We start from the raw sequence: 111,762 nt of genomic DNA on the forward strand, positions 1-111,762 counted from the left end.
GCGCGTGTTCCGGCGCGAGCTGGGCACCACGCCGGCGCGCTATGTGGAGCAGGTGCGCGTGCAGGCTGCCGCCACGCTGCTGGGCCAGCGCCAGGCATCGGTGGCCACCGTGGCCCGGCTGTGCGGCTTCGGCCATCCCGAAAGCCTGCGCCGCAGCTTTCACAAGCACCTGTCGGTCAGCCCACAGGCCTTTGCCGAGCGCTTCGGCACAGGCTGAATTCATAGGAAATCAGCAGCAAACGCTTTGCTGGCAAGCGCCAGCAGCTACTGAATCCATAACAAGCCCGATGCTCCCGCATGGCGCCATCCAGGCGCCAGGGAATCGCTTTGCCCTTGCAAGCGAAAAAAGAGAAGAAAGGAAAAACATGCTGCGTCGCTATCCCGCCCTGGGCCTCTTGAGCCTGGCCCAGGCGCTGTACTGGTCGTGCTCCATCATCGGCATTGCGCTCACGGGCCTGGTCGGCCAGCAGCTCACGCCCTGGCCCTGGCTGGCCACGCTGCCGCTGACGCTGCTGGTCATCGGCAATCTGCTGGCCATCGGGCGCCTGGCGCGCTGGATGCAGCGGCACGGCCGCGCGCGCGGCCTGCAGCGCGGCGCCCTGCTGGGCATGGCGGCGGGCCTGGTGGCGGCCCTGGCGCTCTACCAGCGCAGCTTCGTGCTGTTTTGCGCGGGCATGCTGCTGCTGGGGGCCTACCAGGCGTCGAGCGGTTTTTACCGCTTTGCCGCGCTCGACGGCGTGGATGCCGCGCACAGGGGGCGCGCCGCGTCCTGGGTGGTGGCCGGCGGTATTGCGGCCGCGCTGCTGGCGCCCAGCCTGGCGCTGCAGGCGCAGGGCTGGCTGCCCCTGCCCGCGCCCCTGCACATGGCCGGCGCCTATCTGGCCATCACGCTGCTGGCCGCCTGCGCCGCCGCGCTGCTGCACTGGCTGCCGGCGCCCGCACCGGCAAGCACCGGGCAGGCCGGCGCGACGGCGGCCGAACTGGCCCGCCAGCGCAAGGCCTTGCTGCGGCGCCCTGCCATCCGCCAGGCTTTGCTCGTGACCGCCTGTGGCCACGGCCTGATGATTCTGGTCATGAATGCCACGCCGCTGGCCATGCACGGGCTGGGCATGGGGATGGCGCATTCCACCCATGTGATCCAGTGGCATGTGCTGGGCATGTTCGCCCCCTCCCTGCTGGCCGGCCCGGCCATCGACCGGCTGGGCGCCCGGCGCGTGGCCTGGCTGGGCACTGCGCTGCTGGCGGCGAGCGCCGCGCTGGCCCTGGCCGGACTGACGCAGCCGTACTTCCTGGCCAGCTCGCTGCTGCTGGGCGCGGGCTGGAACCTGATGCTGCTGGCCGGCACCACGCTGCTGTCGCAGGCCCATACGCCCGACGAACGCGCCGCAGCCCAGCCTCTGATGGAATGGAGCAACAACGGCATGGCCGCGCTGATGTCGCTGAGCTGTGGCGTGCTGGCGCAGACCCTGGGCTGGCGGGCCATCAATCTGGCGATGCTGGCGGCGATTGCGCTGCTGGCGGCCTGGCTGTGGCGCAGCGAGCGCCGGTTGCCCCGGCTGGCCGCCGTCTGAAAATCGAGAAAAACGGTCGCCAACCCTTATGCATGCCGCGCCGGCAGCTCCCGTTTCAGAAGCGCCATGCTCAGCGGCCTGCAGGCAGCTGGATCCGCTGCTCCTGCACGATTTCGCGCACGGTGCGCTCGGACTCTTCCATCATTTCCTGCAGGCGCTGCGGCGATCCGCCCAGGGCCTGCACGCCCATGGCCTGCAGCTTTTCCTGGACTGCGGGATCTGCCAGCGCCGCGTTGGCGGCCGCATTGAGCGTCTGCACCACGGCCGCCGGCGTGCCCCTGGGCGCGACCAGGCCGAACCAGGTGATGGCCAGGCTGTTGAGTCCCTCGTGGCCCAGCTCCCTTAGCGTGGGTACCTGGGGCAAGGCCGGCAGGCGCTGCTGCGCGGCCACGGCAAACGGAACCAGGCGGCCGGAAGCCACATGGGCCGCCGAGGAAGGGTACTGGTCGCTGAGCACCTGGGTCTCGCCGGAGAGCACGCTGCTGACCACGGGGCCCTGCCCCTTGTAGGGAATGTGGTGCAGCTGGATCTTGAGCGCGGCATTCATGCGCAGCACGATCAGATGCCCGATCGAGCCCACCCCCGACGAACCGATATTGAGCTGGCCGGGCCTGGAGCGCGCCAGCGCCACGAACTGGCCGAAGGTATGCACGCCCAGTCCGGGATGCACCGAAAACACCGAGGGAATCGACGCCAGGGCGACAACGGGCACGAAGTCCCGCGCCGGGTCGAGTCTGGACGACGGGGACATCAGGACCGGATTGGCAGCCAGGGTGCTGATCGTGCCCAGGCCCAGGGTATAACCGTCGGCCGAAGCGCGGGCCACGGCTTCCGCGCCGGCCAGGCCGCTGCCGCCGGCCCGGTTGTCGACCACCACGGACTGGCCCAGCGGCGCGGCCATGGCATCGGCCACCACCCGAGCCACCATGTCGGTGGAGCCGCCCGGCGTGAACGGCACGACCAGCCGTATGGGGCGCTGCGGATACGGCGCGGGCGCGGCATGGGCCGGCACGGCAAGGCAGCAGGCCAGCACGAGGCCGGCCAGCCTTGGCCTTGGCCCTGCCCCGACCGTCCGAAAACGCCGGGCACGCGGCCCTGCGGGTGCCGCTTCATGGTTCACGCTTTGCTGCCGCATGCCTTCTGGCCCTGTTCGCCCGCCCTATCGTCAAGAATGCACTCCGCGCCCGCCTGCGCCCAGGTCAGCCTTGCCGTCCTGGCGCGGCCCGGAGCAATAAAAAAACCGCCGCAGGCCCGAAGGCAAGGCGGCGGTCGGATTGTCGGCCAACGCGCGCACGCGCGTTGACGCCAAGGTGAAAACTCAGTCCTCCAGCAAGGACAGATCGCGCACGGCGCCGGTATCGGCGCTGGTCACCAGCTTGGCATAGGCCTTGAGCGCGGCCGAGACCTTGCGCGGGCGCGGGTTGGCGGGCTTCCAGCCCTTGGCATTCTGCTCCTCGCGGCGCTTGGCCAGTTCCTCGTCGCTGACCAGCATGTTGATGGTGCGGTTGGGAATGTCGATGCGGATGCGGTCGCCGTTCCTCACTAGGCCGATGGCGCCGCCGGCGGCCGCCTCGGGCGAACAGTGGCCGATGGACAGGCCCGAGGTTCCGCCCGAGAAGCGTCCGTCGGTCAGCAGCGCACAGGCCTTGCCCAGGCCCTTGGACTTGAGGTAGCTGGTGGGATACAGCATTTCCTGCATGCCGGGGCCGCCCTTGGGGCCTTCGTAGCGCACGATGACCACGTCGCCGGCCTTGACCTGATCGTTCAGGATGTGCTCGACGGCCTCGTCCTGCGATTCGACCACATGGGCCGGGCCTTCGAAGACCAGGATGGACTCGTCCACGCCGGCGGATTTGACCACGCAGCCATTGAGGGCGATGTTGCCGGTCAGCACGGCCAGGCCGCCCTCCTTGCTGAAGGCGTGGTCGTAGGAGCGGATGCAGCCTTCGGCGCGGTCCAGGTCCAGGCTGGGCCAGCGGGTGTTCTGGCTGAAGGCCACCTGCGTGGGGATGCCGGCCGGGCCCGCCATGTAGAAGGTCTTGACGGCTTCGTCGCTGGTGCGGGTGATGTCCCACTGGGCCAGCGCCTCGCCCATGGTTTTGGCATGCACGGTGGGCACGTCGGTGTGCAGCTTGCCGGCGCGCTCGAGTTCGCCCAGGATGGCCATGATGCCGCCGGCGCGGTGCACGTCCTCGATGTGGTATTTCTGGGTGTTGGGCGCCACCTTGCACAGCTGGGGCACGACGCGCGAGAGGCGGTCGATGTCGGCCATGGTGAAGCCGATGCCGGCCTCCTGGGCAATGGCCAGCAGGTGCAGGATGGTGTTGGTGGAGCCGCCCATGGCGATGTCCAGCGTCATGGCGTTCTCGAAGGCCTTGAAGCCCACGGAGCGCGGCAGCACGGACTCGTCGTCCTGCTCGTAGTACTGGCGGGCCAGTTCCACGATGCGGCGGCCGGCGCGCTTGAACAGCTGCTCCCGGTCGGCGTGCGTGGCCACCACGGTGCCGTTGCCGGGCAGGGACAGGCCCAGCGCCTCGGTCAGGCAGTTCATGGAGTTGGCGGTGAACATGCCCGAGCAGGAACCGCAGGTCGGACAGGCCGAGCGCTCCACCTGGGCCACCTGTTCGTCGGTGTAGTTCTTGTCGGCCGCGATCACCATGGCATCCACCAGGTCCAGCTTCTTGAACTCCATCACATGGGTGGTGGGATTGGCCAGCTTGGTCTTGCCGGCCTCCATGGGGCCGCCGGAGACGAAGATCACAGGAATGTTCAGGCGCATGGCGGCCATCAGCATGCCGGGGGTGATCTTGTCGCAGTTGGAGATGCACACCAGCGCGTCGGCGCAGTGGGCATTGACCATGTATTCCACCGAGTCCGCAATGATGTCGCGGCTGGGCAGCGAATACAGCATGCCGTCATGGCCCATGGCGATGCCGTCGTCCACGGCGATGGTGTTGAATTCCTTGGCCACGCCGCCCGCGGCCTCGATCTCGCGCGCCACCAGCTGGCCCAGGTCCTTCAGGTGCACGTGGCCGGGCACGAACTGGGTGAACGAGTTGGCAATGGCGATGATGGGCTTGTCGAAGTCGCCATCCTTCATGCCGGTGGCACGCCACAGAGCGCGTGCGCCGGCCATATTGCGGCCGCCAGTGGAGGTTTTGGAGCGGTATGCGGGCATGGGGTGAATCTGCTTGTAAGACGAAAACAGTCCATTATGTCCCACCCTGCAAGACCATTGCGGCCCCGGCAAGCGCCATGGCAGGCGCTTGTGCTTCCCGTTTGAGGCAAAAATAGCGGTCATCCGAATTCCCGCTTTCCCCCAGGCAAAACCATGCGTGTACTCGTCGTTGAGGATGATCCCGCCCTGAGATTGGGCATTACCCGTATGCTGCAGGCCGAGGGCTGGCAGGTGGACGCCGTCACGGATGGCGAATACGCCCTTTCCGCAACGGCAACGGAGCACTACGACGCGGCCGTGCTGGACCTGGGCCTGCCCAGGCGCAGCGGCCAGGAAGTTCTGCTCAAGTGGCGCAGCCAGGGCAAGGACCTGGCCGTCATCATCCTCACGGCCAACGACGGGCTGTCCAGCCGCCTGCAAGGCCTGAACAACGGCGCCGACGACTATCTGCCCAAGCCCTTCGAGCCCGAGGAGCTGGTGGCGCGCCTGCGCGCCATCACGCGCCGGCGCAGCGGCAACGCGAGCAACGTGCTGGCCATGGGCGCCCTGAGCTTCAACACCGACACCAAGGAACTGCATTTCGACGGCGAGCGCCTGGCACTGAGCCCGCGCGAGACCGCGCTGCTGGAGCTTTTGATGTCCTCGCACGGCACGGCCGTGCCCAAGACGCGCATCATTTCGGCCATGTCCAGCTGGGAAAGCAACTTCAGCGCCAACTCGGTGGAGATCTACATCCTCAAGCTGCGGCGCAAGCTGGCGCCGGCGGGCGTGACCATCGTCACGCTGCGCGGCGTGGGCTACGCGCTGGAGGCCTTGTGAGCCTGCGCCTGAACCCGCTGGGCTGGATCAATCCCAGCCTGCTCAAGCAGCTCATGCTGCCCGTGGTCGCGCTATGGGTGGCCTGCGCAGTGCTGGCCGCCGGCGCTGCCTACCTGCTGGCCGGGCGCAGCACCAACACCTCATTCGACCGCCTGCTGGCCGACGATGCCCAGGCCCTGGCCGCCCAGCTGCGCTGGAACAACGGCGTGGCCAGCTTCATTGCCAGCAAGGAAACAGCCGATTCGCTGGTCTTCGACTCGCTGTCGCTCAGCCATTACTCGGTGCATACGGCCTCGGGACGCAAGCTGGTCGGAGACCTGCACCTGGAGACCGCCGAGGTCGAGGCCCGCACCGACACCCAGCCCATCTTCTTCAGCCAGGTCAGCCCGCACGGCACGCACTTGCGGGCCGTGGCCCTGCGCCTGCAGCCCTCGCCTTCGGACGAGGCGGTCTGGGTGATGGTGGCCGAATCCAAGCTCAAGCGCCGCCAGGTCAAGGAGGAGATCGCCACGGCCATCTTCCTGCCGGCGGCGCTGGCCGGCTTCATCATCATTCCGCTGTTCTACTACAGCATCCGCGCAGCCCTGTCGCCGGCGCGCCGGCTCAGCGCACTGGTCGTGGCCCATGGCGATGCCGACCTCTCGCCGCTGCCTGTCGAAGAGGTGCCCGAAGAGCTGCGCGAGCTGGTGGCGCACACCAATCTGCTGCTGCAGCGACTGCAGGCTTCGGTGGACGAGCAGCGCCGCTTCATCGCCGATGCGGCCCACCAGCTGCAGACGCCGATGGCCGGCATACGCCTGCTGGTAGGCGACATGCGGCGCATACAGCGCGCCGACCCCGACCAGCCCATGGACGCCCAGGTGCTGGCCCAGCTGGACGAGGTGGCCACGCGCGGCGCACGCATGGTCAAGCAGCTGCTGGCCTATGCCCGCGTTGCGGACAACACTGCGAACAACAGCGACAGCGCGGCCCTCCAGTACGAGCGCTTCGACGCCGTGGACGCCATTCTGGAAGCGGCGGCGCGCTGGCAGGCCCCGGCCCGGGCGGCCCACAAGACGCTGGTCGTCGAGGACCATGTTCCCGCGGCGCTGGATTTCCATCTGCAGGGTTCGTCCATGCTGCTGGGCGAAGTGGTCTCGAACCTGCTCGACAACGCCATCCGCTATGGCGGCCCGCATATCCGGCTGGACCTGCACCACCGCTCCACCACGCTGATCGTGCGTGTGCGGGACGACGGACCGCGGCTGGATGCAGCCACGCGGGAGAATCTGCTGCTGCCCTTCTGGCGCGGCAACCACGGCCTGCCCGACGGCTCGGGCCTGGGCCTGTCCATTGCCCAGCGCATCGTGGAGCGGCTCGGCGGCACGCTGAGCCTGCTGGCCGACAGCAGGCAGGGGACCTGCTTCGAGATAGAGCTGCCCTGCGGCACCGCTTCGCCGCACGCGCAGGCCTGAGCCTGCTGCCGGGAGGGGCCGGCAAAGCCTTCCGCCGCCGTCTTTCCGATGTCTCGCCGTTGTCTCGCGCGAGACAGCCGAGTGCTGCAGAAAAAAGCAGCTGCCGCATGGCAACCTGCCGGCATCAAGCCAATGTAAAGCTTGCCCGATTTAAGTTCGCACCATCGTGGCCAGCTGCGCCGGTTTTCCGGGCAGCGGCCGATACAGGAGCAGCTTGAGAACAAGGAGGGCTGGAACATGTCGACACAGGCCCCAACACCGCAATTCCCCGCCAGAAAACGCCTCATCATTGCCGCAGCCGCGCTGGCCTGCGCGGCTGCCGTCGCAGGCATCGTCTATCTCGGTTCGCACAACTCCGAAGCCGCCCAGGCGCCCGAGGAGTCGGTGGCCGGCAAGGTCGACAAGGGCATGGTCCGGGTCCAGCCCGACCAGCTCCCCTCCTTCGATGTGGACCTGCCCCAGAGCCACAGCTTCAGCAACGTGCGCCACGCCATCGGCGTGATCGACTTCAACCAGGACCGAACGGCCAAGGTCTATTCGCCCTACCAGGGCCGCGTGTCCAGGGTGCTGGTCAAGGCCGGCGACGACGTCAAAGCCGGCCAGGTGCTGTATACCGTGGCCGTCCCCGACATGTCCCAGGCGGCCTCAGCATTCATCTCCAGCGCGGCTGCCCTGCGCAATGCCAACGAGACGCTCAAGCGCGCCGAGGCGCTGGCCAAGGACAGCAGCATCCCGCAGAAGGAATACCTGCAGGCGCAGACCGACCAGCAGACGGCCAAGGCTGCCTATGACGCGGCGCGCCAGAACCTGCACCTGTTCGACCTCGGCGACGCCGACATCAACCGGCTGGAGCAGGACAGGCGCGTGGGCCTGGAGTTCGCGGTCAAGAGTCCCCTGAACGGCCGCGTGACATCCCGTGCCGCGCAGCCGGGCCAGCTGGTACAGCCCGGCACCGACCCTGCGCCCATGGTGGTGTCGGACATGCGTTCGTTGTGGATGGTGTCCTATGTGCCCGAATCCGAGTTCAGCCAGTTCCGCCTGGGCCAGAGCGTGCAGGTACGGGTCTCGGCCTGGCCCGGCAAGACCTTCGGCGGCACGATTTCCTATGTGGGCGACAGCCTGGATGCCGACAGCCGCCGCTTCGTGGTCCGTGCCGACGTGGCCGACCCCGACCATGTGCTGCGCCCGCAGATGACGGCCGACTTCACCATCACCGTGGCTGCGCCCGACGAAAGCCTGGCCGTGCCGGCCGAGGCCGTGGTCCGCGAGGGCGACGGCAGCGACGTGGTGTGGCTGGCCATGGGCAAGGACGCCAAGGGCCCGCTGTTCACGCGCACCAAGGTGACCAGGGGCAAGACCCAGGACGGCTGGGTTCAGATCACTCAGGGCCTGAGCGCGACCCAGCCCATTGCACGGCACAACGCGCTCTTCCTGAGCAGCCTGTACGACACCACGGCGCAGTGATGCTGCTGCAACACCGCTAGAAGAAACAGGAGCACTGCCGTGTTTAGACCATTGCTGGCCTTTGTGCTGTCGCGCAGAGCCATCGTCATGCTGGGCCTGCTGGCCTTCATGGGGCTGGGGCTGTTCGCATTTTCCAAGCTCAACGTCGAGGCCTACCCCAACCCTGCGCCGGTCATTCTGGAGATCACGGCCCAGGCGCCCGGCCTGTCGGCCGAGGAGATGGAGCGCTACTACACGCGCCCCATGGAAATCGGCCTGGCCACCACGCCGAACGTGGACAACATCCGTTCCACCTCGTTCTACGGCCTGTCCTTCGTGCGGGTGACGTTCAAGTACGGGACGGACTACTACTTCGCGCTGAGCCAGGTGGCCAACAACCTGCAGGCCAACGTCAATCTGCCCAATGGCGTGCAGCCCCAGATCCAGGCTTCCAGCCTGGTGGGCGAAATCCTGCGCTACCAGGTCAGGGGCCCGTCCAACTACAGCCTGACCGACCTGCGCACGCTGCAGGACTGGGTGATCGAAAAGCGCCTGCTCACCGTGCCGGGCGTGGTGCAGGTCGTCACCTGGGGCGGCACCACCAAGGAATACCATGTGGATGCCGACCCCAAGCGCTTGGAGGCCTACGGCATCACGCTCAAGAGCCTGCTCGACGCCATCGGCAATGCCAACGTCAACGTGGGCGGGCGCGCCATCAGCGTGGGCGACCAGTCGGTCAACATCCGCGGCCTGGGCCTGGTCAGGAACCTGGAGGATGTGGCCAACATCGTCGTCGGCCAGAAAAGCGGCCAGCCGGTGCTGGTCAAGGACATCGCCTCCATCAAGGAAGGCACGGTGCCGCGCCTGGGCGAGGCCGGGCGCGACAAGCAGGATGACGTGGTCACCGGCGTAGTGATCATGAACCGCACGCTGCACACCAGCGATGTGATCGGCAAGGTCAAGGCCGCCGTGGAAAAGATCAACTCCGACGGCACGCTGCCTGCCGGCGTCAAGCTCGAGCCCTACTACGACCGCGCCGTGCTCGTGGGCGTGACGACGCACACGGTGCTGCACAACCTGATCTTCGGCTGCCTGCTGGTGTTCTTCATCCAGTGGGTATTCCTGGGCGACCTGCGCAGCGCCGTCATCGTCAGCGTCAACATCCCGTTCGCCCTGTTCTTCAGCATCATGATGCTGGTGATGACCGGCGAGTCCGCCAACCTGCTGTCGCTGGGCGCGGTGGACTTCGGCATCATCGTGGACGCGGCCGTGATCCTCGTGGAGAACGTGTTCCGCAATTTCCAGCGGCCCATCGCCATACGGGCGTCCATGCTGCGCGCCATGGCCAAGGGGCCGGACGGCGCCCGCACCAGTCCCAGCGACGGCTGGACCACGCGCCTGCGCACCATCTACCTGAGCGCCACGCAGGTGGACAACTCGGTGCTGTTCTCCACCTGCATCACGATTGCCGCCTTCACGCCGCTGTTCGCCATGCAGGGGGTGGAAGGCCAGATCTTCGGCCCCATGGCACGCACCTACGGCTATGCGCTGGCCGGTGCGCTGATCGCGACCTTCACCGTCACGCCGGTGCTGGCCAGCTACCTGCTGCCCGCCAAGGTCACGGAAAAGGAAACCTTCATCGTCCAGGCCATCCACCATGCCTACGAGCCCGCGCTGAAATGGGTGCTGAACAACACGCGCCTGGTGCTGGCCGCCGGTGCCTTGGCACTGGCCGGCGGCGCGCTGATGGCCATGCACCTGGGCAGCGAGTTCCTGCCGGCGCTGGAGGAAGGCAATCTGTGGATCCGTGCCTCCATGCCGCCCACGATCTCGCTGGAGGCCGGCCGCGACAAGGCCAACCGCATGCGCAAGATCATCGACGAGTATCCGGAAATCATCACGGTGGTCTCGCAGCACGGCCGCCCCGACGACGGCAGCGATGCCTCGGGCTTCAACAATGTGGAGCTGTTCGCCCCGCTGGAGCCTTTCGAGAAATGGCGCCCGGGCATGACCAAGACCCGCCTGATCAACGAGCTGCAGGCCAAGTTCGCTGCGGAGTTCCCCGGCGTCACCTTCAACTTCTCGCAGTACATCCAGGACAACGTGCAGGAAGGTCTGTCGGGCGTGAAGGGCGCGAACTCGGTCAAGATCATCGGTCCCGACCTGACCACGCTGGAAAAGCTGGCCGACCAGATCTATGGCGTGATGTCGCATATCGACGGCGTGGCCGATCTGGGCGTGTTCCATGTGCTCGGCCAGCCGAACATGAACATCCAGATCGACCGTGAAAAAGCGGCGCGCTACGGCCTCAACACCGGCGACGTGACCAGCGCCATCCAGACCGCCATGGGCGGCACCCAGGCGACCACAGTGCTGGAAGGCGAGAAGCAGTTCGCGCTGACGGTGCGCTTCAACGAAAGCAGCCGCAGCTCGCCCGACAACGTGCGCAATCTGCGCATCGGCTACACCACGGCCTCGGGCGCCACCTCGTACATTCCGCTGTCCGACATCGCCACGATCACGCTGGATACCGGCGCCACCTACATCTACCGCGAAAGCAACGAGCGCTACATCCCCATCAAGTTCTCGGCCCGCGGCCGCGACCTGGGCGGCACCGTGAGCGAGGTGCAGCGCCGCATCCGCCAGGAAGTGCACCTGCCCCAGGGCTACCGCGTGGTCTTCGCCGGCGAGTTCGAGGCCCTGCAACAGGCCAAGGCGCGCATGATGATCGCGATTCCGGTGGCCATCTGCCTGGTGTTCGCCCTGCTCTACGCATTGTTCAACGACTTCACCTACTGCCTGCTGACCCTGGCCTCCGTGCCGTTCACCGTGATCGGCGGCATCCTGGCACTGTACATATCCGGGCAGGTGCTGAGCATCTCCGCCATCATCGGGTTCATTTCGCTGCTGGGCGTCTCGGTGATGGACGGGATACTGATCCTTTCCTACTACCGCGACCTGCGCGGCAAGGGCCACCTGCCCCACCAGGCCATGGAAGAGGCCTACCGCGGCCGCATGCGCCCCTTGCTGATGACGGCCCTGTCCGCCTGCATCGGCCTGCTGCCCGCCGCGCTTTCACACAGCATCGGCAGCGAGGTGCAGCGCCCGCTGGCCACCGTCGTGGTGGGCGGCATGCTCATCGGTCCGGTGTTCCTGCTGCTCGTGGTGCCGGCACTGCGCCTGACGGTGCTGCGCCGCATGAAACTGACAAAGCGCCGTGAAGGCCTGGGAGGCAAGCGTGCCTAAGAACATGCCCATCGCAATGGCTGGTGCCATGAAAGGCAGCACATCCACTCTCACGGCGATCGCCCTGGCCGCTGTGCTGGCCGGCTGCGCAGCCGGCCCCGACTATGTGCGGCCGCAGGTCGCCAGTCCGCAATCGCTGACGCGCGGCGCCCTGTCCACCGCAACGCAAGGCACTGCCGCGCCGTCCGTCGACGCCCAGTGGTGGAAGGCCTTCGGCTCGGCACCGCTGAACGCCATGGTCGAGGATGCGCTGCGGCAAAGCCCGACCATAGAGGCGGCCGAAGCCACCCTGCGTGCGGCGCACCAGAACGTCGTCGCCCAACGCGGTTATTTCTACCCTTCGGTCCAGTTGGGCTACAGCCCTTCACGCCAGAATACCGGCCAGTCCATGTCGCCGCCGCTCAACAACGGCGACTCGCTCTACACCTATCACACGGCGCAGCTGAGCGTTTCCTATGCGCCCGATCTGTTCGGCGCCAACCGCCGCCAGGTGGAAGGACTGCAGGCGCAGGAGGAAGGCCAGCGCCTGCAGTTGCAGGCCGCGCGCCTGAGCCTGGCCGGCAACCTGGTGGCAGCGACCATCCAGGCATCCATGCTGCAGGAGCAGGCCGCGCTGATCGGCCAGGCCGTGGAGGCTGCACAGGAGCAGCTGGCACATATGCGCAAGCAGCAGGCCAACGGCTATGCCAGCGGCATGGACGTGGCCACGCAGCAGACCCTGCTGATCCAGCTGCAGCAGCAGTTGCCGCCCCTGCAGAAGTCGCTGGAGCAGACACGCAATCTGATCGCCACGCTGATGGGGCGTACACCCGACCAGTCGCCACCCGTGCTGCCGCTGTCCGGCTTCAGCCTGCCGGCCGTGCCGCAGGCGGTGGCGTCCCAGCTGGTCGAGCACCGCCCCGATATCCGCATTGCGGAAACCCAGGTGCAGCAGGCCAGCGCCGCCATGGGCGTGGCCACCGCAGCGCGCCTGCCCCAGCTTGCCATCACGGCCGCCTATGGGGGCGGCGCGACCACTTTTGCCAAGATGTTCTCGGCCGGCAACATCACCTGGGCCCTGGGCGCCAACCTGCTGGCCCCGCTGTTCAACGGCGGCACCCTGCTGGCTCACCAGAAGGCCGCGCAGGCCGAGCTGCAGGCGGCGGCAGCCACTTACCAGGGCACGGTGCTCTCGGCCTTCCAGGACGTGGCCAATGCGCTTTATGCACTCGATACGGACACCCATGCCTTGCGCATGAGCCAGGAAAGCGAACAAGCCAGCCAGACCACCTTGCGCCTGACCAGCTCGCAACTCCAGGCAGGCTATGCCAGCCGCCCGGCCTATCTCGCGGCCCGGCAGTCGTGGCTGCAGGCACGCGCCGCGACGGTGGCTGCCCAGGGCAGCCTGTACGGCGATGCGGTGGCGCTCTACCAGTCACTGGGCGGCGGCGTGCTCAACGACCCGCCGGCCGATACCCGGCCTCCAGCGCCGCGATAGCCCGGCGATCCTCCAGCTCTCCCTCTTGCCCGGTCTGCTTGCAGCCGGGCTTTTTTACATGCGCCCTGCCGCTCAACGGCGGCGCGAACCGGGCTGCATGGCGGCTTTCTGGCGCTCGATGCGTTCCTTCTTGCGCTGGTCCATCTTCTGTGCCGCCTTGCGCTTGGTATAGCCCGACCAGTCTGCCCAGGCCCACCATGCGGCCGCTGCGGCATACACGCCCAGAATCGGCCACCAGGACCACGCACCCACAGGGCCGAGTTCGGCCAGCTTGAGCAGCGACAACACAACCGCCAGTCCCAACAAATACATACACCCTCCCACTTAACTCACTAGTATCTACATCTTTGCGTACACAATGAGCCCACTACAATGAGTCGGCCCACAAAATTTAGTCAAACTCACAGGAACTCATGATGAAGCAAACGTTGATCGCCTTCGCTCTGTCCGTGGCTGCCGTGGCTCCCGCCATGGCCGACCAGGCCCTGGCACAGTCCAAGAACTGCATGGCCTGCCACGCAGTGGACAAAAAGGTCGTCGGCCCCGCCTTCAAGGACGTGGCGGCCAAGTATGCAGGCCAAAAGGATGCCGCTGACAAGCTGGCCGCCAAAGTGATCAAGGGCGGCAGCGGCGTCTGGGGTCCCGTGCCCATGCCCGCCAACCCCCAGGTCAACGAGGCCGAAGCCAAGAAGCTGGTGGCCTGGGTGCTGTCGCAGAAGTAATCGCTTCGACACAGTCCTGCGCGAGATGCCGCCTCCCGAAAGGGTGAGCGGCATTTTTCATGGCGGGCAGGCAGACGGCCCTCCCGCTCCTCAAAGCCTGCATGGCCACCCGACAAACGGGCAAGCCGCTATCCGACAGCCCGATCGAATGTCAGATACGTTAATTGGCTGGCGGCCAGTGTGCCGTCTCAGGAGCGCCATCAATGCAAATCAGGAAATACTCCGCAATCGGAGCAATCGCGTTGGGAATCGTCGCCACGCTGGGTCTTTCGGGCTGCGTCGCAGTGCAGGAGGCTCCGCCACACCGTGCCCCGCATCCACAGCCGGCGGCCGTGCAGATACGGACCATGCCCGAAGTCATTGTCGAGGAGCGCAGTCCCCCGCCTGCCCCCAACTGGCATTGGGTCAACGGATACTGGAAATGGGAATACAACCGCTGGAACTGGCATCCGGGACGCTGGGTCGCCACTGCGGTTCCCCCCATGCCAAAGCCCATCATCGAACAATGGGGGCCTCCTCCCAGCCCGCGCCATTACTGGGTTCCGGGCCACTGGATCTGGCATCCTGAAATGAACAACTGGTTCTGGGTCAACGGACGCTGGTATTCCTGAACCGCGTCCCCGCTTTCAGGCCGCTCCATGCGAGCGGCTTTTCTTTTTCCTGCCTTCTTTTTCAAAGAGCCTCTTTTCCGCGTGCCACCCATGGCAGGCGATATTCAGGCAAATCGACAAGAGCCGGGAATAGCCTCCTCCCAAAAGGAACAGAGGGATAACCCATACATTTGCTCACCCTAACTGTTCAATTAAAACAAGACCCATAATCATTTGCACCCTAATATGGGCCGTTTCCACCCGACCCGGGAAACGCAATGAACCATACCCCCGCCCATTTGATCCTCGCCGCCCATGTGCGGGAGCTGGCTCACCGCGTGCGACACGAGCGCCTGGAGGCTGCCCTGGCCGACTGGGAAAGCAGGGCCGGTCCACTTCCCGCAAAACCTGTGCTTCCCTCCACGCCCCAGGAGCTTCTGGAATTCTCCCGTGCGGAAAAAGCCGAGAGCGATTTCAAGAAAGCCAGGTCCGCCTTCAGGACACAATGGCTGGACTCTCACTCGGCCCTGTCGTTTTCCCGGGATGCGCTTGCATTGCTGGTGCAGGTGGCCGATGAAATTGCGCCTTGCTAGCACTGCGACATCCGCCCCACGCATTTCGGGGCAAGAACCAGGACATCAAAAGCCCCGCAGCACAAGGCATTTGCGGGGCTTTGACGCAGCAGGCCGAGGACGCTATCTTGCGTATTCGAATTTCGGCAGCGCCTTGATCGCGTCCTTGGTGGCGCCGGCCAGCATGATCTTTCCGTTGTCGATCCGGAACTGGTTGATGGGAATGGCAACGTCATGCTTGCCCATGCCCAGAAAGCCACCGGCGCCGATGATGGCATAGGAAAGCGCCTTGTCGGGCGCAACAATGACATCGTCGACCTTGCCAACGACCCTGCCTTCGTCGTTGTAGACCTTCTTGCCGAGAATCGACTTCTTGAGACTCCAGCCGGCAGCCACGGCCTGTATCTCGGTGGCTGTCACGCCCAAAGTGGCGGTACCGGCCACCTGAGCCCAGCCCGAAGAGACAACGCCCACAGCCAGCGCAGCGCCGACCAGCCCTGTTTTCAATGTCTTGAGATCCATCGTCCGAACTCCTTTCCACACATCGAATCCCTATTAGGAACCTCGGAGGCCGGATCGCTCATCGGAGAGTGAACAGTACCGCCGTAAGCCAAGGCATGGGAGTCCATAGTCCCATGCCTACAGCCAGTGCGCAGGCAGGCCGGTCCTGCACTGCGCCACCACGCCCCCACCGGGGAGCCCGATGCACCAGCACGAAAGCCCCGCCATCTACAAAACGCTGGCCGGCGCCATCGGCCAGGAGGGCGATACCCGGGACGCATGTTTGGAGTTATCAATCAGCCCTCGGTCCAGAAGCTGCTCCAGGCCGCCTTTGCCAGCAAGCGCTTCATCCCCGAAATTGTCCCCATCATGGAGGATGATGATGACACCCACTGAGCGTCTTGCCGCCCACCCGGCCCTTGCAGAAGCGACCATTCTGTCTTTGCAGGCCCGGCTGGAGTGGCTGCCCATCGAGACCGCGCCAAAGGACGGGCGCTGCATATTGCTGTACACCGGCGACGGCATCGTCGAATGCGCCTGGAGCTTCGGGTTCTGGGAGCCGCAGCCTTCCTGTCTTGCAGCACACGATGGCATAGGTACCGTGCTTTCCGACAGCCCCACCCACTGGATGCCGCTGCCTCCTCCACCAAGGCCCAGGCTGGCATCTGCCTGATGCAAGCGATGGCCTAGGCCTTTCTGCCCTGCATGGCCGCCAGCCAGCGCCTGGCCTGGCTTGGCTGGCTGAACTCCAGCCACTGAAGCTGCGGATACTGCCGGCTTTCGCGCAGCCAGGCATATTTGCGCCGGTTCTTCGCAAATGTCCTGCATGACCACAGAAGAATCGAATCCCTGGAGAAAAACGCCTTGGCCCAGGTTTCCCGGTTGCCGTGGGAGAGCGTCGTCCGCAAGGCAACCCGGCACGCCGTGCGCCAGAGCACCCGCGAAAAAACGGTCAAGCGGCCATAGTTCAGCCACACGACATGCGTGGCACGCGACCAGAGAAGATCCCGCACGGCATGGTAGTTGCCGTCGGCCACCCAGGCCTGGCCTTCAATGGCCACAGCCACCGCACTTTCAAACTCCTGCGCCGCCACAGGCTGCCACCCGGGGCCCCAGTAGAGCCGGTCCAGCTCGATGTACGGCGACTGCAATGCCTGTGCCAGCGCAGCAGCAAAAGTGGACTTGCCGGCACCGCTGGTTCCGATGACTACCACGCGCATGATTTTCCTGAGCCTGTCTTCCTGTCTGGAGCTGCCATTGTCGGCTTGCCGATCGATGAAGCCGTCCATTGCCTGCAGCGAAACTCTTGATCCGGCCCGGCGAGAACTTCGCGGTGCGGGAAAGCCGGCGTGCAGGACAGCCAAGAATGCACTTCCCGAAGACCCCCATGCAACACCGGCTCAATCCACGGCCGAGGTCAGGGGCCGGTTGCTCACCACATCCTTCATCACGAGAGTGGATGTCATGCGCTTCATGCCAGGCAGGGAGGTGAGGCGTTCGTCATAAAGGCGCTGAAAAGCCGGCAGATCGCGGGCCACGATATGCAGCAGGTAATCCGGATCGCCAAACAGTCTCTGGGCCTGGATGACGTTGTCCAGCGCCGCCACGGCAGCCTCAAAGTCTGCGACGGACCTGCTGTCGTTCAGCGTGACGAATACCAGCGCGGCAAACTCCAGGCCCAGCGCGGCCGGGTCCAGCTCGGCGCGGTAGCCGCGTATGACGCCCGACGCCTCCAATGCACGCACACGCCGGTGGCATGGCGACAGGCTCAGCCCCACGCGATCGGCCAGTTCCGTGACGGTCAGGCGACCATCCTCCTCCAGTGCTGCAAGAATCTTCCTATCCAAAGCATTCATTTGGAAATAAATTCCATTTATTCAGTTTTCCAAGACAAATATTGGAAGCACATTCTCACTGGCAGTCAATATCCTTCCCGCTTTACAGCTTGTTGGGAAATCTTGTGTCATTGTCCGCAGTCGCCGCCTTCTGGGCCGTTTCGTTTCTTCTGGTCCTCACTCCGGGAGCGGATTGGGCCTATGTCATCTCCGCCGGGTTGCGGGGGCGCGCTCTGGTGCTGCCCGCCGTGGCCGGCCTGGCCTGCGGGGCGCTGCTTGCCACATTGGCCGTTGCGGCCGGCGTGGGCTCACTGGTGGCACGCAGTCCCGTGGTGCTTACCGTTCTTACCATGGCGGGCGCCGCCTATCTGCTGTGGCTGGGCATTGGCATGTGGCGCCATCCTGGCGTTGCAAGCTCCGCGACGGACCACGGCGACGAAGGAGCATGGCGCTGGATCGTCAAGGGCGCGGGCACCAGCGGGCTCAATCCCAAGCTGATGCTGTTGCTGCTGGCGCTGCTGCCGCAATTCGTGCGGCCATCCGCCTCCTGGCCGGTCGGCATGCAGATCGTGGTGCTCGGGGCCGTGCACGCCGCCAGTTGCTGCGTGGTCTATTTCAGCGTGGGCCTGGCCTCCCAGCGAGTGCTCGGGGCCCGCCGCTCAGCGGCCCTCGTCGTTTCACGGCTGTCAGGCGGCCTCATGGTGGCGATTGCGGTGTTGCTGCTCGCGCAGGGGCTGCTTCGCTGACCGGATTGCAGCCCATGGCAGCAAAGGCCAGGGGCGCGCTCCGTTACCCCTTTTGCCCGGCCGGCCGCGTCCGCGGCAGAAAGGCGGTCGCCAGGCCCAGCAATGGCAGGAAGGAGCAGACCTGGTAGACCCAGGTAATGCCATGCGTGTCCGCCAGCTGCCCCAGGCCTGCCGCGCCCAGCCCGCCAAGGCCGAACATCAGGCCGAACATGACTCCCGACACCATGCCCACACGCCCGGGCACGGCTTCCTGCGCATACACCACCAGTGCTGCGAACGCGGACGACATCACCAGTCCGATCGCAATGGCCAGCACCGCCGTCCAGAAAAGGCTCGCATGGGGCAGTGCCAGTGCAAACGGCGCCACGCCCAGAAAGGACACCCAGATCACGGCCTTGCGGCCGATGCGGTCGCCCACGGGGCCTCCTGCAAAGGTGCCCAGAGCCACCGCAGCCAGGAAGATGAACAGATAGATCTGGCTTTCGCGCAGGCCGATGCCGAAACGCTCGATCAGATAGAAGGTGAAGTAGTTCGTGAATGCGGCGATATAGACGAACTTGGCGAACATCAGAATCGCGATGACCACCATGGCCCGGATGACGGCGCTGCGTTCCAGGCCTGCGGCCTGGTTGCGGGCCATGCTCCGGGCCTGGGCCTGGCCGTGGCGCAGCGTCCAGCCCGTGATGCGCATCAGTACCCAGATGGCCAGCAAGGCCACCAGCATGAACCAGGCAATGGCAGGCTGGCCGTAGGGTACGACCAGTGCGGCTGCCAGCAAGGGGCCGATGGCCGAACCGGTATTGCCGCCCACCTGAAAGGTGGACTGGGCAGTCCCGAAACGCCCGCCCGAAGCCATGCGGGCCACGCGCGATGCCTCGGGGTGGAAGGTCGCGGAGCCGATGCCCACCACGCACGCAGCCACGATCAGCATGGGATAACTGCCGGCAAGCGACAGCATGGCAATGCCTGCCAGGGTCATCGTCATGCCGGCCGGCAGCAGGTAAGGTTTGGGATGCTTGTCGGTATAAAGGCCGATCCAGGGCTGCAGCAGCGATGCCGTGACCTGGTAGGCCAGCGCAATGCCGCCGATCTGGCCAAAGCTCAGGGAAAACTGCGTCTTCAGCATTGGATACACGGACGGCAGCAAGGCCTGGATCAGATCATTGAGCAAGTGCGCAAAGGCGGCGGCTCCGACAATTCGGAACGCAAAGCCCTGGGACGGAGGAACAGGCGGTGCATCGGCGGCAACGGCGGCGCTTGGTATGGACATGGTCGAGGTATTGGCGCAAGGATGACGGTGCACGCCCATGGCTCAAGCCTGGCCAAGGGACATGCCGGGAAAAGCGCGATTCTAGAAATCGGGCTACAGTCTGTCTTGCGCAATTGAGCGCCAGATATTTTCAAAAAGGACATGCCTGACCGCCCCACCCCCGAGACATTGGCGCAGGACCTGGCACGTGTCGAAAACAGCAGCGCACCGGTGTCCTGCCGCGCCACCAACTATCCCCCGGGGTGGGAAGTGCTGCCGCATGCGCACACCAAGCATCAGCTGATCCATGCGCTGCAGGGCGTGATGGTGGTGCATTCCGAAGCAGGCCATTGGGTCGTCCCCCCCAGCCGCGGCCTCTGGATGCCGGCCGGCATGACCCACTCCATACGCTGCATCGGCGAAGTGCACATGCGCAGCCTCTATGTGCAGCGCCATGCCGCACCGCAGCTTTTCGAAAATTGCCAGGTCGTGGGCATCAGTGCGCTGCTGCGCGAACTCATCCGCGCGGCCATGGAAGTTGGCCCTGCGTATGCGCCAGACTCGCGCGACGGACGCCTGATGCGCCTGCTGCTCGACGAACTGCATGCACTGCCCGTGCTGCCGCTGCATCTTCCCATGCCATCGGACGCCCGCGCGCAGAAGATCTGCCGGCGTCTGCTGCAGCAGCCGGACGACGCCTCGACGCTGGCCGACTGGGCTGCGCACCTGCAGATCGACGTGAAGACCATCCAGCGTCTGTTTGCCAGCCAGACCGGCATGACCTTCGGCCAGTGGCGCCAGCAGGCGCGCCTGCTCAGGGCCCTGGAGCTGCTGGCCACCGGCGAAAGAATCATAGACATCGCGCTGGCGCTGGGCTACGACAGCCCCGGCGCATTCGCGACGATGTTCAGAAAGCATTTCGGCCAGGCTCCCAGCCAGTTCTTCGATGCCCGCTGAAGCGCCCGTGCGCGGCTTCGCCGGCGAAGCCGCGCCTGGCTCACGGCCTTGCAGCCGAGCGCCGGGCCCGCCCCTGGCGCCCGGCTTCTGCGCCGCTCCTGGAGCGCGGTACCGCGGACGTCGCATCTGCTTGCGCCAGTCCCAGCCCGGACAGCACGCGCCGGGCATTGGTGGCGCAATCCATGTCGTCGGGCTTGGCCTCGATCTGCGCCATCAGCTCGACCAGCTCGGACTTGCTCTGCGCGAGCTGTGCCTGCATGGACTCGATATCCCGCACCTTGCGGCGCAGCGTATCGAGCAAGCTGTCGTGCTCCCACCGCGACAGGCCATCGGGCAGCAGCACACGCAACTCGTCAAGACTGAAACCCGCGCGCTGGCCGACCGCAATCAGCCTGAGCACCAGCACCGCCTCGTCGGGATAGCTCCGATAGCCGTTGGCTTGCCGCTGCGCCGGCTTGAGCAGGCCTATGCGCTCATAGAAGCGGATGCGCGAAGTCGCAAGGCCGGTGCGCTGCGCAAGTTCGCCGATATTCATGTTCGGGATGCTCCAGGTGGAATCGGAGTTTGACATTAAACCTTGCTTCAAGGTTAACCTTTTGCCAGTTTCATGAAAGCACACTTGAAAAGGCATACGCAATGCAGACGATATTGGGAGCCAACGGCCAGATCGCAACAGAGCTTGCAAGAGAGCTGAAGCGCAGCCATACCGGCGATCTACGGCTGGTCAGCCGCAATCCGCGCAAGGTCAACGACACCGACCGCCTCCTGCGCGCCAACCTGCTCGACGCCAAGCAGACCGCGGCGGCCGTCCAGGGCAGCAGCATCGTCTACTTCACTGCCGGCCTGCCGCCGGACACGGAACTATGGGAGGCACAGTTCCCCACGATGCTGAAAAATGCACTGGAGGCCTGCCGGGCCGCAGGCGCCAGTTTCGTCTACTTCGACAATACCTACATGTATCCCCAGGATGCACGGCTGCAGACCGAGGACACGCTCTTTGCGCCGGTCGGGCGCAAGGGCAAGGTACGCGCGGCCATGGCTTGCATGGTACTGGAGGAAATGGCGCGGGCAGACATTCCCGTGCTCATAGGCCGCGCCCCGGAGTTCTATGGCCCCGGCAAGACACAGAGCTTCACCAATGCACTGGTCATCGAAAAACTGCAGGCCGGGAAAAAACCGCGTGTGCCCGTGCGCGACGACACGCGGCGCACGCTCATCTGGACGCCCGATGCCAGCCGGGCACTGGCGCTGCTGGGCAATACCCCCGATGCCTATGGACAGACCTGGCATCTGCCTTGCTGCGATGACCGTCCCACCTACCGGCAGTTCGTTGCCATGGCCAGCCAGGCATTCGGGGGCAACGGCTCCTACACCGTGATCGGCAAATGGACCCTGGCCCTTGCCGGCCTCTTTTCGAAGCAGGTGCGCGAGATCCAGGAGCTGCTGCCGCGCTACGCGCAGGACAACCTCTTCGACTCCACCAAATTCAAGCGCCGCTTTCCGAGCTTCGATGTGACCAGCTACGGTCAGGGTGTGGAGCGGATCCGGCAGGAGTGGGCGCACGGACAGGCTGCGTAGAGGGGTTCGCAGCATCAGTGCCCCCATGGGGGCAGGCCGGCAGATGCTCCCAGCCAGTGGCACTTCTGATGCGCACGGTGGACGCGCTTCAACGCACCGACAGTCTCCATGGCTGCCGGCGCGTTGCGCGCTCCGCTTCAGCCATGGATGACTGAAGCGCGGAGCGGTAGCCCGGTCAATCGACCTGCACCTCGATGCGCCGCGGCTGCGCATGGGCAGCCTTGGGAATGCGCAGTGTCAACACGCCTTGCGCGAGTTCAGCCGACACCTTCTCCGTGTCGAGTTCCTTGCTCAGGGTGAAGGTGCGGTGGTAACGCGGCAGGCTCACCTCGCTGTGACTCGACGTGAGTTCCTCGGGCACGGCCGTGGACAGCATCGCGTCGATGGTCAGCGTGTCCGACTCCACCGAAAGATGCAGGTTCTCGCGCGAAACACCGGGCAGGTCCGCGTAGAGCGTGATGCCGCCGGCATCCTCGATCACGTCCACGGGAGGACGCAAGGCGGGCGCTTCCGCAGCGCCCTGGGCCGACCGCGACGGCATGGTGTCGGAAGTGCGGGTTTGAATGTCGCTCATGGCAATGTCCTCCATTGATTGATTCAGTTCACTTCGATGCGCCTGGGCTGTGCAGAGGCCCTGCGGCGGATGCTGATGCGCAACACCCCGTCGGTCATGCGCGCCTGCACGGCATCCGGGTCGGCATCCTCCGAAAGCGTCAGCGCACGATGGAAGCGGCCCGAGAACCTCTCGTTGATGTGCAGCGCGGCCTTGCTGCCATCCATATTCGACAGCGGGGTCTTTCGCTCGCCCGAGATGGTCAACAGGCCTTTTTCCAGGTTCACTTCCAGCGAGGCCGGGTCCACCCCGGGTGCGAACGCATAGATCTCAAGGCTTTGCGGCGTGCTGCCGACATTCAGCGCCGGAAAGCCCTGCCCTGCAAAGCCCCGGATGGTGGGCGAAAGGTCGAAGGCCTGCTGCGTCTCGCGCTGCAGGCGGCTCAGTTCTGCGACGATGTCGAGCGGAAACAAGGATCGGTACATGGCGAAATCTCCGTTGATGGGTGAGATCAATGGCACCGGCACTCCGTCGTACCGGGGCCTGAGCCGGAATTAGGGACGGTCCCTTTTTCTTCAAGAGGGCAGCGAGAGAAGGCAGCCGGCATTCGAAGGAGGCCGACAAACAGGCCTTCCGCAAGCCAACATGCGCATCACGCCCAGTCCTACAAGGCCCGGTCCTTGAAACGCACGGCAACGCCACCAGTTCTTACGACGTTCGCAGATGGTCAACGAGCAAAGGAGGAATGACATGACCACAGAACTGCTGCGCCGGATCGCCCGATCCAGGCTGCCACTCACACTCAGTTCCCGCGAAGAGGTCGAAGCGGTGCGCCAGTTGCGCAAGCAAGGGCTGGTTCTGGCGCTGGTTCCAGCGCCGTCAGATCCCGTGAACCTGTCCGGCACGGCAACCGCAGCCCAGGTTCTTGCCATCACACCCGAGGGCCTGGACCGGTTGGCCAGCGCGCCTGCGTCACAGCCACACCGCATGGCACTGCCGCCTCGCTGGATACCGTGGCTCCGTACCGAAGGCTCCGGTTACCGGCATCAGGCGAGCGCCCGCGCCTGATCCGGCCTGTCCGCCAATGCAGGCTCCGGCGCCGGCAGGCCTTTCGTGCCGGACCTGCACGCGCGGCTATGGGTGCCACCGGCTCGGCGGCAGTTCGGCCGGTGTGGCCGAGGTATTGCCTGCCAGCGCGTAAGACAGCTGGCGGGCCGTGTTCATCACCTGGGGCGCCAGTGCCTCCAGCGTGGCGGGCGGCAGGCGCGACTCGGGACCGGAGATGCATACCGAGCCCAGCAGCCGCCGGTTCATGCCGAAGACCGGCGCCGACACGGTGGCCACGCCCGGTTCGCGCTCGCCGATCGACCACTGGTAGCCCTGCTTGCGGATCTGCTCATAGAGCCGCCCCGGCTCGCCGGAGAACGCCAGAATCACCCGCCCCGGCGATCCATGCTCCAACGGCAGGCCCTCTCCCATGCGCGCATGGTGGCGCAGCGCCTGCGGCCCCTCGACGCGCACCAAGCAGGTGCGCACATTCCCCTCGCGCACATAGAAGGCCGCGCTTTCGCCACTGCTCTGGGAAAGCGCGCGCAGCGCGGGCTCCAGCACGTTCTGCACATCGAAGCCTGCCTGGTAGCGCGCGCCCAGCCAGCCCGTGGCCGGCCCCAGGCGCCACTCCCCATCCTCTCGCTGCACCAGGTAGCCCGACTGCGCCAGCGTGCGCGCCAGCCGCAGCACCGTGGTCTTGTGCAGGCCGCAGCGGCGGCTGAGTTCGGCCAGCGGCAGGTGCGATTCGCCCAGCACGAAGGCATCCAGTATCTGCAGGGCACGCGTCACGGCAGCCACCCCGCCGTCGGCACCCGATTGGGCAGGCTCACGGCCCGAATGTGTGCTGCCCGCAGCAGGTTGCTGCCGCGGCGAGGAAGAGCGGTTACGAGGGTTTTCCATGGCAGTTTTGTTTCACTGTACGCAACTCAATTGTATGCCGTGAAACGTTTTTCCAGAATGGCGGCCACGCGGTGCCCGTGGCGGGCAAAGCCGCAAAACATACAAGGAGACTTGCCATGCACTTTTCAACACCCTCCCGCACCCTGGCTGCCTGCGCGGGTGCCGCCCTGCTCGGTCTGATGGCCGCAGCCATGCCGGCGGGACCGGCCTTTGCCCAGGCCGACTATCCGAGCAAGCCGATCCGGCTGATCGTGCCGTTCCCGCCTGGCGGCGGCACCGACATGATTGCGCGCGCCGTGGCCCAGAAGATGGCCGAGCAGAACAAGTGGAATGTGGTGGTGGACAACCGCCCCGGCGCCGGCGGCAACCTGGGCGTGGACGCGGTGGCCAAGGCGGCGCCCGACGGCTACACGCTGGTCATGGGGCAGACCAGCAACCTGGCGATCAACCCCACGCTGTACGCCAAGCTACCGTACAAGCCGCTGAAGGATCTGGCGCCCGTGGCGCTGGTGTCGTCGTCGCCCATCGTGATGGTGGCGCAGGTTACCTCGCCCTTCAAGAGCTATGCCGACGTGGTGGCCGCGGCCAAGAAGGCGCCCGAGTCGCTGACGCTGGGCTTTTCCGGCAACGGCACCGTCGCCCACCTCGCGGGCGAGCTGGCCGAGAATGCCGCCGGCATCCAACTGCGCCATGTGCCCTACAAGGGCGCGGCCCAGGCCCTGACCGACGTGATGAGCGGCCAGGTCGACCTGTACATGTCGTCCATCCCCACGCTGCTGGGCCATGTGCGCAGCGGCAAGCTGCGGCCCATCGCGGTCACGTCCAAGACCCGCTCCTCGCAACTGCCCGACACGCCTACGCTGGCCGAGGCCGGCTACAAGGACTTCGACGCGATCTCCTGGTTCGGCATCCTCGCGCCCGCCGGCACGCCGGCCGCCATCGTGAACAAGCTCAACCAGGCCATCAACCAGGCGCTGAAACAGCCCGACGTGGCCGAGCGCCTGCGCTCCGAGGGCGGCGACGTGCTGGGCGGCAGCCCCGAACAGTTCGCCCAGTTGCTGAAGACCGAAATCCCGCGCTGGGGCGAGATCGTCAAGCGCTCGGGCGCCAGCCTGGACTGATTTCCGCACCGGCCCGAAGTCGACCATGGACACCGCTCCATTCTCCGCCGGCTGCCAGAGGCCGCAGGCCGTGGTGCCTGTCGGCGCCTGCGACTGCCACGTGCATGTATACGACGCGCGCTACCCTGCGGCGCCCGGTGCCCGGCTGCTGCCGCCCGATGCCTTTGCCGCGGACTACCGCCAGCTGCAGCGCCGGCTGGGCCTGTCGCGGGTGGTGTTGGTCACGCCGTCCACCTACGGCACGGACAACCGCTGCATGCTGGCCGGGCTGTCGGCACTGGGGCCCGGAGCGCGCGGCGTGGCCGTGATCGGCGGACAGGAGAGCGATGCCGAACTGCTTGACCTGCATGCCCAGGGCGTGCGCGGCGTGCGGCTGAACCTGTCGCTGGGTGTGTCGGGCACTGCCGAGCAGCTCGAGCCGCTGGCGCGGCGCATAGCGCCGCTGGGCTGGCACCTGCAGCTGCTGATGGCGCCCGAACTGCTGGCGTCGCTGGCCCCGGTGCTGCGCCGCCTGCCCGTGCCGCTGGTGTTCGACCACCTGGGCCGCATCGCGCCGCAGCAGGCGGGCCGCCACCCGGCCCACGCGCTGCTGCTGGAACTGCTGCAGGCCGGCCGGGCCTGGATCAAGCTGTCCGGCGGCTACATCGTCAGCCCGCAGCGCAGCGTGGAAGACCCGGCGCTCGACGAGCTGGCTGCCGGCTACCTGCGCGCCGCGCCGCAGCGCGTGCTGTGGGGCAGCGACTGGCCGCATGCCACGGCCAGCGCCGGCATGCAGCCCATGCCGGACGACGCGCGCCAGCTCGACCGGCTGGCCGAATGGCTGAACCGCACAGAAAGCGCGGCCACGCTGCAGCAAGTGCTGGTGGACAACCCCGCCCAGCTCTATGGCTTCGGCGTCGCTTGTACCTGAAAGGAACTACCCATGATCTCTCCTCGTTCGCCCCTGGGCGCGCAGGGCGCTGCCCGCCGCCGCCTGCTGGCCATGTGCGCCGCAAGCCTGGTTGCCTGCCCGGCGCTGGCGCAGGAATGGCCCGCCGGCAAGCTCATCACCTACGTGGTGCCGTACCCGGCCGGTGGCGGCACCGACGTGCTGGGCCGCAACATCGCCCAGCGCCTGGGTCCGGCCTTGGGCACCAACGTGATCGTGGACAACAAGCCCGGCGCTACCGGCACCATCGGCGCGGCCTTCGTGGCGCGCGCCCAGCCCGACGGCCTCACGCTGCTGGGCACCACCATCGGCCCGCAGGCCATTGCGCCGCACCTGCTGGGCAAGCTGCCCTACGACCCCATCGCGGGCTTCGAGCCGGTCATCACCCTGGGCACCATCCCGCACATCCTCGTGGCGGGCGTGGCCCAGCCGTTCGCCACGGTGGGCGAACTGGTCGCCGCCGCCAAGGCCAGGCCGGGCGAGCTGGCCTATGCGTCGGGCGGCAACGGCACCATCCTGCAGATGCAGGCCGAGCTGCTGCAGCAGCAGAGTGGCGCGCGCTTCATCCACGTGCCCTACAAGGGCGACACGCCCGCGCTGCAGGACACGCTGGGCGGCCAGGTGCAATTCATGTTCGCGCCCGCGGCCGCCGCGCTGCCGCACATCCAGGCAGGCAAGCTGCGCGCGCTGGCCGTCACTTCGGCCGCACGCCTGCCGGCCCTGCCGCAGGTGCCGACGATGGCCGAGGCGGGCTTCAAGGACTTCGTGGTGGAGCAGTGGCACGCCGTGTTCGCCCCTGCCAAGACCCCGGCCGCCACCGTGCAGCGCCTGAACGCCGAGATCGGCAAGGTGCTGAAGGACCCGGCCATCACCGCGCTGGCCGAGAAGCTGGGCATCACCCTCGCGGGCGGCACGCCCCGGCAGCTCGGCGATCTGCAGAAGGCCGATTCCGCCAAATGGGCCAAGGTGATCCGTGACGGAAACATCAAGGCCGACTGATTTTTTTCTTTTTTCCACCCCCCCAGGAGACCACTGTGAGCCAACTCCCCGAAATCATCCGTGACATCGAGCGCGTGGGCGCCGACGTCGTCCAGCAGGCCGCTACCTTCCAGGCCGCCATCCTTGCCGACGTGGCAGGCCGCCGCGGCACCATGAATGCCCGCGTGGCGCCCGTCCACCAGGACATGAAGCTTGCCGGCCCGGCCTTCACCGTCGAGGTGCGCCCCGGCGACAACCTGATGATCCACGCCGCCATCGCGCTGGCCCAGCCCGGCGACATCCTGGTGATCGACGGCAAGGGCGACCAGACCGCCGCCCTCATGGGCACGCTGATGCTCAGCGCCTGCAAGAAGCGCGGCCTGGGCGGCGTGATCGTGGACGGCGCCATCCGCGACAAGCTCGAATTGCTGGAGCTGGACTTCCCCGTGTTCAGCGCCGGCTTCAACCCCGCCGGCCCGACCAAGTTCGTGCCCGGCCGCATCAACCACCCCATCTCCTGCGGCGGCGCCACGGTGAACCCGGGCGACCTCGTGGTGGGCGATGCCGACGGCGTGACCGTGATCGAGCGCGCCAAGGCGCCCGCGATGATGGCCCTGGCCGTGAAGAAGGTGGCCGACGAGGCTGCGCGCATCGACGCCATCGCGCGTGGCGACACCGCCGCCAAGTGGCTGCCAGCCGCGCTGCGCGCCGCCGGCGTGCTCAAGGAAGGAGAAGCACTGTGAGCCGTCCGACCATCCTCATCACGGCCGCCGACCTGGCGCCCCAGGCGCTCGCGCTGCTGACCGACTACCACATCGTCTACGCGGGCAAGACTCCCAGCGAGGACGATGTCGTCGCCCTGTGCCGCGAGCACAACCCCGTGGCCATCATCGTGCGCTACAGCAAGGTGGGCGCGGCCGCCATGGACGCGGCGCCTTCGCTGAAGGTGATCTCCAAGCATGGCAGCGGCACCGACACCATCGACAAGGTGGCGGCCAAGGAACGCGGCATCGAGGTGGTGGCCGCCGTGGGCGCCAACGCGGCGGCCGTAGCCGAGCAGGCCCTGGCGCTGCTGCTGGCCTGCGCCAAGTCGGTGCCCCAGCTCGACGCGCGCATGCACGCCGGCCACTGGGACAAGGCCACGCACAAGAGCCTGGAGCTGGGCGGCCGCACCATCGGCCTGATCGGCCTGGGCGCCATCGGCCTGCGCTTCGCGAAGATGGTCGATGCGCTGGGCATGCGCGTGCTCGGCTTCGACCCCTTCGCCAAGAGCCTGCCGGACTTCGTGCAGCCTGCCGATCTGGAAACCATCTGGCGCGAGAGCGACGCGATTTCGCTGCACTGCCCGCTGACCGATGACAACCGCGGCTTGCTGGGCGCCGAGACGCTCGCGCGCTGCAAGAAGGGCGTGATCGTGGTCAACACCGCGCGCGGCGGCCTGATCGACGAGGCCGCACTGCTGGCAGCCGTGCAAAGCGGCCAGGTGCGCATGGCCGGGCTGGACAGCTTCGCCGTCGAGCCCATGACGGCGGGCCACCCGTTCCAGCACCAGCCGGGCTTCATCCTCAGCCCGCACATCGGCGGCGTGACCAGCGACGCCTACGTGAACATGGGCCTGGGCGCGGCGCGCAACGCGCTGGCGGTGCTGAACCGCGCGGCCACGGCCTGAGAAAAAGGGTGAATGAATCCGCCATGGCGGATTCATTCATCCCTTCTGATTTCCATCCGTTTCAATTCCAAGGAGACCACACGCCATGAACCGTCGCCATTTCAACGTGCTGGCCGCTGCGCTGGCAGCCGCAGGATTCAGCGCGCTTCCCGCCGCCGCATCGACCTGGCCGAGCAAGCCGATCACGCTGGTGGTGCCCTACGCGCCGGGCGGAACGGCCGATGCCCTGGCCCGGGTGCTGGCCCAGCACCTGGGGACCAAGCTCAAGGCGTCCGTCGTCGTCCTGAACAAGGCCGGCGCCAGCGGCGTCATCGGCGCAGCATCGGTCGCGCAGGCCCAGCCCGACGGCTACACGGTGCTGTACGACGCGACGCCGCTGTCCATCAGCCCCCACCTGCAGAAGCTGCCCTTCGATGCCGAGAAGGACCTGCAGCCGGTGGCGCTGGTGGGCGTGACGCCCATGCTGGTGGTGGTGCCCAGGAACTCGCCCTACAACACGCTGCAGGAACTCATCGCGGCAGCCTCCAAGGCGCCCGGCAAGCTGACCTTCGCCTCGGGCGGGCAGGGCACCGTGCAGTACATGGGCGCCGAGCTGTTCAACCAGGGCGTCGGCATCAAGCTGCTGCATGTGCCGTATCGCGCCGGCGGATTGGCGTTGCAGGCGATTCTGGCGGGTGAAGTGGATATGGGCTTCTTCAACCTGCCGGCGCTGAGCAGCCACATCAAGGGCGGGGCGCTCAAGCCCCTGGCCATCACGTCGGCCAAGCGCAACCCCTTGTTCCCCAATGTTCCCACCATCGGCGAAGCCGGCGTGAAGGGCTACGAGGTCTACGAGTGGAACGGCATGTTCGTGCCCAACGGCACGCCGGCCGAGATCGTGGCCCGGCTCAACAGTGCCGTGCGGGAGGTGCTGGCCATGCCCGAGGTCAAGGCCCGCTTCGACGCGCTGGGCTCGGAGATCGTGGGCTCGCAGCCGGATGAGTTCCGCAAGCGCCTCGCGGCAGAGTCCGCTCGCTGGGCAGAGACCATCAAGGCCGCGGGCATCAAGAAGGAGTAGGCATGTTCAAGCCAACTCGGCCTCCGGCGCTTTCTGGGGAAGCGCCAAATGCTACGTTATTAATAGCATCCTGCACCTGCTTCGCGCAGGCATACCCCGCCAAGCCGGTGGTGAACTTTGCCGCGGCGGCACCACCGACATAGTGCCCGAGCGCGAATCGCCATCTATACGCAGATCGCCAGTGACCTGGAGCTGAAAGCTGAATGACCCTCGAAAGGAGACGAGACCCATGAACCGCATGAGCTTCCCCCTGTCCGCCGCCCTGGTGCTGGCCTGTGCCGCCGCCGGCGCGCTGGCGCAAACGGCCTACCCGGAAAAACCCGTCAAGATCATCGTGCCCTACCCGCCCGGCGGCGCGGTAGATCAGGTGACGCGGCGCATCGCGCAAAAGCTCAGCGAGCAGACCGGCCAGAGCTTCTTCGTCGAGAACAAGGCCGGGGCCACCGGCACCATCGGCGCGGCGCAGGTGGCGCGCTCGCCGGGCGACGGCTACACGCTGATGGCCAACGACACCACGTACTCCATCCTGCCGCAGGTCTTCAAGAAGCTGCCGTGGGACCGCGCGCAGGACCTGGTGCCCGTGGCCGGTTTCAACTTCGCGCCCACGGCGGTGGTGGTGCCGGCCAACTCGCCGTTCAAGACACTGGGCGACATGGTGGCCTATTCGCAGGCCAACCCCGGCAAGCTCAACTACGGCACGGGCGGCGCCGGCACCATGCCCCACTTTGCCACCGTGGCGCTGGAAGGCGCCAGCGGCCTCAAGGCCACCCACGTGCCGTTCAAGGGCGCGGGCGAGGCCACGATGGCGCTTCTGAGCGGCACCATCGACTTCCAGATCGCCTCCACACCCGGCGTGATGGGCCAGGTGCGCGGGGGCAAGGTACGCCTGCTGGCCGTGAGCGGCGAGCAGCGCCTGAAGGCGCTGCCCGGCGTGCCCACCTTCGCCCAGGCGGGCGCGCCCGGCTACAAGGTCGTCAACTTCACGGGCCTGTGGGCCGCCAAGGGCACGCCCGAGCCGGTGCTGGAAAAGCTGCGCAAGGAAATCGCAACCGCCATGGCCAGCCCTGACGTGCAGTCGTTCGCCGACGACCTGGGCGCGGTGCCCGACGTGGTCAGCGGCAAGGCGTTCGCCGACAAACTCCAGGCCGACGCCGAGTTGTGGGAGCGCGTGGCGGCGAAGGTCGGGATGGACAAGCAATGACCGTCGCCGTACCCCATTCCACGGGCCTGAACCGGCCCGTGCAGATGCCGCCGCCGCTGGCCTGCGACAGCCACATGCACATTTTCGACCCGCGCTTCGCGCCGTCGCCGCACTGGACGCGCCAGCCGCCCGACGCGCCCGTGGCCGCCTACCGGCTGCTGCAGCAGCGCCTGGGCACGCAGCGCGCGGTGGTGGTCACGCCGTCCACCTACGGCACCGACAATGCCTGCACGCTGGATGCGCTGGCACAGCTGGGCGACAGCGCCCGCGGCGTCGCCGTGGTGGCCCACGACGTGGGCGATGCCGAGCTGGACCTGCTGGCGGCGCGCGGCGTGTGCGGGCTGCGCGTGAACTTCGTCACACCGCAGTCCTGGGGCAAGACCACGCAACAGATGCTGACCACGCTGGCCGGCAAGGTGCAGCGGCTGGGCTGGCACATCCAGGTCTTCGTGCACCCGGAGCAACTGGTGCAGCTGGCCTCGGTGCTAGCCGCGCTGCCGGTGCCGCTGGTGGTGGACCACCTGGGCCGCATCGACCCGGCCGAGGGCACGCGCGGGCTGGCCTATGATGCGCTGCGCCGGCTGCTCGACGGCGGCAATACCTGGGTCAAGCTCTCGGGTGCCTACATGCGCTCCACGGTGCATGGCCCGTCGTATGCCGACACGCTGCCACTGGGCCGGGCGCTGGTGCGCGCCGCGCCCGAGCGGCTGGTCTGGGGCAGCGACTGGCCCCATACCACCGAGGTGCCGGGCAGCGTGAACGACGCCGACCTGGTCGACCTGCTGGCCGCCTGGGCCGTGACGCCGGCCACGCTGGAGCGCATCCTCGTCGACAACCCGGCGCACCTGTACGGTTTTTGAAGGAGTCCGCCATGTTTCTGCTGCAAGCCCCCGAGATCCGCGACCTGGAGCCGTTCAGCGCAATGCCCGAAGACCTGCGCCGCCGCGAGCGCAGCGCCTGGGCCGATGCCAACCGCGGCGGCGCGGTGACGGACTCCTTCCTCGAAGGCCCGGTGTTCGACGAGGCCGGCAACCTGTATGTGACCGACATCCCCTGGGGCCGCATCCTGCGCATCGACCCGCGGGGCCGGTGGTCGCTGGTGGCCGAGTACGACGGCGAGCCCAACGGCATGAAGTTCCTCGACGCCGGCACGCTGCTCATCACCGACTACAAGAACGGCCTGGTGCGCCTGGATGTTGCCAGCGGCCGGGTCAGTCCCTACCTGGAGCGGCGCAACAGCGAGCGCTTCAAGGGCGTGAACGACCTGGTCTTCGACAGCCAGGGCAACCTGTATTTCACCGACCAGGGCCAGAGCGGGCTGCATGACCCCTCGGGGCGGCTGTACCGGCTGCGGCCAAACGGCCAGCTCGACCTGCTGCTGGCCAACGTGCCCAGCCCCAACGGCGTGGCGCTGTCGCCGGACGAGCGCGTGCTGTACCTGGCGGTGACGCGCGGCAACTGCGTGTGGCGCGTGCCGCTGCTGCCCGATGGCAGCGTCTCCAAGGTGAGCCAGTTCTTCACGTCCTACGGCCCCAGCGGCCCGGACGGGCTGGCCGTGGACGCGCAGGGCCGCCTGCTGGTGGCCAACCCGGGCCTGGGCGTGGTCTGGGTGCTCAACGGCCGAGCCGAGCCGGTGCAGGTGCTGCGCGGCGTGCCCGGCAGTTCCATCACCAACCTGGCCTTCGGCGGCGCGGACCGCCGCCAGCTCTATGTGACCGACTCCACGCACGGACGCGTGCTGCGCGCCACGATGGACGTGGCAGGGCTGGCGCTGCACCGGAGGTAGGCAAGGCGGGCAGCCGGCGGGCTGAATGATGCGGATGCAGGGAGTCACCGGCAGCCTGGCCCCCGCGCGGCAGGCCGGGCGGGCCGCCCATGCGCCGTTCCGGTACACCCTGCCTTGCGCTTGCAGGTATTTGCACTTTTCGGAATTGGTCTTTCTGTACCGGCTGGAAATCCGGGAACATCGGCGGGTACCGTGGAAACAAGCGGCAGTGGCGGACAGGTCCTGCTGATGCAGGCCTACCCGCCGCTTTGCCGGAGCGCCTTAGCGTGGCGCAAATGAACGAAGTTCTCAGCACCGTCGCCAGCACGATCGACAGCGAGTTCGCCGATGTTCTCGACATTGCGCAGATGACGCGCAACATCCTGCGCCTCACGCTGGCGGCGGCCCTGGGCGGGCTGCTGGGCTGGCAGCGCGAAAGCCAGGGCAAGGAAGCCGGCCTGCGCACCCATATGCTGGTGGCCATGGGCTCGGCGCTGTTCGTTCTGGTGTCGCTTCAGGCAGGAATCGGCGCGCCGGATGCCTCGCGCGTGATACAGGGCCTGACTGCCGGCGTCGGCTTTCTGGGCGCCGGCGCCATTCTCAAGGCCGAGAAACGGGACACCCCGCTTCATGTCAAAGGCCTGACGACGGCGGCCGGCATCTGGCTCACGGCGGCCATCGGCGTGGCGGCAGGCCTTGGGGAAGAATCCACGGCCATCATCAGCACCCTGCTGGCCCTGCTCGTGCTCAGCGCCGTACCGCTGCTGAGCAGGCGCGGATCAAGGCCGCCGCCGCAATAGCGCCACTGCGCCAGAATGCCGCAAGACCTCCGGCAGGTGCATGCAAGAAAAATTGACTGGACCCTTTTGCCTTATCAAGGTAACGTCCAAGACGGGATCAGCAACTTGACCGAGGACTCCTTTCACATGAGCCAAACCAAGGAACCCACTGTTCACCACATCGTGGAATCAAAGCGCTGGGAGCAGCAGAGGGAGCAGGAACGCATCACATATCCTTCGCAGCAGGCCATCCCCATACAAATGGACTGGCGCACACGCGAGAATTACTCGGCCACTGACTTGGACTATCGCGGAAGAAACAAGAGCAGGTAAGACGCGCCGGCCCGAAAGGCTCTGGCATGCCAATCCATGGCATCGGCTTCAGCCGCCCGCCCGGGCGGCTTTTCATTGGCGAGTTCCGGCAGCAAATGGCGCGGCCATGCCGAGCAAGATCCCGGGGGAATCGTGGGCAGCGTAGGCACCGAGGTGCACGCAATCCCGCCACGGGAACGGCTGACGCACTCCTCATCGCCGCCTGTGGCTGCCCTGTACGGGTGCGCTGGGAACCCCGGAATAATGGCAACAGCCAGGCTTGTACAGGTGTTCCGCTACCATCGGGCAGATCGCATAGACAGATGGGGGACGGATGCGACTGTTTGCCTTGGCCGTACTTTCTGCATTTCTGGCCCAACCTGCTGCCGCCCAGGTCTATCGGTGCACCGACTCCTCCGGCGCCATCACGCTCACCGACAGGCCCTGCACCAGCACGCAGTCTGGTGGCCTCATCGAACGCAAGCGTACCGATGAGGAAATCCAGCAGGAAAGAATGCAGGCCGCCGAGGCGATGGAACGCAGGAGCCAGCAGATGGAGATGCAGCAACGCATGCCCGACCCGCAGACTCAGGGTCCGCAGGCAGCCCCTGCTCAGCGTCCAGACCAGTCTCTGGCCTGCCAGGAGGCTCGCAAGGAACTGGAGTTCGTCTCCAGCGTTCGCACCGTTTCGCAGGACGAGCAGCGCGTGAGGATCAATGCCGCCATCGGCAGCGTCAACGCGGCATGCGGATCCAACACTCCTCTCATGCAGGAGCCCTCCCAAGTGGTCGTGCCACCGCCGCGCGACCCGATACCGATTTCCAGTTGCCACGCGGGATTTTGCTCGGACATCAACGGGAGCAACTACAACCGGAACGGCTCCCTCCTCATCGATCAGGAGGGCCGGGCCTGCCAGATACTTGGCAATATGGTCCAGTGCCACTGATCAGGACGGTGCTGGACTGCGGGAAAGCCCAGCCCGCCAAGCGGAGTTTCCGCAGGAGCCGGATTGCCGGCAGGCGCCTGCCACCTCGACCCGCAAGAAACTTTCCCACCCACCGTGGGCCGGCATTGTCACTGCTCCAGCCCCCGAAAACCGCATTCGCCTCACCTTTAAACTGGGCGCATGAATCGACGAAATCTGATGTTATCCGCCCTGGCAGCAGGGTTTGCCCAAGTGACGGCAGCCCATCCGCAGTTTCAGGAAATGGCCGATTGGTCGCGGTTTTTCACCGCGGCCGATGCACAAGGCAGCATCGTCGTTCTCGATGCCCGGGACAACTCTGAAACGACCTACGTTCACAACCCGTCGCGTGCCGAGCGCCGTTACTCTCCCGCCTCCACTTTCAAGATTCCGCATAGTCTGTTCGCACTTGATGCAGGGCTGCTGCGTGACGAATTCCAGGTCATTCCATGGGATGGCGTGAAGCGGCCCACCGCGGCGTGGAACGTGGACCAGAACCTGCGCTCCGCGATGAGGAATTCCACCGTCTGGGTGTATGAGCGCTTTGCCAAAGAACTCGGCGATGCACGCGAGGCCGCCTACATGCAAAAGATCGGGTATGGCAATGCGGTCGCCACGGGCGACAAGCCATTCTGGGTTGAGGGCGACCTCGCTATCTCATCCATCGAGCAGATTGCCTTCCTGCAACGACTGTATCGCAATCAGCTGCCTTTCCTGGTCGAACACCAGCGGCTTGTGAAGGACGTGATGCTCAATGAGGCAGGCCCTGACTGGATATTGCGCGCCAAAACAGGCTGGACCGGAAAAATAGGCTGGTGGGTGGGCTGGGTGGAGTGGCCCAGCGGCCCTGTCTTCTTCGCCTTGAACATGGACACGCCGAACAGGCTTAGCGACCTGGCCAAACGCCAGAGCATTGCACGCAACGTGCTGCGTTCCATCAACGCGTTACCTGTCGCACCATAGATTCTGACTGCGGCCCTCAGCGCCAGCCACCTCGGTAGCGCCTAAAAATGCCTTGCGGGCTATGCAACGCCAACCGTTGAATCTTGTGCTGGCGCTCTTTGTGCAAGCCATCGCCGGCCAACTGCTTTTGATAAAGGACGGTAGCGGCACCGCCCTTCCGGGAAACTCCATGAAGTTCCAACCCACCGCCTTTGCGGCTCGCTTTCGCCGTATCCGACTTGAACGACAGCTCTTGTGCACAAGATGCAGGAAGCTGATACACCGAAGCGATGGGCTTCTACACCATCGGGCGGCCCTTGAAGGTTGCTCCCGAGCAGGCCAATGGACATCAAGCCGCAAAATATTCCTCTTCCTTGATCTGCATCATGCAACGCCTCAAGCAACGCCGGGGCAGCCATGGGCTGCGCGATAGAGTGTGGCGGCCGCCCTGCGAACGTAGGTCGGCTTCACAACATGCTCTGCAGAGGGAGGCCCGATGGGCAGGATCCATGCGACTTTCGTGGGCGGGCCGCTCGGCGGCAAGCTCCTTGAGGTGGAAAATCTGAGCGCCTATCGCGCCTTTGACCAGCAAACGGGCGAGGAAGTGGTCTACCAGCGCCATACCGCCGTCGTACCGGCCAGCGCTGGCAAGGACATCGCCATATACGTCATCATGGGCCAGACGGATTCGGAGGTGCTGAGCGACATGCTGACGGGCGTGATCAGGCCGCGGCAAACATAGGCCAAGCACGCAATCAAAGAGCCTGCCGGAATTTGTGCTGCGTCTGCTCCTCCGGGCACTTTGCTAAATTCCACACCATGGATGCAGCGGGAAGACAGGAGCTTTTCGGCTTGCGGCGGCGGATGTGGCAACTGCAGTTCTGGCCGGCTGCACTATCGCACCAGCGTTTCGGTAAGTCGATCTTGACAGCTGGCAAGATATGCCGGTACGGGCGCTGGACACCCACCCCGTCTTTTCAACGATGCCGATGACGGTACACACCGCATCACCGTGCGTTGAAGCCCGCGACTGCGCCATCACCAGATGAGGCGCATACTGCTGCGGAACGACATTCTTTGAAAGTTGCGCCGACCACGTTGATGCTGCTATTTGCCACAGTTTCCTTTCCATCAAAGACAGCCACGTCATCGAGTACATGCGGTCAGGCCCAAGCCTGGCCGACAATTCGACCAGCCCGCAGTGGCGTCACCTGAACCTGGATCCTGAGTGAAGTCCCATCATGCACCCACTGCGGCTTGCGTGCCCGCATCGCGCTGGCTATGGATGCTGGGCACCGATGCCCTGCTACTGGCCCTGCTCTGGTATGAGCATCTGAACCCGACCTCGGCGGCTTTTCGCCTGGGCTTGCTGTTGACGATGATCGTCACCGCCAATGCCGGGGTTGCAGCGCTGGGACAGGCCAGGCAGGCCCGGTCTGTCCGAAAGGTAGTTGGCTCATCGATGGGCCGTTTGCGCTCCTCGCCCTTGCCTGCTGCCTATCGGCTGACGAGCGGGCTTGGCGATGCGTTGATCGTGCTCACCTTGATATGGACCTGCCATACCTGGCTTGCTGCAGCGTACGGAGCGGCTGCATTGGGTTTCCAGCTGGCACAGGCCACCGGGCAACGGCAGGCCACGCCTTGAACATCGCGTGGTGCTGCGCTGGGGAGAAGTCAGCGGATGTTGCCCCTGGTCATGCAATGTGAATGGACGAACACGGCAGTGTGCTGCAAGGACTGGCGCATATCCGGTTTGGCCAGCCCATGCCGGTTGGCAAATTGCTCGGCCGCCGTTGTATCAAAACGGGTAGTCTGGATAAAGTCCAGGGCTTCGGTACTTGAATTCAAAAACCGCGCGACGGGGGGAATGCTCAGGAGCACCTTCAGCAATCGAAGCGGGATGTGATGCTTGGGAGACTTCAAGCCAATAGGTCGTGTCACCTGCACCATGAGTTCTCGCAAGCTGGGACTTTGGTGATCGAGCGCCAGCAGTTCCTGGCCCGCCATGGCAGGATCAAAAGCACAAGCGGCCATCAGCTCGACCAGATAATCCACGGTGACCAGCGGCAGCCAGTGATCGGGAGTGCCCGGCACTGCAGTCAGCTTTCCCTGCACAAGGTTGCGTATCAGTTCCACCAACGGCTGGCCGTCAAGGATATGCCCCGTGCGGCTGTGACCACAAACCGTCGCGGGGTGGACAACGGTCATCTCCCCGCCCTTGGCGGACATGAGCTGCAGAGTCGCAAAATGCGCTTCCAGCTTGCTCCCTTCGTAGGCACCGACACGCCGGTAGACAGCCCGCCAATTCGTCAGCTCCGGGTGACGAGGATCAATTCCGATGCGTTGCAGATGTTCATGGTTTTTCAGCATGTAGCCGCCGGTCATCACCAACCGGCTTTTTTGCTCGACTGCCAGCAACGCCACGCGCTGAGCCCCTTCTACATTCACCGCACGAGAATGCTCCAAGGAAAGCCCCCACGCGAAATGGGCGCCCAGGTGGAATACGATGCGGGACTGCCTGAGCACCTCCCGGTCGGCAAGGCTTAGCCCGAGGTTGTCGTGTTCCAGATCGCCAGCAACGGCAAATACCCGGGTTGCCACCCCTCCCAATTTGTCGACTTGCTCCCGCAGTGCAGCCAGCCGCTCCGGACGACGCATCAACACCCGAATGGGGTGACCTTTTGCACTCAGGTACGCCAACAAATGTTGGCCGATGAAGCCGGTTCCCCCGGTGACAAAACACTCCACGCTCATTTCACTGTTCCTTGGTAAGGTGAGAAATCAAGTGTAAAGTGTCGATCTAACTCCATAGTCAAGCGATATTTTCATGAAAATCAGCGAACTCGAGGCTCGCAGCGGCATCAGCCGCCATACGCTGCGTTACTACGAGCAAATCGGCCTGATCTCACCGCTGCGGCAGCCTAACAACTACCGCGTTTACACAGTGCAAACGCTGCAGCAGCTGCAATTCATCCAGCGCGCGCAAAGCATGGGTTTTTCCCTTGGGGAAATCGGCGAGATTCTGGAAGCGCAGAGAAACAAGACGATCGACTGCGCTGCCGGCGCCAGACTCATCGAAAAGAAGATGGCAGAAATCAGACAGAAAATCGCCGATCTCAAAAGCATTTATCGGTATCTGGATAAAGAGCGTGCCAGCCTCGAAGCCAGTGCCGCCAGCCAGCTGGAGCAACTGCACAACTCGTCCCGCTGAACTGTGCGCATCCAGAAACTGGAAGTTTCAGCCGCTTCCCCGTTTCAGGCACCCTTTTTGCATTCTCCATAACCTTTTAGCAGACGCCGGCCGTTATGAGCAGGCGTGCCTGCACTTCCAGTGCTGCTCGCAACCTCTGCAAAGCAGGCCTGGGACAGCGAGGCGCCCCAGATTGCTTTCTTCGATGCGATCACAAGTGATGGTTGTCCGACGAATGCAGGTTTCATCGCATTGCACCAGATTGGCCGCTCCCGCTTGGGCGTCATGGAAGGCTCAAGTCCATACCGAGCATCCTGGCGAGGCCAAAAGTGAAAAGCAGCACGCCCAAAAGCAACAGGATGAAGACGACAGCGATCTTGGCGCCCGTGCGTAGCAGTGCGCGCCTGTCCGTACCCATCTTGCCTTGGTCGTAATGCCACTTGATGGCGAAGAACATGCAGGTCCCGAATATGAGGACCTTGAAGGTAATGAAGACTACAGGGATCCAATCGATCATTTGAAAATTTCCAGCCTATGACTTGCCGCAGCCTGCCGTGAGGAGCCCCCCGGATGAGAGAAGCCAAGACCTCAACGGGAGCCATACAAGCATGGCGTTGCGGCACATCCGGGACATACTACGTAAAAGCAATTTCCATACATTGAGAGCAACACTGGGTTTGAAAGCCATGCAAGATGAAAGTTTGCCCCTCTGGTTGCCGCAATTGGCCAGGCATGGCGGACCTCGCTTCTTGCAGATTGCGGACGCATTGCAGGTGGCAGTGGCGAACGGATTGCTGAAACCTGGTGACCGTCTGCCTCCGCAGCGCCGGTTGGCGGCACAGTTGGAGCTCGACCTGACAACGGTCACGCGCGCGTACGACGAAGCCAGGCGCCGCCACTTGCTGGAGGGACGAGGCGCCCGAGGCACTTACGTCGCGGCGCCCAAGGTCGACTTGACCGCCATCCTCGATCTGAGCATGAACACACCACCACCACCGGCTGGCGTGGACTTCGACGACATGCTGAAGCAGGGTCTGTCTCGGGTGTTGATGAGCACGGAAGCTGAACTGCTGATGACTTACCACCTGGGTGGCGGAAGCGACTCAGACCGCAAGGCTGGAGCCCGATGGCTTGAGCCGATGTTCGGACCTCTGGATTCTCGGCAGATTGTCGTCTGTCCAGGTGCACAAGCAGCGATCGCCGCATTGATTCTTGCGCTGACGAAACCTGGCGATGTACTTCTGGCAGAGCCCGCAAGCTACCCCGGCTTGCGCGCCGCAGCAACGCAATTCGGCCGGCGCATCGTTGCAGTGGAAGCGGACAAGCACGGCATGGTCCCCGGGATGCTTGAGCAGGCGTGCCGCCGGCACAAGCCTGGGCTGGTCTACCTCAATCCGACGTTGCACAACCCTACCGCCGTCACCATGGCAGCACACCGGCGCAAGGAACTCGCCAGCGTCGCCAAGCGCTGCCAAATGCGCATCGTCGAGGACGATCCCTACTGGCTTCTTGCCGAGGCACCACCACCCCCTGTTGCCACGTTGGCCCCGGAACAGGTGTGCTACATCTCGACCCTGTCGAAATGCCTGACGCCCGGCTTGCGCGTCGCATTCGTGCTCATACGTGATTCGCACGAACGCGAACGCTTCCTGGACGCCCTGAGATCGTTCGCGCTGATGGCCGCGCCAATGACGGCCGCCCTGGCCACGCAGTGGATCCTCGACGGAACGGCTGACGAACTGATGGAAGGCGTGCGCAGGGAAGCGCGTCTGCGCCACCGGATGGCCAGAGATATTCTGGCGGGTCGATACAGCGGCGCCGGAGACGGCCTGCACGCATGGCTCGAGTTGCCGTCGTACTGGACTCCCTCACAGCTGGCACGCGCGGCCGACCGAGAAGGCATAGCCATCACCCCGGCGGAGGCATTCGCCACCGGTGCAATCAATGGCGTATCCGTGAATGCCATCCGGATATCTTTGGGCAGCGTCAAGGACCGTGAACGCCTGCAGGCAGGCCTTCAACGGCTGTCTCATCTGCTTGCCCGACGGCCCGAGTCTTTCAGCGCTGCCGTGGTTTAGCGGCCTAGCTGCCCGAGGCGCCTCCTGCTCTTGCAGTGCAGGGTCAGCGTACGCAGACCGGAAGGGGAACCGGCATCGCCACCCACCACCTGGGCCGGTAAATACCTGCCCCCAAACAGGCTGCGAAGATCTGCAGAACATGTCTTCTCTCATCGGCACGCCGTGGCGAACACAGCAGCGCCCTCAAACTCGGCTCTGCACTCGAGGCAGTGAAAGCATTCCAGAGGAGAAATTTCGTCTCCCACGTGTGCGAATGTGTCCGCAAACCCCTTGAGATCCCAAGGGGAGGAGCATTAGCAATCACTTACGCAATGCGATGCCGATGTCTAAAAAGGCCTACAGGCGCCTCCACGCATGATGCGCACCCTAGAACGCAAGGCAGGTCACAGCGGTCTACCTTCTCAACTGAAAGGAGCTAAGCGATGAATCAGCAAACCCATCAGAACCACACCAGCCAGCAACCCAATCAGCAACACCAGCAGAATCCCCACCAGAATCAACCGGGGCATCGGCAGCAGCCGCAAAAGCGCACTGACCAGCAACAGCAGCAGAACGCGAACCGCCAGCAGGCTGGACAGAACACCCAGAAACAGAATCAGCATTAATGCGTGATCCGGGCCGGCCTTGCCGAATCGGGGCCGGCTCTTCAAGGATTGATATGTCAACCCCAGCCATCTCTCAAAAACCACCATGCTCGGTGCCAGGCAAACCACCAGAGCGGAATCCGTCTTTCGAGAGTGGTAGCCAGCGCCCCAGCGGCCGGCCTACCCAGGCGATGAGGATGGGGATATTGCCGGGAAGCCCTATCCCGTTCAGAAACCAGACACGCCAGACGTCAGCGACCAGCCACCCCGGCAAGCCACACCGCAACACGATTGAGCCATCCCGCAAGGCCTGCAAGCAAAGCGAGAAGTTCTCTCCAAGCCACCGGGCAGCTGAAGCATTTCGCCTGGGGGGATTCAACTGTCAGTTTCCCGAGGCCAGGATTTCATTGGGCACCCGCATGCCTATCAAGGGATACGCAACGGCGGCATGATCACTGCCGTACAGGCAAGGACGGCTAGCAGACCTCTCCCATCAGCTGGAATGGCAACACAGGGAGCTTGGGGCAGCCCGGGCAAGCATCGCAGAATTGGAAGCCATGCCGGGCAATCAAGCGCTTCTGCGCTGCCAGATCCCTGGAAAATAGGCCACGACAGACAGATTCCCGTTTCGCTCAACGCGCAAGATCTGTCACCCGCCAGCCCCAATCGGAGCATTACCTTGCAAAGGCGACTCTCAAGCGAGCCGCCACTCGCAACTGTCCTGCCCGCTTACATTGGCGAACCGTCGCTCATCATGTACGGCCCGTCTCCGCCGGACCAGCGTTGCATGGTCGCTTGATCCGACGCACGCATGGAGTCACGCGTCGGCATGGCACATCCTGTCAGCATCCCGGCCATTGCTGCAATCAAAAGTAGCGCTTTCATGGAAACTCCTTGAAGTGAAGTCTTTCAGGCTATTCCTGCCAGCCAAGCGTCGTGTAATTTGTTGTTTGATTTGTCCTTCGACTACCCCATTCAAGCAACAGAGCGCTACGCTGAAGCCCGAAATTTCCGAAGCCACCCTCTCAGACCTTTACCAGAGAGAAGGAACAGGCCTCATGCGCCGAACACAACCATCACCGCAAGGCAAGACAGGAAAACTTCTGTGCCACTTCCCACCGAACCGGAAACTTCGCCCATATGTACACAGCCTCGGGCCCGAACTTGTTCGTGCCGACCGGGCTACTCACTCCAGGCAATGACATCCAGGCACATGCATCAAGACGCCCGCAGGAAGATGCAACCGGCGGGCTGAGTCACGGAACAGCAGACAAGAAAAAAGCCCTTGCGCTTTTGCACAAGGGCTTGATCCTTTTCAGTATTCCTTGGTGGGTCCTGCGAGATTCGAACTCGCGACCAACGGATTAAAAGGCCGGTGGGTTTTTCAATGAAATCAACGTACTAAGGCAAATTTAGTTCCGCAAATTCTTCGAAAAACATGAGCATAACCCATTGATTTTGCTCGGCGTCATACTCGATTGCGGAACACTTTTATACTCGCTGCCACCCTCCTCTGCCCCGTCCTTGGCATTTCAGACGGCTAAGCCTCGGACGTCTCATCCTCGAACATGAGGAAAACTTAAAACCCGCAGCTTTATGGCTACGGATTCTTTATGTATGCAGATTCAGGCGACCAGTATTACCACTGCACCTTCACTCCAATAGAGGCCTGCACCCCACTATTGACCCGGCTGTCGCCACCGTTGGCCCACAGCTTGCCCAACTCACCATAGACGCTGGTGCGCGGGTTGATCTGCAGGCTGGCACCGGCAGCCATCTCGGTGGCGGTATAGCCACCCTTGGCCTTGATATCGGTGGTGCCACCGGGCGCCGCAAAGCTGGCGATGTCGGTGGTGTTGCTCGCCTTGTAGACGTTGATGCGGCCATAGGGCTGCAGCACGCCGACTCCGGTCGCAAAGTTGCCCTTGAGGCGAGCCCCCAGGCGCACGGTCCAGTCATCGTCAGCCTTGTTCTTGACCGTGGCCAGGCTCAGCGCTGTGTCGTCGATGCTCAGCTTGCGGTAGATGATCTGCGCCTGGGGCTCGATATTCCAGTGGCTGCTCAGCTCGAATGCCTTGCCCATTTCCAGGGAAGCCAGCCAGCCGCTGCCCTTGGTGCGGGCCTGTGCTGTGTCGCCGACGGTGCGCAGGTCGCTGCGGTAGTCGGCGCCTTGCAGCATGGCATCGGCATACAGGCCAGACTGATCTTGCCAAGTGCCGTACACGCCCAGGTAGCGGGTGCGCAGGTTGTTGAAGCCGACGTATTTGCGATCCACGCCGCTGGCAAAGCCCTTGACGCTCATGTCGCCTTCGAGCTGGCCCACATAGATGCCGGCCTTGACGCTCTGGTCGGCATACAAATCCAGACCAGCCTGGAAGCCGGTCAAGTGTCCGCTGCTCTCGGGGCTGACTGTGCCTTGCTGGGTGATCTTGGGGTTGGTGCGCAGAATACGGCCCCAAACTCGGCGGCTGGCGCCTGTGTCGGAGCTGGTCGTGGCTTGCGTGCCTTCATCGCCCATGCGCTTGCGCACATCGCCCAGCATGGCCATGTCGGCTTGGCGCAGCTGTGCCGGCAGGGCCGACAGCAGCGGCACTTCGGCACGGTAGGCCGTGGTCGGTGTCGTGGGTGTCGTGGGTGTCGTGGGTGTCGTGGGTGTCGTGGGTGTCGTGGGTGTCGTGGGTGTCGTGGGTGTCGTGGGTGTCGTGGGTGTTGTCGGCGTTGTGGGAGCCGTAGTGGTCGAATGCAGGGCCGCACCCTGGGCGGTCTGCGTCAGGCGGTACTCATAGGCACCGGCATCCACATGACCGCCGGCCAAGGCAAAGCTGCCCGGCTGCAGGCTGGCTCCATTTTCGGTGCCGATAACCTCGATACCAGTGCCCGTCGTCTGGCCGCCCAGACCGCCAGCATTGGTAATGTGCACGGTGGTGTTGCCGCTGGCCACGGCCGAGGCGCCGGACAGCAACAGCTTGTCGGTGGCACTGCCGTCCGCACCCAGCACGGTGGACAGGCCCAGATTGCCGTTGTTGCCTACATAAGCGCCGGTGACCTTGAGCACCGTGCCCGGTGCTGCGCCGCTGTTGCTGCTGAGCTTGACGGTGCCGCTGTTGTTCAGGCTGGCCAGAGTCTGGTTGTAGCCCGCCAGATCCAACACAGCGCCGCTGCTCACGGCATGGGCCGAGTTGCTGCTGAAAGTGTTGGCAGCACCTGCCTGCAAGGTGCCCTGTGCCACATCAGTGGCGCCGGTGTAGGTGTTACCAGCACTGGTCAGCGTCAGCGTGCCAGTGCCTTGCTTGGTCAGGAAGCCCGCACCGGTAATGGCACCGGTCCAAGTTCCGTTGTTGGCACCGGTGTCAACGATGGGATCGTTGTCGCCCGTCATATGCAGGTTGTTGGCAATGGTCATGCCGTTGACGGTCAAGGTAATCTTGGTGCCATCGTCCATGGCCAGCGTGCCGCTGCCCAGGCCCTTCTCGTTGCCGAGGTTGATGTTGCCGCCCTTGTGTCTGACACCGCCGCTGAAGCTGTTGGCAGTGTTCAACGACAGCGTGCCGTCGCCTTGCTTGATCAGCTCACCCGTACCGTCCATCTTACCGTCAAACTCGGAGACGGCCCCCCCAACGGTGTTCACCGTCAGGCTTTGCGAGCCCAGCGCCACATTGCCAGTACCCGAGATGCCGCCGGTCTGCAGCGCATGGCCATTGAGGTCCAGCGTGGCACCGGAGTTCACCTGATAGAACGAGCCCTGCACCAGAGCAGAGAGGCCGCCAATCTTGAGCGTACCCTCCTGCACAAAAGTGCCGCCGGTATAGCTGTTGTTGCCGGATAGTGTGGTGATGCCCGTGCCAGCATGAGTGAGGCTACCAGTGCCGCTGATGTCATTGGAAACAGTCACCGCATCGCTGCGGTTGAAGACCAGCGAGCCATTGTTGGTCACGGCGCCGGTACCCAGATTGCCGCTGGTACCACCATTGCCCACCTGCAGCGTGCCCGCTGTAATCATGGTGGCGCCTTGGTAGCTGTTATTGCCTGTCAGCACGGTTTTCCCTGTGCCAGACTGTCGCAAAGCTCCTGCCCCGCTGATATCGTTGGCAACCGTTACCGTGTCGCTACGGTCAAACGCCAGGGTTCCCTGGTTGATGACAGCGCCAGAACCAAGGTTGCCGCTAGTAGCGCCCTTTCCGACCAACAGAGTCCCACCGTTGATTGTGGTTGTCCCGGTATAGCTGTTGGCAGCGGACAAAATCAATGTGCCGTCGCCATTCTTGGTCAGGGATTTGCCATCCCATCCGGAGTTTGCCGCTTGATCGCTCAACGACACCCCGACATCAAACGTTTCGTTTGCACTTGCCAAGGTAAAGCTACCACGGGCCAGGTTGTTATTGGCAGTCCAGCTCAAATCGTAGGAGGCAAGGTATTGCTTGCTGTCGGTGGATTTACGAGTGGTGAGCGTCATGTAATCAACTGGGCCAGCAAAACCTCCCACCATGACGTTGGAAAAGTCTCCTTCGATAGCGTTGTCGCTCTGAATTAGTACACGTTCAAGCTGCGACGGACTATTGATGCCGCTGAGGTTCAACCCAACGCCAGCTCCGATCGACATCTGCGAAGCATTCAGGGATGGACTTGCAGAGAGGGATTGCAGCGTCAAAGTTGAATCTCTACCCAGAGTCACCGAACCATCGACAACCACTGACTGATTGGCGCCTGCCGCCAGACTAGCGCCTGTAGCGACAGTCAGATCACCACGTACGCGGTGAGACTGCCCCGTGAATCCAAGCATCCCGGCATTGATATTGATATCGCCGATGTCGCTGGAGCCTGCCAGAACAAAGTCAGCATTGCCATTTTTGTTCAAAATACCAGTGCCATTAACAGCTCCATTCAAGCTGAGGTTGGAGGTTCCGCCCACTGCCATGTTGCCGCCAAGATTGACCGCATTGTTCACGCTGACGGTGGTGTTGGCATCCAGGGTCGTGTTGGCAGCCGTGGAAAGCGTCCCGGTGCCCATCGCAAGGTTGCTGCCCAGGACCAGAGTGCCGGCATTGAGCAGTACACCGTTCTGGAACAGGTTGTTGCCGCCCAGGGTCAGGGTGGCCGAGCCATTCTTGGTCAGGCTGCCACTGATGCCGGTAATTTGGCCGTTGAGGGCCAGGTCGTTGCTGCCGCCGATATTCAGGTTGCCGAGCAGGACCACATTGGTGCTGACGCTGCGCGCAGCGTCAGCGTCCAGCGTCGTGTTGGCGCCAGCCTGCAAGCTGCCGTTGCCCAGCGCGGCATTGCTGCCGACGATCAGCTTGCCGGTGGCCAGTGACAGGACTCCGGCAAAGGGGTTCGCACCACTCAGAGTCAGGTCGCCGGCACCGTTCTTGATGATCGCGCCGGTACCACCGAGCGTACCGCTGAGGGTGCTGGCCGCGGTATTGCTCAGCGTCAGGGTACGGGTGCCCACGTTGATGGCGTTGCCGACGCTGAGGCCATCGGCCAGCAGGCTGGAGTTGGAGGTCAAGGTCAACTGGCCGGTGCCCAGTGCTGTATTGTTGGTCAGCAACAGGGTGCCGCCGCCGAGGATCGAGTTGCCGGTGAAGTCGTTGGCGCCGCTGAGGGTCAGGGTGTTGATGCCGCTCTTGATCAGACCGCCAGTGCCGGAGATTTTTCCCGCCAGGGTCAAGTCGTTGTTGCCGCTCAAGGTCAGGTTGCCGTTAAGCCGGACCAGATTGGTCAGGGTCTGGGCGGTGGAGGTGTCCAGCGCACCGGTACCGGCAACACCCGCGGTGATGGTGCCCGCGCCGGTGGCACCGGCATTGGCCAGAATCAGCTTGCCGGCGTTGATATTGAGGCCGCCGCCAAAGTTGTTGGCGCCGCTCAGGGTCAAGTCGGCACTACCCGTCTTGATCAGCGAGCCGGTGCCGTTTATTGCACCACTCAGGTTCAGGGCGGAGGCACTGTTGACGGTCAGGTTGGCGCCGTTGACGTCGATGGCATTGGCCAAGGTCATCGCCGAGGTGGTGGTGAGGGTACTAGCGCCAGTCACACTCAGCAGGTTGGTGCTGGCGCCAAGGGCCGAGGCGTTGCCCAGGGCCAGGGTACCGGCGGTCAGGGTGGTGCCACTGGTCAGGGTGTTGACCCCGTTGAGGGTCAGGGTGCCGGTCCCCGTCTTGATCAGGGTGCCGCCACCGCTCAGCACACCGTTGAGGGTCAGACCCAGGTCACTGGTCGCCGTCAGGTTGCCCGCCAGAGTGATGTTGCTGCTGACCGTCGAGTTGGTGCCACTGGCGTTGCCCAGCGAGCCACCGTTGGACGTGAGCGTGGAGGCGCCGAGCAATGCATTGGAGTCAACCCGCAACAAGCCGCCGTTCATGTTGACGCTCGGGCTGTTGGTGCCGGTCTTGAACAACTGGTTGGTCAGCGTCCAGGTACCGCTGCTGACCACCAAGTTGTTGAAGTTGACGTATTGAGTACCGTTGAGGGTGCCGGAACCGTTGATGCCCGAGCCGCCACCGATGGCATTCATCAGGTTCAGGGTGTTGCCGTTGTTGATCAGGCCACCGTTGACGATACCGGCAGGCGCATAGGTGATGCCGAGACCACCAAGAACGCCAAGGTCGACCCCCACACCCGCCCCGGCGCTGACCAACGATCCGGTAACCGCGTTGAAGGTGTTGGCGCCGGAAACGCCTGCAGTGCCCGTCCCCAGGCTGATACTGCCGTTGACTGTGCCGACGTTGTTGAAGATGTTGCCCTGGGTGGAGGCCTGCATCGCCACACGCCCGATGATGATCCCGCTCGCGTTATTGGTCAGCACGTTCCTGGCGCCCCCACGCAGCGCGATCACCGGGATGTCCTCGGCCAGGATCGCCGCACTCAGCAGCGGCGTGCCACTAATGAGCCCGTTGTTGTTGACCGTCGTGGTGCCACCCGCGCCGTTCTGCACAACCAAGCCGACACCACCCAGGCTGAGCAGGTTGGCCCCAAGCAAGGTTGAGGTCCCCATGATCTGGCCGGTGGAGAGGTTATTGACCATTACCGTACTGCCGGCGGCATTGGAAATGTTCAAACCGGATGCCAGGGATACCAAGCCCGGGAGCAGCGACGGGTCGATACGCCCAGCGTTGTTCACCGTGATGCCGGTACCGGTGAGGGATACCGAATTGACCAGATCAACCACCCCCGGATAGATCTGCGCGACGTTCTGCACGTTGACCGTCAGGTTACTGGTAGAGCTGGCCAGGCCGACGGTCAGGCCGGTACAGCTAATGACGGAGCCGACAGTTGTGCATAACGCATGGGCTGGTGTCGCTGCCAGCAGTCCCCAAGCCACCCCAATCGCCCCGGCAATCCCATTCCAGCGCAGTAGTAGCGATTTGCCTGCGGGCGACGCGCCTTTGCCTTGCTCGGAGCTGGCGATAGCCCTGCCCCCCAGGCGCGCGGTTTCTGGTGCAGCCACCCATGCGCCCAAGGTCGTGTTCCAAATGCTGTGGTAGATGCGATTCATTGACGGCTCTTTCAGTGATTTGGTATGACTACGTTTTTTCAATAATTGTTTCAAAATCATTGAAATTCCGTAAAAATGAATCCAACTGTAACAGACCAATAATCATGTTCCTATCACTGAAATCAGGTATTTCGGCAATGTGACCTACTTGTAACGACGTCAGTTCTTATATGCAGATTCCTGCATCAGTCTTGCATCAGCTGCGTGCCCTTCAGCTTTGAGCGCGAGCTCTCCACCAGCTTCTGCCAATCGGCCACCTCCTGCTGCCATTGCTTCGAATACGGCTGTGCAGGTTGAAGCGTACTCAGCGAGAGAGGATCGGTTCGCACGCTCGATGCGGTCAGACAGGCTGGAGAAGTCGCCGCGCAGCCCTGCAGTAGTACTGCGAAGGTCAAGCAGCAACTTCCCCAAATCAGACTGCGACTTCGAATTAGCTTGCTGTGTGTGCTGGAAATTTGATAGCGCCTCGCGGAATCCTTGATGGGAGCGATGAAGGTCTTGGACAGCTTGTCGGGTCGCCATGCCAGTCCACCGGTTCACTCGTGACGATCATTCGTGCAATACGCACCGATCCAGGCCGTGGCCAGGGCCTCGCCGTTGGCCGCGCTGATGTGCTGGCCCTTGCTGTTCTTCGGATGCCCGGCCGGTGCCGGCTTGCCCTCCAGGGTCTTGACTCCGGCGGCGAGCTGGTCGGCCGGATAGAGCCGGCGGTTCATCACAATGTCGTCGACTGCGCCGCAGACATCGCGGATGGTGTAGGTATTGCCGGTCTTGCTGACGTTGGCCGCGTTGACGGCGCTGACGATGTGGACTCGTTTTGTTGCCATGGTCTGCCTCATAAAGATGCAGGCCATGCTAGGGAGAGACAAAGAAAAAGCCCTCGATATCGTCGAGGGCTGATTTTCAGGATCTATCTAGAAATAGTGTGGCGGGCTTCCAGAAAAAGTCACCTATAGACTTCCAGAACCCCTTGGATGGCCAGTTCACTCGCGGTTTATTGCGCTTCTCTCGAATGTCATTGGCCAAATCGTGAATCTCAGGAACATCCTTCCCGTGAACAAAATTGCCACGATGACCACCGAAGGCCCCTGCGCTTTCTATTACATCCAAGTCAGCGATATAGGCACGCTTTTGCTCCAGCGTCATGTAAAAAGTCTGCTTGCGAATGGACCCTTTTGGATCCTCGGCATTCCAGTCAAAGTCCCAAAATGCCAATGCTGAGCAAAAAATGAAATAGATGAAGAACGACGCCCCTAACTTCCCCATAACCACCTCTTGTAAATAGTTGTATCTAGTTTACAAGAAATAGACTGTCAAGTACCCTGCCAAGCATCGCGCTCAGCAACCATTGTCCGCTGCAGGCGCTCTGTCAGGATAGGCTTGCCATTGGCGTCAAGCAGGCACTCCGTCTGCCCGCAGTGGCAGTTGTAGCGATTGCCGTCGCGGCCATAGAACGCTCTCACCTCGTCCGTCGAGTACACGCGGCCATTGCGCGCCGCATGCGTGGCCCTGGTGTGGGCAGCAGGGCTGAAGTCCACAGCATGCCCGTGCGGATGCCCATTTCCTCGCGCGCGGCGTCAGCCTCTGCCCAGCGGGCCTGTCGCAGCGAGTCGGTAATGTCGGTCTGGGCGTACTGGCGCGCCTTGGCCCGGGTCACGCCCAGGCCCTCCTCGATCAGTCTGGCGGCAGCACGGGGATTGGTGCTCTCGGCCACGGCCCGGCCGATGATGGCCGCCAAGCGGCTCTGGCCCTCGGCACGCAGGCCAGTCCAGTGCTCGTAGCTCTTGATGCGGGCCAAGCCCACCCGGATCTGATACGGCTCGCTGCGGATGACCTGATCCAGCGAGCGAGCTGTGGCATAGACGGACGACAGGTTGCCGAGGTTGGCCACGGTCTGGGCGGTGCCCAGCTGCATGGCCTGTTCGACGAACGGGTCCCACCAGAAAACGTCCTTGGGTTCCTTGCCGTTTTGAATCCAGCGATCGAGCGCTGCCTGCAGCTCGAGCATCACGATGTCCATCACGGCCGGCGTGATGCCGTAAGCCACCCGCGGCGCGCTGTCGTTCAGCGCATAGACCGGGATCTTGTCAAAGGTGGCCAGCACTTCCTGGGTCAGTCCGGCCCAGCGCCGGTCGATTTCGGCCAGGGCGGCCCGCAGGAGGCGCATGCTGCCGGTGCGGTCCCGGGGTGTGCCCGGGATGGCCGGATTACGCGGCGGCTGGCGCATTGTCATCCTGCTGCAGCGGGTCCACGGCGGGATCGCCTTCGGTCGGCAAGCCATCGTCCGCCCGCTCTTCATAGTCCATCACGGCGCGCAGCTCGTTGGCGTCGAATAGCGGTTCGGTCAAGCCGGACTGGAAGGCCTGCTGCATGGCTGCTGTCAGCTTGCCCAGCAGGTTGGCTTTGTCGGTCTCCGTGGGGGCATTGACCGGCGGCCACTGGATCTCGAAATCCCCGGCCTCGATGATGCCGGCCGCCTGCATTCGGGTGATGAACTCCTCCAGCATGGGCGTGAGTTCGAACTCCTGGCGGCTCGCACAGCGGTTGGCGTAATCCTGCTTGTCCTCGTCGCTGGCCAGCCGCCCGGTCTGCTGGCCGAACAGGATGGTGAACGGAAGGCGCACAGATGCTGCAAACTCATTGGCAGCCACAGTCCACGGCCCGGTGGGATCGCTGATCGATGTCTGCAGTGTGGTCGCATCGCCGCCCTGCATCACGATGGCGGCGTCGGTGCTGCGGTTCAACGCTCGCGCCTGCGTCTCGTGGGCCTCCCGCACCGAAGTCGGTTCTTTCCCATCAGGTCCGGGGATTGCCTGCGGCGCGGCACCCGCTTCGTACTTGAAGACGATCGTGCGCGAGCTGTTTTTGAGATAGCTCTCGCCCGAGCCGCCTGAAATCTTGTCCAGGTCCATCAGACGATTGAAGCCGGCGCGCAGCAGCGGGATGCCGTCGAAGAAGTCCCCCACCGATCCTTCGGCGAGGATCTGCACGCGGCTGGGGTGCACGTCGGCCCATTCCTCTGGTTTGCCCTGGGTGTCCGAGTCAGGAGGCGGCAGCTTCCGGTACTGGAACATGGCCGGCGTGCCGTAGTTCTCGGCGTTCTGGTCGATGTTCCACTTGGTGACCTTGAGCTGGTTCTCGAAGAGCGGGATCAGGTCAACCAGCTTCGCAGCGCGCTCCAGCGGCTGGTCCAGCGACTTGTTGTCGGCCACACGGTAGATCACGGCGGCATAGCGCCCGATCAGGTTGCGTCGGTCCAGGTCCTTGAGCTTGGCCATGACCCGCACGTCGCGCAACAGCTTGCGGACCTTCTTCTCCCAGGGCGTCTCGCTGTCGCTCTCGGGCTTCTTGATGCGCGGCAACTTCTCCCAGCACTTGTCGAGCAGGCGGTGCACAGCACCATGGCCAGCGCCGCCCCGCTCGTAGGCGGCATAGAGCAGTTCGAAGGTGACATGCTCAGGATAGCCGTACTGCGTCCAGGCCGTGGGGCGCTTGGCATCCAGGCCCAGGGAGCCTAGGAACTCCTGGCGAGCGCGGGAGAGTTCAAGGGTGTTGGTGATGATCTCGGGCATGCCATCGCATGCTAGGGAGCTCTACTCCTGACAGACAATCTCCCTCTACATAAAGGAGGGAATGAGATGGCGCGCGGAGATATCTCGCAGTTTCTAGTTCATTGGACCAAAGGGGAGTCAGATGAAGCTGCATTCGGCATACTAAAAAAATCCTATTAGAAGAAACATTAATTGGCGGAACCGGCTACATAATGGGAAAACACAGGTGCGTATGCTTCACTGAAACACCATCTAAATTTTTTCATGAAATGAATGTCAAATACAAACCATTTGGCGTTCAGTTTAGTAAAGAGCAAATTTACTCTGAAGGCGGGAGGCCTGTGATCTATCAAGGTCTCAAAGAGTTTAATCTTCTAAATAAAACGATCGAGTGGCGTCATGTGACTTACGAACCTGTAGGAAAATCAAAAATAGATTTTACTTGGGAGCGCGAATGGAGACATAAAGTCGATACACTCTCCGTCCCAAGAAACGCTACCGTTTACGTGAAAAACGAAGACTATGTACACCGTCTTAAATATGAACTACAAGCAGCGTATGAAAGCTCTGCCTTCTATGAATCAATGGCTAACGGCCATGATTGGCCAAATCCTGACAAGGTGGAGTTCAATATTCTCTCGATTGACTAGATCTTAAGTAAATATGCCAACGGTTGGCTGCAGCAACCCATTGAACCCTCGCGCAGCCCCGTCGACCTGGTCATCATATTTCCCAAAGGGGAACAGCCGGCACTCGTCGATGAACGGGGTGTTCCAGGCACCCTTGAGCAGCAGCACGTTGCCGGCGTTGATCTGGCTGGCCAAGGGCGTGGCCCGCGTCACCTTGTCGCCTGATTCCGGGCTGAAGTGCACGTTGTGGCCGGCCAGCAGCTTGGCGAAGGCCAGCACCTGGGACTTGCCGGCCTGGCCGGGGTCCTGCGGCAGGCTCTGCTTGAGCAGGCGGCCATCGGCCATGGCGGTGTTCTTGATGAGCTGGTCCCGCAGGTTGGTCTCGAACTGCTCCCGCTTCACGTCGGCAATGATGTAGCGGCCATCGGCCAGCCGCCCGACCTTGGCTCCCGCCGTGTAGTCACCATCGCCGGAGGCGCCCAGGTCCCAGCCGCGGCACCACTCCACCACGGTGCCCGGGATGGCGTCCACGATGGGCATCAGGTCCGGCTTGATCACGCCACCCTCAGGGGGCGCAGGCAGCTGCCGGTACTGGCCGGCGAACACATAGGGGTTGGCCTTCTCCATGCGCCGCAGCTCCTCGGCACTATGCTTCTCGGGCCAGAGCGGCGCTTCATCGTTGCCGATCCACGCCGACAGGCGCAGCTGCTCCCAGACTTCGCCGTTGCCGCCCGGTACTGGCGGGCCGTTGCCGTCCTTGCCACGGTCGCCCAGCAGCCAGCCGGCCAGGTCATCCTCGTGCAGGCGCTGCATGATGACGATGATGGGCGTGTCCGGGCTGTTCTTGCGGCTCTCCAGGGTGTTCTGGAACCAGTCGATTACGCCTTTGCGGATGGTGTCCGACTTGGCCTCGTCCGCCTTGTGAGGGTCGTCGATGATGATGGCGCCGCCGAAGCCATCGCGATGCTTGCCCGCGCCAAAGCCCGTGATCGTGCCGCCCGTGCCCGTGGCGTACATCACGCCGCCGTCCGTGGTCTTCCAGTGCGAACCCGCATCGGTGGCCAGCCGCAGCTCGGGGAATACCTCGGCGAAGGCCTCATGCTGGACCAGATTGCGCACCTGCGTGCTGTTGTTGACGGCCAGCGGCGTGCTGTAGCTGCAGTGGATGAATTCCGCATCGGGCACCTTGCCAAAGGCCCAGGCGATGAAGTTCACCACGGCCAGCTCGGTCTTGGAATACCGGGGCGGCATGTTGATGATCAGCCGCTTGCATTCGCCGTTGAAGACCCGCATGAGGGCGTCGCAGATCATGGCGTGGTGCATGGCCCTGCGCCAGAGGAAGCCCTTGCGCTGGAGGAACATCCAGCGGGAGAACGAATACAGGTCTTCACGCGCCCAGCCGACGGCAGCCAGGCGCTCGGCGGGGCTAAAACTTGGCCTGGACACTCTCCACGACCTCCTTCAGCTGCTCCGGTGTGACTGCGGTGTGTACGTTGGTGCTGGCCACGGCCAGGGGCTGCCCATCCTTGCCCGTGAGCTCGCGCTTGTTGGTGAAGGCCCCGCCCAGTTCCTTGGCAGCCTGCTCCAGCAGTGTGGAGACCATGGCGGCGTTGCCCCGGCTGTCGGCCCGCTCGAGGTTGCGCTGGAGCACCCGCAGCCGGTAAGCCTGCTGGGCAATGGGAATGGTGGAGATATCGGCCAGGAAGGCTTCGCGCGTGCGGCTGAACACCTCCCGCAGCTTCTGGCTCAAATTCTTGCCGCTGGGCTTGGTCGGGTCGTAGCCAGCCACCTGCTGGCGTGCCAGCACGATCCCGAATTCCTGCTTGACCTGCTCGGCCACCTGCGACGGTGTATCGAAGCATGCCAGCGCCTGGACAATCGCCAGCTTCACGTCGTCTTTCAAAACTGCCATCGTCCCCCCCGAGTCAAGCCGCACGCAGCAGGCAAGTTCCACACGCGCCAGCGATCGACGCCCTGCTGACCTCCGGTGTGCCGCGCGCCAGGCCGGCCAGCTGCGCGATGGCGCCGCCGGTGTCGCCCACGCCGTAGCGCTTCACCACGCCCAGGAACTCTTCCACGTCGTGGCCACGAATGCCCAACTTGGGCAACCCGTCCCGCGTGAATGCCGGTGCGCCAAAGTCATCCCTCTTCTGCCCCACGTGATACAGCTCGTGCTCCACCAGGGCGCAGAAGTCCGCATCGCTGGCCTGGGCGCAGTAGTCGGCCGCCAGCGTGATCAGAAATTTGGGGATGTGCCCGAACCACTGCAGCATCTGCTGCTCCTGGCGCTCCTTCTGCCAGCCGCCGGCCCGGAACATGACCTCTTCGGCCTGGCCCAGCACTGTCCTGCCCTGCTTCGCAAAGGCGCTGGCCGCCCAGAGGAATTCCAGATCAGCCGTGGCCAGGTGCTGGTGGTCGGGGTTGAAAAGGGTCCCGCCCTCGCGGATGAATGTGTCCTGCACCCATGGGCCCAGGCCCTGCGCCGGCACGATGGTGGTGTGAGGGTCCTCTCCGGAGAGATCGCCCAGCCCCGCGGGCGGCATCGGCCGCAGGCGCTTCATGTCTGCTTGTCGTCCCATATCCTGCTGTTCTTCATCCTGAATGTCTGCTTGCGCGCCCGGGGCACGATCTGCCGCACCCTGCGCTGGCGCTCCTTCTCCTGGCCCTCTTCCGTCTCCGCGAACCGGACCACCTGGCACCGCACCACGCCTTCCGCGCGCGTGACCACTTTCACGTTGCGGCTCTTCTCTGGTGCGCTGAGCGCCGTGCGCATCCGCAAACCGGTCATGGCCAGGTCGAATACCGAGGTGGGCCCCGTCACCTGCAGGGCCTGGGCTTCGTCGGCCCGCACGATGCTATGGACGATGGGCGGGTCCAGCTCTGCCTCGGCCACGTCCGCGCGCAGCTCCTCCAGCGCCGCCCGGCTGTCGAAGAGGTCGAACTGGAATTCGCTGCCGCCCATGCCCTGGTGTGCTCCCATTCCGTTATGCAAGGGCACCCCGGATCTGGGCCATCTGCCGCATGGACCATTCGGCCGCGGCCTGGGCGATACCGTTGCGGTCCAGGTCCAGCAGGCCATCGAACACCTGCGTGGCCAGCCTTGCGATTTCCAGCTCCGGCTTTGTCAGCTGGACCTTGCGCCACTCGCGCAGCCGCTTGCAGACTGGCTCGTAGGTGTTGAGCTGGGCCGCCACGGCCGCTTCGGCTTCCTGCGTCAGCTCCACGCCATCCTCCTGCAGCAAGCGGAACATCTGGCTGTAGGTGTAGCCGGTCTCCATCCAGTCCCACAGATCCGCCACCGTGGCCGCGCCCGTCTCCAAGCGATGCACCAGGTCGTGATGGATCAGCTTGGCGTCCAGCTTCACGCCCTCGGCCAGCTTCGGGCGCCAGAATTTGGGCAGGCCCACGGGCACCCGGCGGTGTTTGCGTGCGGTCTTCATCGTTCAAACTCCCCGAAAAAGCTCTCCATGCAGGCCCAGCGCTGATCGGCGTCGAGGGCAGGCCACAGAACGGCCTGGGCGTGCAGAGTCCACAGAAAGGCGTCAACGGAGCGTTGCAGCTCGCAGAAATCCGCCTCGTCCATGGACTCGAAGTCCATGCTCTTGGGGATCGCGTTGGGCTTGCCATCGGTTCCGGGTACGAAATCGCAGTGGCCGGCGCCGATCAGGAGCCAGTGGCGCAGCTTGGTGGCGTCGTCAAAGGCCTCCGTGCGGTCCAGCAGGCGGTTGATGCGCAGGAAGAAGAAGCGGTGGTGCTCCGGGCACCGGGGCAGCCAGAAGGAAAAGCCCAGGGTCTGGCCAGGCGCCAGCTCGGTAACGGCCCGGCGCCACTTCGCATAGGCACGCTGGCCGGCCGGATCCAGCCCGCAGAGCTTGCCGTCCTGACCCTTGGTGATGACGAGGCGGCTCATGCCAGGATCCTCCAGGCCATGGCCAGCACCCAGATCAGCAGCAGCACCACCAGGCCAGCGGCGATGCCCAGGCAGCGGCCGATACTGTCGAAAACGCTGTTGCCGCCAGCAACGGGCCAGAAACACAGGACCACCCACACCAGGGTCAGGAACGCGGGCATATGCCACCAGAGCAGTGTGACGGTCATGCCAGCTCTCCCCGGCCCCAGTGGGCCAGCAGCACCGCTTCGGCGCGGTTGTGGTCCTTCTGGCGGCTCAGGTCGCCGGCAGCGGCCGGATACAGCCGGCGCGCGGCGTCCAAGGAGTCGGTTTTCTCGCGCCCGAGAAGGTTGAACGACCGCTTCCAGGACTGCGGCGCCACGTACTGCAGCGGATATCCCAGGCACTCGAGCACGCTCTCGATCGCGCCCAGGCTGCGCATCAGGCTGCCCTGCGTCTGCACTGCGTTGTTGGCGCCGCCCATGGTGTTCACCTTCTCCAGCACGGCCGTGGGCTTGCCTTCGCTGGACGGGCAGTGCTTGAGCAGCAGCTGGCACAGCGCGCGGCCGTCGATCTTGCGCTTCACCAGCGCCTTGGGCCCGGCGCCAGGGACGGGCATTGTCGGCAGGTCAGGCGTTGCTTGGGCACACGACCCAGGCCACCACGGCCAAATACATCCGCCACAAGGTCAGAAAAAGGTGAAACCTGCTGGCTGAATTGCGGAACAACCCCGAAAATGCGGAACAGCAGACAAGAAAAAAGCCCTGGCGCTTTTTGCGCAAGGGCTTGATTCTTTTCAGTATTCTTTGGTGGGTCCTGCGAGATTCGAACTCGCGACCAACGGATTAAAAGTCCGCTGCTCTACCGACTGAGCTAAAGACCCGACCTTCGCATCAATGAAGTTGTTGCCTCATCAACGGAATGGCGTTATTGTAATACTATTTTTGCCCGTCCATGGACCTGCGGCTGATTTTTTCCATGATCCAGCCGGCCGCACACTGGCCGAAGGTAGCAGTCACAGCCACCGTGGAGCCATAGCCATGGCAGTTGAGCGTACCGTCGCCCTCGATCGCGCATGAGGCGTCGGGCGGTGCCACGGCTTCACGGCTGAAGACACAGGTCACATCCATGCGCTTGCCATCCTTGGGCGCACCATACTCCTTGCGCAGACGGTAACGCAACTGGGCGAGCAGCGGGTCGTGCGTGGTCGCGCTCAGGTCGGAGATATCGACCAGATGCGCCAGACGCTTGCCCCCCGCGGCACCTACGGAGATGAAGCACAGCCTGTTTTTCCGCGCATGGGCGGCCATCGCCGCCTTGGCACGGACCTGATCGCAGGCATCGACCACGGCATCGACACCGCTTGGCAGCAGCGCGGGCCAGTTGTCGGCATCCACGAACTCGTCTATGCAAGTGACCTGGCAGGCGGGATTGATCTGCGCAATGCGCTCGCGCATGGCTTCGATCTTGGCTTGCCCGACGGTATCGGTCAGCGCATGGATCTGGCGATTGATGTTGGACTCGGCCACATGGTCCATGTCGATCAGCGTCAGCCGCCCCACGCCGCTACGTGCGAGCGCTTCAGCAGTCCAGGAACCCACGCCACCCACTCCGACCACGACGACATGGGAGCCGCGGATGTTGGCTGCGCCCTGCACGCCGTACAGGCGCTCCAGGCCGCCGAAGCGGCGCTGCAGATCCGCAGCCCCCATAGAAAAAACAGCGCCTGGTTCAGGCGCTGTCATGCCGTTCTCGGTCAAGGTATCGGGCATCACTTCAGGGTCGCCAGCCGGCTCTTGGCGTTGGCTGCGGCTTCCGAGTTCGGATAGGCCTGGATCAGCTCTTCCAGCGTCTTGCGCGCTGCCTTGGTGTCCTTGAGTTCCACCTGGCAGTTGGCGATGGACAAGGCAGCCTCGGGTGCGCGCGCGTGCATGGGCGCATTGGTCAGGATGGAGCGGAAGTTGCCGATGGCATTCTTGTAGTCGCGCGTGGCGTACTGCGAATTGCCCAGCCAGAAGCGCGCCGAAGGCGTATAGCCGCTCTTGGGCCACTGGCGCAGGAAGGCCGCGAAGGCCGCTCCCGCTTCGGGGAACTTGCCGCTGCGGAACTGCGCCAGGGCGTCCTCGTATTCGCGCTTCTCGTTGGGATCGGCGTTGAATTCCTGGCCGTCGACGTTCACCGGCGTGGGCTCGAACTGGCGCAGACGCTCGTCCATGCCCTTGGCCAGATCCTTCTGGCCCCGCTGCAGCTCCGCCGAGTCGCGCATGAGCTGCTCGTTCTGGCCGCGCAGCTTGGCCTGGTCGGCCTTGAGCATCTCGATCTGCGACTGCAGATCCAGCAGGCTGCGGCGCGTCTGCTCCTGGGACTGCTGCAGGCTGTCCAGGCGCTGGCGCAGTTCGATGATGGCGCGGCGCGCCTCGTCATCACCGAACAGGGCAGCCTGCGAACTCACCGCATAGCCGGCCAGCAGGCCGGCTGCCAGCAGCGGGCGCAGCGATACGTGACGAAGAATCAACGAAGCCTGCTTCATCATCAACGGTAGGAGATTTCAACGCGGCGGTTCTGGGCGTAAGCGTCTTCGCTATGGCCTTCTGCAGCGGGCTTTTCCTTGCCGTAGCTGACGGCTTCCATCTGGGCATCGTTCACGCCCAGCAGGCCCAGCGCACGGCGCACGGCCTCGGCACGCTTTTGGCCCAGGGCCAGGTTGTACTCGCGGCCGCCGCGCTCGTCGGTATGGCCTTCCAGTTGCACCTTGGAGCCGGGATGGGACTTGATGAACTTGGCATGGGCTTCGATCTGGGGCTGGGCTTCGGGGCGAACCACGTAGCTGTCGAAGTCGAAGTACACGATGCGGCTCACGCCCTGGGGACCGGCCTTGTCGGCGGCGGAACCGGTCAGGTCCACACCGGACACGCCGCTTTGCGAAGTGCCTGCGCCGCCGGCGCCCTGGCTGGTCAGCGAGCCGTCAACGGGCTTGTCGTCGAGCTTCACGCCCGAGCTGCAACCGGCAACCAGAGCCGTCACGGCCAGAGCCAGGGAAAGACGTTTGAAGGTAATCATGGGATTTCTCCGATAGGTCCTTGCGGACATCACACTGTGTAGAGGGAAAGCAAAAAAGAATCAGCGTTTCTGGAACGGGCCCCAGTCGGGCTCGCGAATGTCTCCACCCTGCCCTGCCAGCCGCGCCTTGATCTTGCCGTCCAGCGTGGTGGTCATGAGCGCCTCGCGGCCGCCCTGGATGGTGGCGTAGACGATGAGTCGGCTGTTGGGCGCGAAGCTCGGGCTTTCGTCGGCTGTGGTGTCGGTGACGGAATTCACGGTTCCCGTGGCCAGATCCATGACCTGCAGCTTGAAGGCACCGCCGACGCGCGAGACATAGGCCAGCCATTTGCCGTCGGGGCTGATGGCTGGCGAGATGTTGTAGCTGCCGGTGAAGGTCACGCGCTCTGCGCCGCCGCCCGAAGACGAGACCTTGTAAATCTGGGGTGCGCCGCCGCGGTCGCTGACGAAGTAGATGGTGCGGCCGTCGCTGGAAAAGCATGGCTCAGTGTCGATGCCGCTGCTTTGCATGAGGCGGCGCGGTTCGCCGCCCTGCGCGCTGATCAGGTACAGCTGGGAGCCGCCATCGCGGCTCAGCGTCACGGCCAGCGTCTGGCCGTCGGGCGACCAGGCCGGAGCGCTGTTGGAGCCGCGGAAGTTGGCCACCAGGCGGCGATGGCCGCTGGCCACGTCGTGCACATAGACCACGGGCTTGCGCGACTCGAACGACACATAGGCCAGTTGCGTGCCGTTGGGCGCCCAGGCCGGAGAAATGATGGGTTCGGGACTGGACAGCGCCGACTGGGCATTCTCGCCGTCGGCATCGGCCACCCACAGGCGGTAGTGCGCACCCGCCTTGGTCACGTAGGCGATGCGGGTGGAGAAGATGCCCTTCTCGCCCGTGAGCTTTTCATAGATGTAGTCGGCGATGCGGTGGGCCACCAGGCGCAGGTCGCCCGTGGTGACGGCAAAGCCCTGTCCGCCCAGGTCCTGGCCGCGCACCACGTCCCACAGGCGGAAACGCACGTCGTAGCGGCCGTCGGCCAGGCGCGTCACGCTGCCCACGGCCAGCGAGTCGGCGCCCTTTTGCTTCCACATGGCCACGTCGGGGCGGGAGGATTCGTCCAGCTGGCTGCCCGAGGCATCCACGCCGCGGAACTGGCCGCTGCGCTCCAGGTCGGCCTGGATGATGGCGGAAATCTTCTGGGGCGACTGGCCCTCTCCCTTGAAAGGCGCAATGGCAATCGGCAGCTGGGTCAGGCCCACGCCCGTCACTTCGACCCTGAACTGGGCCAGGGCGGGGATTGCCGGTGAAGATGCAAGTGCGGCCAGTACGGTGCGACGCGAGGCGCGCAATCCTGTGGCGCTAGGAGAGAGGGATGGTAGTCGTTCAACAGTCATTGGCAGCCATCAAAAACGTCGGGCAAGCCCGGCACATACACAAGCGCGCATGTTACACATACTGGATGCATCATGATGTAAGACTGTGCACAGTAGGGTGATCCATCAGGCCTTTGTCAAGTCGGACGGAATCCGCTTGCAGCAAGGGCCTGCGGCATGCGCGGGCGGACCGGATACGGCTTTGGCGCGGCCATCGTGGCACCACACATTCCGGAGCCCTGGTGGCCGCTTTCATGAAACCGCATTGCGGTGCAACGCCTGAAAAGCCGCAAGCTTAGTGCTTCTGCGCGCCGCAGGCAAACGGCCCGGCCTGCGCAGCGCCGCCCGCCCAGCGCCTAGAATCTCGCGCTTATGCAAGCCACTTCGTCCACACCGCCCGAGCCGCCTCCAGAGGCTGCCGCCCCCGGCACGACCGCCAGCGCCGGCCCGGCGCCCCAGGCCGCCCCCCATATTCCGCATGCCACGGCGGCGTCCGACCTGCCGCTGGGCCAGCGCCTGAAGCGGCTGACGCCCTATTTCTCGGGCCAGCGCTGGGCCTGGGTGCTGGCCATTGCGGCCACGCTGGTGGGCGCGGCGACCGAACCGGCCATGCCGGCCCTGCTCAAGCCGCTGCTGGACAGCGGCTTCACCCAGGGTTCGCTGCCGCTGTGGACCGTACCGGTGTTCCTGATCGGCATCTTCATCATCCGCGGCCTGGCCCAGTTTGCTGGCCAGTACGCGCTGGCGCGCATCACCAACGACGGCATGCTGGCGCTGCGCAAAAGCCTGTTCGAGCGCCTGCTGGCGGCTGACATGGGCCTGTTCTCGCGCCAGTCGGCCTCCTCGCTCTCCAACACCGTGGTTTACGAGGTGCAGACCGGCGCGCAGCAGCTGGTGCAGGCCATGATGAGCATCTCGCGCGACGGCTTCACGCTGATCGCGCTGCTGGGCTATCTGATCTACCTGAACTGGCAGCTGACGCTGATCGTGGCCGTGATGGTGCCGGGGGTGGCCTGGATCATGAAGACGCTGTCGCGCCGCCTGTACCGCATCACCAAGTCCAGCCAGGAAGCCACCGACGAGCTGGCCTATGTGGTCGAGGAAAACGTGCTGGCCCACCGCATGGTGCGCCTGCACGGCGCCCAGGCCTCGCAGCAGTCGCGCTTCAGTGCCTTGAGCTCGCGCCTGCGCGGCCTCAATACCAAGGCCACCATCGCCTCGGCCGCCATGACGCCGCTGACCCAGGTGCTGGCCGCCGTGGCCCTGTCCGTCATCCTGTGCATCGCGCTGTGGCAAAGCCGCGAGGCTTCGGAGGCGGCCTCCAGTGTCAAGGATGTGACCGTGGGCAGCTTTGCGGCCTTCATCTCGGCCATGCTGATGCTGATCGCCCCTATCCGCCGCATGGCCGATGTGGCCAATCCCATCACGCGCGGCGTGGCGGCGCTGGAGCGCGGCCTGCACCTGCTCGAAGGCTCGGTCAACGAGCAAGGGGGCAGCTACCAGCCCGCCGCCAGGGTCAGCGGCAACCTGGCCCTGCACGACGTGACCGTGCAGTTCGGCGAGGACAAGGCTCCCGCGCTCTCGCACCTGAACCTCACGGTCAGGGCCGGCGAGGTGGTGGCCCTGGTCGGCCCCTCGGGTGCCGGCAAGACCACGCTGGTCAATCTGCTGCCGCGTTTTCTGTCGCCCACCGGCGGCCGGATTCTGCTGGACGGCGTGGACTTGCCCGAATGGGACCTGGATGCGCTGCGCCGCCAGTTCGCCATGGTCAGCCAGGACGTGGTCATGCTCAACGACAGCGTGGCCGCCAACGTGGCACTGGGCGCCGAGGTGGACGAGGCCCGCGTCTGGGCCGCGCTGGATGCCGCCAACCTGAAGGGTTTTGTCCAGAACCTGCCCCAGGGCATGCACACGCTGGTGGGCCACAACGCCAGCCAGCTCTCGGGCGGCCAGCGCCAGCGCCTGGCCATCGCGCGCGCGCTCTACAAGAACGCGCCCATACTGATCCTGGATGAAGCCACCTCGGCGCTGGACAACGAGTCCGAGCGCCTGGTGCAGGAAGCCCTGAACCGCCTGATGCAGGGCCGCACCACGCTGGTGATCGCCCACCGCCTGTCCACCATCGAACATGCCGACCGCGTGGTGGTCATGGAGCGCGGCCAGATCGCCGAGCAAGGCACGCATGCCGAACTGATGGCCATGGACGGCCTGTATGCGCGCCTGCATTCCCAGATCCGCCCGGCCGCCCGGCCCGGCGCCGCAACGAACAAGCCGCAGCAAGAATAGGAGCAACTTGCGCACAAAGACAAAGGACTTCAGGGTTTATCCTCCCTGAAGTCCTTTTTTCATGCGCGCAAGCCGCTATGGAATTTACCAGCTACCGCGCGGCGCCTGGGTGCGGCGCTCGGCCTGCAAGGCCTTGTTCAGCAGGTCGACCATGTACCGGCGGTCCGCCAGCCTGGCGAAATCCACGGCCGTGAAGCCGCGCTGGTTGCGCAGCACCACATCGGCGCCCTCCTGCAGCAGCAGCCTGACCACGGCCTCGCTGCTGTACTGGGCGGCGAGCATCAGCGGCGTGGTGCCGTTGGGCGAGGCCGCATCGATATAGGCGCTCTCCTCCAGCAGCAGCTTGACGATGTCCAGCGTCTGCGGCGTATCGGCGGAGGCCGCATAGTGCAGCGGCGCCCAGCCTTCGCGGTTCACGTCGGCCCCGCGCCTGATGAGCTCCCTGGCAATGTCCAGATGGCCCTTGATGCAGGCCATCATCAGCGGCGTCTCGTTCTGGCGCGATGCCAGGTTCACGTCCACGCCCGGCGACTTGAGCAGCACGTCGAACACCTTGAGCGCATCCTGGTGCAGGGCCGAGACCAGCCCCGGGCGCCCGCGCGAATCCAAGGTGTTGGGATTGAAGCCCCTGAAGATCAGGTTGATCATCAGGCTCACGTTGTCGCTGACCAGCGCGCGCGAATAATCGTCGTAGTCGCCGGCCCAGGCCGCGCCCGGGAAACCGCCGACCCCCAGCGCCAGCGCGCCCAGGCGCAGCAGGCCCTGGCGGCGGGCCAGGCTTTGACGGCTCGACGTTCCTGCCGTGAACAAGGCCGCAGACGGCTTCATGCACTCCCTCCTGCAGTCACGCCCTTGAACAGGCGGTCGAAGTTGGCACTGGTGGCCTCGGCCACTTCCTCCACGGAAATGCCGCGCACCTGGGCAATCTGCTGCGCCACGAAGGGCACGTAGGAAGGATTGTTGGTCTTTCCGCGGTAGGGCACGGGCGCGAGATAGGGACTGTCGGTCTCGATCAGCAGGCGGTCCAGCGGCACGAAGGCCGCCACGTCGCGCAGGTGCTGGGCGCTCTTGAAGGTCACGATGCCCGACAGCGAGATGTAGTAGCCCATGTCCAGCCCGGCGCGCGCCACTTCGGCCGTCTCGGTGAAGCAGTGGAACACGCCGCCGGCCTGGGTGGCGCTGTCGGCCTCGCCGCATTCGCGCAGAATGGCCAGGGTGTCTTCCGAGGCGCTGCGCGTATGGATGACCAGCGGCTTGTGCGCGATCTGGCCCGCGCGGATATGGGTGCGAAAGCGCTCGCGCTGCCATTCCAGATCGGCAACCGAGCGGCCGCCCTTGCGGTCTTCCATGCCGTAGTAGTCCAGCCCGGTCTCGCCGATGGCCACCACGCGCGGCAGGGCCGCGCGCTCGACCAGGTCCTGCACGCTGGGCTCGGTCATGTCCTCGGTATCCGGATGCACGCCCACCGTGGCCCAGAAGTTGTCATAGTCCAGCGCCAGCTGGTGCACCTCGCCGAACTCTTCCATCGTCGTGCAGATGCACAGCGCACGCGTGACCCTGGCGGCGGCCATGGCCTCGCGGATCTGCGCCAGGTTGGCGCTCAGCTCAGGGAAGTTCAGGTGGCAGTGGGAATCTGTAAACATAGAAATTGGCCCCTCTGCGCGGCTGCGCCGCTTCCCCCAAGGGGACGGCACCTTCGCTGCGAGGCGGCTCCTGCTCGGCGCCTCTCGTATGGAGCGCGCCAGTATTGAAAAATCAGACGGTCTGTGTGGGTTTCTCGGAGCCCAGCGCCGTGCCCAGGATCTGCTCGATCTTGGCCTTGAGCTGGGCGGACTTCTCGTCCTTGGGGAACTGTATGCCCACGCCCTGGGTGCGGTTGCCGGGCGCGCGCTCCGGCGTTACCCATGCCACGCGGCCGGCCACCGGATAGCGCTGGGGATCGTCGGGCAGGGTCAGCAGCACATAGACATCATCGCCCAAACGGTAGTCGCGCTGCGTGGGCACGAAAATCCCCCCCTCGGCGAACAAAGGAATATAGGCGGCGTAAAGCGCTGCCCTTTCCTTGATCGCCAGCTGCATCACGCTGGGGCGGGGTGTGGAGGAAGCGTTCATAGGGTGTAGCAAATTCGCAAGTGAAACCGGCTGGCCAGGACCTGTAGGTTAACAGCCTGCCGACAGGCCATAAGGCCGCATAACTCCGCACAAGGCCGGATATCAGACCGATCCAGGCCTGCAGGACCAGCTCCGCCTTCAGCGCGGCGATCTGGCCCGGGCGCGCTGGCCCGACAGCAGCACGCCGCGCGCCCTGGCCGCCAGGGCCTCCATCATCAGGCCGTTGTTGAACGGATGCTCGGCCGTGCGCGCCGCCTGCACCAGCTCGCGCGACCAATCGGCCAGCAGCGCCATGGACAAGGGCTTGCCCGGCAGGTCGGCCGGCGAGAAATAGCGCGCCGGCGCACCGCTGGCCAGCGCCATCAGGTCATGGCAGATCTTCTGCAGCGCGCTGACCGCATCGGGTGCGGAAAATGCAGCCAGCGCCGCCACGTCGCCCCTGGCTAGGTTGCGCGGCAGCTGCGACCAGGCAGCCACGCCCGCGCCTTCGCGGGCCAGGGCCAGCGCATCGCCCGGACGCCCGCCGGCAGCCTGCAGCGCCGTGGCTGCCATGGCGGCATCCACGCCCTGCTGCGCCAGCCAGGCCTGCGCCTGATCCGCATCGGGCCAGGCCATGGTGTGGGTCAGGCAGCGGCTGCGGATGGTGGGCAGCAACTGGTGAGCCGCTTCGCTGGCCAGCACGAAGCGCGTGTCGCCCGGCGGCTCCTCCAGCGTCTTGAGCAGGGCATTGGCCGTGATGGCGTTCATCTGCTCGGCCGGGTAGACCAGCACGGCCTTGCCGCGGCCGCGCGCGCTGGTGCGCTGGCAGAACTCCACGGCATCGCGCATGGCCTCCACGCGGATCTCCCGGCTGGGCTTGCGCTTCTTGTCGTCGATTTCGGTCTGGGCCTTTTCGGGCAATGGCCAGCCCAGCGCCATCATCTGCACCTCGGGCATGAGCACGCACAGATCGGCATGCGCGCGCACGTCGATCGCATGGCAGCTGCCGCAACGGCCGCAGGCGCCCTGCTCCGTGGGCTGCTCGCACAGCCAGGCACGCACCAGCGACAGGCCCAGCGCGTACTGGCCCAGGCCCGAAGGCCCCTGCAACAGCCAGGCATGGCCGCGCTGGGCCAGCAGGCGCTCGCGCTGCGCCGCAATCCAGGGCGCCCGGGTTTCCGCAGGCTGCAGTTCCTGCTCCAGATCGGCGCTCATGCCTGCTCCCTGGTGTCCGCCGTCTTGGTCCCCACCATGATGGCCAGCCAGCCCTTGCGCACCATGGCCTGCACGACCTGCTGCCACACGGCATGACGGCTGGCGTTGGCGTCGATGCGGGCAAAGCGCGCGGGCGCTGCCTGGGCGCGGTCGGCATAGCCCCGTGCCACGCGGGCAAAGAATTCGCCGGGCTGGGCCTCGAAACGGTCCGGCACGCGGGCCGTGGCCAGACGCTCGGCCGCCACGGCAGCGGGCAGGTCGAACCACAGGGTCAGATCGGGCTCGCGCAGCAGGTGCGGCTGGGGCGCGGTGCCGGTCTGCACCATGCGCTCCAGCGCGGCAAGCTGGCCCAGGTCGAAGCCGCGGCCCGCGCCCTGGTAGGCAAAGGTGGCATCGGTGAAGCGATCGCAGATCACCACCTCGCCGCGCGCCAGCGCCGGCTCGATGACCTGCACCAGATGGTCGCGCCGCGCGGCAAAGGCGATCAGGGCCTCGGTCAGCGGGTCCATGGCGTCGTGCAGCATCAGCGTGCGCAGCTTTTCGGCCAGCGGCGTGCCGCCGGGCTCGCGCGTCAGCGTCACCACTCGGCCCTGGTCGCGGAATGCCTGGGCCAGCGCCTCGATGTGCGAGGACTTGCCGGCGCCGTCTATGCCTTCGAAACTGATGAACAGTCCTGTTGTCATTTCAAAATCATCCATTCATTGCGCCGTGCGTTGCCAGCCACGCAAGCAACCGGCACGGCCCATGCGACGCATGCGGGGCAAGGGCCCGGGCCGGCAGGCATCGCCGCCTGCTTCAGTGCCGCGAGAGCGGGGGGGGGGAGGCGCGGACGGCTCAGGGGGTGCTCATTGCTGGCCGCGCTGGTAGCGGTTCACCGCCCTATTGTGCTCGTCCAGCGAAGCGCTGAAGTGGCTGGTGCCGTCGCCGCGCGCCACGAAGTACAGCGCCTTGGTCTGCTCGGGCTGCACCGCGGCCATGAGCGCGGCCTTGCCCGGCATGGCGATCGGCGTGGGCGGCAGGCCTGCACGGGTATAGGTGTTCCAGGGCGTATCGGTCAGCAGGTCGCGCTTGCGCAGATTGCCGTCGAACTTCTCGCCCAGGCCGTAGATGACCGTGGGATCGGTCTGCAGCAGCATGCCGATGCGCAGGCGGTTGCTGAACACGCCGGCGATCAGCGCACGATCGGAGGCCTTGCCGGTCTCCTTTTCCACGATGCTGGCCAGGATCAGGGCTTCCTCGGGCGTCTTCAGCGGCGTGTTGGCCGCGCGCATGGCCCAGGCATCGGCCAGGCGCCGGTCCATGGCATGCAGGGCGCGGCGCAGCACGGCCATGTCGGAGCTGCCCTTGGCATAGGTATAGGTATCGGGAAAGAAGCGCCCCTCGGGCACCACGCCCGCGCGGCCCAGGGCCGCCATCAGCGCTTCGTCGCTGAGCGTGGCGCTGTCATGGCGCAGGAACTCCTCGCGCCCCAGCGCCGCGCGCACCTGGCGCCAGTTCCAGCCCTCCACCAGGGTCAGCGCGCGCAGCGACTCCTCCCCGCGCGCAAGCTTTTGCAGCAGCACATAGGGCGTGAGGCCGGTGGTCAGTTCGTAGTTGCCGGCCTTGATCAGCCGGTCCTTGCCCGAGAAGCGGAACCAGGCATACAGCAGCCGGGCATCGACCTGCACGCCGGACTTGACCACATTCGCGGCCACGCCGCGCGGCGTGGTGCCGGGCTCGATCTCCAGCTCCAGCACGGGCTGGCTCAGCTCCAAGGGGTGGTTCAGCCACCACCATGCACCGCCGGCTGCGGCGGCAGCCAGCACAATCAACAACATCAGTGCTCGAAAAATGGCACGCACAACCTTGATCCATGAAAGCCTTGGACCGGCGATCATAATTCAGCCATGACCCAGACCCTGACGACGTCCTCCGTACCCGCTCTTGATGGCATTGCCCCGATTTCCCAGCTTGGCGTGATCCGCGCCGTCGGCGAAGACGCCGCCAGCTTTCTGCACGGCCAGCTGACGCAGGACTTCGCGCTGCTCGACGCCCGGCATGCGCGCCTGGCCGCCTTCTGCTCCGCCAAGGGCCGCATGCTGGCCAGCTTCATAGGCTTCAGGCACGGCACCGACGAGATCCTGCTGGTCTGCGACCGCAGCCTGCTGGCGCCCACGCTCAAGCGCCTGTCCATGTTCGTGCTGCGCGCCAAATGCAGGCTCAGCGATGCCACGGCCGATTTCGCCCTGCACGGTCTGGCCGGCAGCGCAGCCGAGGCATTCCTTGCCGCCGGCACGGCTCCCTGGACCAGGACAACCGAGGCAGACGCCACCGTGGTCGCGCTCTACCCTGCCGCAGGCCGGTCCCGCGCGCTGTGGGTGGCACCGGCTGGCACGCCTGCGCCCCAGGGCCCGGCACTGAGCGAAGCCCAATGGCAATGGAGCGAGGTGCAAAGCGCCGTGGCCACGCTGTCGGCCCCGGTGGTCGACGCCTTTGTGCCGCAGATGCTCAACTACGAATCGGTGGGCGGCGTGAACTTCAAGAAGGGCTGCTACCCCGGCCAGGAAGTGGTGGCCCGCAGCCAGTTCCGCGGCACGCTCAAGCGCCGCGCCTATCTGGTGCATGCCGACCAGCCGCTGGCCGCAGGCCAGGAGGTGTTTGCTCCCGATGAACCGGAGCAGGCCACCGGCACCGTGGTGCAGGCCGCCGCAGCGCCCGGCGGCGGCTGGGATGCGCTGGTATCCATGCAGATTGCATCGGCCTCGCGCAATGATTTGTTTGCCCACGCCAAGCTGGCCGAAGGCCAGAGCGCCGATGCCACCCAGGGTGTGGCGCTGCAAGTGCTGCCCCTGCCCTACGCGCTGCTGGACGATATCTGATACAGCGACCTTCCTCGATCCAACCGTGAGGAAAGCGCCCGCGACGGCAGGCACCGCCTCTTTCGCCAGGGGCGCCGAGCAAGAGCCGCCTCGCGGCGGGGGTGCCTAGCCGAAGGCGTCGTCCCCCTCCCGAAGAGAGAGGGGGAAGGCGCAAAGCGCCTCAGGGAGTGAACACCTTTTTCATGGTGATGTGGGGAATGCCTGCCTCTTCATAGGGCTCGCCCACGGGCGTGAAGCCGGCGCGGCTGTAGAAAGGCTGGGCATGGCGCTGGGCGTGCAGCACGACCTCCTGGTCGCCGCGCTGGCGCGAGGCCTCGATCAGGCTGTCGAGCACCATGCGTCCCCAGCGTCCGCCGCGTACGCTGCGGTCCACGGCCATGCGTCCGATGCGGCCCACGCCCGGGCTGTCGCTCACCAGGCGGCCCGTGGCAATCGGCTGCTGCAGCCCGTTGAACACCACCGCATGACGGGCCACGGTGTCAAACTCGTCGATCTCGATCTCGCGCGGCACGCCCTGCTCCTGCACGAAGACGGCCATGCGCAGGCGCTCGGCGTCGCGGCCCAGGTCGTTCCAGCTGCCCGAGCGCAGGCTCACCACGCTGCGGCCTTCCTCGAAGGCCGTGAGCACGTCGCGCAGTGCCTGGGGCACGGGCTTGGGCTGCTGCGTGGCCGCATCGGCAAACACATAGACCAGCTCCACGGTGTTGAGCAGCTGCAGGCCGCGGAAGATGCCGGCCTCGAACTGCAGCGAGGTATTGCCCTGCCTGACGCAGCGAATGCCCACATCCAGCACGTCGCCCAGCGTGGCCGAAGCGTGATAGGTGGTGCTGGCCTTCTTGACGAACAGCTCACCGCCCAGCGCCGCGAAGCTGCTCTCGTACGGCAGGGCCAGCTGGCGCCAGTAGCTGGTGACGGCCACGTCGGCGTACATCAGGTAATGGGCATTGAAAACGATTTTCTGGGCATCCACTTCGGCCCAGCGCACCTCGATGCGCTGAAAGCAGCGAAAGTCTTCACGTTGCATGGTTGGGTTTCCTGTCGTTGGCAAAAAAGGGGGCAGTGTTCAGAGCGCAAACGCTTCACGCAGCGCCCGGGCCATGTCCGCATGGGCCTGGCGCGCCTCGGGGATCGCGCGGCCCATCTTCACGAACTCATGGGTCACGCCGCGGTAGATCTCGAGGTCCACGGGCACGCCCGCCATGCGCAGCTTGTCGGCGTATTCCACGCCCTCGTCCACCAGCGGGTCGCACTCGGCCAGACCTATCCACGCCGGCGCCACGCCTTCCACATCGGGCGCCAGCAGCGGCGCAAAGCGCCAGTCGTCGCGGTCCGCGGGCGTGTTCACATACTGGGCGAAGAACCAGCTGATCACGGCCTCGTCCAGCACCGGCCCGTGGGCGAAGCGGCGGTGCGAATCCGTGTCCTGGTGCGCCGTGGTGCCGGGATAGATCAGCAGCTGCAGCGCCAGCGGCAGGCCCGCGTCGCGCGCGTGGATGGCACAGGCCGCCGACAGCGTGCCTCCCGCGCTGTCGCCGCCCACGGCCAGGCGGCTGGCGTCGCCGCCCAGCCCGGCCGCATGGGCCGCCAGCCACTGCAGCGCATCCCAGGCATCGTTGTGCGCAGTGGGGAATTTGTACTCGGGCGCCAGCCGGTAGCCGAGCGACACCACCATGCAGCCGCCCAGGTGCGCAAGCTGCCGGCACAGCGCATCGTGGGTGGCTACGCTGCCCACGGTAAATCCGCCGCCGTGCAGGTACAGCAGCACGGGCAGGCCCGAAGCAGGCGCTTCGGCGCGATCCACGGGCGCATACAGGCGCGCCGGCAGCAAGGCGCCGTCGCGCACGGGAATCTGCAGCTCCTGCACGCGCGGCAATGCCGGCTTGAGAATCTCCAGCACGCCGGAGCCTGCCTCGTACGCCGCCTTGGCGCCCTGCGCGCCCAGCAGGTGCATGGGCGTGCGCGCCGCGCGCTGCATCCGCACCACCACATCGCGCATGTTCTTGGTCAGGGCTTCGGGCAAGGCATGAGCGGCCTTCGGTTCGGCAGGCTGGGACACCGGGATTTCCTCGTTCAAAACAGAGCGTCCGATTTTGCCCGCAGCGCGGCCCCTGCGCGGAGCTCCGTTTGACAATCCAGGCCTCTGCAATGCGGTCCTGTCCCGCATGCGACGTGGGATGCCGGCAGCAGGCCGGCTCTCAGGGTTTGCTTTGTTTGCGGTGCAGCATGCGGGGACTAGATTAAAAGCCCGGCCGGGCCGGGACCCTGCTTCTCCTGCCCGGCACCAGAAACTTTCTGCTTACCCGTATTGCCATGGCCTTCATCAATTACGTCACCCAGATCCAGTTCGACTTCGGCGCCGTGCGCCTGCTGCGCCAGGAGTGCCAGCGCGTGGGCATCGGCAAACCCCTGATCGTGACGGACCAGGGCGTGAAGGCGGCCGGGGTGCTGCAAAAGGCATTGGACGCCCTGGGCGATCTGCCCCATGCCGTCTTCGACCAGACGCCGTCCAACCCCACCGAGGCCGCAGTGCGCGCCGCCGCGGCGCTCTACAAGGAGCAAGGCTGCGACGGCCTGATCGCCGTGGGCGGCGGCAGCGCCATCGACTGCGCCAAGGGCGTGGCCATCGCCGCCACGCACGAGGGGCCGCTGTCCTCTTACGCGACCATCGAAGGCGGCTCGCCCAGGATCACGGAGGCCGTGGCACCGCTGATCGCCGTGCCCACCACCAGCGGCACGGGCAGCGAGGTGGCGCGCGGCGCCATCATCATCGTCGACGACCACCGCAAGCTCGGTTTCCACAGCTGGCACCTGGTGCCCCGGGCCGCCATCTGCGACCCCGAGCTGACCTACGGCCTGCCGCCGCTGCTGACGGCCGCCACGGGCATGGATGCCATTGCGCATTGCATGGAGACCTTCATGGCATCGGCCTTCAACCCGCCGGCCGACGGCATCGCGCTGGACGGCCTGGCGCGCGGCTGGGCGCACATCGAACGCGCCACGCGCAGCGGCCAGGACGGCGAGGCCCGCCGCCAGCTCATGAGCGCCAGCATGCAGGGCGCCATGGCTTTCCAGAAAGGGCTGGGCTGCGTGCACAGCCTGAGCCACAGCCTGGGCGGCATCAACCCGCGCCTGCACCACGGCACGCTCAACGCCATGTTCCTGCCCGCCGTGGTGCGATTCAATGCCGGCGCCGACAGCGTGCAGCGCGAAGACCGCCTCGACCGCATGGCCCATGCCATGGGGCTGGCCAGCGGCAGCGATATTCCGGCCGCCATCCGGGACATGAATGCCCGCCTGGGCCTGCCCACGGGCCTGGCTGCCATGGGCGTGGAGCGCTCGCAGTTCGCGGCCGTGATCGGCGGCGCGCTCAAGGACCATTGCCACGCCACCAATCCGCGCCTAGCCTCGGCCGATGACTACGAGCAACTGCTGGCCGACTCCATGTAAAGAAAAAAATGCTGCAAACGCTTGCCCATCAAGCGTTTGCAGCTATTTTTTTCAGAAAGCTCACCCTCTCTCAGGCGGACTCGCTGCCGGCCTCCCTGGCATTGCCGCCCTGCACCGTGCGCACCTGTTCCATCAGCTGGTCGGCCATGGTGCGCAGCAGTGCCAGCTCGTCCGCCGTCATCTCGCGCGGCTGGTCTGCCATGATGCAGAAGCTGCCCAGCACCTGGCCCTGCCGGCCCGTGATCGGCACGCCCGCATAGAAGCGCACCTGCCGCTGCTGCAGCACGGGGTTGCGCGCAAAGCGCGGGTCCCGCGCGATATCGTTGATCACCACCGGCTCCCGGCCGTGGACCACATAGGAACACACGGCCTGATCGCGCGCCATGCCGGCGGCCTGCGGCTGCTCCCGGTCGACGATGAACAGGCTTCCCGGCGTGTGCACGCGGTCCGCATCCACCCACGACACCTGTGCCCACGGCACGTGGAAGGCATTGGCCGCCTGCTGCACGGCATCGTGGTAGGTGGACAGCAGGCCGGCATCGAGCACGCCGCTGGCATGCAGCGCCTGCACCCGCTGCGCGTCGTCCTCGGGCAACGGCGCCGCGATGCCGCCCTGGTTGCCGTCGGCGACCTGCAGGGCGCTGACCCACAGCTGCAGCTCGTGCAGGCTGCTCACACAGGCGTGGGCGCCGCACTGGGCCGCGAAATCGGGCTCCTCGCTCCCCGCGCCGGGCGCAGCGGCATTCCATAGCGCCAGCACCACCTTCAGATGCGGCCAGCGCTCCCGGATGCGCCGCACCATACGCCGCGCCACGGGCTGGGGCCGCGCACCGAAGAAGGAGAGCACCAGCAGATCGGCCTGCGGCATGGCGCGCACCCATTCGGGCTCCAGGCTGGCGCCCGTGCTGTTCCACTCCATGCCGCGCTGCGCCCACTGCGGATCGACGGCCACCGCCCAGGTGGAGCAGCTCGCGCGATGGCCGTGCAGGTCCTGCACATGCGCGACCATGGCGGCGGCCAGCGCATCGACTTCCCAGCGCGCGCCCGCGCAGTGGATGCGCAGGCGGGTGCCGCCTTCGGGCACCGCGCCCTCGGCGCCATAGTGCTCCTGCAGCTCCTCGATCAGCGTATCCATGCCGCTGGACAGGCGCAACCGGTGCTCGGCCGTGGCCGATTCCAGGTGTTGCTGGGCGGCCAGCCGCAGTGCCGGAATGGCCACCTCGTCATAGAAGCCCGCCACGGCGGCGGCCCGTCCCTCCGCGCCGGGCCTGGCGGCCACCCGGGACTGGATGTTTTCCAGCGCCATGGCAATGGCGTCATCGGTATCGTCGGCCAGCAGGCGCTGGTACAGCCGCTGCTGCAGCCCCAGCACGGGGGCGCTGCCCAGCAGCACCTCCATGAACTGCAGGGCCGGGATATAGCGCCCCAGCACCAGCAGGCAGACGGTGAGCGGCGTGGAGAGGATCAGGCCGATGGGGCCCCACAGCGCCGTCCAGAACGTGGCCGCGACGATGATGGACAGCGTGGACAGGCCGGTGCTGGCGCCATAGAGCCAGGGCTCGATCACGTTGTTGCTGACCAGCTCCAGCGCCAGGATCAGGCCCAGGGTCAGCAGCAGCATGTGCCATCCCGGATCGACCGCGAATGCCAGCGCCAGCGGGAAGACGGCCGAGATCATCGGCCCCACGTAAGGCACGAAACGCATCAGCGCGCCCAGCGCACCCCACAGGATGGCACCCGGCACGCCGATGAACCACAGGCCCACGCCCAGCGGCAGGCCGTAGCTGACGTTGACGATGAACTGCATGCGCAGGTATTTGCCAATGCGCTCGGAAGCCTCGTCCAGCGCATCCGTGGCCACATGCAGATTGCCGCCCATGAGGCGCAGCAGCCGGTCGCGCAGGTCGTCGCGGTCCAGCAGGATCAGGATGACGAACAGCAGCACGATGCCCGCCGTGGTCACGGGCTCGGCCACGCGGCTGAGCCACTGCAGCATGCGCGTGGTGGGCTTGGACTCGGGCGTCTGTATTTCCACCTTCTGCACGCGCGGCGCCGCCGTGCCGCTGGTGATTTCCTTTTCCACGGCGTTGTAGGTCTTGACCGCGCCATCCCAGGCGCTGGGCATGTTGATGCTCTTGCGCAGCGAGCGCAGCTTGCCGCGGATGGTGCTCTGATAGGTGGGCAGGTCGGCGCTGAGCTGCTGCACCTGGCTGCCCAGATACACGCCCAGGCCCGCCAGCACGCTCAGCGCCAGCGCCACCACCACGATGGCCGAGGCCATGCGCGGCAGCCCCCAGCGGCGCAGCCGCGAGACGGCAGGGTCCAGCAGGAAGCCGAACAGCAGCGCCAGCGCCAGGGGAATCAGCAGTTCGCGCCCGAAGTACAGGCCGGCGATCACGATGGTGGCTATCAGCAGCCCTACCAGCAGGCGCAGCGCGGGCACCATGCCGGCCAGCTGCGCCAGCGGCGCCAGCTCGGGTACGGGCAGGCGCGCGCGCCTTTCGGGGCCGCTCCATGGGGCGGCAGGCCTGGCGTTCTCGGAGGTGGGAGGCAGGGGCTCGGACATAGGCGGAAAATCACGAAAATGCTCGACGCTACCGCAGCAGCGGCCTCCATCATGCCGGTGTCCCTGCAGGACATAAGGCGTTGCATTCGCAACACCCTGTCAGCCATCAGCCCGGCAGCCTGCCGCGCCAGGGCCTCCCTAGAGCGGCAGCACGCGCGACGGATCGGGCCGCTGCAGCCACTGGGCGAACTCGTCGGCCAGCTGGCGGCTGGCCGAGGTGGCCGCGTTCCAGGCCCTGGCACGCGCCGCATGGTCCGTACCGTAGTCCAGGAAATCGTGCCGGTCGGGCAGCTTGCCGCGCGGCAGGCCGGCCACCCAGGCCGGGTCCGGGGCCAGCACCACCATGGAGTCCAGGAAGTGGCTGGCACGGTGGCGCCAGCGCAGGCTTTTGTCGAGCCAGCCCGGCACGACGGCGCGCTGGAAATGCGGATACAGCACGATGCCGTCCCCGGCCTGCGATGCCGCATAGTCCAGATGCATGTGGTAGTCGGTGATGCCGCCGTCCCAGTAGGCGCCGCGCGGCGCGCCGGCGATGTCGTGCACGGCCTGCAGCACGAAGGGAATCGAGCAGCTGGCGCGCAGGGCCTGCATGAAATTGGCCTCGTCCAGCCGCGCCTGGCGCGTGCACAGGTCCGCCGTGGCAAACGGCAGCCGGTGCGGCGCTTGCTGCGGCCCGTGCGGCGCGGTGGAAAACACCACGCGCTCCAGCCACCAGCCCAGCGCCGGCCGGTGCAGCGCATTGCTCATGAAGGCGCCCAGGTAGCCCAGCGGTGTGCGCCAGCCCGACTCGCGCGCCAGCAGGCCGCGCCCGCGCGCTGCCACCACATGCAGCCGGTAGCGGCGATGGGCCAGCACCTCCGCCACCCGGCCGCCATAGAAGTCCTGCAGGCTTTGCGCGAAGCGCTCGCTGACCAGCCAGGCCGGCGTGCGCCTGTGCCCGGCCGGCGGGTCGAAGCGCTGGGCGATGTAGTCGCGCTCGAGCCGCGCCAACGCCTGCTCGGGCTGGGCAAGGCAGGCCGTGGCCATGCGCCAGGCGCCAATCGAGGCGCCGACCAGATCCACGGGCTGGTCGGCCTGCGCCAGCCAGTGGCCGAAGATGAAGCGGTCCAGCGGGCCGAGGATCAGCCCCTTGGGCCCGCCCGCCGCAGCCGGTATCACGCGGACATGGCCGGGCGCCAGGCCATGCCGGCGGATATGGTCCAGGGCCTTGGGGCCGGCATGGATGCGCAGTGCGGGGACATGACTCATGGGCGCCATTGTGCCGGCGCCGGGCTCGGCCGTCACAGCTGCACGTCCAGCCCGCCGGCCGCATGCCAGTCGATCGATGCCTGCCGCAGCACCATGTCGATGTCCATGCGCAGCGCCAGCCCCACTTCCGCGGGAAAGCTCACGGCCAGCTTGCGGTCGTCCCAGTTCGCAGCCCGGGCGCGCACGCGCCAGCAGGCCAGGTGCAGCACGCCCGTCAACGGCTCGAACTGCGATTGCTGCATGGGCGCATGCAGGTGTAGCAGCGCCTGCACCATCAGGGGCGGCAGATTCCACGAGCCGGCCAGCGCCGCGCTGACCTGGCTGTAGCTGTAGCCGTACACCTGCATTTCGAGCCGCGCGCGGTTCGGATGCAGCACGGCCACCGTCTCGCCCATGGCCGCCGCCCGCTGCGCGTCCGCGCCATGCAGCAGGATCTCGCCCAGCCCGTGCAGCAGCCCCAGCGCATAGGCCGTGGCCGCAGGCGCCTGTACCGAGGCCGCCAGCGCGCGCGCCAGCTTGGCCACCTCCACGCTGTAGCGCCAGAAATCAGGCAGCTCCAGCCCCTGCAGCCAGCCTGTGCCCAGGCCCAGCGGCGCCTGCGCCACCAAGTCGCGCAGCTCCGCCTGCCCCAGCACGACCAGGGCCTCGGGGATGCCGGACACGCGCTGCTCCAGCTGGTGCTCGGCGCGGTTGGCCGCGGCCAGCAGACGGGCTGCCAGCGCCGGGTCGGTGCCAAACAACTGGTCCAGCCTGCGCATGCCGGGCTGCGGCGTGCGCAGCTCGCTCAGCAACAGCGCCACCGTGCGCGGCTGGCTAGGCAGCGCCAACGGAGCCTGCAGCAAGGCGGACAGATTCAGAGGTTTTGCGCGGCTCATTCCCATGCACGGCCCGGGGCCGCCTTTCCTTTGCTCGATCAATACGGCGGCCTTCGCGGCCCCGGCGCCTGGCGCCTTTACAGTTTTTCTTCCCGTTGCAGCTGCACCGGCTGCCCCACGGTCAGCTGGCCCGCAATCCGGCGCGTCAGCGGCCGCAGCACGGAAAAATGGTCCGCGCCCTGCACCGAGACGCAATGCACATGCTGCGATTTGCGCGCTGCGCAGAGTGCGTCCAGGCTGCCGATATTGCTGGGGCGCCGGTTGCCCTCGATGATCCAGGTCGGGCTTTTGATGGCATGCAGCCAGTGCACGGGAGAGCGCAGCCGCATTTCGTCTGCGGGCAGCTGGCTCCACCTGACCGGCCAGCCATAGCCACCCACCTCGTCCACCGGACCGAAGGCGAAAACGCCCTGCACCGGCAGGCCCGCCGTGGCGGTCAGCAGCGCCAGCGTGGCGCCCGTGCTGTGGCCGCCCAGATAGATGCGCGAGGCATCGACATAGGGCAGACGGGCCGCCTGCAGCATGGCGACGGCCACATCCTGCACCTCGCCCCAGAAATATTCGCGCTGGCCGGGATTGTCGTTGCCGCCGCGCAGCGTGGGAAACAGCATGGCCATGCCGGCCTTGCGAAAGGCGCTGGCGCTCTGGTCGTCGGCCGCAGCGCCTTCGCTCCAGAAGTCGCCGAGGCTGTTGGTGTCGCCGCCGGTCAGCCACACCATCAGCGGCTGCTTGCTGCCGTCGCCGGGGTTGGGCGTCACGAACGCCGTGAGCCTCAGCTCGCCGCTTTGGTAGGCCATAGGCACGAACAGCTGCGCGGGCGGTTGCGGCAGGGCCGTGGCAGCCGTGCGGGCACCGGGCAGCAGCGCGGCGGCGATCTGCGTGCTTTTGCCTTCGCGCGCCTGCATCAGGTTCTGCAGGCCGATGGCCCCCGTGGCGATCTGCTGCTCCACCGCCTTTTCGATCTGCGCCTGCTCGGCCGCACGCGCCTGGCTCTGCCGCAGGGCCGCTTCACGCTGCAGCCTGGCTTCCTCGTGCCGGCGCAGCGACGCCTCGTACCCGGCCATGGCCTCGCGCGTGATGCAGCGTCGGGCCATGTCGATGGCCAGGCCTTCTTCCTGGGCCTTGTTCAGCTGCGCCGGATCGAGCCTGACCGTATGGCAGACCGCATCACCGGCCGCGGCCGTTGCCGGCGGCCAGACCAGCGGCTGCTGCTGGGCTTCGGCCTTGTGCCTGACCCAGTCCAGCGACACCCTGCCGCGCGAAGTCATCTTGGCGCCGATGAGCGCCACCAGCAGCACCACGCCGAGAGCGGGCAGCATCCTGCCCGCGGCTCCTGTCCTGGCCTTGCGCATCCTCTTTCCCTCCCAACGGCCGCCTGTGAATGGATATGAATGGGCGGCGGCCCAAAGGGGTGATTATTTCTTGAGACCTTGCAGCTTGGCAAAGGCCGAGGCCATGGCGCTTTGCGGCTCGGGCTCGCCACGGCGCTGCGGCTGGCCATATGCGCCTCGGCCGCCGCCATAGCCGTTGCCCCGCCCGGCGCTTTCAAAGCGGTTCTCGCGCGGGCCGTCGCGCCTTGCCGGCGCCGCATCGAGCTTCATGGTCAGGCTGATGCGGTTGCGCGCCACGTCGACCTCGAGCACCTTGACCTTGACGATCTGGCCGGTCTTGACGACCTCGCGCGCATCCTCGACGAACTTGTGGCTCATCTGGCTCACGTGGACCAGGCCGTCCTGGTGCACGCCCAGGTCCACGAAGGCGCCGAACTGCGCCACGTTGCTCACCGTGCCTTCGAGGACCATGCCTTCCTTGAGGTCCTTGATGTCCTCCACGCCGTCGTTGAAGCGCGCCACCACGAAGTCCGGGCGCGGGTCGCGGCCGGGCTTTTCCAGCTCGCCCAGGATGTCCTTGATGGTCACGGCGCCGAATTTGTCGTCGGCGAACTGCTCGGGCTTGAGGCTCTTGAGCACCTCGCCGCGGCCCATGATCTGCTCGATGGGCTTGCCGGTCTTGACGATGATCTGCTCCACCACCGGGTAGGTCTCGGGGTGGACGCCGGTCATGTCCAGCGGGTTGTCGCCGCCGCGGATGCGCAAAAAGCCCGCCGCCTGCTCGAAGGTCTTGGCGCCCAGGCCCGCCACCTCCATGAGCTGCTTGCGGTTCCTGAAGCTGCCATTGGCATCGCGCCAGCGCACCACGGACTTGGCCACCGAGCCGCTCAGGCCCGAGACGCGCGACAGCAGTGGCGCCGAGGCCGTGTTCAGGTCCACGCCCACGGAGTTCACGCAGTCCTCGACCACGGCGTCGAGCTGGCGCGCCAGCTCGCTCTGGTTCACGTCGTGCTGGTACTGGCCCACGCCGATGCTCTTGGGGTCGATCTTGACCAGCTCGGCCAGCGGGTCCTGCAGGCGGCGGGCGATGGACGCCGCGCCGCGCAGGCTCACGTCCACATCGGGCATTTCCTGGGCCGCGAACTCGCTGGCCGAGTACACCGAGGCGCCCGCCTCGCTGACCACCACCTTGTCGATCTTCCTGTCGGCCTTGGCGGCGATCTTGATCAGGTCGGCCGCCAGCTTGTCGGTCTCGCGGCTGGCCGTGCCGTTGCCGATGGCGATTAGGTTGATGTTGTGCTTTTCCACCAGCTTGGCGAGAACGGCCAGCGAGCCGTCCCAGTCGCGGCGCGGCTCGTGCGGGTAGATGGTGGCGGTGTCCACCAGCTTGCCGGTGCTGTCCACCACGGCCACCTTCACGCCGGTGCGGATGCCGGGGTCCAGGCCGATCACGGCGCGCTGGCCCGCGGGCGCGGCCAGCAGCAGGTCGCGCAGGTTGTCGCCGAAGACCTTGATGGCCACCTTCTCGGCGTCCTCGCGCAGGCGCGAGAACAGGTCGCGCTCGGTCGAAAGGCTCAGCTTCACGCGCCAGGTCCAGGCAATGCACTTGCGGATCAGGTCGTCGGCCGGACGCTTGGCATGGCTCCAGCCCAGGTGCAGTGCGATCTTGCCTTCGGCCAGGCTGGGCTGGCCGGGCTCGGGCTCCACCGGCTGCACCAGCTTGGCCTCGAGGATTTCGAGCGCGCGGCCACGGAACACCGCCAGCGCCCGGTGCGAGGGCACGCGGCCGATGGGCTCGTCGTAGTCGAAGTAGTCGCGGAACTTGGCCACCTCGGGGTCGTTCTCGTTCTTGGACTCGACCTTCTTGGACCTGAGCAGGCCCTCGTCCCACAGCCATTCGCGCAGCTTCTGCACCAGGGCCGGGTCCTCGGCCCAGCGCTCGGAGAGGATGTCGCGCACGCCGTCGAGCACGGCGAAAGTGGTCGAGAAATCGGGGCCCGGCTTGCCGTCGTCCAGCGTGGTGGCGGGCTGGCAGAAGGCCTCGGCCTCCTTGTGCGGGTCCAGCGTGGGGTCGGCAAACAGCTTGTCGGCCAGGGGCTCGATGCCGAATTCCCTGGCGATCTGGCCCTTGGTGCGGCGCTTCTGCTTGAACGGCAGGTAGATGTCTTCCAGCTCCTGCTTGGTCGGCGCTCCGGCGATCGCCAGGCGCAGCGCATCGGTCAGCTTGCCCTGCTCGTCGATGGCCTTGAGCACGGCCTCGCGGCGGTCTTCGAGCTCGCGCAGGTAGGTCAGGCGCTCGTCCAGCGTGCGCAGCTGCGTGTCGTCCAGGCCGCCCGTGGCTTCCTTGCGGTAGCGGGCCACGAACGGAACCGTGGCGCCGCCGTCGAGCAACTCCACGGCCGCACTGACCTGCTGCGGCTTGACATTCAGTTCTTGAGCAATCTGACCAATGATTTTTTGCATGCGAGGCGCCCCAGGGCGAGAAATCCGGAAAGCCGCCGAGTTTGCCATACCACCTGCACCCCGTCCGGTTTGCCCGGGCACTCAAATGCAACAGAAGCTAAAAACTATGTTTTTCATAGCTGCTTGCGCTTGATGGGTATGCACAAAAGCCTTATTTCATTCAGAATCCCCGGCATGCAGGACGATTTGTTTGGCCCGGCTTCGCCCGAGCCTGCCAGGAAACCGCAGGCAGCCCCATCCGCCCCCCGGCCCAAGGCCCGCAGCGGCGATGTGGCACTGGCGCCTGCGGCAGCCCAATACCAGGCGTTGGCCGCGCAGCTGCCGGCCAACCTGCGCATGGGCGTGTCCACCTGGTCCTATCCGGGCTGGGAAGGGCTGGTATGGGACGGGGCCTACGACGCCAGCGTGCTGTCCAAGAAAGGCCTCACGGCCTACCACCGGCACCCGCTGCTGCGCACCGTCTGCGTGGACCGCACCTTCTGGCGCCCGCTCACGGCCAGCCAGTACGCAGCCTATGCGGCCCAGGTGGATGCGGATTTCCGCTTCGTCGTCAAATGCCCGGCCGGCGTGACCGATGCGCAGGTGCGCGGCGAGGACGGCAAGGCACGGGAAACCAATCCGGCCTTTCTGGACCCCCGCCTGGCCGTGGAGCATTTCGTCGAGCCCACGCTCGAAGGCCTGGGCGACAAGCTGGGCGTGCTGGTCTTCCAGCTCAGCCCGCTGCCCTGGGGCTGGCTCAGCCGTCCCACGCTGCTGCTGGAGCGCCTGGGCACCATGCTGGCCGCCGTGCGCGAGGCGCTGGCCGCCCGCCCGCAGGTCATCGTGGCCGTGGAGGTGCGCGACCCCGAACTCCTGATCGCCCCGCTGGCCGACACGCTGCGGGCCCATGGCGCCACTTTCTGCCTGGGCCTGCACGGCAAGATGCCGCCGATCGAGGTACAGCTGCCCATCCTGCGCGCGCTGTGGCCCGGCCCGCTGGTCTGCCGCTGGAACCTGAACCGCATCTTCGGTGCCTACGGCTATCCGGATGCGCAGAAAAAGCACGATCCGTTCAACGAGATCCGCTCCGAAGACCTGCACACGCGCGAGCTGCTCGCGCGCACCATCCGCGGCATCACGGGCGCGGGCCAGCCGGCCTTCGTGACCGTCAGCAACGATGCCGAGGGCTGCGCGCCCTGCTCGATCGCGCTGCTGTCCCAGGCGATTGCCGCACTGTAGAAAGCCCTTCATGACCGTCTCCCACACACTGCCCGCCAGCACGGCGGACCTGCTGGCCCACACCGGCCACATCGGCCTGGTGCAAGGCATATCGGCAGGCCATTTCACCGATGCGCGCCGGCCCACGGGCTGCAGCGTGGTGCTGTGCCCGCAGGGCGCGGTCGGCGGCGTGGACGTGCGCGGCGCCGCACCCGGCACGCGCGAGACGGATCTGCTGCATCCGAGCAACCTCGTGCAGCAGGTGCACGGCATCGTGCTGGCCGGCGGCAGCGCCTGGGGGCTGGATGCGGCCGGCGGCGCCGTGCGCTGGCTGGAGGAGCAAGGCGCCGGCCTGGATATCGGCGTGGGCCGGATTCCGCTGGTGCCGGCCGCCGTGCTGTTCGACGTGATGATGGGCGACATGCGCATACGGCCCGACGCCGCCGCCGGCTACGCCGCCTGCCAGGCCGCCGGCAAGCTGCGCCCGGCCGAAGGCAGCGTGGGCGCCGGCGCGGGCGCCGTGGTGGGCAAGCTGTTCGGCCACGGCCGCGCGATGAAGGGCGGCATCGGCACGGCCAGCTTCACCGTGGACGGCGTGACCGTGGGTGCGCTGGTGGCCTGCAATGCGCTGGGCGATGTCTACAACCCCTATACGGGCGAGCTGCTGGCCGGCGCGCGCCAGGCCGACGGCAAGGCCCTGCTCGATGCGCGCCAAGCCCTGCTGGCGGGCCAGGAGCCGCGCCCCGTGCTGGCGGGCAGCAACACCACCATCGGCGTGGTGGCCACCGACGCCCGGATCACCAAGGCCCAGGCGCACCGGCTGGCCGTGGTGGCCCACGACGGGCTGGCGCGAGCCATCAACCCCGTGCATACCATGAGCGACGGCGACAGCCTGTTTGCGCTGGGCACGGGCCAGTCCGGCAAACAGCTCGGCATGATGACGCTGAGCACGCTGGCCGCCGAAGCAGTGGCGGTGGCCACGGCACGCGCCATTTTGCTGGCCCGGCCCATGCCCGTGGCCGGCCAGCCAATCCTGCCCTGCGCCAGCGACCTGCGGCAGCCGGGGCTTTAGCGCGGCAGGTTTTTGCGCCGCAAGGCATCAAAAACAGGAGCTGCCTTCACCGGTCAGCCCTGGATTTGCGATCCGTATCGGCCTGAACCACAGCAATAGTGGGCGCAGACAGCTCCTGTTTTCACTCCAGGCTTTCGCCCTCGATGCGGCGCAGCTGGCCTTTGGCCACCAGCTTGTCGCGCATGCGCCGCGTCATCGACTGGGTGCTGCCATCGGCCGCCGTGAACAGGAACAGGCTTTGCTGCGGGCTCATCCAGGTCAGGCGCGTGCGCAGCTGCTGGCGCTCGTTGCGCAGCTCCACCCAGGTGCCCAGGGGCCAGTCGCCCGCATCCGCGGCCGGGCCCGACGCCGCCGGCCCACCGTCCGCGCCGGCGATTTTCTGGTCCGGCCCGGCCTGTACAGCTGCTTCGGCTTGCGGCGCGGAATGCATCCAGCTCTCTGCCGAGCGCTGGCCTGAAGGCCGGGGCTGCCGCGTGCGCGCTCCCCCATTTCCCAGCGCGGCGGCCAGCACCTCCTGCGCCTCGGCGACGGCCAGAGCCGCTTCAGGGGCAGGGCTTTCCTGCGCCAGCGGCGCGTGCTGCGTCTCGTGCGCACCGTCCAGCGCGGCCAGCATGCTGGGCAGCAGGTCCAGCGCATCGGGCTGGCCGGGCGCTGGGGCCTGCCGGGCCATTCCCGCATCGAGCGCATCCTGGTGCAGGGCCGCCAGCCGTGCGGCCAGCGCGCGGATTTCCCATTCGGTACGGCCCACGCTCCGCAGCCCCGCCGCCAGCCGCGCCTGCAGCCGCGGCGCCAGGGCGGCCAGGCGCCGGGTGTCGGCACTGGCCTGGGGCGAGACGCTCCACAGCAGGCTGGGCACCAGGGCCAGATAGCCGCCAGGGTCGCTGTCCGGCAGTGCCTGACCGCCGGCCTCCAGCCTTTGCGCATGGGCGATGACCTGTGCCCAGGGGCCGGTCACGAAGTCCAGCATGTCCTCGGGAACGCCTCTGGCACTGGGCAGGCGGCGTATGGCATGGGCGATGTGCGAGGAATCGGGCCGCACGGCATCCGGCTGTACGCCATCCGGGAAAGAGGCTTCCCGAGGCAGGGAGCGGCTCTGGCCTTGCGGCTGTCCGGGCTCTTCATCGGCAGCCACGCCATGGCCGGCGCCAGGCGGGCTCCAGCCGTCGCGTAGGTGCTGCAGCACCTGGGCAAATGCCTGCGCATCCACCGCGGGCCAGGCCGCCAGCTGCCTGGCGGCGGAGTCGGCCGCCTGGATGAATCTTGCAAAACCCGGCGCGGCCTCGTCGGCAAACCAGAGGCTGCGCGCCGTGAGCTCGTCGAGCAGCTGGCGCGCCGGATGCAGGCGGTCCTCGAAAAAACGGGCATCCTGCTCCACCAGCTGCAGCAGCGCAGGCTCGAGCAGGCGCAGCACCTGCTGCACGGACGGCAGCAGCTGCGCATCCTGCGCCATGTGCTCCATCATGCGCTGTAGGGTTCGTGCCGAACGGGACAGCCCGGCGGCAGCGGCGGGTGGACGGGATGGCAGGCCTGCCGCCCCCGGCCGGTGCAAGCCGGACGCCAGCGCCGCGGTCGAATAGGAACTGCTCCAGCCCGGACCCGGCTCCCCGGCCGCGGCCGGCATGGCGGCCGCTGTGCCGAAGGCCGTGGCCTGGTTGAAGCCGCCGAGGAGGGAATGCACGGTGGACGGTTGCGCCGCCTCGGCCTCGGCCAGATGGCCGAGCATGGAATCGGTCAGCGCCTGGGGCGCGGTATAGCAGCTGTCCTCGATCCAGCGCGGATCGGACAGCAATTCCTGCAGCAGGCACAGCGTCAGCAGGCTTTCGCGTTGGGCCGCATAGGCACGGCTTTGCGCAACGGCATTGCCGTACTGCTCCGGCGCCTGCCAGCGCGCGCGCGAACCTGCAGGGTCGCCCTGCCGGCGCCGGGCCACGCTCGGTGCCTGGGCGGGCGGCGCGGCATAGAGCGCCGGCACCACGCCGAGTTCGCGCAGCAGCTTGGCGGTGCGCGCATATTCGGAGACCAGCAGCGGCCCCAGGTGCTGTGCCATGGCTTCGAGCCAGCAATGGGCGTGCGCGGGCTCGACCTTGGCTGCGGCAATCAGCTGCACCCAGGCCTGCACATAGTTTTCCGGCCGCAGCGGATTGCTTTCGGGATGCACATAGGCCATGCCCTGGGCTGCGCTGACCAGCGCGTCCAGGTCCGCGAGCGCCAGCTCCACCATGGGCGCCACGGCCTGCTGCAGGCGCTGGCCGTCGAGCCAGCTTTGCTGCCGCGCCGCATCCTGCGGGCAGCCGCCGCAATCCGGCAGGCCGAAATCATCGGCAATGGCGGGAGAGGAAAAGGAAAATGGCTGCCTGGCCGATTGCGCCAGGGTTTCCAGCAAGGCCTGCGGATAGCCCTTGAGCAGTTCGCCCTGGTGCAGCCGCAGGCTGCGATGGGCATCGGCAAGAAGGCCGAGCCGCTCGGCATCCTGGATGGCGGGATCGGGCTGCTGCAGCGCATGCTCGATACGCTGCAGCAGACGCAGAGCCAATGTCTCGGCGCTGCGCACCGCCTGCACAAGGCAGGTGCGCAATACCGACACGGGAACGGGAGAAAGGCTCATAGGCGCCAAGAATACCCGCTCCAGCGCCGGCTGGAGACATTCTGATGCTTACTTCAACGCCTTGTAACGCACGCGCTTGGGAGCGGCGCCTTCTTCGCCCAGGCGCTTCTTCTTGTCGGCCTCGTACTCCTGGTAGTTGCCGTCGAAGAAGTACCACTGCGAATCGCCCTCGGCCGCCAGGATGTGGGTGGCGATGCGGTCCAGGAACCAGCGGTCGTGGGAGATCACCAGCACGGTGCCCGCGTATTCGAGCAGCGCGTCTTCCAGCGCGCGCAGGGTTTCCACGTCCAGGTCGTTCGAGGGTTCGTCCAGCAGCAGCACGTTGCCGCCCTGGATCAGCGTCTTGGCCAGGTGCAGGCGGCCGCGCTCGCCGCCCGAGAGGTTGCCGACCTTCTTCTGCTGGTCCTGGCCGTTGAAGTTGAAGCGGCCGGCATAGGCGCGCGAGGCCATCTGGAACTTGCCGACGTTGATGATGTCCAGGCCGCCCGAGATGTCCTCCCACACGGTCTTCTCGTCGGCCAGCGCGTCGCGCGACTGGTCCACATAGGCCATCTTCACGGTCTGGCCGATCACGACCTCGCCCGAATCGGGCTTTTCCTTGCCCGCGATCAGCTTGAACAGCGTGGACTTGCCCGCGCCGTTGGGGCCGATGATGCCGACGATGGCACCGGCCGGAATGTTCATGCTCAGATTGTCGATGAGCACGCGGTCGCCGAAGCTCTTGGTGACGTTGTGGAACTCGATGACCTGGGTGCCCAGGCGGTCGGCCACGGGAATGAAGATTTCCTGCGTCTCGTTGCGGCGCTGGTATTCGTAGTCGCTCAGCTCCTCGAAGCGGGCAATGCGCGCCTTGCTCTTGGCCTGGCGGCCCTTGGCGTTCTGGCGCACCCACTCCAGCTCCTTCTTCAGGGCCTTGGCGCGGGCTTCCTCGCCCTTCTGCTCCTGCTCCAGGCGGTTTTGCTTCTGCAGCAGCCATTCCGAGTAGTTGCCCTTGTAGGGAATGCCGTGGCCGCGGTCCAGCTCCAGGATCCACTCGGCCGCGTTGTCCAGGAAGTAGCGGTCGTGGGTGATGGCCACCACGGTGCCGCTGAAGCGGTGCAGGAACTGCTCCAGCCAGTCCACGGACTCGGCGTCCAGGTGGTTGGTGGGTTCGTCGAGCAGCAGCATGTCGGGCTTGGACAGCAGCAGCTTGCACAGCGCCACGCGGCGCTTCTCGCCGCCCGAGAGCTTGCCGACCACGGCATCCCACGGCGGCAGGCGCAGCGCGTCGGCGGCGATCTCGAGCTGGTGCTCCGAGTCGGTGCCGGCGGCGGCAATGATGGCCTCCAGCTCGCCCTGTTCCTTGGCCAGCGCGTCGAAGTCGGCATCTTCCTCGGCATAGGCCGCATACACCTCCTCGAGGCGGGCCTTGGCATTGTTCACCTCGGCCATGGCTTCTTCCACGGCCTGGCGCACGGTGTGCTCGGGGTTGAGCTGGGGCTCCTGCGGCAGATAGCCGATGGACAGGCCCGGCATGGGAATCGCCTCGCCCTCGAACTCCTTGTCCACGCCGGCCATGATCTTCAGCAGCGAGGACTTGCCCGAACCGTTCAGGCCCAGCACGCCGATCTTGGCACCGGGAAAGAAGCTGAGCGAAATGCCTTTCAAGATCTGCCGCTTGGGCGGCACGGTCTTGGTCAGCTGATTCATCGAGAAAACGTATTGAGCCATGTACGAATTGCTTTGAGTTGCTTGAATTTACGCAAAAAAATGTGCCGCTTTGAGTGGCGAGCCAGCCATGATTATCGACGCATGCGACAATACCCCTCGCAACAGGCGTCCAGTTGCCTGTCGCAGCAGCACTTCAGCTGGGGACAATGGGTGGTTTCGGCAGACAACCGAAGCGACCGCTCCGGGCTCCCACACACGAAACTTTATCTGCCTACAACTGGCCAGGCAGCCCCACGGGCCGCCATGACAGGCTGATACCCCGCGCCCAGGATTGGCGCAACTGATCACAATGACATTTGAAGAACTGAATCTGGCTCCCGCCATTCTCAAGGCCGTACAGGAACAGGGCTACGAAACCCCCACCCCCATCCAGGCCCAGGCCATTCCTCTCGTGCTGGCCGGCCATGACCTGCTGGCCGGCGCACAGACCGGCACCGGCAAGACCGCCGCCTTCACGCTGCCCATGCTGCAGCGCCTGTCCGGCGGCACCGCACCCAAGAACCGCTTCGGCGGCAAGGGCATCCGCGCCCTGGTGCTGACCCCGACCCGCGAGCTGGCCGCCCAGGTCGAGGAAAACCTGCGCAACTACGCCAAGTACCTGGACATCAACTCCACCGTGATCTTCGGCGGCGTGGGCATGAAGCCCCAGATCGCCCGCATCGAAAAAGGCGTGGATGTGCTCGTGGCCACGCCGGGCCGCCTGCTGGACCTGGCCCAGCAAGGCTTCATGGACCTGTCCACGGTCGAGGTGCTGGTGCTCGACGAAGCCGACCGCATGCTGGACATGGGCTTCATCCACGACGTGAAGAAGGTGCTGGCCCTGGTGCCCCAGAACAAGCAGAGCCTGCTGTTCTCCGCCACCTTCAGCGACGAGATCCGCGAGCTGGCAAACGGCCTGCTGCGCAATCCGCAATCCATCCAGGTCACGCCGCGCAACACCACGGTGCAGCGCATCAAGCAGATCATCCACCCGGTCGGCCGCGCCAAGAAGAAGCAGGTGCTGCTGCACATCATCCAGGAAAACAACTGGAGCCAGGTGCTGGTGTTCACGCGTACCAAGTTTGGCGCCAACAACGTGGCCGAATTCCTGACCAAGAATGGCGTTTCCGCCATGGCTCTGCATGGCAACAAGAGCCAAAGCGCCCGCACCCAGGCCCTGGAAGGCTTCAAGACCGGCGAACTGCGTGCCCTGGTGGCCACCGACATCGCTGCACGCGGTATCGACATCGACGAACTGCCCAACGTGGTGAACTACGAGATCCCCAATGTCTCGGAAGACTACGTGCACCGCATCGGCCGCACCGGCCGTGCCGGCCGCGAGGGCAATGCGGTCAGCCTCGTCTGCATGGACGAGGAAGGCTTCATGATGGACATCGAGCGCTTCACCAAGCAGGAAATCCCCGTGCAGGTGCTCGAAGGCTTCGGCCCCGACGAGGGCGAGAAGGCCGAGCCCATCGCCATGGGCCGCCAGACCATCTGGGGCGGCGCCGGCAAACCGCCGAGCCGTGAAGTCATGCAGGCGGCCGCCAAGGCCGCGCGCCAGGAAATGATGGAGCGCATCCGCACCAACAAGGCTGCCCAGGGCGATCGCGGCCGTGGCAACCGCCGCCCTGCCGAAGCCGGCGCCACCGACGGCGCCCAGGAAGAGCGCCCCCAGCGCCAGCAAAAGCCCCGCAACCGCTTCAACAACCAGGGCACGCCCCGCGGCGCCAACGGCCAGGGCACCGAGCGTGGCCACCACCACGGCCGTGGCGAGCAGCGCGAAGCCCGTCCGCAGAACGATCCGCAGCGCGCTCCCAAGCGCGGCCCGCGCCAGTTCGGCGAGCGCAACTCGCGCTATGAAGACCAGCCGCCGCGCCCCGATGCCCACCTGGGCACCCAGCTCGGCCATGCGCGCAGCAAGGCGCCGCGTGGCAACGGCGGCCAGCCCGACCCGATGCGCACCAGCGTGGACACCATGGCCGAACGCGGCCGTCGCGGCGGCTTCGGCCGAGGTGGCTTCGGCCGCTGATGGATCGCCAGGGAGGCTCGGACACTTCCCGGCTTCCCGATGAAGGGCTGCAATCATTGCAGCCCTTCTGCTTTTTTTCGCCCGCTTCTAGCTGTGGGCTGACAGCGACCCGCAAGGCTCCAGGGCTACCATGCCTGCCAAATATGCGAAGCTAGGCCAGGCTGCCGTTTCGGCCTGCTTTCCGGATCAGCTCTTTTCCTATTCGACCTATGACTCTGCCATCCACATCCGCGCCACCCCATGCCGTACGCCACGCCCGTGCATGGCGGTCGGGCGTCCTGCGGCTGACTGCAGTGGGGGCAGCCGCCCTGGTCACGGCCTGCGCCAACGTGCAATTGCCCCCCTGGCCCGGCAGTGCCCCGCAGCCCCAGGCAGCAAGGCCGGCCACACCGCCGCCGGCGCAGCCTGCCACCGGTGCGACGGCGCAGCCCGTGGTGCCGGGGCCGCAGCTCACGCCCCTGCCCTACAACCCCGCCATCGAGGCGCGCTTTCCCGATCCGTCGGTTCGCTACGACACGCCGGGGCTGAACAACCCGCGCCAGCAGTTCACCACTCAGGCCGAGATGTCGTCCTGGCTGCAGGCGCTGGCCGCCAGATCCCAGGGCAGCGGCACGACGCTGGGCCTGCTGAACATCGGCAGCTCCCAGCACGGCACGCCGATACAGGCCCTGGTCGCCACGCGCGCGGACAACATCCAGGCCTCCTCCCTCAACAGCAGCGGGCGCCCCACGGCCCTGCTGGTGGCGCAGCAGCATGGCGACGAGCCGGCCGGCGCCGAGGCACTGCTGGTCATCGCGCGCGAGCTCGCGCCCGGCGGCCTGCTGGCGCCATTGCTGCAGCAGATCAATGTGGTCGTCGTGCCTCGGGCCAACCCGGACGGAGCAGCCACCGCCAGCCATCTGACGGCCGACGGCACCGATCTGGCGCATGACCATCTGCTGCTCAGCACGCCCGAGGCTCGCGCCCTGGCCACGCTGGTGCGCGACTACCGGCCCGCAGCCGTCGTGGACCTGCATGAATACGCGGCAGCAGGCCAGTTCCTGCAGAAATACCAGGCCGTGCAAAGCTACGATGCGCTGCTGCAATACGCATCCACCGCCAATGCGCATGAATTCGTGACCAAGGCCGCGCGTGAATGGTATGTGCAGCCGGTGCGCAGCGCCCTGAGCCAGGCCGGACTGAGCAACGAGTGGTTCTACAGGACCAGCGCCCAGCCCGATGACAAGTCCGTCTCCATGGCCTCTCTGGTGCCCGACACGCTGGCCAACACCAGCAGCCTGAAGAATGCGGCCGCCCTCTTCGTCAGCAGCCGTGGCTCGGATCTGGGCGCCACGCACATCCAGCGCCGCGTGCACACGCTGGTGACCGCAGCCACCAGCGCCTTGCGCGCCACCGCCGAAAAAGCCAGGAACCTGAACCAGGTGGAAGAGTTCGTCGCACGCGATGTCTCCTCGCTGGCCTGCCGCCAGCAGCTCACCGTCCAGGCCGAGCAGACGCCCGAGCAGCGCAGCATCGCCATGCTGCAAGCCGGCACCGGCGCCGAGCAGCAGGCCCGCCTGGACTGGAATTCGTCGCTGCAGATCAAGGCCAGCCAGACACGGGCACGCCCCTGCGGCTACCTGATATCCGCCGAGGCGCGCCAGGCCGTGGAGCGCCTGCGCCAGCTGGGCCTGCAAGTGCAGCAGATCGCCGAGCCCGGCCAGGTACTGGCCGACTCCTACCAGGAAGCTCGCCATGCCGGCAGTTCCGCGGCGCTGGTGCTGACACGCGGCTCCCTCGATGCGCCGGCCGGCAGCTATTACCTGTCGCTCAACCAGCCCAAGGCCCATCTGGCGACCGCGGCCCTGGAACCCGATACGCCCTACAGCTATGTGAGCAAGGGGCTGATCGCATCGACCGCCGACATCGCCCGCGTGGTGGCCACACCTTCCGTGGTGTTCGACGAGGACGACGACTGAACAGGAATCTGCGCCCGCACCCCAGCCCATGCCGCCAATGCCGCATGGGCTTTTTTTTGGCCCGGCCCCGCAACGGAGGCCGGAAATGGCGGGAATTGAAAGGACTGGCCTGCCCGGCAGGGATCGAACCTGCGACCCACAGCTTAGAAGGCTGTTGCTCTATCCGACTGAGCTACGGGCAGATGTTTGAATGCACGGGGTTCTTCGGTTTCGCGAGCCCCTGCAGTGACGCGAAATGCGCTGCGATGCGCATTTGCCGGCCGGCCGTTTCCGGCGCGACGCCATTATGCACGGCATTTGGGCGGGCTTGCGCAATAGCCGCCTGCAGCCTGGCCGCGAAAGCAGGCCCGATGAAGCCCATCCAGCAAAAAATGCTCAAGTCCGGCCTCTTTATGTCGATACATAAAGAGTTTCAACCGGTGCCCATGGCAGATGGATCAAGACCTTGCAGGCCTTGCCGCCCATGAGTGCCCTCGCTTTCACCTTCGACCGACGCTCCCGGCCAATATGCGACTTTCCGTAGCCGCATTGGCCGTCAGCGCCTTTTTGCAATTCATTTATCCAGGACAAGAGCACAGCGAATGAAATTCAATCAATGGCGCGTATCAACCAAGCTGTGGTGCACTCTCGGCGGATTGCTGGCAATGATGCTGGCAGTCTCGCTGTGGGCGCAGTACACCGCCGCCCAGGCAATGCAGGCCGGCATGCGCACCCAGGCCGACTACGATCACCGCATCAACCTCGCGCTTCAATGGAAAGGCGCCACCGAAACCACGGGCGAACGCGTGCTCACCAGCAATGTCACGCCCGACGAGGAACTGACCGCGCTGATGGACGAGCGCGTCAAGGCCGGCGTGGGCATCAACTCCGAACTGCAGGCCCAGGTCGTCAAGCTGGCCCAGAGCGATGCCGACAAGCAGGCACTGGAGCGCATCGCAGCCGTGCGCGCCGAAGTGCTGGCCCTGAACAAGCAGGCGCGCGAGATCAAGCTGACGGGCGACATCGCTGCCCTGCGCACGTTCATCAAGCAGCAATACATCGGCGCCATCACCCGCTATGTGGGCTCGCTGGAAGCCTTTGTGCAGCTGCAGCAGCAGCAACGCGATGCCGCCAACCTCCTCACCCAGCAGGCGCAGCAGCGCGCGGCCTGGCTCGCATGGGGGGTGCAGGGCGTGGTGCTGCTGGTGGGACTGGGCCTGGCGCTGGCGCTGACCCGCTCCATCACCCGCCCGCTGGCCGAAGCGGTGGAGCTGACCAATGCCATCGCCGAAGGCGACCTGACCGTGGCGGCCAACAGCCAGCGCCAGGATGAATTCGGCCATCTGCTGGGCTCCGTCTCCAGCATGGCGGCCCGCCTGCGCGGCCTGGTGACCGATGTGCGCGACAGCGTGCACTCCATTTCCACCGCCTCCTCGGAAATCGCCTCGGGCAACCATGACCTGTCCTCGCGTACCGAGCAGACGGCTTCCAACCTCGAGGAAACAGCCGCCAGCATGGAGCAGCTGACCGCCACCGTGGCCCAGGCGGCCGACACGGCGCGCCAGGCCACGCACCTGGCCGGCAATGCCGCGCAGGCCGCCCAGCGCGGCGGCACCGTCGTGGAATCGGTGGTCAGCAGCATGAGCCGCATCAGCGAAAGCGCACACCGCATCTCCGACATCATCGGCGTCATCGACTCCATCGCCTTCCAGACCAACATCCTCGCGCTCAATGCGGCCGTGGAAGCCGCGCGCGCCGGCGAACAGGGCCGCGGCTTTGCCGTGGTGGCCAGCGAGGTGCGGGCCCTGGCCCATCGCAGCGCCGAGGCGGCCAAGGAAATCAAGGCCCTCATCGGCACTTCCGTCGATGCGGCCCATGCAGGCGCCGAGCAGGTCTCCCAGGCCGGCCAGGTGATGGAAGACATCGTGAGCAGCGTGCGCAAGGTCTCCGACATGATCGGCGAGATCAGCGCTTCCTCCACCGAACAGCGCGACGGCATCAGCCAGGTCAACCAGGCCGTCAACCACCTGGACCAGATGACGCAGCAAAATGCCGCGCTGGTCGAGGAGTCGGCGGCCGCCGCCGTTTCGCTGCGCGACCAGGCCCAGCGCCTGTCGGGCATGGTGGCCGTGTTCAAGGTCAATGGCGCGGGCTCTGGCGCAAACGCGCTTTCCCGCACCGAGCCCCTGGCCGCCTTGCCGGCCTGATCCAGGGCGTGGCCGCCCTGGCCGCGCCTTCGGCAGATGAAAACATCTTTGTATGCCCGCTCTTGCAGCGGGCATTTTTGATTGCAAGGCCGCCCGACGGAAAACACCGCCTCCTACCTCACGGAAAGCATGGCGCGTGACGCAGCGCGATTTTTTGAAAGGGCTCGCCTGCCTCGGTTTTCGACAGGCGGCTTCAGGCAAAGAAAAACGGGTTACAGAAAACTCTGTAACCCGTTGTCCTGGAATAAATGGTCGGCGTGGCGGGATTCGAACTCGCGACCCCTTGCACCCCATGCAAGTGCGCTACCAGGCTGCGCTACACGCCGAAGACTTAGATTATACACATCTTTCGGCACTCACAGCGAAAGCAGCGAGCGGATCTGCAGCAGCTCTTCGCGGATCTCCTCGGCGCCCAGTGCCGGCACCGCGCCAAAGCGCAGGCCCGCGAAAGCGGTCTCGCCGCCCCCGGCTTCCTGCGCCAGGCCATCCACCGGACCCGAAGGGCTTGGCAAAGCGGCTTCGCCCGCCGCGCCCGCCTGCGGCAGGGTGCCTGCAGCGGTGCGCGCGCTGACGCCGGTTTCGCGCAGGCGGTTGCGGGCACCGCTGATGGTGAAGCCCTGCTCGTAGAGCAGTTCGCGGATGCGGCGGATCATCAGCACCTCGTGGTGCTGGTAGTAGCGCCGGTTGCCGCGGCGCTTCATGGGCTTGAGCTGCGTGAACTCCTGCTCCCAGTACCGCAGCACATGCGGCTTCACATCGCACAGCTCCGCCACCTCACCGATGGTGAAGTAGCGTTTGACAGGAATGACGGGCAAGTGTGAAGCCATGGCGTTGCAGTCGGTATCGGCCCAAGAAAGCGCATTGTGATGCGCGCAATATAGCGCTCAAAGAAGGCAGACCTGAAACTTCATCCACAGCGAAGTAACGCCATGAAGCCCGGGCCCGCCGCCTTCAGGCCGCAGGACGGTCGCCCTGTATCAGCTCTTTGAGCTTGCTGCTGGCATGGAAGGTCACCACGCGGCGCGCTGCAATCGGAATCAATTCGCCCGTGCGCGGATTGCGGCCCGGGCGCGGCGCCTTGGTGCGGATCTGGAAGTTGCCGAAGCCCGATAGCTTGACATCCTCTCCGTTCACCAGGCTTTGCGAGATCAGGTCGAAGAACGCATCCACCATGTCCTTGGCTTCGCGCTTGTTCAGGCCGATCTCGTCGAACAGCAGATCGGCCAGCTGCGCCTTGGTCAGCGCGGGGCTGTCGATGCTCTCTACTGCCAGTTCCATGGGACGATCTCCTTGTGGATTGAACATGATCAACGCAGGCGGGCTGCCACCCGCTCTTGCAGCTGCGCCAGCACCGCCTGCACGGCCTGCTCGATCTGCGCGTCGGCCAGCGTGCCTTCGTCGCTCATCAGCGTCAGGCGCACGGCCAGGCTCTTCTCGTCCTGGGCCAGGCTGCCCGGGGCGGCTTGCTCTCCGGCCTTGAGCTTCTTGGGCCGGAACACATCGAACAGCGTGGCGTTGCGCAGAATGCCTTCCGTACTGGCCGCGAAGACCGCCTCCATGACCTGGGCATGGGTCACGGCCTCCTTGACCACCACGGCGATGTCGCGCTCCACGGCCTGGTGCTTGGCCACGGGCTGGAATACCGGCACATGGCGGGCCAGCACGGCGTCCAACTCCAGCTCGAACATCACGGGCGCCTGGGGCAGGTCCCACTCCTGGCGCCACTTGGGATGCAGCTCGCCGACAAAGCCGATGGCCTTGCCGTCCAGCAGCACGCGGGCGCAGCGGCCCGGATGCATGGCCGGATGCTCGGCCGGCTCGAATGCAGGCTTGAGCGGCGCCAGCAGCGCTTCCACATCGCCCTTGACGTCGTAGAAGTCCACCTTGGCCTCTGCCCTGCCCCATTGCAGCTGGTCGGCCGCGCCATAGGCGAGACCGGCCACCCGCATGGGCTGGTAGAAGCCCTTGACGGTGGTGTCGGAGTCGACGACCGAGGCATCCTTGAAGAATACGCGGCCCAGTTCGAACACGCGCACGCGCTGGGCCTTGCGGTCCACGTTGAACTTGAGCACCTGCAGCAGCGAACCCAGCAGCGACGAGCGCATCACGCTCAGGTGGCTGGCGATGGGGTTGAGCAGCTTGACCGGGTCGGCATTGCCGGCCAGCTCGGCCTCCCACTTGGTTTCGACAAAGCTGAAGTTGATGGTTTCCTGGTAGCCCAGGTCCGCCAGCTCGCGGCGCACGGCAAACGGGCTGCGCTGGTTCTCGGCACGCAGCTTGGGCGAAATGGGCGCCAGCGGCTTGGAAGTCGGCAGGTTTTCGTAGCCGATCATGCGGGCCACCTCCTCGATCAGATCCTCTTCCAGGTTGATGTCGAAGCGGAAGGTGGGCGCGGTCACGCTGATCACGCCCTCGCCGGCCACGGTCGCAGGCAGGCCCAGGCCGTTCAGGGCATCCAGGCATTGCTGCTGGGTCACGGGCATGCCGATGACCTTGGCCGCGCGCGCCACGCGCAGCTGCACCGTCTTGGGCGCCGGCATGTTGGGCTGCTGATCATGAATGGCGCCGACCTGGGTCTCGGGCGTGCCGCAGATCTCCAGCACCAGCGCCGTGATGCGCTCGATGTGCTCCACCGTGTGCTCGGGATCCACGCCGCGCTCGAAGCGGTGGCCGGCATCGGTCGAGAAGTTGAAGTGGCGCGAGCGGCCGGCCACGGCCTTGGGCCACCAGAAGGCCGCCTCGATGTAGATGTTCCTGGTGTCGTCGGACACGGCCGTGGCGTCGCCGCCCATGATGCCGGCCAGCGACTCGACCTGCCGGTCGTCGGCGATCACGCCGACCTTGATGAAGTCGTCGATCTTGATGGTGTTGCCGTTGAGCAGCTTGAGCGTCTCGCCCTCCCGGCCCCAGCGGACCTGAAGTCCGCCGTGGATCTTGTCCAGGTCGAAGATGTGGCTGGGGCGGCCCAGCTCGAACATCACGTAGTTGGAGATGTCCACCAGCGGCGACACGGAGCGCTGGCCGCAGCGGGCCAGGCGGTCCACCATCCACTGGGGTGTCTTGACCTGGGTGTTGACGTTGCGCACGATGCGGCCCGAAAAGCGTCCGCACAGGTCGGTGGCCTCGATCTTCACGGGCAGCGTATCCTGGGTGGCGACGGCGGCTGCGGGGAAGGACAGAGCCTTCAGCGGCGTGCCGGTCAGCGCCGACAGCTCGCGCGCGATGCCGTACACCGACAGGCAGTGCGCGAGGTTGGGCGTGAGCTTGAGCGTGAACAGCGTGTCGTCCAGGTTCAGGTACTCGCGCACGTTCCGGCCCAGGGGCGCATCCAGCGGCAGCTCCAGCAGGCCCCCGTGGTCGTCGGCAATGCCCAGCTCCTTGGCCGAGCACAGCATGCCGAAGCTCTGGACGCCGCGCAGCTTGCCCACCTTGATCTTGAACGGCTTGCCGTCCTCGCCTGGCGGCAGCTCGGCGCCCACGGTGGCGCAGGGAATGCGGATGCCCACGCGCGCATTGGGCGCGCCGCAGACAATGTTCAGCAACTCGGGGCCGCCGACATCGACCTGGCAGATGCGCAGGCGGTCGGCGTCCGGATGCTGCACGGCCTCCTTGATCTCGCCGACCACGATGCCGGTGAAAGGCGGCGCCACGGGCTCCATCTCTTCGACCTCGAGGCCGGCCATGGTCAGGGTGTCGGCCAGCTCTTGGGTGGTCAGCTGCGGGTTGCAGTACTCGCGCAACCAGGATTCGGGAAATTGCATAGTCAGACTCTTTGGCGTTCATGCCGGCGCTAGCGGCGCAGCCCGGCTGTATGGCGATCTTGCTTTCAAAAGAGGAGCTGTCTGCGCTTAATATTTCTGGTTTTCATGTTGTTTTTATTTTAAAAACCAGTGATATCAAGCGCTGGCAGCTCACTTTTTCAATTACTGAAACTGCGACAGGAAGCGGATGTCGCCATCGAAGAACAGGCGCAGGTCGTTCACGCCATAGCGCAGCATGGTCAGGCGGTCGGGGCCCATGCCAAAGGCAAAGCCGATGTATTTTTCGGGATCCAGGCCCATGTTGCGCACCACGTTGGGGTGCACCTGGCCGGAGCCGGCGACCTCGAGCCAGCGGCCGGCCAGCGGTCCGCTCTGGAACTGGATGTCGATCTCGGCCGACGGCTCGGTGAACGGGAAGAAGCTGGGGCGGAAGCGCAGCACCAGGTCGTCCTGCTCGAAGAAGGTCTTGCAGAAGTCGGTGAATACGACCTTCAGGTCCTTGAAGCTCACGTTCTCGCCGATCCACAGGCCTTCGCACTGGTGGAACATGGGCGAATGGGTGGCATCGCTGTCCACGCGGTAGGTGCGGCCCGGCGCGATCACGCGGATCTCGGGCATGCCCTGGCCGGCGTCGATCCGGTTGCGGTATTTCTTCACGTGCTGCACGGCATGGCGCACCTGCATGGGACTGGTGTGCGTGCGCAGCAGATTGGGCGCATGCTGCGTGCCGCCTTCCACGTAGAAGGTGTCGTGCATGGAGCGTGCGGGATGGTCTTCCGGCGTGTTGAGCGCCGTGAAGTTGAACCAGTCGGATTCGATCTCGGGGCCTTCGGCCACGTCGAAGCCCATGGAGCCGAAGATGCCTTCGATGCGCTCCAGCGTCAGCGACACGGGATGCAGACCGCCCGTGCCACGGCGGCGGCCGGGCAGCGTCACGTCCAGCACTTCGGCCTTCAGGTGTGCCTCCAGCTCGGCATCGGCCAGGGCCTTGCGGCGGGCCGTCAGCGCAGCCTCGATGGCCTGCTTGGCCACGTTGATCGCGGCGCCGCGCGACTTTTTCTCTTCGACGGAAAGCTGCGCCATGCCCTTCATGAGCTCGGTCATCTTGCCCGACTTACCCAGAAACTGCGCCTTCGCATTTTCCAGATCGGCAGGGGTATGGGCTTGCGCAAACAGCTGCTGCGCGCTTTCGACCAGAGAATCCAACTCGTTCATATCGACTCTTTATCGATTCTTGAAAATAAACAAGGGCTAGCGCCTTTTCAAGCCCTAGCCCTTGCTGTTTGTGCACCAGCAGCTACTGAATCAGGAGTAACTACCGATCGTGACCTTAGGCAGCCAGCTTGGCCTTGACTTGGTCGACGATGGCTGCAAAGGCAGCCTTGTCGTGCACGGCGATATCGGCCAGCATCTTGCGGTCGATTTCGATCGCAGCCTTCTTCAGGCCGTTGGCGAACTGGCTGTAGGTCAGGCCCAGTTCACGTGCAGCGGCGTTGATACGGGCGATCCACAGCTGACGGAACACGCGCTTCTTGTTGCGGCGGTCACGGTAGGCGTATTGGCCAGCCTTCATCACCGCCTGCTTGGCGACGCGGAAGACGTTACCGCGGCGGCCGCGGAAACCCTTGGACAGGGTCAGAACTTTTTTGTGACGGGCACGGGCCGTTACACCACGTTTGACGCGAGGCATGAGTTTTCTCCTTGTTCGTCAGTGAATTACAGGCCGGCCGAGGGCAGCATCTGTGCAATGGAGCCCATGTTGGTCTCATGCACGTTCACCGCACCGCGCAGGTGGCGCTTGTTCTTGGTGGTCTTCTTGGTCAAGATGTGACGCTTGAAGGCTTGACCGCGCTTGACGGTGCCACCGGGACGAACGCGAAAACGCTTCTTCGCGCTGCTCTTGGTCTTCATTTTGGGCATGTGAATGCTCCTGTTGATTGTGCTCGTGAGGCGGTGCGCAACTCTGCGCACACTTCGCTAGCCACCGAGGCACTTGTGCACCCGCCCGAAGGCAGGTGTTTTGCAGGCAAGCCTGCAAATCCTGTCCAGCGGAGACTGCTCCCCGCTGCGCTGCAAACCGCAGCAAAACAAAAGTGGGCCGCTTGCGCAACCCACTCTTGCCTTCAAGGCAGACAGCGATTATGCCTTATCTTCGGCCACCGGTGCAGCATCGCCCTGTGCCTTGCCGCCGGCCGCAGGCTTCTTGCTGCGCGAGGGCGCGATCATCATGATCATCTGGCGGCCTTCCAGCTTGGGGAACTGCTCCACCTGGATGGAATCCGACAGGTCGTCGCGCAGGCGGTTGAGCAGGTCCAGGCCCAGCTGCTGGTGCGTGATCTCGCGGCCGCGGAAGCGCAGCGTGACCTTCACCTTGTTGCCATCGGCCAGGAAACGGCGGATGTTGCGCAGCTTGATGTTGTAGTCGCCATCGTCGGTGCCGGGACGGAACTTGACTTCCTTGATTTCGATGACGGTCTGCTTGGCCTTGGCCTCGGCAGCCTTCTTCTGCTCCTGGTACTTGAACTTGCCGTAATCCATCAAACGGCAGACCGGAGGATTGGCCGTAGCGGCAATTTCCACCAGATCGACATCCAGCTCGCCAGCCATGCGCAGCGCTTCCTGCAGCGGCACGATACCCAGCGGCTCATTGTCAGGACCAGACAGACGCACTTCAGGCGCCATGATTTCTCGGTTGAGGCGATGCTTGCGCTCTTCACGGTGGCGCCGATCGCGAAATTCAGTAGCTATGGTTTTCACCCTTGGATTGAAATGGCTACAACAGCGTAGCCGCTTGCGCGCAATGCGCGCAACCGGCTCGCCACAAAACTGTCTTTGTATCAGGCCTTGGCCGCGATGTCCTTGGAGAGCAGTTCGATAAACGCATCAACCGACATCACACCGAGGTCTTTGTTACCCCGGGCGCGCACTGCAACCGCACCAGCTGCCTTTTCCTTGTCGCCTGCAACCAGGATATACGGCAGCTTCTGCATCGAATGCTCACGTATTTTATACGTAATCTTTTCGTTGCGCAGATCGGTCACCACCCTAAGGCTTTGATTAGGCAATGCTTTTTGCAGCTTTTGCGCCACTTCCTGGGCATAGTCGGCCTGGGCGTCGGTGATGTTGAGCACGGCCGCCTGCACGGGTGCCAGCCAGGCGGGCAAGGCACCCGAGTGGTGTTCGATCAGGATACCGATGAAGCGCTCCAGCGAACCCAGGATGGCGCGGTGCAGCATGATGGGACGGTGGCGTTCGCCGTCTTCGCCCACGAATTCGGCATCGAGCCGCTCGGGCAGATTGGGGTCCACCTGGATGGTGCCGCACTGCCATTCGCGGCCCAGCGCATCCTTGAGCGTGTACTCGATCTTGGGGCCGTAGAAGGCACCTTCGCCGGGCAGGTATTCGAACTCGCAGCCCGAGGCGCGCAGGCCTTCGGCCAGCGCATTCTCGGCCTTGTCCCAGGCCTCGTCGCTGCCGATGCGCTTTTCGGGGCGGGTGGACAGGCGGTACAGGATGTCGGTGAAGCCGAAGTCCGCATAGACCTTCTGCAGCAGCGAGGTGAAGGCCGTCACCTCCGCCTGGATCTGGTCTTCGGTGCAGAAGATATGGCCGTCGTCCTGCGTGAAGGCGCGCACGCGCATGATGCCGTGCAGCGAACCGGTGGGCTCGTTGCGGTGGCAGTTGCCGAACTCGCCGAAGCGCAGAGGCAGGTCGCGGTAGCTCTTGATGCCTTGCTTGAAGATGATGATGTGGCCCGGGCAATTCATCGGCTTCAGGGCATATTCACGCTTTTCCGATTCGGTCGTGAACATGTTCTCGCGGTACTTGTCCCAGTGGCCGGTCTTCTCCCACAGGCCCTTGTCCAGGATCTGCGGCGCCTTGACTTCCTGATAGCCGTTGTCCTGATAGACGCGGCGCATGTACTGCTCGACCTGCTGCCAGATGGCCCAGCCCTTGGGATGCCAGAACACGGTGCCGGGCGAGTGCTCGTCGATGTGGAACAGATCCAGCTCGCGGCCCAGCTTGCGGTGGTCGCGCTTCTCGGCCTCTTCGAGCATGGTCAGGTACTGCTGCAGCTCGTCCTTGCTGGCCCAGGCCGTGCCGTAGATGCGCTGCAGCATCTCGTTGCGGTGGTCGCCGCGCCAGTAGGCACCGGCCACCTTCATGAGCTTGAAGTGCTTGAGCTTGCCGGTGCTGGGCACGTGCGGGCCGCGGCACAGGTCCTCGAAGCTGCCTTCGCGGTACAGGCTCACATCCTCGTTGCTCGGAATGCTGGCGATGATCTCGGCCTTGTAGTTCTCGCCCAGGCTCTTGAAGTAGGCCACGGCTTCGTCGCGCGGCAGCACGCGGCGCACCACGGGTTCGTCCTTGGCGGCCAGTTCCGACATGCGCTTTTCGATGGCAGCCAGGTCTTCGGGCGTGAAGGGGCGCTTGTATGAGAAATCGTAGTAGAAGCCGTTCTCGATCACGGGGCCGATGGTGACCTGCGCGTCGGGGAACAGCTCCTTGACCGCATAGGCCAGCAGGTGGGCGGTGGAGTGGCGGATCACATCCAGGCCGTCGGCATCCTTGGCCGTCACGATGGACAGCGGCATGTCGCGATCGATCACAAAGCTGGTGTCCACCACCTTGGCTTCGTCGCCGGTGCCGACCTTGCCGGCCAGAGCGGCCTTCGCAAGGCCTGCGCCAATCGATGCGGCGACTTCGGCCACGGAAACCGGACCGGGATATTCGCGCTTGGAACCGTCGGGAAGAGTGATTTGGACCATGTCTTTCAATCTCGCGTCATGGGACGCGCCTGTAGAAAACAAAATGCGCGGACTGGCCGCGCAAACTCGTGAATGGAATCGGATTGTGTAAACGGCCGCGCCTGCAAGGGTGCGCGGACCAGCACCTCAGGCGGTCGGGATGGCTCCCGTCAAGCTCTGCGTTCGCGGTGTCATAACCTAGGTGCCTTTCGTCCCTGTGTCTGCGCCAAGCCGGCAAAGCAGGCGATTGCCGATCGCCACTGCTTCCTGGATTGGCAGGTGAATTTCGAGATTTTAACGCGCGTTGCAGATTTGTTGCGGCTTGCGGACTTTTGTCGTCACAGCGCCCTACCTGGCCTTGCGTATCGCCTTCGGTTGCCCGCGCACATCCGGTGGCATGAGTGCCACATAGCGCTCGTCGGTCAGCGTGCGCAGGAATGCCACCAGGTCCTCCATCTCGGCATCGGTCAGCGCCTCTGGGCTGCCCGGCTTGCGGTTGAGCGGAGGCGAATTGACATTCACGTTGTCGTGGAACTCCGGCGCTATATCGTCGAATGATCCGCCCTTGCCGAACCAGCGCGCGGGATCGGTGCCGCGCGTGTTGTAGAACTCCATCACCTCGCGCAGCGAATTCAGCGCGCCGTTGTGCATGAAGCTCTGGCGGATGGCCACATTGCGCAGGCCCGGCGTGCGCACATAGCCGCACCACTGCTCGGGCTCGGGCCACTGCAGCTTCCTCGCGGTCTGGCACAGGCCGTGATCGAAATGCCGCGGATTGCGGTTTTCGGTCAGCCGCTTGTTGCGCGGCGCCGCCAGTGCCTCGTAGCCGAAATCCGTGAACAGCGAGCGCTCCGGGCGCGAAGCGGTTTCGGACACGGCATGGCATGAAGCACAGTTGCCCTTGTCCGGATTCTTGAACAATGCAAGACCGCGCAATTCCGCTGCATCCAGCATTCCTTGGCCGCGGATGAAGCGGTCGAACTTCGACGTGAACGGCGACAGCTCATCGGACTGCAGATAGGCCTGCAGCGAGGCACCCAGCGCCTCAAACAGCTTCTGCGGATCGCTCTTCACCTTCTCGCCGAACCGCGGCACGAGCATCTGGACGACGCCATTGCGCCGCAGGTGGGCGAGCAGGTCTGCCGCGCTGCGGTTGTTCATCTCGCGCGGGTTGAGCAGCGGCGCACTCACCTGCTCGGCCAGCGAGTCGCTGCCCGCATCCGCCATCAGGCCACCGAAGAAGGACGGCACGAGGGCGTCGTCGTCCTGATAGAAATACCGGCGCGGCACATAGCGCGCATACATTAGCGAAGGCGCGGCGCGCTGGCCGAACTGCCCTGCCCGGCTGCCCCGAGCCGTTCCCGGGCTTGTCTCGCCATGGCGCAATCCGCGCCGCAGGTCCGGACCGAATGCACGCGCCGGATCATGGCAGCTGGCACAGGAGGTACCCTGCGGCTGCGACAGGCGCGTGTCATGGAACAGCTGCCGCCCCAGCGCGACCAGTTGCGGATCGGGCGAGAACCTGGCCTGCGTGGGGTCGTAGCGCTGGGCGACCTGCGGTGTGGCTGCGATCATCGCCACCACTTTCACGCCAGCTCCGGGAGCAAGCCAGACCTGCGTTTCAGGCACGCGCTGCGCCTGCGCGAAGGCACAAAGCGCCGCCAGCGCAATGGCGGCGCACCATTTCAACAACAACCGGCCGGACATCAGGGCGTCAGGAAGCCGGTCTTGTCGCAGCCCAGCGCATAGCCTTCCTGCAGGCACGTGGCCAGCAGCTTGCCGTCGGCCGTGTAGGCCTTGAAGCTCCAGCCGGTCGAAGGCTTGGCGCGATGCTCCATCAGCAGGAAGCCGAAGCTCGCATGGTGCGAGATGTGGTCGATGATGGCGCCCGGTGCCGGCACCACATCCGCACCCAGCGGGTCGGGCAGCGCCACGTCGAGGTTGTCGCCTGCCGTGCCGCTCACGATCGTCGCGGTCTGCCCGCTCTTGAAACTGATGGCCTGGAAGTCATGCACGTGGCCGTGCAACGCCAGGTTCACACCCGGCGGGTAGTAGGCCTGGGCATAAAGGCTGGTCATCACGGACTGCATGAACGGATTCGCCTGCGCGGGCTTGGCGCCAGCGATCGGTGCGAATGCAAGAATCGGGTGATGGTTGGTGAAGATGCTGTTGGCCACGCCGCCCTTGGCAGCCAGGGCCGCAACCTGCTGGAACTGCTTCTGATAGATGGCGAACTGCGTGTCTTCCGGCTTGAGCGCAGCCTTGCCGTTCTTGGCCGAATCGAAAACGATGAACTGCGAGTCGCTGCCCAGCTTCACGGCGTAGGGGTCGCTGTAGTTGGCCGTCGCATCGTTCATCGCAAGGTCGCAGGACCGCGCGCTGCTGAACGGCTGCGGATCAAGAAAGCGGAACCAGCCCTGACCGGCGCGCGCGCACTCCTCGTGGTTGCCGCGCACCATGACCCACGGCGCCTTGGCCAGCAGCTTGGCCGCTGGCTTGAACAGATCGGCCTGCCAGGTATCCCAGCCATAGCCCCAGGGGCTGTTCCTGCAGCCCGCCACATCGGACGGACAGGCATTCTCGCGGTAGTGGTAGTCCCCCACGTGCAGCACCAGGTCGGGATTGAAGGAGGCAGCGGCATTTGCCACTTTCTCGAACGGCCAGGCATTCGCATCGCTGCAGGCCTGCCATGCGTTGTCGGCTTTCTTCAGGCGGCAGCCGCTGTCGCCCAGCACGACGATGCGCTGCGGATCAGCCTTGGGCAAGGGCAGCGGCTGGCCGGCAACACTCACGGCCTGCGCCTTCGCAGGCAGGGTCTGCTCGCATACGCTGACCGGGAAAACCGAAGGCTTGGAATCGTCGGGGGCACTGGCCGTGGGCCGCTGTGCCGGGCTGCCGGGCGCCACGCGCAGCGCCATGCGCGAGACATTGCCATCCACCGAAATCTGCGGGCAGGCGGCTTGCGCACCATCGGCCGCGGGCGGCACGTAGCTGGTGATCACGCGCGCAATGGCTTCGTTTTGGGTGCCGACCAGGACAAAGGCCGACTGGATGTAGTCCGGGCGGCTGGCTTCGTCGGGCTCCGAGCCCCCGCAACCGTGCAGGGCCAGCAAAGCAGTGGCAGAGACCAGCGTGAATCCGCCAAGGCAAATCGTGCGTTGTTGTTGGTTCATTGAATGTTCCGTGAAGCTTGGGCTTCAGCTCTCTTTTCTGAAGCCCACGGAGCTTAGGAACAGTTCATGACGCGCTGGTGACGGCGGCGCCACCGCACCGCGGCCACACGGCATTGGCCGATGCCGGAAATGGCAAGGCCACGGAAATCCGTGGCCTTGCCGCACTGTTCACGAGGCGCCATTGAGCGCCTCATGCCCGTCCTCAATGGAACTGTTCTTCCTCGGTCGAACCGGTCAGCGCCTTCACGCTGGACGAGCCGCCCTGGATCACGGTGGTCACGTCGTCGAAGTAGCCTGCGCCCACTTCCTGCTGGTGCGACACGAAGGTATAGCCTTGCTCGCGGGCGGCGAACTCGGGCTCCTGGATCATCTCCACGTAGTGCTTCATGCCTTCGCCGCGGGCATAGGCGTGGGCGAACTTGAAGGTGTTGTACCAGTTGCTGTGGATGCCGGCCAGCGTGATGAACTGGTACTTGTAGCCCAGCGCGGACAGGTCTTCCTGGAACGAGGCGATCTGGCTGTCGTTGAGGTTCTTCTTCCAGTTGAACGAGGGCGAGCAGTTGTAGCTCAGCAGCTTGCCGGGGCAGGCGGCATGCACGGCCTGGGCGAATTCGCGGGCAAAGCCGATGTCGGGCACGCCGGTCTCGCACCACACCAGGTCGGCATAGGGCGCATAGGCCACGCCGCGGCTGATCGCCTGCTCCAGGCCGTTCTTGACGCGGTAGAAGCCTTCCTGCGTACGCTCGCCGGTGAGGAAGGGCTTGTCGTTCGCATCATGGTCGCTGGTGATCAGGTTGGCCGCCTCGGCGTCGGTGCGGGCCAGCACGATGGTGGGCACGCCCATCACGTCGGCGGCGAAGCGCGCGGCGATCAGCTTCTCGACGGCCTCCTGCGTGGGCACCAGCACCTTACCGCCCATATGGCCGCACTTCTTCACGGCGGCCAGCTGGTCCTCGAAGTGCACGCCGGCAGCGCCTGCGGCAATCATGTTCTTCATCAGCTCGAAAGCGTTCAGCACGCCGCCGAAGCCGGCTTCCGCATCGGCCACGATGGGCAGGAAGTAGTCGATGAACTCCTTGTCGCCGGGGTTGATGCCGCGGCCCCACTGGATTTCGTCGGCGCGCTTGAAGGTGTTGTTGATGCGGCGCACCATGGTGGGCACCGAGTCATAGGCGTACAGCGACTGGTCGGGGTACATGGTTTCGCTGGTGTTGCCGTCGGCGGCCACCTGCCAGCCCGACAGGTACACGGCCTCCAGGCCCGCCTTGGCCTGCTGCATGGCCTGGCCGGCGGTGATGGCGCCGAAGGCATTCACATAGCCTTTCTTGGCACCGCCGTTCACCAGGTCCCACAGCTTCTCGGCACCGCGCTGGGCCAGTGTGTATTCGGGCTGCAGGCTGCCGCGCAGGCGCACCACGTCGGCGGCGCTGTAGCCGCGCTTGACGCTTTTCCAGCGAGGGTTCTGCGCCCAATCCTTTTCGAGGGCGGCGATTTGCTGTTCACGGCTCAGTTGCTGGTTCAGAGATTGCGGCATGTTGTGCTCCTGAAGTGTTGAAACAAGGTGACTTGGTGTTCGTCCTTGGGATCAAATTTAAGTGAAGCACGGCACCCGCTCAACTCTTATGTCTTATAAAAGACTAAAAATTTAAATTATTAAAATCAAATACTTGCAAATTAATTCCTCAATATGAAATCATTTTTCTCATATCGAGAAATTTTGATGCGTCGCAACATCTTCATATTTCATAATAAGAAATCGCATGCAGATTCTGTGAAATACCCGGCCCCTGCCCTCTGAAGGCCTGCCATGCAACTTCGATGCAGGCGCAAGGCCGGTACCGCGTGACGCCCGCATGGCGCAAAAAGGAATGCGCCGCCTTCCCGTTATGCTCTCTTGCCCTTTTGCCGCGTCCATTCTTCATGAATCCTCCAAGTCGCTTTCTTGCCTATTGCTGCCTGGCCCTGAGCATGTCCCTGGTCGGAAGCTATGTCGCCCTGTCCAAGCCGCTGGCCGCCGTCTTTCCCGTGGCGCTGCTGGCCTGGCTGCGCTTCGGCATAGGCGCCATCGCCATGCGGAGGTGGGTCAGGCGGCCGGCCGGCGAGGCACCGCTGTCCCGGCAGACAAAAGTGCTGCTGTTCCTGGAGTCGTTTTTCGGCAACTTTCTTTTCACGCTTTGCATGATCAGCGGCGTGAGCATGACCAGCGCGGTCACGGCCGGAGTGACCATGGCCGCCATTCCGGCCGTGGTGGCGCTTCTGAGCTGGCTTTTCCTGCGCGAAAGCGCGACGGCCAGAACCTGGTCCGCCATTGCGCTGGCCGTGCTGGGCATCGGCCTCAATGCCTGGAGCAAGGGCGATCAGGTGCAGCCGGCACCGGCTTCTGCGGGCGCCAATCCTGCGCTGGGCCAGTTGCTGCTGATTGCCGCCGTACTTTGCGAGGCAGCCTACGCGGTCATCGGCAAGAAGCTCACGGCCAGCGTCAGCCCCAAGCGCATCACGGCGCTGATCAATCTCTGGGGCTTCGCGCTGTCCACGCCTGGGGGCCTGTATCTGGCCTGGCAGTTCGAATTTACGCAGGTGGCCGCGCCCATCTGGGGTCTGCTGCTGTTCTACGCGCTGGCGGCCTGCGTGTGGACGGTATGGTTGTGGATGACGGGATTGCGCGTCATTGCGGCCTCCCAGGCCGGCATCTTCACCGTGCTGCTGCCCATCAGCGCCGCGCTGGTTGGCATGCTGGCCCTGGGCGAGCGCATCGGTCCCACCCAGTTCCTGGCCTTCGGCATTGCACTGGCCAGCGTGGCCATTGCCACCTGGCCCGTGCGCGGCAGGCGCTAAGCGCTTGCCTGCAGCAGATTGCGGGTGGCGACGACGACGCCATCCGCATCCGCATACAGCCATTCGCCGGGGCGCACCGGCACACCGCCGATGCTGACCGCCACATCGCACAAGCCCTGGTTCTGCTTGTGCGTGGGCATGGGATTCAACGCCAGCGCATACAGCCCCACAGGCGTGGCGCCTAGCTCGGCCACGTCGCGCACGCAGCCATAGACCAGCACGCCGGCCCAGCCGTTTCTGGCCGCAGAGGCTGCCACATTGCCTCCCACCAGAGCCCGCCGCAGCGAGCCACCACCATCCACCACCAGAACCCGGCCATGGCCGGGTTCTGCCAGCACCGTACGCACCAGGCTGTTGTCGTCCAGGCACTGTACCGTGCTCACGGGACCCGCAAAGCTCGCGTGGCCGCCATAGCTGCGAAAGATGGGCGGCAGCACGCGCAACGTGCCGCTGTCGTCGTTTACATGGCCATCGCACAGGTCGCAGGTGCTGAAGTGCAATGGCTGGACTGTGTTATCGCCGCCAGCCTGGCTCGCAGATGAATTCATTCATGCCTCCGTTTTCAATGGCCGCTAGTATGCCGCGCAGTCCCTGCAGGACCGATCCCGGCGCGGCGTGGTCTGCTGTCTCCGCCTGTCAGCACCCTGCGGGCAATGCCGCTTTGCAGGCAGGCCGGTTCCTACAAAGAGCATCTTTTTCACCACAGTCTCCCGTGTAAACCCCCAGAAAAGGCCTCGGAGCAACAAATCGAGGCAAAAAAACGAGGTTCTAGCTTGGAAGAGCGTTTTTTTGCCATTAGCATCAGCCTGCCAGTGGATAGCAGCCGTTTATCGCTGGTGAAGAATCCACTCCCAATTAGGAACAAGCAACATGGCAACTGCAAAGAAGGCAACTACTGCAACCGCGGCTCCTGCAAAGAAGCGCACTCCCAACGCAGCCTTCATGAAACCCCTGACCCCCAGCCCGGCCCTGGCTGCCGTGGTCGGCTCCGAGCCCCTGCCCCGCACGGAAATCATCAGCAAGCTGTGGGTCTACATCAAGGCCCACAAGCTGCAGGACGCTGCCAACAAGCGCATGATCAACGCCGATGCCAAGCTCAAGGAAGTGTTCGGCAAGCCCCAGGTTTCCATGTTCGAAATGGCTGGCCTGATCGGCAAGCACGTCAAGTAAGCACAGCGCACGCCGACGCAAAAAAGCCGACATGCAGTCGGCTTTTTTCATGTGGGGCGCCGCCAGCGCGTCAGTACACGTCCCGGCGATACCGTCCCTCATGGACCAGCGCCTGCACGCCGGTATCGCCCAGCACCAGTCTGAGCGCCCGGTCCACGCCCTGCCCCATGCCCTGCTGGCTGCCGCACACATAGATGGCCGCGCCGCGCTGTACCCAGGCCTTGAGCTGATCCTGCTGCTGAAGCAGGACATCCTGCACGTACCTGGCGCCATCGCCGTCGCGTGACCAGGCCTGGTCCAGCCTTTGGAGCCATCCCTCGCGCAGCCATTGGGCAAGCTGCTCGCCGCAGAACGCATCGTGCCGCGAATTGCGCTCGCCGAAGACCAGCCATTGGTCGCCTCGCCCCGCGCGCACGCGCGCCTTGAGATGACCGAGCAGGCCGGCCAGGCCCGAGCCGTTGCCGATCAGGATCAGCGGCCGCTCACGGTTTTCCCCCAGCCTGAAGCTGCTGTGCTGGCGTATCGCCAGCGCCAGGGAATCGCCCACCGCCATGCCTTCGCACAGCCAGCCCGAGGCCAGGCCGGGTATACCGTCGTCGCGCAGGCTCAGGCGCACCAGCATCTGCAGGCTGCCGTCTTCCACGATGGAGGCGATGGAGTAATCGCGCGGCCTGTCCGGATCGGCCGGCACCGCCAGCGATGCCAGATCGCCGGACTGCCATGCCGGCAGGCGGCCGGAAACAGGCTCCCACTCAAGCAGATACAGAGGCCCGCCCTGGCTGCCGGGGTTGAGCAGCGTGCGCCGCTTCAGGATGAACGGCTCGCTGGCCGGCGGCAGCAGCCACTCATCCTGTGCCGGCAAGGCTTCGGCGTCCTGCCCCAGCCACGCCTGCCGGAGTTCGTTGACCCGGCCTTGCCAGGCCTGCAATGCCGCGCGCTCCATGTTGTCCACGCAGATCAGGTCGCC

The 111,762-nt window shown here is 65.4% G+C and carries 105 protein-coding genes and 3 tRNA genes (2 of these 108 running past the window's edge); 43 read left to right on the forward strand and 65 right to left on the reverse strand.

Annotated elements, in window-relative coordinates; all coding sequences use genetic code 11:
* A protein-coding gene (locus Cte04_RS01500) for a GlxA family transcriptional regulator (RefSeq protein WP_245633249.1) crosses the window boundary here: on the forward strand, positions 1 to 217 show its 3' end. It extends 800 nt beyond the left edge of the window; 217 of the gene's 1,017 nt are visible here — the last part of the coding sequence; its start codon lies beyond the left edge, outside the window; its stop codon occupies positions 215 to 217.
* 148 nt (positions 218 to 365) lie between these two features.
* Positions 366 to 1,571 (forward strand): MFS transporter, encoded by a 1,206-nt coding sequence (locus Cte04_RS01505; protein WP_066470581.1) that lies wholly within the window; start codon positions 366 to 368, stop codon positions 1,569 to 1,571.
* A gap of 70 nt (positions 1,572 to 1,641) precedes the next feature.
* Here Cte04_RS01505 and Cte04_RS01510 read toward each other — a convergent pair whose 3' ends face one another.
* Positions 1,642 to 2,604 (reverse strand): Bug family tripartite tricarboxylate transporter substrate binding protein, encoded by a 963-nt coding sequence (locus Cte04_RS01510; protein ID WP_245633250.1) that lies wholly within the window; start codon positions 2,602 to 2,604, stop codon positions 1,642 to 1,644.
* A gap of 285 nt (positions 2,605 to 2,889) precedes the next feature.
* A complete protein-coding gene (gene ilvD, locus Cte04_RS01515) occupies positions 2,890 to 4,749 on the reverse strand; it encodes a dihydroxy-acid dehydratase (protein WP_066470585.1) in 1,860 nt (619 codons plus the stop codon).
* Between the two features lie 153 nt (positions 4,750 to 4,902).
* Here ilvD and Cte04_RS01520 point away from each other — a divergent pair, with 153 nt between their 5' ends.
* The 5 genes from Cte04_RS01520 to Cte04_RS01540 all read left to right on the forward strand — a co-directional run bounded on the left by Cte04_RS01520 (position 4,903) and on the right by Cte04_RS01540 (position 13,188).
* Complete coding sequence (locus Cte04_RS01520) at positions 4,903 to 5,568, forward strand: response regulator transcription factor (RefSeq protein ID WP_066470588.1); 666 nt, start codon at positions 4,903 to 4,905, stop codon at positions 5,566 to 5,568.
* The gene (locus tag Cte04_RS01525; protein ID WP_066470592.1) at positions 5,565 to 7,022 is read left to right on the forward strand and encodes a sensor histidine kinase; all 1,458 of its coding nucleotides are present in this window, start codon (positions 5,565 to 5,567) and stop codon (positions 7,020 to 7,022) included. Before Cte04_RS01520 ends, Cte04_RS01525 begins: the two co-directional genes overlap by 4 nt.
* Before the next feature lie 237 nt (positions 7,023 to 7,259).
* Positions 7,260 to 8,486, forward strand: coding sequence for an efflux RND transporter periplasmic adaptor subunit (locus Cte04_RS01530; protein ID WP_066470595.1), 1,227 nt, complete (start codon positions 7,260 to 7,262; stop codon positions 8,484 to 8,486).
* A gap of 39 nt (positions 8,487 to 8,525) precedes the next feature.
* Positions 8,526 to 11,711 carry an efflux RND transporter permease subunit gene (locus tag Cte04_RS01535; RefSeq protein ID WP_066470598.1) on the forward strand — a complete coding sequence of 1,062 codons (3,186 nt, stop codon included), beginning with the start codon at positions 8,526 to 8,528 and terminating at the stop codon, positions 11,709 to 11,711.
* Between the two features lie 28 nt (positions 11,712 to 11,739).
* On the forward strand, positions 11,740 to 13,188 hold the full coding sequence (locus Cte04_RS01540; RefSeq protein WP_066470600.1) for an efflux transporter outer membrane subunit: 1,449 nt from the start codon (positions 11,740 to 11,742) through the stop codon (positions 13,186 to 13,188).
* A 72-nt stretch (positions 13,189 to 13,260) separates the two neighbouring features.
* Here the strand turns inward: Cte04_RS01540 and Cte04_RS01545 are convergent, their stop codons facing one another.
* On the reverse strand, positions 13,261 to 13,500 hold the full coding sequence (locus Cte04_RS01545; protein WP_066470604.1) for a TIGR04438 family Trp-rich protein: 240 nt from the start codon (positions 13,498 to 13,500) through the stop codon (positions 13,261 to 13,263).
* Positions 13,501 to 13,604: 104 nt separating this feature from the next.
* Here Cte04_RS01545 and Cte04_RS01550 point away from each other — a divergent pair, with 104 nt between their 5' ends.
* From Cte04_RS01550 to Cte04_RS01560, 3 genes are all read left to right on the forward strand, one after another.
* Entirely contained in the window at positions 13,605 to 13,910 is a 306-nt protein-coding gene (locus Cte04_RS01550; RefSeq protein WP_066471804.1) for a c-type cytochrome, read from the forward strand.
* Between the two features lie 203 nt (positions 13,911 to 14,113).
* Positions 14,114 to 14,521: a hypothetical protein gene (locus tag Cte04_RS21850; protein WP_217997558.1), complete on the forward strand. Its 408-nt coding sequence runs from the start codon at positions 14,114 to 14,116 to the stop codon at positions 14,519 to 14,521.
* Positions 14,522 to 14,799: 278 nt separating this feature from the next.
* The gene (locus Cte04_RS01560; protein ID WP_157081780.1) at positions 14,800 to 15,093 is read left to right on the forward strand and encodes a hypothetical protein; all 294 of its coding nucleotides are present in this window, start codon (positions 14,800 to 14,802) and stop codon (positions 15,091 to 15,093) included.
* A 102-nt stretch (positions 15,094 to 15,195) separates the two neighbouring features.
* Here the strand turns inward: Cte04_RS01560 and Cte04_RS01565 are convergent, their stop codons facing one another.
* Complete coding sequence (locus tag Cte04_RS01565; protein WP_066470611.1) at positions 15,196 to 15,594, reverse strand: PRC-barrel domain-containing protein; 399 nt, start codon at positions 15,592 to 15,594, stop codon at positions 15,196 to 15,198.
* Positions 15,595 to 15,952: 358 nt separating this feature from the next.
* Between Cte04_RS01565 and Cte04_RS01570 the strand changes: the two genes are divergently transcribed.
* Complete coding sequence (locus Cte04_RS01570) at positions 15,953 to 16,246, forward strand: hypothetical protein (protein ID WP_157081781.1); 294 nt, start codon at positions 15,953 to 15,955, stop codon at positions 16,244 to 16,246.
* A 13-nt stretch (positions 16,247 to 16,259) separates the two neighbouring features.
* On the opposite strand, the gene Cte04_RS01575 is transcribed toward Cte04_RS01570, so the two are convergent.
* Positions 16,260 to 16,793: a P-loop NTPase family protein gene (locus Cte04_RS01575; protein ID WP_066471806.1), complete on the reverse strand. Its 534-nt coding sequence runs from the start codon at positions 16,791 to 16,793 to the stop codon at positions 16,260 to 16,262.
* A gap of 180 nt (positions 16,794 to 16,973) precedes the next feature.
* Positions 16,974 to 17,429, reverse strand: a complete 456-nt coding sequence (locus tag Cte04_RS01580) for an Lrp/AsnC family transcriptional regulator (RefSeq protein WP_066470614.1) — start codon at positions 17,427 to 17,429, stop codon at positions 16,974 to 16,976.
* A 104-nt stretch (positions 17,430 to 17,533) separates the two neighbouring features.
* Between Cte04_RS01580 and Cte04_RS01585 the strand changes: the two genes are divergently transcribed.
* Entirely contained in the window at positions 17,534 to 18,154 is a 621-nt protein-coding gene (locus Cte04_RS01585; protein ID WP_066470616.1) for a LysE family translocator, read from the forward strand.
* Between the two features lie 43 nt (positions 18,155 to 18,197).
* Here Cte04_RS01585 and Cte04_RS01590 read toward each other — a convergent pair whose 3' ends face one another.
* Positions 18,198 to 19,424: an MFS transporter gene (locus tag Cte04_RS01590; protein WP_066470624.1), complete on the reverse strand. Its 1,227-nt coding sequence runs from the start codon at positions 19,422 to 19,424 to the stop codon at positions 18,198 to 18,200.
* A 141-nt stretch (positions 19,425 to 19,565) separates the two neighbouring features.
* Between Cte04_RS01590 and Cte04_RS01595 the strand changes: the two genes are divergently transcribed.
* Complete coding sequence (locus Cte04_RS01595) at positions 19,566 to 20,360, forward strand: AraC family transcriptional regulator (protein WP_066470627.1); 795 nt, start codon at positions 19,566 to 19,568, stop codon at positions 20,358 to 20,360.
* 40 nt (positions 20,361 to 20,400) lie between these two features.
* On the opposite strand, the gene Cte04_RS01600 is transcribed toward Cte04_RS01595, so the two are convergent.
* Positions 20,401 to 20,895, reverse strand: a complete 495-nt coding sequence (locus tag Cte04_RS01600) for a MerR family transcriptional regulator (protein WP_066470632.1) — start codon at positions 20,893 to 20,895, stop codon at positions 20,401 to 20,403.
* Positions 20,896 to 20,996: 101 nt separating this feature from the next.
* Here Cte04_RS01600 and Cte04_RS01605 point away from each other — a divergent pair, with 101 nt between their 5' ends.
* Complete coding sequence (locus Cte04_RS01605; protein WP_066470636.1) at positions 20,997 to 21,938, forward strand: NAD-dependent epimerase/dehydratase family protein; 942 nt, start codon at positions 20,997 to 20,999, stop codon at positions 21,936 to 21,938.
* A 175-nt stretch (positions 21,939 to 22,113) separates the two neighbouring features.
* On the opposite strand, the gene Cte04_RS01610 is transcribed toward Cte04_RS01605, so the two are convergent.
* Positions 22,114 to 22,512 carry an Hsp20/alpha crystallin family protein gene (locus Cte04_RS01610; RefSeq protein ID WP_083526474.1) on the reverse strand — a complete coding sequence of 133 codons (399 nt, stop codon included), beginning with the start codon at positions 22,510 to 22,512 and terminating at the stop codon, positions 22,114 to 22,116.
* A gap of 23 nt (positions 22,513 to 22,535) precedes the next feature.
* Positions 22,536 to 22,976, reverse strand: coding sequence for an Hsp20/alpha crystallin family protein (locus Cte04_RS01615; protein ID WP_066470639.1), 441 nt, complete (start codon positions 22,974 to 22,976; stop codon positions 22,536 to 22,538).
* Positions 22,977 to 23,241: 265 nt separating this feature from the next.
* On the opposite strand from Cte04_RS01615, the gene Cte04_RS01620 reads away from it, so the two are divergent.
* The gene (locus Cte04_RS01620; RefSeq protein WP_083526475.1) at positions 23,242 to 23,559 is read left to right on the forward strand and encodes a hypothetical protein; all 318 of its coding nucleotides are present in this window, start codon (positions 23,242 to 23,244) and stop codon (positions 23,557 to 23,559) included.
* A 66-nt stretch (positions 23,560 to 23,625) separates the two neighbouring features.
* Here Cte04_RS01620 and Cte04_RS01625 read toward each other — a convergent pair whose 3' ends face one another.
* On the reverse strand, positions 23,626 to 24,441 hold the full coding sequence (locus Cte04_RS01625) for an IclR family transcriptional regulator (protein ID WP_066470641.1): 816 nt from the start codon (positions 24,439 to 24,441) through the stop codon (positions 23,626 to 23,628).
* Positions 24,442 to 24,557: 116 nt separating this feature from the next.
* On the opposite strand from Cte04_RS01625, the gene Cte04_RS01630 reads away from it, so the two are divergent.
* The 15 genes from Cte04_RS01630 to Cte04_RS01700 all read left to right on the forward strand — a co-directional run bounded on the left by Cte04_RS01630 (position 24,558) and on the right by Cte04_RS01700 (position 37,802).
* Positions 24,558 to 25,562 carry a Bug family tripartite tricarboxylate transporter substrate binding protein gene (locus tag Cte04_RS01630; RefSeq protein WP_066470643.1) on the forward strand — a complete coding sequence of 335 codons (1,005 nt, stop codon included), beginning with the start codon at positions 24,558 to 24,560 and terminating at the stop codon, positions 25,560 to 25,562.
* A 25-nt stretch (positions 25,563 to 25,587) separates the two neighbouring features.
* Entirely contained in the window at positions 25,588 to 26,472 is an 885-nt protein-coding gene (locus Cte04_RS01635; RefSeq protein ID WP_066470645.1) for an amidohydrolase family protein, read from the forward strand.
* A 12-nt stretch (positions 26,473 to 26,484) separates the two neighbouring features.
* Positions 26,485 to 27,489 carry a Bug family tripartite tricarboxylate transporter substrate binding protein gene (locus tag Cte04_RS01640; RefSeq protein ID WP_066470648.1) on the forward strand — a complete coding sequence of 335 codons (1,005 nt, stop codon included), beginning with the start codon at positions 26,485 to 26,487 and terminating at the stop codon, positions 27,487 to 27,489.
* 35 nt (positions 27,490 to 27,524) lie between these two features.
* Entirely contained in the window at positions 27,525 to 28,211 is a 687-nt protein-coding gene (locus Cte04_RS01645; protein WP_066470656.1) for an RraA family protein, read from the forward strand.
* Positions 28,208 to 29,137 carry an NAD(P)-dependent oxidoreductase gene (locus Cte04_RS01650; protein WP_066470665.1) on the forward strand — a complete coding sequence of 310 codons (930 nt, stop codon included), beginning with the start codon at positions 28,208 to 28,210 and terminating at the stop codon, positions 29,135 to 29,137. Before Cte04_RS01645 ends, Cte04_RS01650 begins: the two co-directional genes overlap by 4 nt.
* An 85-nt stretch (positions 29,138 to 29,222) precedes the next feature.
* On the forward strand, positions 29,223 to 30,194 hold the full coding sequence (locus tag Cte04_RS01655; protein ID WP_083526439.1) for a Bug family tripartite tricarboxylate transporter substrate binding protein: 972 nt from the start codon (positions 29,223 to 29,225) through the stop codon (positions 30,192 to 30,194).
* Positions 30,195 to 30,423: 229 nt separating this feature from the next.
* Entirely contained in the window at positions 30,424 to 31,395 is a 972-nt protein-coding gene (locus Cte04_RS01660; RefSeq protein WP_066470666.1) for a Bug family tripartite tricarboxylate transporter substrate binding protein, read from the forward strand.
* Positions 31,392 to 32,255 (forward strand): amidohydrolase family protein, encoded by an 864-nt coding sequence (locus Cte04_RS01665; RefSeq protein WP_066470673.1) that lies wholly within the window; start codon positions 31,392 to 31,394, stop codon positions 32,253 to 32,255. Before Cte04_RS01660 ends, Cte04_RS01665 begins: the two co-directional genes overlap by 4 nt.
* 11 nt (positions 32,256 to 32,266) lie before the next feature.
* Positions 32,267 to 33,181: an SMP-30/gluconolactonase/LRE family protein gene (locus tag Cte04_RS01670; protein ID WP_066470677.1), complete on the forward strand. Its 915-nt coding sequence runs from the start codon at positions 32,267 to 32,269 to the stop codon at positions 33,179 to 33,181.
* Positions 33,182 to 33,456: 275 nt separating this feature from the next.
* Positions 33,457 to 33,960 carry an MgtC/SapB family protein gene (locus tag Cte04_RS01675; RefSeq protein WP_066470689.1) on the forward strand — a complete coding sequence of 168 codons (504 nt, stop codon included), beginning with the start codon at positions 33,457 to 33,459 and terminating at the stop codon, positions 33,958 to 33,960.
* A 126-nt stretch (positions 33,961 to 34,086) separates the two neighbouring features.
* Positions 34,087 to 34,272, forward strand: coding sequence for a hypothetical protein (locus Cte04_RS01680; protein ID WP_066471818.1), 186 nt, complete (start codon positions 34,087 to 34,089; stop codon positions 34,270 to 34,272).
* 313 nt (positions 34,273 to 34,585) lie between these two features.
* A complete protein-coding gene (locus Cte04_RS01685) occupies positions 34,586 to 35,197 on the forward strand; it encodes a DUF4124 domain-containing protein (protein WP_066470692.1) in 612 nt (203 codons plus the stop codon).
* 198 nt (positions 35,198 to 35,395) lie between these two features.
* A complete protein-coding gene (gene blaOXA / locus Cte04_RS01690) occupies positions 35,396 to 36,178 on the forward strand; it encodes a class D beta-lactamase (RefSeq protein WP_066470698.1) in 783 nt (260 codons plus the stop codon).
* Between the two features lie 475 nt (positions 36,179 to 36,653).
* Positions 36,654 to 36,899, forward strand: a complete 246-nt coding sequence (locus tag Cte04_RS01695) for a hypothetical protein (protein ID WP_066470707.1) — start codon at positions 36,654 to 36,656, stop codon at positions 36,897 to 36,899.
* Positions 36,900 to 37,385: 486 nt separating this feature from the next.
* Positions 37,386 to 37,802 carry a hypothetical protein gene (locus Cte04_RS01700; protein ID WP_157081782.1) on the forward strand — a complete coding sequence of 139 codons (417 nt, stop codon included), beginning with the start codon at positions 37,386 to 37,388 and terminating at the stop codon, positions 37,800 to 37,802.
* A gap of 29 nt (positions 37,803 to 37,831) precedes the next feature.
* Here the strand turns inward: Cte04_RS01700 and Cte04_RS01705 are convergent, their stop codons facing one another.
* A complete protein-coding gene (locus tag Cte04_RS01705; protein WP_066470711.1) occupies positions 37,832 to 38,911 on the reverse strand; it encodes an SDR family oxidoreductase in 1,080 nt (359 codons plus the stop codon).
* Positions 38,912 to 38,984: 73 nt separating this feature from the next.
* Between Cte04_RS01705 and Cte04_RS01710 the strand changes: the two genes are divergently transcribed.
* Positions 38,985 to 39,368 carry a MerR family transcriptional regulator gene (locus Cte04_RS01710; RefSeq protein WP_066470714.1) on the forward strand — a complete coding sequence of 128 codons (384 nt, stop codon included), beginning with the start codon at positions 38,985 to 38,987 and terminating at the stop codon, positions 39,366 to 39,368.
* Positions 39,369 to 39,630: 262 nt separating this feature from the next.
* On the opposite strand, the gene Cte04_RS01715 is transcribed toward Cte04_RS01710, so the two are convergent.
* Complete coding sequence (locus Cte04_RS01715) at positions 39,631 to 39,864, reverse strand: hypothetical protein (RefSeq protein ID WP_066470715.1); 234 nt, start codon at positions 39,862 to 39,864, stop codon at positions 39,631 to 39,633.
* A 169-nt stretch (positions 39,865 to 40,033) separates the two neighbouring features.
* Here Cte04_RS01715 and Cte04_RS01720 point away from each other — a divergent pair, with 169 nt between their 5' ends.
* Positions 40,034 to 41,425 carry an aminotransferase-like domain-containing protein gene (locus Cte04_RS01720; RefSeq protein ID WP_066470716.1) on the forward strand — a complete coding sequence of 464 codons (1,392 nt, stop codon included), beginning with the start codon at positions 40,034 to 40,036 and terminating at the stop codon, positions 41,423 to 41,425.
* Between the two features lie 401 nt (positions 41,426 to 41,826).
* Here Cte04_RS01720 and Cte04_RS01725 read toward each other — a convergent pair whose 3' ends face one another.
* The 8 genes from Cte04_RS01725 to Cte04_RS01760 all read right to left on the reverse strand — a co-directional run bounded on the left by Cte04_RS01725 (position 41,827) and on the right by Cte04_RS01760 (position 53,073).
* Positions 41,827 to 42,117, reverse strand: coding sequence for a hypothetical protein (locus Cte04_RS01725; protein WP_066470717.1), 291 nt, complete (start codon positions 42,115 to 42,117; stop codon positions 41,827 to 41,829).
* A gap of 621 nt (positions 42,118 to 42,738) precedes the next feature.
* The gene (locus tag Cte04_RS01730; RefSeq protein WP_157081783.1) at positions 42,739 to 42,894 is read right to left on the reverse strand and encodes a hypothetical protein; all 156 of its coding nucleotides are present in this window, start codon (positions 42,892 to 42,894) and stop codon (positions 42,739 to 42,741) included.
* Positions 42,895 to 43,648: 754 nt separating this feature from the next.
* Complete coding sequence (locus tag Cte04_RS01735) at positions 43,649 to 49,561, reverse strand: autotransporter outer membrane beta-barrel domain-containing protein (RefSeq protein WP_083526440.1); 5,913 nt, start codon at positions 49,559 to 49,561, stop codon at positions 43,649 to 43,651.
* A 99-nt stretch (positions 49,562 to 49,660) separates the two neighbouring features.
* Complete coding sequence (locus tag Cte04_RS01740) at positions 49,661 to 50,023, reverse strand: prefoldin domain-containing protein (protein ID WP_157081784.1); 363 nt, start codon at positions 50,021 to 50,023, stop codon at positions 49,661 to 49,663.
* Positions 50,024 to 50,037: 14 nt separating this feature from the next.
* Entirely contained in the window at positions 50,038 to 50,328 is a 291-nt protein-coding gene (locus tag Cte04_RS01745) for a hypothetical protein (protein WP_174522870.1), read from the reverse strand.
* Positions 50,329 to 50,404: 76 nt separating this feature from the next.
* Positions 50,405 to 50,767 carry a hypothetical protein gene (locus tag Cte04_RS01750; protein WP_066470747.1) on the reverse strand — a complete coding sequence of 121 codons (363 nt, stop codon included), beginning with the start codon at positions 50,765 to 50,767 and terminating at the stop codon, positions 50,405 to 50,407.
* Positions 50,768 to 50,960: 193 nt separating this feature from the next.
* On the reverse strand, positions 50,961 to 51,668 hold the full coding sequence (locus Cte04_RS01755; protein WP_157081785.1) for a hypothetical protein: 708 nt from the start codon (positions 51,666 to 51,668) through the stop codon (positions 50,961 to 50,963).
* Positions 51,669 to 51,708: 40 nt separating this feature from the next.
* Positions 51,709 to 53,073 carry an anti-CBASS protein Acb1 family protein gene (locus Cte04_RS01760; protein ID WP_066470753.1) on the reverse strand — a complete coding sequence of 455 codons (1,365 nt, stop codon included), beginning with the start codon at positions 53,071 to 53,073 and terminating at the stop codon, positions 51,709 to 51,711.
* 248 nt (positions 53,074 to 53,321) lie between these two features.
* On the opposite strand from Cte04_RS01760, the gene Cte04_RS01765 reads away from it, so the two are divergent.
* Entirely contained in the window at positions 53,322 to 53,702 is a 381-nt protein-coding gene (locus Cte04_RS01765; protein WP_157081786.1) for a hypothetical protein, read from the forward strand.
* Positions 53,703 to 53,705: 3 nt separating this feature from the next.
* Here Cte04_RS01765 and terL read toward each other — a convergent pair whose 3' ends face one another.
* The 13 genes from terL to tolB form a co-directional block, all read right to left on the reverse strand.
* A complete protein-coding gene (terL, locus tag Cte04_RS01770) occupies positions 53,706 to 55,127 on the reverse strand; it encodes a phage terminase large subunit (RefSeq protein ID WP_066470755.1) in 1,422 nt (473 codons plus the stop codon).
* Complete coding sequence (locus Cte04_RS01775) at positions 55,108 to 55,593, reverse strand: DUF2280 domain-containing protein (protein WP_066470757.1); 486 nt, start codon at positions 55,591 to 55,593, stop codon at positions 55,108 to 55,110. Before Cte04_RS01775 ends, terL begins: the two co-directional genes overlap by 20 nt.
* A gap of 13 nt (positions 55,594 to 55,606) precedes the next feature.
* The gene (locus tag Cte04_RS01780; protein ID WP_217997560.1) at positions 55,607 to 56,260 is read right to left on the reverse strand and encodes a putative metallopeptidase; all 654 of its coding nucleotides are present in this window, start codon (positions 56,258 to 56,260) and stop codon (positions 55,607 to 55,609) included.
* A complete protein-coding gene (locus tag Cte04_RS01785; RefSeq protein WP_245633252.1) occupies positions 56,239 to 56,661 on the reverse strand; it encodes a hypothetical protein in 423 nt (140 codons plus the stop codon). Before Cte04_RS01785 ends, Cte04_RS01780 begins: the two co-directional genes overlap by 22 nt.
* A gap of 4 nt (positions 56,662 to 56,665) precedes the next feature.
* The gene (locus Cte04_RS01790; RefSeq protein WP_066470780.1) at positions 56,666 to 57,121 is read right to left on the reverse strand and encodes a hypothetical protein; all 456 of its coding nucleotides are present in this window, start codon (positions 57,119 to 57,121) and stop codon (positions 56,666 to 56,668) included.
* Positions 57,118 to 57,591 (reverse strand): DUF1367 family protein, encoded by a 474-nt coding sequence (locus Cte04_RS01795; RefSeq protein ID WP_066470781.1) that lies wholly within the window; start codon positions 57,589 to 57,591, stop codon positions 57,118 to 57,120. Before Cte04_RS01795 ends, Cte04_RS01790 begins: the two co-directional genes overlap by 4 nt.
* Entirely contained in the window at positions 57,588 to 57,779 is a 192-nt protein-coding gene (locus Cte04_RS01800) for a hypothetical protein (protein ID WP_066470782.1), read from the reverse strand. Before Cte04_RS01800 ends, Cte04_RS01795 begins: the two co-directional genes overlap by 4 nt.
* Positions 57,776 to 58,189 carry a RuvC family protein gene (locus Cte04_RS01805; RefSeq protein ID WP_066470788.1) on the reverse strand — a complete coding sequence of 138 codons (414 nt, stop codon included), beginning with the start codon at positions 58,187 to 58,189 and terminating at the stop codon, positions 57,776 to 57,778. The genes Cte04_RS01800 and Cte04_RS01805 overlap by 4 nt, the downstream gene beginning before the upstream one ends.
* A gap of 188 nt (positions 58,190 to 58,377) precedes the next feature.
* Positions 58,378 to 58,453 (reverse strand) — tRNA-Lys (locus tag Cte04_RS01810).
* 55 nt (positions 58,454 to 58,508) lie between these two features.
* Positions 58,509 to 59,342, reverse strand: coding sequence for a tRNA threonylcarbamoyladenosine dehydratase (locus Cte04_RS01815; RefSeq protein WP_066470790.1), 834 nt, complete (start codon positions 59,340 to 59,342; stop codon positions 58,509 to 58,511).
* Positions 59,342 to 60,103: a tol-pal system protein YbgF gene (gene ybgF / locus Cte04_RS01820; protein ID WP_066470793.1), complete on the reverse strand. Its 762-nt coding sequence runs from the start codon at positions 60,101 to 60,103 to the stop codon at positions 59,342 to 59,344. Before ybgF ends, Cte04_RS01815 begins: the two co-directional genes overlap by 1 nt.
* Positions 60,103 to 60,630, reverse strand: a complete 528-nt coding sequence (pal, locus tag Cte04_RS01825; RefSeq protein ID WP_066470799.1) for a peptidoglycan-associated lipoprotein Pal — start codon at positions 60,628 to 60,630, stop codon at positions 60,103 to 60,105. The genes ybgF and pal overlap by 1 nt, the downstream gene beginning before the upstream one ends.
* Before the next feature lie 60 nt (positions 60,631 to 60,690).
* Positions 60,691 to 62,010 carry a Tol-Pal system beta propeller repeat protein TolB gene (tolB, locus tag Cte04_RS01830; RefSeq protein ID WP_066470801.1) on the reverse strand — a complete coding sequence of 440 codons (1,320 nt, stop codon included), beginning with the start codon at positions 62,008 to 62,010 and terminating at the stop codon, positions 60,691 to 60,693.
* Between the two features lie 351 nt (positions 62,011 to 62,361).
* On the opposite strand from tolB, the gene msbA reads away from it, so the two are divergent.
* Positions 62,362 to 64,275, forward strand: a complete 1,914-nt coding sequence (gene msbA / locus Cte04_RS01835) for a lipid A export permease/ATP-binding protein MsbA (protein ID WP_083526441.1) — start codon at positions 62,362 to 62,364, stop codon at positions 64,273 to 64,275.
* 84 nt (positions 64,276 to 64,359) lie between these two features.
* Here msbA and Cte04_RS01840 read toward each other — a convergent pair whose 3' ends face one another.
* The 6 genes from Cte04_RS01840 to mltG all read right to left on the reverse strand — a co-directional run bounded on the left by Cte04_RS01840 (position 64,360) and on the right by mltG (position 69,422).
* Entirely contained in the window at positions 64,360 to 65,103 is a 744-nt protein-coding gene (locus Cte04_RS01840; protein ID WP_066470802.1) for an ankyrin repeat domain-containing protein, read from the reverse strand.
* Positions 65,100 to 65,918: a TatD family hydrolase gene (locus tag Cte04_RS01845; RefSeq protein ID WP_066470805.1), complete on the reverse strand. Its 819-nt coding sequence runs from the start codon at positions 65,916 to 65,918 to the stop codon at positions 65,100 to 65,102. Before Cte04_RS01845 ends, Cte04_RS01840 begins: the two co-directional genes overlap by 4 nt.
* A gap of 112 nt (positions 65,919 to 66,030) precedes the next feature.
* Positions 66,031 to 66,387, reverse strand: a complete 357-nt coding sequence (locus Cte04_RS01850; protein ID WP_066470807.1) for a PilZ domain-containing protein — start codon at positions 66,385 to 66,387, stop codon at positions 66,031 to 66,033.
* A gap of 138 nt (positions 66,388 to 66,525) precedes the next feature.
* Positions 66,526 to 67,581, reverse strand: coding sequence for a DNA polymerase III delta subunit-related protein (locus Cte04_RS01855; RefSeq protein WP_174522871.1), 1,056 nt, complete (start codon positions 67,579 to 67,581; stop codon positions 66,526 to 66,528).
* Positions 67,578 to 68,264: a dTMP kinase gene (gene tmk / locus Cte04_RS01860; protein WP_066471835.1), complete on the reverse strand. Its 687-nt coding sequence runs from the start codon at positions 68,262 to 68,264 to the stop codon at positions 67,578 to 67,580. Before tmk ends, Cte04_RS01855 begins: the two co-directional genes overlap by 4 nt.
* A 162-nt stretch (positions 68,265 to 68,426) precedes the next feature.
* On the reverse strand, positions 68,427 to 69,422 hold the full coding sequence (mltG, locus tag Cte04_RS01865) for an endolytic transglycosylase MltG (protein WP_066470809.1): 996 nt from the start codon (positions 69,420 to 69,422) through the stop codon (positions 68,427 to 68,429).
* A 45-nt stretch (positions 69,423 to 69,467) separates the two neighbouring features.
* On the opposite strand from mltG, the gene ygfZ reads away from it, so the two are divergent.
* Positions 69,468 to 70,439 (forward strand): CAF17-like 4Fe-4S cluster assembly/insertion protein YgfZ, encoded by a 972-nt coding sequence (gene ygfZ / locus Cte04_RS01870; protein WP_066470811.1) that lies wholly within the window; start codon positions 69,468 to 69,470, stop codon positions 70,437 to 70,439.
* A gap of 160 nt (positions 70,440 to 70,599) precedes the next feature.
* On the opposite strand, the gene Cte04_RS01875 is transcribed toward ygfZ, so the two are convergent.
* A complete protein-coding gene (locus Cte04_RS01875; protein ID WP_066470815.1) occupies positions 70,600 to 71,463 on the reverse strand; it encodes a YbgC/FadM family acyl-CoA thioesterase in 864 nt (287 codons plus the stop codon).
* A gap of 39 nt (positions 71,464 to 71,502) precedes the next feature.
* Positions 71,503 to 72,435: an alpha/beta hydrolase gene (locus Cte04_RS01880; protein ID WP_157081809.1), complete on the reverse strand. Its 933-nt coding sequence runs from the start codon at positions 72,433 to 72,435 to the stop codon at positions 71,503 to 71,505.
* A gap of 314 nt (positions 72,436 to 72,749) precedes the next feature.
* Here Cte04_RS01880 and gbd point away from each other — a divergent pair, with 314 nt between their 5' ends.
* On the forward strand, positions 72,750 to 73,886 hold the full coding sequence (gene gbd, locus Cte04_RS01885; protein ID WP_066470821.1) for a 4-hydroxybutyrate dehydrogenase: 1,137 nt from the start codon (positions 72,750 to 72,752) through the stop codon (positions 73,884 to 73,886).
* Positions 73,887 to 73,956: 70 nt separating this feature from the next.
* Here the strand turns inward: gbd and Cte04_RS01890 are convergent, their stop codons facing one another.
* The 5 genes from Cte04_RS01890 to Cte04_RS01910 form a co-directional block, all read right to left on the reverse strand.
* The gene (locus Cte04_RS01890; RefSeq protein ID WP_083526442.1) at positions 73,957 to 76,452 is read right to left on the reverse strand and encodes an AI-2E family transporter; all 2,496 of its coding nucleotides are present in this window, start codon (positions 76,450 to 76,452) and stop codon (positions 73,957 to 73,959) included.
* 138 nt (positions 76,453 to 76,590) lie between these two features.
* Positions 76,591 to 77,700, reverse strand: coding sequence for a patatin-like phospholipase family protein (locus Cte04_RS01895; protein WP_066471852.1), 1,110 nt, complete (start codon positions 77,698 to 77,700; stop codon positions 76,591 to 76,593).
* Positions 77,701 to 77,732: 32 nt separating this feature from the next.
* Positions 77,733 to 78,575, reverse strand: a complete 843-nt coding sequence (locus Cte04_RS01900) for an HDOD domain-containing protein (RefSeq protein WP_066471858.1) — start codon at positions 78,573 to 78,575, stop codon at positions 77,733 to 77,735.
* A 77-nt stretch (positions 78,576 to 78,652) separates the two neighbouring features.
* Complete coding sequence (locus Cte04_RS01905; protein WP_245633254.1) at positions 78,653 to 79,894, reverse strand: alpha/beta hydrolase family protein; 1,242 nt, start codon at positions 79,892 to 79,894, stop codon at positions 78,653 to 78,655.
* Between the two features lie 96 nt (positions 79,895 to 79,990).
* Positions 79,991 to 82,369 (reverse strand): Tex family protein, encoded by a 2,379-nt coding sequence (locus tag Cte04_RS01910; protein ID WP_066470824.1) that lies wholly within the window; start codon positions 82,367 to 82,369, stop codon positions 79,991 to 79,993.
* Positions 82,370 to 82,543: 174 nt separating this feature from the next.
* Between Cte04_RS01910 and Cte04_RS01915 the strand changes: the two genes are divergently transcribed.
* Positions 82,544 to 83,587 (forward strand): DUF72 domain-containing protein, encoded by a 1,044-nt coding sequence (locus Cte04_RS01915; protein WP_066470832.1) that lies wholly within the window; start codon positions 82,544 to 82,546, stop codon positions 83,585 to 83,587.
* Between the two features lie 10 nt (positions 83,588 to 83,597).
* On the forward strand, positions 83,598 to 84,638 hold the full coding sequence (locus tag Cte04_RS01920) for a P1 family peptidase (protein WP_083526443.1): 1,041 nt from the start codon (positions 83,598 to 83,600) through the stop codon (positions 84,636 to 84,638).
* Positions 84,639 to 84,759: 121 nt separating this feature from the next.
* Here Cte04_RS01920 and Cte04_RS01925 read toward each other — a convergent pair whose 3' ends face one another.
* Both Cte04_RS01925 and ettA read right to left on the reverse strand, forming a co-directional pair.
* A complete protein-coding gene (locus tag Cte04_RS01925) occupies positions 84,760 to 87,243 on the reverse strand; it encodes a DUF1631 family protein (RefSeq protein ID WP_083526444.1) in 2,484 nt (827 codons plus the stop codon).
* A gap of 48 nt (positions 87,244 to 87,291) precedes the next feature.
* The gene (gene ettA, locus Cte04_RS01930; RefSeq protein ID WP_066470837.1) at positions 87,292 to 88,953 is read right to left on the reverse strand and encodes an energy-dependent translational throttle protein EttA; all 1,662 of its coding nucleotides are present in this window, start codon (positions 88,951 to 88,953) and stop codon (positions 87,292 to 87,294) included.
* Positions 88,954 to 89,242: 289 nt separating this feature from the next.
* On the opposite strand from ettA, the gene Cte04_RS01935 reads away from it, so the two are divergent.
* Positions 89,243 to 90,964: a DEAD/DEAH box helicase gene (locus tag Cte04_RS01935; protein ID WP_066470840.1), complete on the forward strand. Its 1,722-nt coding sequence runs from the start codon at positions 89,243 to 89,245 to the stop codon at positions 90,962 to 90,964.
* Between the two features lie 209 nt (positions 90,965 to 91,173).
* Positions 91,174 to 92,922, forward strand: a complete 1,749-nt coding sequence (locus tag Cte04_RS01940; RefSeq protein ID WP_066470842.1) for a M14 family metallopeptidase — start codon at positions 91,174 to 91,176, stop codon at positions 92,920 to 92,922.
* 105 nt (positions 92,923 to 93,027) lie between these two features.
* On the opposite strand, the gene Cte04_RS01945 is transcribed toward Cte04_RS01940, so the two are convergent.
* Both Cte04_RS01945 and Cte04_RS21725 read right to left on the reverse strand, forming a co-directional pair.
* Positions 93,028 to 93,104, reverse strand: a tRNA-Arg gene (locus Cte04_RS01945).
* Positions 93,095 to 93,301, reverse strand: coding sequence for a hypothetical protein (locus Cte04_RS21725; protein WP_169798036.1), 207 nt, complete (start codon positions 93,299 to 93,301; stop codon positions 93,095 to 93,097). The genes Cte04_RS01945 and Cte04_RS21725 overlap by 10 nt, the downstream gene beginning before the upstream one ends.
* 202 nt (positions 93,302 to 93,503) lie before the next feature.
* On the opposite strand from Cte04_RS21725, the gene Cte04_RS01950 reads away from it, so the two are divergent.
* Positions 93,504 to 95,108 carry a methyl-accepting chemotaxis protein gene (locus Cte04_RS01950; protein WP_066470847.1) on the forward strand — a complete coding sequence of 535 codons (1,605 nt, stop codon included), beginning with the start codon at positions 93,504 to 93,506 and terminating at the stop codon, positions 95,106 to 95,108.
* 249 nt (positions 95,109 to 95,357) lie between these two features.
* On the opposite strand, the gene Cte04_RS01955 is transcribed toward Cte04_RS01950, so the two are convergent.
* The 12 genes from Cte04_RS01955 to aceA form a co-directional block, all read right to left on the reverse strand.
* Positions 95,358 to 95,434, reverse strand: a tRNA-Pro gene (locus Cte04_RS01955).
* A 30-nt stretch (positions 95,435 to 95,464) separates the two neighbouring features.
* Positions 95,465 to 95,935 carry a MerR family transcriptional regulator gene (locus Cte04_RS01960; RefSeq protein WP_066470849.1) on the reverse strand — a complete coding sequence of 157 codons (471 nt, stop codon included), beginning with the start codon at positions 95,933 to 95,935 and terminating at the stop codon, positions 95,465 to 95,467.
* A 124-nt stretch (positions 95,936 to 96,059) separates the two neighbouring features.
* A complete protein-coding gene (locus tag Cte04_RS01965) occupies positions 96,060 to 96,386 on the reverse strand; it encodes an integration host factor subunit alpha (RefSeq protein ID WP_066470852.1) in 327 nt (108 codons plus the stop codon).
* Positions 96,387 to 96,415: 29 nt separating this feature from the next.
* Positions 96,416 to 98,869 carry a phenylalanine--tRNA ligase subunit beta gene (pheT, locus tag Cte04_RS01970; RefSeq protein WP_066470855.1) on the reverse strand — a complete coding sequence of 818 codons (2,454 nt, stop codon included), beginning with the start codon at positions 98,867 to 98,869 and terminating at the stop codon, positions 96,416 to 96,418.
* 162 nt (positions 98,870 to 99,031) lie between these two features.
* Positions 99,032 to 100,084: a phenylalanine--tRNA ligase subunit alpha gene (gene pheS, locus Cte04_RS01975; protein ID WP_066470857.1), complete on the reverse strand. Its 1,053-nt coding sequence runs from the start codon at positions 100,082 to 100,084 to the stop codon at positions 99,032 to 99,034.
* Between the two features lie 115 nt (positions 100,085 to 100,199).
* Positions 100,200 to 100,559, reverse strand: a complete 360-nt coding sequence (gene rplT / locus Cte04_RS01980; protein WP_066470859.1) for a 50S ribosomal protein L20 — start codon at positions 100,557 to 100,559, stop codon at positions 100,200 to 100,202.
* A 26-nt stretch (positions 100,560 to 100,585) separates the two neighbouring features.
* Positions 100,586 to 100,789, reverse strand: a complete 204-nt coding sequence (rpmI, locus tag Cte04_RS01985; protein WP_005795135.1) for a 50S ribosomal protein L35 — start codon at positions 100,787 to 100,789, stop codon at positions 100,586 to 100,588.
* 219 nt (positions 100,790 to 101,008) lie between these two features.
* Positions 101,009 to 101,626: a translation initiation factor IF-3 gene (gene infC, locus Cte04_RS01990; RefSeq protein ID WP_083526445.1), complete on the reverse strand. Its 618-nt coding sequence runs from the start codon at positions 101,624 to 101,626 to the stop codon at positions 101,009 to 101,011.
* A gap of 80 nt (positions 101,627 to 101,706) precedes the next feature.
* On the reverse strand, positions 101,707 to 103,638 hold the full coding sequence (gene thrS, locus Cte04_RS01995; RefSeq protein ID WP_066470868.1) for a threonine--tRNA ligase: 1,932 nt from the start codon (positions 103,636 to 103,638) through the stop codon (positions 101,707 to 101,709).
* 327 nt (positions 103,639 to 103,965) lie between these two features.
* A complete protein-coding gene (locus Cte04_RS02000) occupies positions 103,966 to 105,192 on the reverse strand; it encodes a cytochrome-c peroxidase (RefSeq protein WP_066471866.1) in 1,227 nt (408 codons plus the stop codon).
* A 131-nt stretch (positions 105,193 to 105,323) separates the two neighbouring features.
* On the reverse strand, positions 105,324 to 106,790 hold the full coding sequence (locus Cte04_RS02005; protein ID WP_083526447.1) for a metallophosphoesterase: 1,467 nt from the start codon (positions 106,788 to 106,790) through the stop codon (positions 105,324 to 105,326).
* Between the two features lie 202 nt (positions 106,791 to 106,992).
* Complete coding sequence (aceA, locus tag Cte04_RS02010) at positions 106,993 to 108,324, reverse strand: isocitrate lyase (RefSeq protein ID WP_066470870.1); 1,332 nt, start codon at positions 108,322 to 108,324, stop codon at positions 106,993 to 106,995.
* A gap of 386 nt (positions 108,325 to 108,710) precedes the next feature.
* On the opposite strand from aceA, the gene Cte04_RS02015 reads away from it, so the two are divergent.
* Positions 108,711 to 109,625, forward strand: coding sequence for a DMT family transporter (locus Cte04_RS02015; protein ID WP_066470878.1), 915 nt, complete (start codon positions 108,711 to 108,713; stop codon positions 109,623 to 109,625).
* Here the strand turns inward: Cte04_RS02015 and rraA are convergent.
* Positions 109,622 to 110,173, reverse strand: a complete 552-nt coding sequence (gene rraA, locus Cte04_RS02020; RefSeq protein WP_066470889.1) for a ribonuclease E activity regulator RraA — start codon at positions 110,171 to 110,173, stop codon at positions 109,622 to 109,624. The two genes, Cte04_RS02015 and rraA, sit on opposite strands and share 4 nt — an antisense overlap.
* Positions 110,174 to 110,495: 322 nt before the next feature.
* Here rraA and Cte04_RS02025 point away from each other — a divergent pair, with 322 nt between their 5' ends.
* The gene (locus Cte04_RS02025) at positions 110,496 to 110,795 is read left to right on the forward strand and encodes an SWIB/MDM2 domain-containing protein (protein ID WP_066470891.1); all 300 of its coding nucleotides are present in this window, start codon (positions 110,496 to 110,498) and stop codon (positions 110,793 to 110,795) included.
* A gap of 70 nt (positions 110,796 to 110,865) precedes the next feature.
* Here the strand turns inward: Cte04_RS02025 and Cte04_RS02030 are convergent, their stop codons facing one another.
* Positions 110,866 to 111,762: the 3' portion of a sulfite reductase subunit alpha gene (locus tag Cte04_RS02030; RefSeq protein WP_066470898.1), read on the reverse strand. Its footprint extends 507 nt past the window's final position; only the last 897 of its 1,404 coding nucleotides appear in the window; its start codon lies off the right edge, out of view — the gene reads right to left on this strand; it ends in the stop codon at positions 110,866 to 110,868.

The sequence above is a fragment of the Comamonas terrae genome, assembly GCF_001544075.1.
Taxonomy (GTDB): domain Bacteria; phylum Pseudomonadota; class Gammaproteobacteria; order Burkholderiales; family Burkholderiaceae_C; genus Comamonas; species Comamonas terrae.

What these genes read in the sequence shown, in the direction of transcription:
- Cte04_RS01705 (WP_066470711.1), bottom strand. Translation starts at nt 38,911, where the DNA reads ATGAGCGTGGAGTGTTTTGTCACCGGGGGAACCGGCTTCATCGGCCAA.
- Cte04_RS01670 (WP_066470677.1), top strand. Translation starts at nt 32,267, where the DNA reads ATGTTTCTGCTGCAAGCCCCCGAGATCCGCGACCTGGAGCCGTTCAGC.
- rraA (WP_066470889.1), bottom strand. Translation starts at nt 110,173, where the DNA reads ATGAATTCATCTGCGAGCCAGGCTGGCGGCGATAACACAGTCCAGCCA.
- Cte04_RS01685 (WP_066470692.1), top strand. Translation starts at nt 34,586, where the DNA reads ATGCGACTGTTTGCCTTGGCCGTACTTTCTGCATTTCTGGCCCAACCT.
- blaOXA (WP_066470698.1), top strand. Translation starts at nt 35,396, where the DNA reads ATGTTATCCGCCCTGGCAGCAGGGTTTGCCCAAGTGACGGCAGCCCAT.
- Cte04_RS01550 (WP_066471804.1), top strand. Translation starts at nt 13,605, where the DNA reads ATGAAGCAAACGTTGATCGCCTTCGCTCTGTCCGTGGCTGCCGTGGCT.
- Cte04_RS01590 (WP_066470624.1), bottom strand. Translation starts at nt 19,424, where the DNA reads ATGTCCATACCAAGCGCCGCCGTTGCCGCCGATGCACCGCCTGTTCCT.
- Cte04_RS01760 (WP_066470753.1), bottom strand. Translation starts at nt 53,073, where the DNA reads ATGCCCGAGATCATCACCAACACCCTTGAACTCTCCCGCGCTCGCCAG.
- Cte04_RS01575 (WP_066471806.1), bottom strand. Translation starts at nt 16,793, where the DNA reads ATGCGCGTGGTAGTCATCGGAACCAGCGGTGCCGGCAAGTCCACTTTT.
- Cte04_RS01615 (WP_066470639.1), bottom strand. Translation starts at nt 22,976, where the DNA reads ATGTACCGATCCTTGTTTCCGCTCGACATCGTCGCAGAACTGAGCCGC.
- Cte04_RS02000 (WP_066471866.1), bottom strand. Translation starts at nt 105,192, where the DNA reads ATGATCGCAGCCACACCGCAGGTCGCCCAGCGCTACGACCCCACGCAG.
- Cte04_RS01675 (WP_066470689.1), top strand. Translation starts at nt 33,457, where the DNA reads ATGAACGAAGTTCTCAGCACCGTCGCCAGCACGATCGACAGCGAGTTC.
- msbA (WP_083526441.1), top strand. Translation starts at nt 62,362, where the DNA reads ATGCAAGCCACTTCGTCCACACCGCCCGAGCCGCCTCCAGAGGCTGCC.
- Cte04_RS02025 (WP_066470891.1), top strand. Translation starts at nt 110,496, where the DNA reads ATGGCAACTGCAAAGAAGGCAACTACTGCAACCGCGGCTCCTGCAAAG.
- ygfZ (WP_066470811.1), top strand. Translation starts at nt 69,468, where the DNA reads ATGACCCAGACCCTGACGACGTCCTCCGTACCCGCTCTTGATGGCATT.
- Cte04_RS01845 (WP_066470805.1), bottom strand. Translation starts at nt 65,918, where the DNA reads ATGTTTACAGATTCCCACTGCCACCTGAACTTCCCTGAGCTGAGCGCC.
- Cte04_RS01925 (WP_083526444.1), bottom strand. Translation starts at nt 87,243, where the DNA reads ATGAGCCTTTCTCCCGTTCCCGTGTCGGTATTGCGCACCTGCCTTGTG.
- Cte04_RS01635 (WP_066470645.1), top strand. Translation starts at nt 25,588, where the DNA reads ATGGACACCGCTCCATTCTCCGCCGGCTGCCAGAGGCCGCAGGCCGTG.
- Cte04_RS01655 (WP_083526439.1), top strand. Translation starts at nt 29,223, where the DNA reads ATGAACCGTCGCCATTTCAACGTGCTGGCCGCTGCGCTGGCAGCCGCA.
- pheT (WP_066470855.1), bottom strand. Translation starts at nt 98,869, where the DNA reads ATGCAATTTCCCGAATCCTGGTTGCGCGAGTACTGCAACCCGCAGCTG.
- Cte04_RS01565 (WP_066470611.1), bottom strand. Translation starts at nt 15,594, where the DNA reads ATGGATCTCAAGACATTGAAAACAGGGCTGGTCGGCGCTGCGCTGGCT.
- Cte04_RS21850 (WP_217997558.1), top strand. Translation starts at nt 14,114, where the DNA reads ATGCAAATCAGGAAATACTCCGCAATCGGAGCAATCGCGTTGGGAATC.
- Cte04_RS01780 (WP_217997560.1), bottom strand. Translation starts at nt 56,260, where the DNA reads ATGGGACGACAAGCAGACATGAAGCGCCTGCGGCCGATGCCGCCCGCG.
- rplT (WP_066470859.1), bottom strand. Translation starts at nt 100,559, where the DNA reads ATGCCTCGCGTCAAACGTGGTGTAACGGCCCGTGCCCGTCACAAAAAA.
- Cte04_RS01530 (WP_066470595.1), top strand. Translation starts at nt 7,260, where the DNA reads ATGTCGACACAGGCCCCAACACCGCAATTCCCCGCCAGAAAACGCCTC.
- pal (WP_066470799.1), bottom strand. Translation starts at nt 60,630, where the DNA reads ATGATTACCTTCAAACGTCTTTCCCTGGCTCTGGCCGTGACGGCTCTG.
- Cte04_RS01630 (WP_066470643.1), top strand. Translation starts at nt 24,558, where the DNA reads ATGCACTTTTCAACACCCTCCCGCACCCTGGCTGCCTGCGCGGGTGCC.
- Cte04_RS01570 (WP_157081781.1), top strand. Translation starts at nt 15,953, where the DNA reads ATGATGACACCCACTGAGCGTCTTGCCGCCCACCCGGCCCTTGCAGAA.
- Cte04_RS02015 (WP_066470878.1), top strand. Translation starts at nt 108,711, where the DNA reads ATGAATCCTCCAAGTCGCTTTCTTGCCTATTGCTGCCTGGCCCTGAGC.
- Cte04_RS01765 (WP_157081786.1), top strand. Translation starts at nt 53,322, where the DNA reads ATGAATGTCAAATACAAACCATTTGGCGTTCAGTTTAGTAAAGAGCAA.
- Cte04_RS01620 (WP_083526475.1), top strand. Translation starts at nt 23,242, where the DNA reads ATGACCACAGAACTGCTGCGCCGGATCGCCCGATCCAGGCTGCCACTC.
- gbd (WP_066470821.1), top strand. Translation starts at nt 72,750, where the DNA reads ATGGCCTTCATCAATTACGTCACCCAGATCCAGTTCGACTTCGGCGCC.
- Cte04_RS01750 (WP_066470747.1), bottom strand. Translation starts at nt 50,767, where the DNA reads ATGGGGAAGTTAGGGGCGTCGTTCTTCATCTATTTCATTTTTTGCTCA.
- Cte04_RS01920 (WP_083526443.1), top strand. Translation starts at nt 83,598, where the DNA reads ATGACCGTCTCCCACACACTGCCCGCCAGCACGGCGGACCTGCTGGCC.
- Cte04_RS01915 (WP_066470832.1), top strand. Translation starts at nt 82,544, where the DNA reads ATGCAGGACGATTTGTTTGGCCCGGCTTCGCCCGAGCCTGCCAGGAAA.
- Cte04_RS01965 (WP_066470852.1), bottom strand. Translation starts at nt 96,386, where the DNA reads ATGGAACTGGCAGTAGAGAGCATCGACAGCCCCGCGCTGACCAAGGCG.
- Cte04_RS01815 (WP_066470790.1), bottom strand. Translation starts at nt 59,342, where the DNA reads ATGCCCGATACCTTGACCGAGAACGGCATGACAGCGCCTGAACCAGGC.
- Cte04_RS01600 (WP_066470632.1), bottom strand. Translation starts at nt 20,895, where the DNA reads ATGAATATCGGCGAACTTGCGCAGCGCACCGGCCTTGCGACTTCGCGC.
- Cte04_RS01935 (WP_066470840.1), top strand. Translation starts at nt 89,243, where the DNA reads ATGACATTTGAAGAACTGAATCTGGCTCCCGCCATTCTCAAGGCCGTA.
- Cte04_RS01775 (WP_066470757.1), bottom strand. Translation starts at nt 55,593, where the DNA reads ATGGCAGTTTTGAAAGACGACGTGAAGCTGGCGATTGTCCAGGCGCTG.
- Cte04_RS01660 (WP_066470666.1), top strand. Translation starts at nt 30,424, where the DNA reads ATGAACCGCATGAGCTTCCCCCTGTCCGCCGCCCTGGTGCTGGCCTGT.
- Cte04_RS01790 (WP_066470780.1), bottom strand. Translation starts at nt 57,121, where the DNA reads ATGAAGACCGCACGCAAACACCGCCGGGTGCCCGTGGGCCTGCCCAAA.
- Cte04_RS01725 (WP_066470717.1), bottom strand. Translation starts at nt 42,117, where the DNA reads ATGGTGGTTTTTGAGAGATGGCTGGGGTTGACATATCAATCCTTGAAG.
- pheS (WP_066470857.1), bottom strand. Translation starts at nt 100,084, where the DNA reads ATGAACGAGTTGGATTCTCTGGTCGAAAGCGCGCAGCAGCTGTTTGCG.
- Cte04_RS01795 (WP_066470781.1), bottom strand. Translation starts at nt 57,591, where the DNA reads ATGAGCCGCCTCGTCATCACCAAGGGTCAGGACGGCAAGCTCTGCGGG.
- Cte04_RS01595 (WP_066470627.1), top strand. Translation starts at nt 19,566, where the DNA reads ATGCCTGACCGCCCCACCCCCGAGACATTGGCGCAGGACCTGGCACGT.
- rpmI (WP_005795135.1), bottom strand. Translation starts at nt 100,789, where the DNA reads ATGCCCAAAATGAAGACCAAGAGCAGCGCGAAGAAGCGTTTTCGCGTT.
- Cte04_RS01640 (WP_066470648.1), top strand. Translation starts at nt 26,485, where the DNA reads ATGATCTCTCCTCGTTCGCCCCTGGGCGCGCAGGGCGCTGCCCGCCGC.
- Cte04_RS01540 (WP_066470600.1), top strand. Translation starts at nt 11,740, where the DNA reads ATGAAAGGCAGCACATCCACTCTCACGGCGATCGCCCTGGCCGCTGTG.
- ilvD (WP_066470585.1), bottom strand. Translation starts at nt 4,749, where the DNA reads ATGCCCGCATACCGCTCCAAAACCTCCACTGGCGGCCGCAATATGGCC.
- aceA (WP_066470870.1), bottom strand. Translation starts at nt 108,324, where the DNA reads ATGCCGCAATCTCTGAACCAGCAACTGAGCCGTGAACAGCAAATCGCC.
- Cte04_RS01545 (WP_066470604.1), bottom strand. Translation starts at nt 13,500, where the DNA reads ATGTATTTGTTGGGACTGGCGGTTGTGTTGTCGCTGCTCAAGCTGGCC.
- Cte04_RS01960 (WP_066470849.1), bottom strand. Translation starts at nt 95,935, where the DNA reads ATGGCTTCACACTTGCCCGTCATTCCTGTCAAACGCTACTTCACCATC.
- Cte04_RS01695 (WP_066470707.1), top strand. Translation starts at nt 36,654, where the DNA reads ATGGGCAGGATCCATGCGACTTTCGTGGGCGGGCCGCTCGGCGGCAAG.
- Cte04_RS01940 (WP_066470842.1), top strand. Translation starts at nt 91,174, where the DNA reads ATGACTCTGCCATCCACATCCGCGCCACCCCATGCCGTACGCCACGCC.
- Cte04_RS01900 (WP_066471858.1), bottom strand. Translation starts at nt 78,575, where the DNA reads ATGAGCCGCGCAAAACCTCTGAATCTGTCCGCCTTGCTGCAGGCTCCG.
- thrS (WP_066470868.1), bottom strand. Translation starts at nt 103,638, where the DNA reads ATGGTCCAAATCACTCTTCCCGACGGTTCCAAGCGCGAATATCCCGGT.
- Cte04_RS01850 (WP_066470807.1), bottom strand. Translation starts at nt 66,387, where the DNA reads ATGAACGCTTCCTCCACACCCCGCCCCAGCGTGATGCAGCTGGCGATC.
- ettA (WP_066470837.1), bottom strand. Translation starts at nt 88,953, where the DNA reads ATGGCTCAATACGTTTTCTCGATGAATCAGCTGACCAAGACCGTGCCG.
- tolB (WP_066470801.1), bottom strand. Translation starts at nt 62,010, where the DNA reads ATGACTGTTGAACGACTACCATCCCTCTCTCCTAGCGCCACAGGATTG.
- Cte04_RS01840 (WP_066470802.1), bottom strand. Translation starts at nt 65,103, where the DNA reads ATGAAGCCGTCTGCGGCCTTGTTCACGGCAGGAACGTCGAGCCGTCAA.
- Cte04_RS01605 (WP_066470636.1), top strand. Translation starts at nt 20,997, where the DNA reads ATGCAGACGATATTGGGAGCCAACGGCCAGATCGCAACAGAGCTTGCA.
- Cte04_RS01890 (WP_083526442.1), bottom strand. Translation starts at nt 76,452, where the DNA reads ATGTCCGAGCCCCTGCCTCCCACCTCCGAGAACGCCAGGCCTGCCGCC.
- Cte04_RS01710 (WP_066470714.1), top strand. Translation starts at nt 38,985, where the DNA reads ATGAAAATCAGCGAACTCGAGGCTCGCAGCGGCATCAGCCGCCATACG.
- Cte04_RS01785 (WP_245633252.1), bottom strand. Translation starts at nt 56,661, where the DNA reads ATGGGAGCACACCAGGGCATGGGCGGCAGCGAATTCCAGTTCGACCTC.
- Cte04_RS01875 (WP_066470815.1), bottom strand. Translation starts at nt 71,463, where the DNA reads ATGCAACGTGAAGACTTTCGCTGCTTTCAGCGCATCGAGGTGCGCTGG.
- Cte04_RS01730 (WP_157081783.1), bottom strand. Translation starts at nt 42,894, where the DNA reads ATGAAAGCGCTACTTTTGATTGCAGCAATGGCCGGGATGCTGACAGGA.
- Cte04_RS02005 (WP_083526447.1), bottom strand. Translation starts at nt 106,790, where the DNA reads ATGAACCAACAACAACGCACGATTTGCCTTGGCGGATTCACGCTGGTC.
- tmk (WP_066471835.1), bottom strand. Translation starts at nt 68,264, where the DNA reads ATGACAACAGGACTGTTCATCAGTTTCGAAGGCATAGACGGCGCCGGC.
- Cte04_RS01580 (WP_066470614.1), bottom strand. Translation starts at nt 17,429, where the DNA reads ATGAATGCTTTGGATAGGAAGATTCTTGCAGCACTGGAGGAGGATGGT.
- Cte04_RS01880 (WP_157081809.1), bottom strand. Translation starts at nt 72,435, where the DNA reads ATGCGCGATGTGGTGGTGCGGATGCAGCGCGCGGCGCGCACGCCCATG.
- Cte04_RS01855 (WP_174522871.1), bottom strand. Translation starts at nt 67,581, where the DNA reads ATGAGCGCCGATCTGGAGCAGGAACTGCAGCCTGCGGAAACCCGGGCG.
- Cte04_RS01505 (WP_066470581.1), top strand. Translation starts at nt 366, where the DNA reads ATGCTGCGTCGCTATCCCGCCCTGGGCCTCTTGAGCCTGGCCCAGGCG.
- Cte04_RS01735 (WP_083526440.1), bottom strand. Translation starts at nt 49,561, where the DNA reads ATGATTTTGAAACAATTATTGAAAAAACGTAGTCATACCAAATCACTG.
- Cte04_RS01805 (WP_066470788.1), bottom strand. Translation starts at nt 58,189, where the DNA reads ATGCCCGTCCCTGGCGCCGGGCCCAAGGCGCTGGTGAAGCGCAAGATC.
- Cte04_RS01745 (WP_174522870.1), bottom strand. Translation starts at nt 50,328, where the DNA reads ATGGCAACAAAACGAGTCCACATCGTCAGCGCCGTCAACGCGGCCAAC.
- Cte04_RS01895 (WP_066471852.1), bottom strand. Translation starts at nt 77,700, where the DNA reads ATGAGTCATGTCCCCGCACTGCGCATCCATGCCGGCCCCAAGGCCCTG.
- Cte04_RS01755 (WP_157081785.1), bottom strand. Translation starts at nt 51,668, where the DNA reads ATGCGCCTCCTGCGGGCCGCCCTGGCCGAAATCGACCGGCGCTGGGCC.
- Cte04_RS01740 (WP_157081784.1), bottom strand. Translation starts at nt 50,023, where the DNA reads ATGGCGACCCGACAAGCTGTCCAAGACCTTCATCGCTCCCATCAAGGA.
- Cte04_RS01520 (WP_066470588.1), top strand. Translation starts at nt 4,903, where the DNA reads ATGCGTGTACTCGTCGTTGAGGATGATCCCGCCCTGAGATTGGGCATT.
- Cte04_RS01720 (WP_066470716.1), top strand. Translation starts at nt 40,034, where the DNA reads ATGCAAGATGAAAGTTTGCCCCTCTGGTTGCCGCAATTGGCCAGGCAT.
- ybgF (WP_066470793.1), bottom strand. Translation starts at nt 60,103, where the DNA reads ATGATGAAGCAGGCTTCGTTGATTCTTCGTCACGTATCGCTGCGCCCG.
- Cte04_RS01665 (WP_066470673.1), top strand. Translation starts at nt 31,392, where the DNA reads ATGACCGTCGCCGTACCCCATTCCACGGGCCTGAACCGGCCCGTGCAG.
- Cte04_RS01910 (WP_066470824.1), bottom strand. Translation starts at nt 82,369, where the DNA reads ATGCAAAAAATCATTGGTCAGATTGCTCAAGAACTGAATGTCAAGCCG.
- Cte04_RS01950 (WP_066470847.1), top strand. Translation starts at nt 93,504, where the DNA reads ATGAAATTCAATCAATGGCGCGTATCAACCAAGCTGTGGTGCACTCTC.
- Cte04_RS01905 (WP_245633254.1), bottom strand. Translation starts at nt 79,894, where the DNA reads ATGCTGCCCGCTCTCGGCGTGGTGCTGCTGGTGGCGCTCATCGGCGCC.
- Cte04_RS01625 (WP_066470641.1), bottom strand. Translation starts at nt 24,441, where the DNA reads ATGGAAAACCCTCGTAACCGCTCTTCCTCGCCGCGGCAGCAACCTGCT.
- Cte04_RS01610 (WP_083526474.1), bottom strand. Translation starts at nt 22,512, where the DNA reads ATGAGCGACATTCAAACCCGCACTTCCGACACCATGCCGTCGCGGTCG.
- Cte04_RS01715 (WP_066470715.1), bottom strand. Translation starts at nt 39,864, where the DNA reads ATGATCGATTGGATCCCTGTAGTCTTCATTACCTTCAAGGTCCTCATA.
- Cte04_RS01680 (WP_066471818.1), top strand. Translation starts at nt 34,087, where the DNA reads ATGAGCCAAACCAAGGAACCCACTGTTCACCACATCGTGGAATCAAAG.
- Cte04_RS01800 (WP_066470782.1), bottom strand. Translation starts at nt 57,779, where the DNA reads ATGACCGTCACACTGCTCTGGTGGCATATGCCCGCGTTCCTGACCCTG.